The organism is Actinoallomurus oryzae (assembly GCF_039541955.1).
GTDB lineage: Bacteria > Actinomycetota > Actinomycetes > Streptosporangiales > Streptosporangiaceae > Actinoallomurus > Actinoallomurus oryzae.
Map to the genome: position 1 here is coordinate 57,183 of NZ_BAABHF010000019.1, position 113,753 is coordinate 170,935.

104 protein-coding genes (2 of these 104 cut by a window edge) are annotated in these 113,753 nt (G+C 71.2%); 35 read left to right on the top strand and 69 right to left on the bottom strand.

The window, feature by feature from the left end:
• A protein-coding gene (locus ABEA10_RS14600; protein ID WP_345463269.1) for a beta-galactosidase crosses the window boundary here: on the top strand, nt 1-1,436 show its 3' portion. The gene continues 565 nt to the left of window position 1, outside the view; the window shows 1,436 of its 2,001 coding nt (coding positions 566-2,001); its start codon lies beyond the left edge, outside the window; it ends in the stop codon at nt 1,434-1,436.
• 89 nt (nt 1,437-1,525) lie between these two features.
• Here ABEA10_RS14600 and ABEA10_RS14605 read toward each other — a convergent pair whose 3' ends face one another.
• Nucleotides 1,526-2,041, bottom strand: a complete 516-nt coding sequence (locus tag ABEA10_RS14605; RefSeq protein WP_345463272.1) for a hypothetical protein — start codon at nt 2,039-2,041, stop codon at nt 1,526-1,528.
• Here ABEA10_RS14605 and ABEA10_RS14610 point away from each other — a divergent pair.
• Nucleotides 2,034-2,180 (top strand): hypothetical protein, encoded by a 147-nt coding sequence (locus tag ABEA10_RS14610; protein ID WP_345463275.1) that lies wholly within the window; start codon nt 2,034-2,036, stop codon nt 2,178-2,180. The genes ABEA10_RS14605 and ABEA10_RS14610 overlap by 8 nt on opposite strands.
• A 5-nt stretch (nt 2,181-2,185) precedes the next feature.
• Here ABEA10_RS14610 and ABEA10_RS14615 read toward each other — a convergent pair whose 3' ends face one another.
• Nucleotides 2,186-3,373 (bottom strand): ROK family transcriptional regulator, encoded by a 1,188-nt coding sequence (locus ABEA10_RS14615; protein ID WP_345463278.1) that lies wholly within the window; start codon nt 3,371-3,373, stop codon nt 2,186-2,188.
• Nucleotides 3,374-3,559: 186 nt separating this feature from the next.
• Between ABEA10_RS14615 and ABEA10_RS14620 the strand changes: the two genes are divergently transcribed.
• A complete protein-coding gene (locus tag ABEA10_RS14620) occupies nt 3,560-7,039 on the top strand; it encodes an alpha-N-acetylglucosaminidase TIM-barrel domain-containing protein (protein ID WP_345463281.1) in 3,480 nt (1,159 codons plus the stop codon).
• Between the two features lie 708 nt (nt 7,040-7,747).
• Nucleotides 7,748-9,394: a glycoside hydrolase family 3 C-terminal domain-containing protein gene (locus ABEA10_RS14625; protein WP_345463284.1), complete on the top strand. Its 1,647-nt coding sequence runs from the start codon at nt 7,748-7,750 to the stop codon at nt 9,392-9,394.
• Between the two features lie 173 nt (nt 9,395-9,567).
• Here the strand turns inward: ABEA10_RS14625 and ABEA10_RS14630 are convergent, their stop codons facing one another.
• From ABEA10_RS14630 to ABEA10_RS14695, 14 genes are all read right to left on the bottom strand, one after another.
• Complete coding sequence (locus ABEA10_RS14630; RefSeq protein ID WP_329237267.1) at nt 9,568-10,323, bottom strand: SDR family oxidoreductase; 756 nt, start codon at nt 10,321-10,323, stop codon at nt 9,568-9,570.
• A gap of 62 nt (nt 10,324-10,385) precedes the next feature.
• Nucleotides 10,386-11,090 (bottom strand): ABC transporter ATP-binding protein, encoded by a 705-nt coding sequence (locus tag ABEA10_RS14635; RefSeq protein WP_345463288.1) that lies wholly within the window; start codon nt 11,088-11,090, stop codon nt 10,386-10,388.
• A complete protein-coding gene (locus tag ABEA10_RS14640) occupies nt 11,074-11,814 on the bottom strand; it encodes an ABC transporter ATP-binding protein (protein WP_345463291.1) in 741 nt (246 codons plus the stop codon). The genes ABEA10_RS14635 and ABEA10_RS14640 overlap by 17 nt, the downstream gene beginning before the upstream one ends.
• Nucleotides 11,811-12,854 (bottom strand): branched-chain amino acid ABC transporter permease, encoded by a 1,044-nt coding sequence (locus ABEA10_RS14645; RefSeq protein WP_345463294.1) that lies wholly within the window; start codon nt 12,852-12,854, stop codon nt 11,811-11,813. The genes ABEA10_RS14640 and ABEA10_RS14645 overlap by 4 nt, the downstream gene beginning before the upstream one ends.
• On the bottom strand, nt 12,851-13,732 hold the full coding sequence (locus ABEA10_RS14650) for a branched-chain amino acid ABC transporter permease (protein ID WP_329237277.1): 882 nt from the start codon (nt 13,730-13,732) through the stop codon (nt 12,851-12,853). Before ABEA10_RS14650 ends, ABEA10_RS14645 begins: the two co-directional genes overlap by 4 nt.
• A gap of 24 nt (nt 13,733-13,756) precedes the next feature.
• Entirely contained in the window at nt 13,757-15,019 is a 1,263-nt protein-coding gene (locus ABEA10_RS14655; RefSeq protein WP_345463299.1) for an ABC transporter substrate-binding protein, read from the bottom strand.
• A 23-nt stretch (nt 15,020-15,042) separates the two neighbouring features.
• Entirely contained in the window at nt 15,043-15,798 is a 756-nt protein-coding gene (locus ABEA10_RS14660) for an SDR family oxidoreductase (protein WP_345463302.1), read from the bottom strand.
• Nucleotides 15,795-16,727, bottom strand: coding sequence for a polysaccharide deacetylase family protein (locus ABEA10_RS14665; protein ID WP_345463305.1), 933 nt, complete (start codon nt 16,725-16,727; stop codon nt 15,795-15,797). Before ABEA10_RS14665 ends, ABEA10_RS14660 begins: the two co-directional genes overlap by 4 nt.
• Nucleotides 16,724-17,473, bottom strand: a complete 750-nt coding sequence (locus ABEA10_RS14670) for an isochorismatase family protein (protein WP_345463308.1) — start codon at nt 17,471-17,473, stop codon at nt 16,724-16,726. The genes ABEA10_RS14665 and ABEA10_RS14670 overlap by 4 nt, the downstream gene beginning before the upstream one ends.
• 5 nt (nt 17,474-17,478) lie before the next feature.
• A complete protein-coding gene (locus ABEA10_RS14675; RefSeq protein WP_345463312.1) occupies nt 17,479-18,663 on the bottom strand; it encodes a CaiB/BaiF CoA transferase family protein in 1,185 nt (394 codons plus the stop codon).
• Nucleotides 18,660-19,541, bottom strand: coding sequence for an HpcH/HpaI aldolase/citrate lyase family protein (locus ABEA10_RS14680; RefSeq protein ID WP_345463315.1), 882 nt, complete (start codon nt 19,539-19,541; stop codon nt 18,660-18,662). The genes ABEA10_RS14675 and ABEA10_RS14680 overlap by 4 nt, the downstream gene beginning before the upstream one ends.
• A gap of 21 nt (nt 19,542-19,562) precedes the next feature.
• Nucleotides 19,563-20,333: an IclR family transcriptional regulator gene (locus ABEA10_RS14685; protein ID WP_345463318.1), complete on the bottom strand. Its 771-nt coding sequence runs from the start codon at nt 20,331-20,333 to the stop codon at nt 19,563-19,565.
• Nucleotides 20,334-20,519: 186 nt separating this feature from the next.
• On the bottom strand, nt 20,520-20,684 hold the full coding sequence (locus tag ABEA10_RS14690) for a hypothetical protein (protein ID WP_345463321.1): 165 nt from the start codon (nt 20,682-20,684) through the stop codon (nt 20,520-20,522).
• A 103-nt stretch (nt 20,685-20,787) separates the two neighbouring features.
• Nucleotides 20,788-20,958: a hypothetical protein gene (locus ABEA10_RS14695; RefSeq protein ID WP_345463324.1), complete on the bottom strand. Its 171-nt coding sequence runs from the start codon at nt 20,956-20,958 to the stop codon at nt 20,788-20,790.
• 125 nt (nt 20,959-21,083) lie between these two features.
• Here ABEA10_RS14695 and ABEA10_RS14700 point away from each other — a divergent pair, with 125 nt between their 5' ends.
• Nucleotides 21,084-22,430, top strand: coding sequence for a sialidase family protein (locus ABEA10_RS14700; RefSeq protein WP_345463327.1), 1,347 nt, complete (start codon nt 21,084-21,086; stop codon nt 22,428-22,430).
• An 81-nt stretch (nt 22,431-22,511) separates the two neighbouring features.
• On the opposite strand, the gene ABEA10_RS14705 is transcribed toward ABEA10_RS14700, so the two are convergent.
• The 4 genes from ABEA10_RS14705 to ABEA10_RS14720 all read right to left on the bottom strand — a co-directional run bounded on the left by ABEA10_RS14705 (nt 22,512) and on the right by ABEA10_RS14720 (nt 29,465).
• Nucleotides 22,512-23,006 carry a hypothetical protein gene (locus ABEA10_RS14705; RefSeq protein WP_345463330.1) on the bottom strand — a complete coding sequence of 165 codons (495 nt, stop codon included), beginning with the start codon at nt 23,004-23,006 and terminating at the stop codon, nt 22,512-22,514.
• Between the two features lie 5 nt (nt 23,007-23,011).
• Nucleotides 23,012-26,899, bottom strand: a complete 3,888-nt coding sequence (locus ABEA10_RS14710; RefSeq protein ID WP_345463333.1) for an SGNH/GDSL hydrolase family protein — start codon at nt 26,897-26,899, stop codon at nt 23,012-23,014.
• Between the two features lie 916 nt (nt 26,900-27,815).
• A complete protein-coding gene (locus ABEA10_RS14715) occupies nt 27,816-28,379 on the bottom strand; it encodes a snapalysin family zinc-dependent metalloprotease (protein ID WP_345463336.1) in 564 nt (187 codons plus the stop codon).
• Between the two features lie 147 nt (nt 28,380-28,526).
• Nucleotides 28,527-29,465 (bottom strand): LysR family transcriptional regulator, encoded by a 939-nt coding sequence (locus ABEA10_RS14720; protein WP_345463339.1) that lies wholly within the window; start codon nt 29,463-29,465, stop codon nt 28,527-28,529.
• Between the two features lie 154 nt (nt 29,466-29,619).
• Here ABEA10_RS14720 and ABEA10_RS14725 point away from each other — a divergent pair, with 154 nt between their 5' ends.
• Complete coding sequence (locus ABEA10_RS14725) at nt 29,620-30,960, top strand: amidohydrolase family protein (protein ID WP_345463342.1); 1,341 nt, start codon at nt 29,620-29,622, stop codon at nt 30,958-30,960.
• Between the two features lie 94 nt (nt 30,961-31,054).
• Here ABEA10_RS14725 and ABEA10_RS14730 read toward each other — a convergent pair whose 3' ends face one another.
• Entirely contained in the window at nt 31,055-31,792 is a 738-nt protein-coding gene (locus ABEA10_RS14730) for a class I SAM-dependent methyltransferase (RefSeq protein WP_345463345.1), read from the bottom strand.
• 223 nt (nt 31,793-32,015) lie between these two features.
• Here ABEA10_RS14730 and ABEA10_RS14735 point away from each other — a divergent pair, with 223 nt between their 5' ends.
• Nucleotides 32,016-32,471 carry a response regulator gene (locus ABEA10_RS14735; protein ID WP_345463348.1) on the top strand — a complete coding sequence of 152 codons (456 nt, stop codon included), beginning with the start codon at nt 32,016-32,018 and terminating at the stop codon, nt 32,469-32,471.
• A 45-nt stretch (nt 32,472-32,516) separates the two neighbouring features.
• Here the strand turns inward: ABEA10_RS14735 and ABEA10_RS14740 are convergent, their stop codons facing one another.
• The 14 genes from ABEA10_RS14740 to ABEA10_RS14805 form a co-directional block, all read right to left on the bottom strand.
• Nucleotides 32,517-34,202 (bottom strand): sensor histidine kinase, encoded by a 1,686-nt coding sequence (locus ABEA10_RS14740; RefSeq protein WP_345463351.1) that lies wholly within the window; start codon nt 34,200-34,202, stop codon nt 32,517-32,519.
• 22 nt (nt 34,203-34,224) lie between these two features.
• The gene (locus ABEA10_RS14745) at nt 34,225-34,599 is read right to left on the bottom strand and encodes an STAS domain-containing protein (RefSeq protein WP_345463354.1); all 375 of its coding nucleotides are present in this window, start codon (nt 34,597-34,599) and stop codon (nt 34,225-34,227) included.
• A 277-nt stretch (nt 34,600-34,876) separates the two neighbouring features.
• Nucleotides 34,877-35,104 carry an alpha/beta fold hydrolase family protein gene (locus ABEA10_RS14750; protein ID WP_345463357.1) on the bottom strand — a complete coding sequence of 76 codons (228 nt, stop codon included), beginning with the start codon at nt 35,102-35,104 and terminating at the stop codon, nt 34,877-34,879.
• A gap of 62 nt (nt 35,105-35,166) precedes the next feature.
• Nucleotides 35,167-35,790, bottom strand: a complete 624-nt coding sequence (locus tag ABEA10_RS14755) for a TetR/AcrR family transcriptional regulator (RefSeq protein ID WP_345463360.1) — start codon at nt 35,788-35,790, stop codon at nt 35,167-35,169.
• The gene (locus ABEA10_RS14760; protein WP_345463363.1) at nt 35,787-36,323 is read right to left on the bottom strand and encodes a hypothetical protein; all 537 of its coding nucleotides are present in this window, start codon (nt 36,321-36,323) and stop codon (nt 35,787-35,789) included. Before ABEA10_RS14760 ends, ABEA10_RS14755 begins: the two co-directional genes overlap by 4 nt.
• Nucleotides 36,324-36,395: 72 nt before the next feature.
• Nucleotides 36,396-36,698: an NAD(P)-dependent oxidoreductase gene (locus tag ABEA10_RS14765; RefSeq protein WP_345463366.1), complete on the bottom strand. Its 303-nt coding sequence runs from the start codon at nt 36,696-36,698 to the stop codon at nt 36,396-36,398.
• A gap of 60 nt (nt 36,699-36,758) precedes the next feature.
• Nucleotides 36,759-37,790: an ADP-ribosylglycohydrolase family protein gene (locus ABEA10_RS14770; protein WP_345463369.1), complete on the bottom strand. Its 1,032-nt coding sequence runs from the start codon at nt 37,788-37,790 to the stop codon at nt 36,759-36,761.
• A gap of 88 nt (nt 37,791-37,878) precedes the next feature.
• Nucleotides 37,879-38,886, bottom strand: a complete 1,008-nt coding sequence (locus tag ABEA10_RS14775) for a 2-hydroxyacid dehydrogenase (RefSeq protein ID WP_345463372.1) — start codon at nt 38,884-38,886, stop codon at nt 37,879-37,881.
• The gene (locus ABEA10_RS14780; RefSeq protein ID WP_345463375.1) at nt 38,883-39,521 is read right to left on the bottom strand and encodes a histidine phosphatase family protein; all 639 of its coding nucleotides are present in this window, start codon (nt 39,519-39,521) and stop codon (nt 38,883-38,885) included. The genes ABEA10_RS14775 and ABEA10_RS14780 overlap by 4 nt, the downstream gene beginning before the upstream one ends.
• 259 nt (nt 39,522-39,780) lie before the next feature.
• A complete protein-coding gene (locus tag ABEA10_RS14785; RefSeq protein ID WP_345463378.1) occupies nt 39,781-41,259 on the bottom strand; it encodes an FGGY-family carbohydrate kinase in 1,479 nt (492 codons plus the stop codon).
• On the bottom strand, nt 41,256-42,746 hold the full coding sequence (locus ABEA10_RS14790) for an FGGY family carbohydrate kinase (protein ID WP_345463381.1): 1,491 nt from the start codon (nt 42,744-42,746) through the stop codon (nt 41,256-41,258). The genes ABEA10_RS14785 and ABEA10_RS14790 overlap by 4 nt, the downstream gene beginning before the upstream one ends.
• Before the next feature lie 19 nt (nt 42,747-42,765).
• Nucleotides 42,766-44,004, bottom strand: a complete 1,239-nt coding sequence (locus tag ABEA10_RS14795; protein ID WP_345463384.1) for a sugar ABC transporter permease — start codon at nt 44,002-44,004, stop codon at nt 42,766-42,768.
• On the bottom strand, nt 43,997-44,815 hold the full coding sequence (locus ABEA10_RS14800) for an ATP-binding cassette domain-containing protein (RefSeq protein WP_345463387.1): 819 nt from the start codon (nt 44,813-44,815) through the stop codon (nt 43,997-43,999). Before ABEA10_RS14800 ends, ABEA10_RS14795 begins: the two co-directional genes overlap by 8 nt.
• Nucleotides 44,816-44,847: 32 nt before the next feature.
• On the bottom strand, nt 44,848-45,921 hold the full coding sequence (locus ABEA10_RS14805; RefSeq protein ID WP_345463390.1) for a substrate-binding domain-containing protein: 1,074 nt from the start codon (nt 45,919-45,921) through the stop codon (nt 44,848-44,850).
• A 271-nt stretch (nt 45,922-46,192) separates the two neighbouring features.
• Here ABEA10_RS14805 and ABEA10_RS14810 point away from each other — a divergent pair, with 271 nt between their 5' ends.
• Together ABEA10_RS14810 and ABEA10_RS14815 are read left to right on the top strand one after the other, a co-directional pair.
• The gene (locus ABEA10_RS14810; protein ID WP_345463393.1) at nt 46,193-47,011 is read left to right on the top strand and encodes a DeoR/GlpR family DNA-binding transcription regulator; all 819 of its coding nucleotides are present in this window, start codon (nt 46,193-46,195) and stop codon (nt 47,009-47,011) included.
• Between the two features lie 155 nt (nt 47,012-47,166).
• Nucleotides 47,167-47,982 (top strand): SAM-dependent methyltransferase, encoded by an 816-nt coding sequence (locus ABEA10_RS14815; RefSeq protein WP_345463396.1) that lies wholly within the window; start codon nt 47,167-47,169, stop codon nt 47,980-47,982.
• Between the two features lie 48 nt (nt 47,983-48,030).
• Here ABEA10_RS14815 and ABEA10_RS14820 read toward each other — a convergent pair whose 3' ends face one another.
• Nucleotides 48,031-48,768, bottom strand: coding sequence for a class I SAM-dependent methyltransferase (locus tag ABEA10_RS14820; protein WP_345463399.1), 738 nt, complete (start codon nt 48,766-48,768; stop codon nt 48,031-48,033).
• Nucleotides 48,769-49,094: 326 nt separating this feature from the next.
• Between ABEA10_RS14820 and ABEA10_RS14825 the strand changes: the two genes are divergently transcribed.
• Together ABEA10_RS14825 and ABEA10_RS14830 are read left to right on the top strand one after the other, a co-directional pair.
• Nucleotides 49,095-50,303: a PP2C family protein-serine/threonine phosphatase gene (locus tag ABEA10_RS14825; RefSeq protein ID WP_345463402.1), complete on the top strand. Its 1,209-nt coding sequence runs from the start codon at nt 49,095-49,097 to the stop codon at nt 50,301-50,303.
• A gap of 222 nt (nt 50,304-50,525) precedes the next feature.
• Entirely contained in the window at nt 50,526-51,896 is a 1,371-nt protein-coding gene (locus tag ABEA10_RS14830; RefSeq protein ID WP_345463405.1) for an ABC transporter permease subunit, read from the top strand.
• A 22-nt stretch (nt 51,897-51,918) separates the two neighbouring features.
• Here ABEA10_RS14830 and ABEA10_RS14835 read toward each other — a convergent pair whose 3' ends face one another.
• Nucleotides 51,919-53,127, bottom strand: coding sequence for a glycosyltransferase family 4 protein (locus ABEA10_RS14835; protein WP_345463408.1), 1,209 nt, complete (start codon nt 53,125-53,127; stop codon nt 51,919-51,921).
• A 126-nt stretch (nt 53,128-53,253) separates the two neighbouring features.
• Between ABEA10_RS14835 and ABEA10_RS14840 the strand changes: the two genes are divergently transcribed.
• From ABEA10_RS14840 to ABEA10_RS14855, 4 genes are all read left to right on the top strand, one after another.
• Nucleotides 53,254-53,628, top strand: coding sequence for a BlaI/MecI/CopY family transcriptional regulator (locus ABEA10_RS14840; RefSeq protein ID WP_329237368.1), 375 nt, complete (start codon nt 53,254-53,256; stop codon nt 53,626-53,628).
• Between the two features lie 7 nt (nt 53,629-53,635).
• Complete coding sequence (locus ABEA10_RS14845) at nt 53,636-54,541, top strand: M56 family metallopeptidase (RefSeq protein WP_345463414.1); 906 nt, start codon at nt 53,636-53,638, stop codon at nt 54,539-54,541.
• Between the two features lie 277 nt (nt 54,542-54,818).
• Complete coding sequence (locus tag ABEA10_RS14850; protein WP_345463417.1) at nt 54,819-55,223, top strand: hypothetical protein; 405 nt, start codon at nt 54,819-54,821, stop codon at nt 55,221-55,223.
• Between the two features lie 22 nt (nt 55,224-55,245).
• Complete coding sequence (locus ABEA10_RS14855; protein WP_345463420.1) at nt 55,246-55,680, top strand: hypothetical protein; 435 nt, start codon at nt 55,246-55,248, stop codon at nt 55,678-55,680.
• On the opposite strand, the gene ABEA10_RS14860 is transcribed toward ABEA10_RS14855, so the two are convergent.
• From ABEA10_RS14860 to ABEA10_RS14875, 4 genes are all read right to left on the bottom strand, one after another.
• Complete coding sequence (locus ABEA10_RS14860) at nt 55,671-56,582, bottom strand: carbohydrate kinase family protein (protein WP_345463423.1); 912 nt, start codon at nt 56,580-56,582, stop codon at nt 55,671-55,673. The genes ABEA10_RS14855 and ABEA10_RS14860 overlap by 10 nt on opposite strands.
• A gap of 16 nt (nt 56,583-56,598) precedes the next feature.
• Nucleotides 56,599-57,429, bottom strand: a complete 831-nt coding sequence (locus tag ABEA10_RS14865; RefSeq protein WP_345463426.1) for a M56 family metallopeptidase — start codon at nt 57,427-57,429, stop codon at nt 56,599-56,601.
• Nucleotides 57,430-57,431: 2 nt separating this feature from the next.
• The gene (locus ABEA10_RS14870) at nt 57,432-57,791 is read right to left on the bottom strand and encodes a BlaI/MecI/CopY family transcriptional regulator (RefSeq protein ID WP_345463429.1); all 360 of its coding nucleotides are present in this window, start codon (nt 57,789-57,791) and stop codon (nt 57,432-57,434) included.
• Nucleotides 57,792-57,858: 67 nt separating this feature from the next.
• Nucleotides 57,859-57,987 carry a hypothetical protein gene (locus ABEA10_RS14875; protein WP_345463432.1) on the bottom strand — a complete coding sequence of 43 codons (129 nt, stop codon included), beginning with the start codon at nt 57,985-57,987 and terminating at the stop codon, nt 57,859-57,861.
• Nucleotides 57,988-58,159: 172 nt separating this feature from the next.
• On the opposite strand from ABEA10_RS14875, the gene ABEA10_RS14880 reads away from it, so the two are divergent.
• A complete protein-coding gene (locus tag ABEA10_RS14880; protein WP_345463435.1) occupies nt 58,160-59,086 on the top strand; it encodes an AraC-like ligand-binding domain-containing protein in 927 nt (308 codons plus the stop codon).
• A 118-nt stretch (nt 59,087-59,204) separates the two neighbouring features.
• Nucleotides 59,205-60,446 carry a flavin-dependent oxidoreductase gene (locus ABEA10_RS14885; RefSeq protein WP_345463438.1) on the top strand — a complete coding sequence of 414 codons (1,242 nt, stop codon included), beginning with the start codon at nt 59,205-59,207 and terminating at the stop codon, nt 60,444-60,446.
• 115 nt (nt 60,447-60,561) lie between these two features.
• Here ABEA10_RS14885 and ABEA10_RS14890 read toward each other — a convergent pair whose 3' ends face one another.
• Both ABEA10_RS14890 and ABEA10_RS14895 read right to left on the bottom strand, forming a co-directional pair.
• Nucleotides 60,562-60,918, bottom strand: a complete 357-nt coding sequence (locus ABEA10_RS14890) for a hypothetical protein (protein WP_345463441.1) — start codon at nt 60,916-60,918, stop codon at nt 60,562-60,564.
• Nucleotides 60,919-61,226: 308 nt separating this feature from the next.
• Nucleotides 61,227-61,373, bottom strand: coding sequence for a hypothetical protein (locus tag ABEA10_RS14895; RefSeq protein ID WP_345463444.1), 147 nt, complete (start codon nt 61,371-61,373; stop codon nt 61,227-61,229).
• Nucleotides 61,374-61,834: 461 nt separating this feature from the next.
• On the opposite strand from ABEA10_RS14895, the gene ABEA10_RS14900 reads away from it, so the two are divergent.
• A complete protein-coding gene (locus tag ABEA10_RS14900; protein ID WP_345463447.1) occupies nt 61,835-62,668 on the top strand; it encodes a hypothetical protein in 834 nt (277 codons plus the stop codon).
• A gap of 31 nt (nt 62,669-62,699) precedes the next feature.
• Here ABEA10_RS14900 and ABEA10_RS14905 read toward each other — a convergent pair whose 3' ends face one another.
• Complete coding sequence (locus ABEA10_RS14905; protein WP_345463450.1) at nt 62,700-64,184, bottom strand: serine/threonine-protein kinase; 1,485 nt, start codon at nt 64,182-64,184, stop codon at nt 62,700-62,702.
• Between the two features lie 297 nt (nt 64,185-64,481).
• Here ABEA10_RS14905 and ABEA10_RS14910 point away from each other — a divergent pair, with 297 nt between their 5' ends.
• On the top strand, nt 64,482-65,315 hold the full coding sequence (locus ABEA10_RS14910) for a helix-turn-helix transcriptional regulator (RefSeq protein WP_345463453.1): 834 nt from the start codon (nt 64,482-64,484) through the stop codon (nt 65,313-65,315).
• 153 nt (nt 65,316-65,468) lie between these two features.
• Nucleotides 65,469-66,161, top strand: coding sequence for an SDR family NAD(P)-dependent oxidoreductase (locus ABEA10_RS14915; protein ID WP_345463456.1), 693 nt, complete (start codon nt 65,469-65,471; stop codon nt 66,159-66,161).
• A 93-nt stretch (nt 66,162-66,254) separates the two neighbouring features.
• Here ABEA10_RS14915 and ABEA10_RS14920 read toward each other — a convergent pair whose 3' ends face one another.
• The 7 genes from ABEA10_RS14920 to ABEA10_RS14950 are packed head-to-tail and all read right to left on the bottom strand — an operon-like array spanning nt 66,255 to nt 73,214.
• Nucleotides 66,255-66,701 carry a PaaI family thioesterase gene (locus ABEA10_RS14920; RefSeq protein ID WP_345463459.1) on the bottom strand — a complete coding sequence of 149 codons (447 nt, stop codon included), beginning with the start codon at nt 66,699-66,701 and terminating at the stop codon, nt 66,255-66,257.
• Nucleotides 66,698-67,183 carry a MaoC/PaaZ C-terminal domain-containing protein gene (locus ABEA10_RS14925; protein WP_345463462.1) on the bottom strand — a complete coding sequence of 162 codons (486 nt, stop codon included), beginning with the start codon at nt 67,181-67,183 and terminating at the stop codon, nt 66,698-66,700. Before ABEA10_RS14925 ends, ABEA10_RS14920 begins: the two co-directional genes overlap by 4 nt.
• Entirely contained in the window at nt 67,180-68,901 is a 1,722-nt protein-coding gene (locus ABEA10_RS14930; protein WP_345463465.1) for an AMP-binding protein, read from the bottom strand. Before ABEA10_RS14930 ends, ABEA10_RS14925 begins: the two co-directional genes overlap by 4 nt.
• Nucleotides 68,898-69,857, bottom strand: coding sequence for a 3-hydroxyacyl-CoA dehydrogenase NAD-binding domain-containing protein (locus ABEA10_RS14935; RefSeq protein WP_345463468.1), 960 nt, complete (start codon nt 69,855-69,857; stop codon nt 68,898-68,900). Before ABEA10_RS14935 ends, ABEA10_RS14930 begins: the two co-directional genes overlap by 4 nt.
• A gap of 35 nt (nt 69,858-69,892) precedes the next feature.
• Nucleotides 69,893-71,377, bottom strand: coding sequence for an aldehyde dehydrogenase family protein (locus ABEA10_RS14940; protein ID WP_345463471.1), 1,485 nt, complete (start codon nt 71,375-71,377; stop codon nt 69,893-69,895).
• On the bottom strand, nt 71,374-72,273 hold the full coding sequence (locus ABEA10_RS14945; RefSeq protein ID WP_345463474.1) for an alpha/beta fold hydrolase: 900 nt from the start codon (nt 72,271-72,273) through the stop codon (nt 71,374-71,376). Before ABEA10_RS14945 ends, ABEA10_RS14940 begins: the two co-directional genes overlap by 4 nt.
• Nucleotides 72,270-73,214, bottom strand: a complete 945-nt coding sequence (locus tag ABEA10_RS14950) for a 3-carboxyethylcatechol 2,3-dioxygenase (protein WP_345463476.1) — start codon at nt 73,212-73,214, stop codon at nt 72,270-72,272. Before ABEA10_RS14950 ends, ABEA10_RS14945 begins: the two co-directional genes overlap by 4 nt.
• Before the next feature lie 96 nt (nt 73,215-73,310).
• Here ABEA10_RS14950 and ABEA10_RS14955 point away from each other — a divergent pair, with 96 nt between their 5' ends.
• The 8 genes from ABEA10_RS14955 (at nt 73,311) to ABEA10_RS14990 (ending at nt 81,341) form a co-directional block, all read left to right on the top strand.
• A complete protein-coding gene (locus tag ABEA10_RS14955; protein ID WP_345463479.1) occupies nt 73,311-74,249 on the top strand; it encodes a LysR family transcriptional regulator in 939 nt (312 codons plus the stop codon).
• 169 nt (nt 74,250-74,418) lie between these two features.
• Nucleotides 74,419-75,675, top strand: a complete 1,257-nt coding sequence (locus ABEA10_RS14960; protein ID WP_345463482.1) for an MFS transporter — start codon at nt 74,419-74,421, stop codon at nt 75,673-75,675.
• Entirely contained in the window at nt 75,672-76,538 is an 867-nt protein-coding gene (locus tag ABEA10_RS14965) for an amidohydrolase family protein (RefSeq protein WP_345463487.1), read from the top strand. The genes ABEA10_RS14960 and ABEA10_RS14965 overlap by 4 nt, the downstream gene beginning before the upstream one ends.
• A complete protein-coding gene (locus ABEA10_RS14970) occupies nt 76,538-78,190 on the top strand; it encodes an FAD-dependent monooxygenase (RefSeq protein WP_345463490.1) in 1,653 nt (550 codons plus the stop codon). Before ABEA10_RS14965 ends, ABEA10_RS14970 begins: the two co-directional genes overlap by 1 nt.
• Nucleotides 78,191-78,432: 242 nt before the next feature.
• Entirely contained in the window at nt 78,433-78,801 is a 369-nt protein-coding gene (locus tag ABEA10_RS14975; protein WP_345463493.1) for a DUF427 domain-containing protein, read from the top strand.
• A gap of 187 nt (nt 78,802-78,988) precedes the next feature.
• Nucleotides 78,989-79,612 carry an IS5 family transposase gene (locus ABEA10_RS14980; RefSeq protein WP_345465145.1) on the top strand — a complete coding sequence of 208 codons (624 nt, stop codon included), beginning with the start codon at nt 78,989-78,991 and terminating at the stop codon, nt 79,610-79,612.
• A 187-nt stretch (nt 79,613-79,799) separates the two neighbouring features.
• Entirely contained in the window at nt 79,800-80,678 is an 879-nt protein-coding gene (locus ABEA10_RS14985; protein WP_345463496.1) for a GNAT family N-acetyltransferase, read from the top strand.
• Between the two features lie 105 nt (nt 80,679-80,783).
• A complete protein-coding gene (locus ABEA10_RS14990; protein ID WP_345463499.1) occupies nt 80,784-81,341 on the top strand; it encodes a hypothetical protein in 558 nt (185 codons plus the stop codon).
• On the opposite strand, the gene ABEA10_RS14995 is transcribed toward ABEA10_RS14990, so the two are convergent.
• Together ABEA10_RS14995 and ABEA10_RS15000 are read right to left on the bottom strand one after the other, a co-directional pair.
• Complete coding sequence (locus ABEA10_RS14995; RefSeq protein WP_345463502.1) at nt 81,334-81,594, bottom strand: hypothetical protein; 261 nt, start codon at nt 81,592-81,594, stop codon at nt 81,334-81,336. The genes ABEA10_RS14990 and ABEA10_RS14995 overlap by 8 nt on opposite strands.
• Nucleotides 81,595-81,698: 104 nt before the next feature.
• Nucleotides 81,699-82,541 (bottom strand): polysaccharide lyase family 7 protein, encoded by an 843-nt coding sequence (locus tag ABEA10_RS15000; protein WP_345463505.1) that lies wholly within the window; start codon nt 82,539-82,541, stop codon nt 81,699-81,701.
• 1,014 nt (nt 82,542-83,555) lie between these two features.
• On the opposite strand from ABEA10_RS15000, the gene ABEA10_RS15005 reads away from it, so the two are divergent.
• Nucleotides 83,556-84,107, top strand: coding sequence for a G5 domain-containing protein (locus ABEA10_RS15005; RefSeq protein WP_345463508.1), 552 nt, complete (start codon nt 83,556-83,558; stop codon nt 84,105-84,107).
• A gap of 6 nt (nt 84,108-84,113) precedes the next feature.
• Here the strand turns inward: ABEA10_RS15005 and ABEA10_RS15010 are convergent, their stop codons facing one another.
• Nucleotides 84,114-84,983, bottom strand: coding sequence for an AraC family transcriptional regulator (locus tag ABEA10_RS15010; protein ID WP_345463511.1), 870 nt, complete (start codon nt 84,981-84,983; stop codon nt 84,114-84,116).
• 92 nt (nt 84,984-85,075) lie between these two features.
• Here ABEA10_RS15010 and ABEA10_RS15015 point away from each other — a divergent pair, with 92 nt between their 5' ends.
• The gene (locus ABEA10_RS15015; RefSeq protein WP_345463514.1) at nt 85,076-88,456 is read left to right on the top strand and encodes a DUF5107 domain-containing protein; all 3,381 of its coding nucleotides are present in this window, start codon (nt 85,076-85,078) and stop codon (nt 88,454-88,456) included.
• On the opposite strand, the gene ABEA10_RS15020 is transcribed toward ABEA10_RS15015, so the two are convergent.
• The 3 genes from ABEA10_RS15020 to ABEA10_RS15030 all read right to left on the bottom strand — a co-directional run bounded on the left by ABEA10_RS15020 (nt 88,429) and on the right by ABEA10_RS15030 (nt 89,894).
• On the bottom strand, nt 88,429-88,896 hold the full coding sequence (locus tag ABEA10_RS15020; RefSeq protein ID WP_345463517.1) for a nuclear transport factor 2 family protein: 468 nt from the start codon (nt 88,894-88,896) through the stop codon (nt 88,429-88,431). The genes ABEA10_RS15015 and ABEA10_RS15020 overlap by 28 nt on opposite strands.
• Nucleotides 88,897-88,989: 93 nt before the next feature.
• Nucleotides 88,990-89,571 carry a carboxymuconolactone decarboxylase family protein gene (locus tag ABEA10_RS15025; RefSeq protein ID WP_345463520.1) on the bottom strand — a complete coding sequence of 194 codons (582 nt, stop codon included), beginning with the start codon at nt 89,569-89,571 and terminating at the stop codon, nt 88,990-88,992.
• 2 nt (nt 89,572-89,573) lie between these two features.
• Nucleotides 89,574-89,894: a hypothetical protein gene (locus ABEA10_RS15030; protein WP_345463523.1), complete on the bottom strand. Its 321-nt coding sequence runs from the start codon at nt 89,892-89,894 to the stop codon at nt 89,574-89,576.
• A 214-nt stretch (nt 89,895-90,108) separates the two neighbouring features.
• On the opposite strand from ABEA10_RS15030, the gene ABEA10_RS15035 reads away from it, so the two are divergent.
• The 3 genes from ABEA10_RS15035 to ABEA10_RS15045 all read left to right on the top strand — a co-directional run bounded on the left by ABEA10_RS15035 (nt 90,109) and on the right by ABEA10_RS15045 (nt 92,258).
• Complete coding sequence (locus ABEA10_RS15035) at nt 90,109-90,450, top strand: YciI family protein (protein WP_345463526.1); 342 nt, start codon at nt 90,109-90,111, stop codon at nt 90,448-90,450.
• A gap of 4 nt (nt 90,451-90,454) precedes the next feature.
• Nucleotides 90,455-91,651, top strand: a complete 1,197-nt coding sequence (locus ABEA10_RS15040; RefSeq protein ID WP_345463529.1) for an RNA polymerase sigma factor — start codon at nt 90,455-90,457, stop codon at nt 91,649-91,651.
• 187 nt (nt 91,652-91,838) lie between these two features.
• Complete coding sequence (locus tag ABEA10_RS15045) at nt 91,839-92,258, top strand: pectate lyase family protein (RefSeq protein WP_345463532.1); 420 nt, start codon at nt 91,839-91,841, stop codon at nt 92,256-92,258.
• A 139-nt stretch (nt 92,259-92,397) separates the two neighbouring features.
• Here ABEA10_RS15045 and ABEA10_RS15050 read toward each other — a convergent pair whose 3' ends face one another.
• From ABEA10_RS15050 to ABEA10_RS15095, 10 genes are all read right to left on the bottom strand, one after another.
• Nucleotides 92,398-93,633: a serine/threonine-protein kinase gene (locus tag ABEA10_RS15050; RefSeq protein ID WP_345463535.1), complete on the bottom strand. Its 1,236-nt coding sequence runs from the start codon at nt 93,631-93,633 to the stop codon at nt 92,398-92,400.
• 70 nt (nt 93,634-93,703) lie between these two features.
• Complete coding sequence (locus ABEA10_RS15055; protein ID WP_345463539.1) at nt 93,704-96,046, bottom strand: MFS transporter; 2,343 nt, start codon at nt 96,044-96,046, stop codon at nt 93,704-93,706.
• Between the two features lie 139 nt (nt 96,047-96,185).
• Complete coding sequence (locus tag ABEA10_RS15060; RefSeq protein WP_345463542.1) at nt 96,186-97,163, bottom strand: NAD(P)/FAD-dependent oxidoreductase; 978 nt, start codon at nt 97,161-97,163, stop codon at nt 96,186-96,188.
• Nucleotides 97,164-97,242: 79 nt separating this feature from the next.
• Complete coding sequence (locus tag ABEA10_RS15065) at nt 97,243-98,427, bottom strand: FAD-dependent oxidoreductase (protein ID WP_345463546.1); 1,185 nt, start codon at nt 98,425-98,427, stop codon at nt 97,243-97,245.
• A complete protein-coding gene (locus ABEA10_RS15070) occupies nt 98,424-99,344 on the bottom strand; it encodes a sulfotransferase family protein (protein ID WP_345463549.1) in 921 nt (306 codons plus the stop codon). The genes ABEA10_RS15065 and ABEA10_RS15070 overlap by 4 nt, the downstream gene beginning before the upstream one ends.
• A gap of 50 nt (nt 99,345-99,394) precedes the next feature.
• On the bottom strand, nt 99,395-101,257 hold the full coding sequence (locus tag ABEA10_RS15075) for a TOMM precursor leader peptide-binding protein (protein ID WP_345463552.1): 1,863 nt from the start codon (nt 101,255-101,257) through the stop codon (nt 99,395-99,397).
• Nucleotides 101,254-102,045, bottom strand: a complete 792-nt coding sequence (locus ABEA10_RS15080; protein WP_345463555.1) for a hypothetical protein — start codon at nt 102,043-102,045, stop codon at nt 101,254-101,256. The genes ABEA10_RS15075 and ABEA10_RS15080 overlap by 4 nt, the downstream gene beginning before the upstream one ends.
• A gap of 3 nt (nt 102,046-102,048) precedes the next feature.
• Nucleotides 102,049-103,383, bottom strand: coding sequence for a SagB family peptide dehydrogenase (locus ABEA10_RS15085; protein WP_345463558.1), 1,335 nt, complete (start codon nt 103,381-103,383; stop codon nt 102,049-102,051).
• On the bottom strand, nt 103,380-104,213 hold the full coding sequence (locus tag ABEA10_RS15090; RefSeq protein WP_345463561.1) for an MbnB/TglH/ChrH family RiPP precursor modification enzyme: 834 nt from the start codon (nt 104,211-104,213) through the stop codon (nt 103,380-103,382). Before ABEA10_RS15090 ends, ABEA10_RS15085 begins: the two co-directional genes overlap by 4 nt.
• A gap of 70 nt (nt 104,214-104,283) precedes the next feature.
• Nucleotides 104,284-106,137, bottom strand: a complete 1,854-nt coding sequence (locus ABEA10_RS15095; RefSeq protein ID WP_345463564.1) for a glycosyltransferase — start codon at nt 106,135-106,137, stop codon at nt 104,284-104,286.
• On the opposite strand from ABEA10_RS15095, the gene ABEA10_RS15100 reads away from it, so the two are divergent.
• A complete protein-coding gene (locus ABEA10_RS15100) occupies nt 106,102-106,425 on the top strand; it encodes a hypothetical protein (RefSeq protein WP_345463567.1) in 324 nt (107 codons plus the stop codon). The genes ABEA10_RS15095 and ABEA10_RS15100 overlap by 36 nt on opposite strands.
• Before the next feature lie 509 nt (nt 106,426-106,934).
• Here the strand turns inward: ABEA10_RS15100 and ABEA10_RS15105 are convergent.
• Entirely contained in the window at nt 106,935-109,400 is a 2,466-nt protein-coding gene (locus ABEA10_RS15105; RefSeq protein ID WP_345463570.1) for a glycoside hydrolase family 3 C-terminal domain-containing protein, read from the bottom strand.
• A gap of 234 nt (nt 109,401-109,634) precedes the next feature.
• Between ABEA10_RS15105 and ABEA10_RS15110 the strand changes: the two genes are divergently transcribed.
• Nucleotides 109,635-111,317, top strand: a complete 1,683-nt coding sequence (locus ABEA10_RS15110; protein WP_345463573.1) for a glycoside hydrolase family 99 protein — start codon at nt 109,635-109,637, stop codon at nt 111,315-111,317.
• 210 nt (nt 111,318-111,527) lie between these two features.
• Here ABEA10_RS15110 and ABEA10_RS15115 read toward each other — a convergent pair whose 3' ends face one another.
• Nucleotides 111,528-113,753: the 3' portion of an NACHT domain-containing protein gene (locus ABEA10_RS15115; protein WP_345463576.1), read on the bottom strand. It continues 933 nt past the right edge of the window; 2,226 of the gene's 3,159 nt are visible here — the last part of the coding sequence; its start codon lies off the right edge, out of view; the stop codon is at nt 111,528-111,530.

Consider the following 113,753-nt stretch of genomic DNA (forward strand, 5'->3'; position numbering starts at 1 on the left):
CGACGCGGTTCTGGGCGCAGGGGTACTCCTCGTTCGAGGAGGTGCTGCCGCCGCGCTCTCCCGCGCCGTTCGCCAATCCGGCGCACGCCCTGGACTACGCGCGGTTCACCTCCGACGAGCTGCTGGCCTGCTACCTCGCGGAGAAGGAGCTCCTGCGCCGCGTCACGCCGGACGTGCCGGTGACCACCAACTTCCCGCCCTCGCTGCGGCCGGTCGACCAGTGGGAGTGGGCGCCGCACCTGGACGTGGTCGGCTACGACGCCTACCCCGATCCGCTCGACGCCGACGCCGCGCCGAAGGTCGCCTTCTCCTACGACGTGATGCGTTCCCTGCGCGGCGGACAGCCGTGGCTGCTGATGGAGCAGGCCCCGGGCGCGGTCAACTGGCGTCCGCGCAACGCCGCCAAGCCGCGCGGGGCGATGCGCCTGTGGAGCTGGCAGGCGGTCGCGCACGGCGCGGACGCGGTGATGTTCTTCCAGTGGCGGCAGTCGCGGGGCGGCGCGGAGAAGTTTCACTCCGCGATGGTGCCGCACGGCGGGCCGTCGACCCGGCTGTTCGGCGAGGCGAGCGCGCTGGGCCGGGAGCTGGGGGCCGTCCGTGACCTGGCCGGCGCCGAGTCGCCGCGTGCGGACGTGGCGATGGTGCTGGACTGGCCGAGCTGGTGGGCGCTGGAGGGCCCGGCCCACCCGAGCACGGACGTGCGCTTCCTGGACGCCGCGTGGTCGTGCCACCGCCCGCTGTACGACGCGGGCGTGGCCTGCGACGTCGTACGCGCGGACGCCGACCTGTCGGCGTACCGCCTGGTGGTCGTGCCGAACCTCTACCTGACCTCCGATGAGGCCGCGCGCGCCCTGACCCGGTACGTCGAGGAGGGTGGCACGCTGGTCATGTCGTTCTTCTCCGGCATCGTCGACCCGTACGACCGCGTCCACCTGGGTGGCTACCCGGCTCCGTTCCGCGCGATGCTGGGCCTGACCGTGGAGGAGTTCCACCCGCTGGCCGAGGACGCGTCGGTGGGCCTGACGGACGGGTCGGGCACGGTGTGGTCGGAGGAGGTACGGCTGGAGGGCGCCGAGGCGGTCGCGCACTTCACGACGGGACCGCTCGCGGGCGAACCGGCCGTGACGCGGCACCGCTTCGGCCGCGGCGAGGCCTGGTACCTGGCCACCCGCCCCGACCCGCGGACCATGCGCGCCCTGTTCGACCGGGTCCGCGACTCGGCCGGTGTCACTCCGGTGCTGCCGGGCCTGCCCGAGGGCGTCCAGGTCCGGATCCGGGAGAAGGACGGGTCGCGCTGGTACGTGGTCCTCAACCACGGCGCCGAGGCGGCCGACGTGCCGCTGCCGGCTCCGATGCGCGACGAGCTGACCGGTGCCGCACCGGCCGGCTCGCTGCGCCTGGAGCCGCGCGGCGTCGCCGTGCTGCGCTCGAGCTGACCAGAGGAGGGCGGCCCCTGGGGCCTCCGCCCTCCTCTGGCCCGCGCCATGGGATCCCGCCCGGCCGGCTCAGGGCCGGGCGAGCCCGGTCACTCGGTCGGGCCGGTGGAGGCCTCCATCGACCGCAGCCAGGCGCGCAGCAGCCAGCCGCCGGTGACGGCGACCGCCACCCCGACGATGGGGCCGACGTGCCGCCTGGAACGGTCCCACCATGGTCCGGGATCGGCGGGCCGGCCGGCGGGGAGGACGCTGCCCGTGGCAGCGGGAACGTCCTCCCGGTCCTTCCGGCCCTCGCGATCCCGCCTGTGCTCCCCGTCCTCCGGGTCCGTACGGTCGGCCCGGGCGGGCGCGGTCACCACGGGCGTCTCCGGGCCGTCCACGTCCGGTGCGTCCCGTACCGGGCTCTCGTCCGGGACCGGGCCCTCACCCCCGGGCGGGTCGCCGGACGCATCGCCGGTGCGCGCGTCGAGCTCGGTGTTCGCCTGCAGCCGGCGTTGCCTCCATTTCAGCCAGTCTCCGTCACAGACCCGTACGAACTCGTGCACCACCCTTTCGGTCGGGAGCTGGTAGCCGGCCGCCGCCGCCGCGAGGGCGCTCTTGGACACCTCGCAGGAACGTGCCATCTTCCAGAATTGGGCCGTCCCCGCCCTGATGCTGTGGATGCTGGTCTACAGCAACCTGTACGTCCTGCTCGGCCTCGCCGCTCTGGCCGCCGTGCCGTTCCACCTGCGCGCGCGGCGCTGAGCCGGTCAGGCGGGGAGCTGGTGCCAGACCTCGTCCAGGGCCAGGCTCAGGGCGCCGGTCAGGATCGTGTCCTCGGCCAGGCCGGAGATCCCCACCTCGGGCGGGGCGAGGGTCAGGTCGGCCAGGTGCCGGGTGATGGCTGTGAGCAGGACGGGTCCGGCGCGGGCGACCCCGCCGCCGATCACGACCGCGTCGGGGGCCAGCACCAGCACGGCCGGTGCGATGGCGTGGGCGAAGGTCCGGGCGACGTCGTCCACGACCCGCTCGGCCACCGCGTCGCCGACGGCCGCCGCGGCGAAGACGGCGGCGGCGTCGACGGGGCCGTCGCGCAGGACCGATCCGGGATGCGTACGGGCGGCGCGGCGGGCCTGTTCGGCGATGGCCTCGGCGCCGATGGCGCGTTCGAGGGGGCCCCTGCCGTCATCGGTGTCGGGGACGCGGCCGGACGGCCGGATGAAGCCGATCTCGCCCGCGGACCCGGTGCCCCGGTGGAGGCGTCCGTCGATCACGACGCCGGCGCCCAGCCGCTCGCCCCACTGGACGGCCAGCAGCGTGCCGGCCTCGGCGCGTTCCCTCGCGACGGCCAGAGCGGCGAGGTTGGCGTCGTTCTCCACCCGCACCGGGCAGCGGAACCGGTCGCGGAGGTGGTCGGAGAGGTTCACCGAGGTCCAGCCCGGCACGCTGGGCGCCAGGAGGATCCGGCCGGAGCCGGGGTCGACGATCCCGGGGGTGGCGACGACCACCGCGGCGATCTCGTCCGCGGCGAGGCCGGCGTCCTCCAGGGCGCGCGCGATGACCGCGTCGACGACGGTGAGGAGGCGGCTGGCTCCGTTGTGTTCGACCGATCGGCGCACGGCGGCCAGGCGGCGGCCGGCGAGGTCGTCGATCCCCGCGGTGACGGTGTGCGGGCCGACGTCGAGGCCCAGCACGGGCGCGGCGCGGCCCCGGAGGGAGACCCGGACGGCCGGACGGCCGCCCTTCCGCGAGGCGGCGGCCGGGTGGTCGTGCTGGATCCAGCCCGCCTCGACCAGGTCCTCCACCGCCTGGCCCACGGTGGGGCGGGTCAGCCCGGTGAGTTCGACCAGCTCGGCGAGCCGTACGGGATCGGGCGCGCACGCACGCACCGCGCGCAGCACGGAAGCGGTGTTGAGGCGGCGCAGAACGGGCGTGCCGACCGCGCGCTCTTCTTCCATTGCTCCCCTCCGGAAGATCCGCCGGGACCTCTTGACCCAAGAGTCCGGCACGGACATTATGAGTCGGCCGGTTTTGCAAAGATCTTAATAAACTTCCCCTCCGGTGGAGGTGCCGCCATGGTGTTGGGCCGAAGACTGGGAAGACGATCGGGCTTCAGGCGCCGATCTCGCGCACTCATCGCCGCGATGGCCGCGGTGCTGGCCGTGCCGCTGGCCGCGGCGCCACCGGGGACGGCGACGGCGGCGACCACCCGCCCGACGGTCGCGGCGCACGACACCGGACCGGCCGCCCGGGCGCTGGAGCGGATCCTCGGAAAGAGCCGGGCCCGTCAGGTGACGCTGCGGACGATCGACAAGGGCACGGGCGCCGACCGGTTCCGGGTCTCCGCCGAGGGCGGGCACCTGGTGGTCGCCGGCACCTCCCCGGCCGTACAGCTCACCGGCTTCGGCTGGTACCTGCGCAAGGTCGCGCACGCCGACGTCGCGATCGGCGGGTCGCAACTCGACCTTCCCGCGCGGCTCCCGCTGCCGTCCGCGCCGATCGAGCAGGACGCGTCGGTCGCCAACCGCTTCGCGCTCAACGACACCAACGAGGGATACGCCGGCGCGTACCTCAGCTGGCAGGAGTGGGAACGCCGCATCGACGTGCTCGCGCTGCTCGGCATCAACCAGGTGCTGGTGTACGAGGGACAGGAGGCCGTCTACCAGCGGGCCTTCCAGCAGTTCGGGTACAGCGCCGCGGACATGCGCGCGTGGATCCCGGAGCCGGCCCACCAGTCGTGGTGGCTGCTGCAGAACATGTGCTGCACCGGCTCACCGATCTCCCAGCAGCTGATCGACCGTCGCGCCGCGCTCGCCCGGCGCATGATCGACCGGCTGCGCGAGCTGGGCATGACGCCGGTGCTGCCCGGCTACTACGGCACGGTCCCGACCGACTTCGCGCAGCGGAATCCGGGGGCCAACACCGTGCCGCAGGGCACCTGGAACGGCCTGGAGCGTCCCGACTGGCTTGACCCGACCGGGCCGGAGTTCGGCAAGGTCGCGGCGGCGTTCTACCAGGCCCAGACCCAGCTGTACGGCGCCACCACGATGTACAAGATGGACCTGCTGCACGAGGGCGGCACCGCCGGGTCGGTGCCGGTGGGCCCGGCGTCGAAGGCCGTCCAGGACGCGCTCGAGGCCGCCCACCCCGGTGCGATCTGGGTGATCCTCGGCTGGCAGAGCAACCCCCGCAAGGAGACCCTCCAGGCGGTCGACCGGTCGCGGATGTTCATCGTGGACGGCCTCAGTGAGCAGCCCACCGTCACCGACCGGGACAAGGACTTCCTCGGCACGCCGTACGCCTTCGGCACGATCTGGAACTTCGGCGGCCACCAGAACTTCGGCGCCGGCCTCACCGTGTGGAACGAGAAGTTCCACGCCTGGCAGGCCAAGCCGGGCAACGCCATGAACGGCATCGCGCTGATGCCCGAGGCCATCGACAACAACCCGGCCGCGGAGGCGTTCTTCACCGAGATGGCGTGGGAGACCGCGCCGGTCGACATGGACGCCTGGTTCGCCGAGTACGCCACCGCCCGCTACGGCGCCGCCGACCCGCACGCCCTGGCGGCCTGGAAGATCATCGAGCGCACGGCGTACTCCTGGCCGGCGGGCAAGGACACCCGGCACGTGACCGCCCTGTTCGACGACCAGCCGAGCCTCACCGACACCGGGACGGCGTTGCAGTACGACCCGGCCGAGTTCGAGAAGGCCCTGCGCGAACTGCTCCAGGTGGACCCACGGCTGCGACGCTCCGACGCGTACCGCTACGACCTGGTCGACGTCGCCCGGCAGGTGCTCGCCAACCGCAGCAGGGCGCTCCTGCCGAAGATCCTCACCGCCTACCGCGACCGCGACACCGCCGCCTTCGGACGGCTCACCGGCCAGTGGATGGCCGAGATGAAGCTGATGGACGAGGTCCTCGGCACCGACCCGAACTTCCTGCTCGGCACCTGGCAGCGGGAGGCGGCCCGCCAGGCCGCGAACGCCAAGGAGGCCGCGACGCTCGACTACGACCTGAAGTCGCTGGTGACGCTGTGGCAGACCGAGAGCCCCGGGCTCCAGGACTACGCGCGGCGGGAGTTCAACGGCCTGGTCGGCGGCTACTACGCCAAGCGCTGGAAGATGTTCTTCGATGTGCTGAAGGACTCGCTCAGGACGGGTGAGCAGCCGAAACCGATCGACTGGCGCGCGGTCGCCGAGAGCTGGGCGCACGCGGGCACCCGCTACGCCGCCCAGCCGCACGGCGACGCGTACCGGCTGGCCGCCCAGGTGGCCGGAGAGCCGTCCGGCACGCTGACCGTCGCCTCCGACCGGAAGGGGATCGCCCCGGGCGGCACGGTCAACGTCACCGCGACCTTCACGAACGACTCGGCGAGCACCGCTCGCGACGTGCGTCTGGCGTTGACCGCGCCGAGCGGCTACACCGTCCGCCCGGCGACCAGTTCGGGAAGCGACGTCGACTCCGGCGGGACCGCGACCGCGACCTGGACGGTGACCGCCCCCGCCGACGCCGCGGCCGGCACCCTGCCGGCCCTGGACGCCACGGCCTCCTGGCGTACGTCCTCGGGCGAGTCCGGACGGGCCACCGCACACGCTCTCCTCATGGTCGGCGGGAGCACGATCGCGCCGCCGTACAAGACGGCCGCCTCCGCACCGGCCGAGTTCGCGCGGACCGGTGACACGATCGGCATCGCCGCCGGCGGCAGGGACGTGTGGGGTGCCACCAACGAACTCGCGACCGTCTACGAGAGCGGTGGCCTCACCTCGGGCCACGCGGTGTCCACGAAGGTGACGAAGCTGGACGGCGCGTCCCCGTACACACGCGCCGGCCTGGTCGTCAGCGACGACCTGTCCAAGACCGGGTCCGCCGGGTACGCCGACATCGCCGTCACCCCCGAGCACGGCTGCGTCTTCTCCTACGACACCGACGGCGACGGCAGGCTCGACCACGTGACCGAGGTCGGCGGGTTCACCGCCGGCGACCTCTACGTACGGCTGCGCACGGACGGCGACCGCGTGACCGGCTCGTGCAGCTCCGATGACAAGAACTGGACCGTGATCGGGTCCGGCACGGTCGCCGGCGCGTCGGCCACGCAGGACGTCGGCATGTTCGTCAGCGCGGTCAACAGCCACACGTCACAGGAGGCGATCGCGCTGTTCGGCGGCGGCATCACGGCCGCGGCGGACACCTCCCGCGACGGGTCCGGCGACGTCCTGCAGAGCCTCCACAAGCCGGTGACGGCGCTGTCCTCGGAGTCCGGCCGTCCGCCGGAGGTCGCCAACGACGGCAATCGCGCCAACTCGCCGTACTGGGGCGGCCCGATGACGTACGGGCAGACCTGGTGGCGCGTGGACCTCGGCGCCGTGAACGACGTGTCGCGCGTGAACGTCCGCAACTACGTCGACGGCACCCGCTACTACACCTACCGGCTGGAGGGCAGTGTCGACGGCACCCACTGGTTCACCCTCGGCGGCCGGAACGGCCCCGACCCCGCCACCGACGCGGGCGACACGATGAACACCGAGGCCAAGGCCCGGTACGTCCGGGTGGTCGGCCTCGGCAACACCGCCAACGCCACCTTCCACCTCACCGAGGTCAGCGTCTACGGAACTCCGACGGCCTAGCGTGCCCGGCGGGTGCCGGCCGTGGCCGCCTCCGGCGGACCGCTCACGGCCGGTACCCGCCCTGGCACAGGTCATTTACGCTGCCGGCGATGATCTGGTGGCGGAGTGGGATGCCCACGTCACGTACCGCGCCGAAGCGGAGACTCACGCTGAGAGGCTGAAGGCGACCGCGCTGAAGCGGTTCGATGAGGAGATGGCTTCGCTGTCGGCCGACGAGGCGACCGCGCGGGTCGAAGCCGACCCGGAAAGCCGGCGTCCCGCGAGAGCCGCCCGGCAACGGCAACGGTCGCGCTATCCGGGTCCCGAAGGCTCCGCCCCGGAGTCGCGGTTGCTGGCACAGATCTTCGGAGCAGCCCTCCCTCCACCATCGCCGATGGAGAAGGCCAAGGAGCGGCGCTCGTCCGCGGCGGCCGAGAGTCTCTACTGGACTTGGCGGCGCGATAGGGCGAGCCGGCGCCGTAGCGGGTCCGGTCCGGTCCGTCGTCCAGATCGACGAAGACACCGATGGAACTCCGAGATCGACGCCATCGGCCGCGTTCGTAGGCGGCGTGGGAGGGTCCGGTCCTGGTGGCTTCACCGGGCCGGGACCGCCCGCGAAGCAATGAGCGAAGCGTTGGTCGGCTCAGTGGATCATCTGATGGCCGAACGCCTACCCGGCCGAACACGATCCCGACCGCGATCGCGAACCACATCACCACCCAGACCGACGTGTACAACGAGGGCGACGTCGACGTCTCGCTCGTCCGGCTGTTCACCGCGCGCATCGAGACCGGTGAGTTCGACGCCGAGAACACCGTGCCGTGGGTCCGCGACGCACGTCAGCGCCTGGCGCCGGGCACCTGGACCAACAGCGACGCCAACAACGCCGTCACCGAGACGGCCGACCGGCTCGCGCTGGACCAGCGCGTCGCCGACCAGAGCCTCGTACTGCTGAAGAACGAGGCCGTCGCCGGCAAGAGCCTCCTGCCGCTGAAGGTGCCCGCCTCCGGCGCCTACCGCGTCGCCGTGATCGGGGCGTACGCCAACCCGTCGTCGCTGTACCTCGGCGGCTACTCCAGCAACCAGGGCCCGGCGGGCGTGGCCAAGGAGGTCAACGCCTACCAGGGTGTGAAGGCGGCCGTGCAGAAGGCCGACCCCGACGCGACCGTCGACTACTACCCGGGTGTCACCGGCGCGAAGCTGGACACCGTCGACGCGGCGTCCGTCGCGGCGGCGAAGAACTACGACGTCGTGATCGTGGTGGCCGGCACCGACCAGAACACCGCCGACGAGGGCGCCGACCGCAGCACGCTCGCCCTGCCCGGCGCCCAGTCCTCGCTGATCAGCCAGGTCGCGGCGCAGAACCCGCACACGATCACGTACCTGGAGACCATGGGCCAGGTCGACACCGGTGACTTCCAGTCCCAGGTGCCGGCTCTGCTGTGGAGCTCCTACAACGGGCAGCGTCGGGGCTCGGCACTCGCCGACGTCCTGCTCGGCACGGCGAACCCGGGCAGCCGCCTGCCGTTCACCTGGTACCGCAGTCTCGACCAGCTCCCGGCGATCGACGACTACACCATCCGCCCGACGGCGACCTCCGCCGGCCGTACGTACATGTACTTCAAAGGCGACGTCACCTACCCGTTCGGATACGGGCTGAGCTACAGCGACTTCACGTACTCGAACCTGCGGGTCGCGCACGGCACGGCCGACGCGAACGACACGCTCCGGGTCACGGCCGACGTCACCAACCGCGGTTCGCGGGCCGGTGACGCGGTGCCGCAGCTCTACGTGGCGACGCCGTTCGAGCCGGCGTCGGCGCAGCGTCCGGTCAAGCGCCTGGAGGCCTTCCAGAAGGTCACGGTGGCGCCGCACCAGACCAAGCGCGTGTCGTTCACGGTGCCGGTGTCCCAGTTCGCCTTCTACGACGAGGCGGCCAAGCGGTACAAGGTCGACCTCGGGAAGTACGAGCTGCAACTCGCGACCTCCAGCTCCGACGTCGCCGCGCGGACGTCCGTCAAGGTGGGCGGCACGCTGCTGCCGACCCCGTCGGTCGTCACCGCCAAGCCGGCGCAGGCCGGCGACGCCGCGCAGGGCATCGTCCAGCGCGGCATGTTCGACCGCGGCACGACGATCGACCCGAAGCTGACCGTGTCGATGGCGGACGAGAGCGTCTACGGCTACGTCACCAAGGACGCGAGCGTCCCGCTGCCGAAGGGCCTGAGGACGACGTTCCGCAGCGACCGCCCGCAGGTGGTGCGGGTGGACGCCCACGGCACGATCCGTACGGTCGGGGCCGGAGTCGCCACGGTCACCGCCACGGTCCACTACAACGGGAAGACGGCCTCGACGAGCTTCGTCGTCCACGTCTCCTGACCGAACGAATCGGGGACGGATCCCTTCGGGGGTCCGTCCCCTTTTCATCCACTCTCAGTCGGCCGCGTACCGCGCGAGGTTCCGCCCCGGCGGCCGGCCCAGCCGGCCGCTTGGCGGTGACGGCCTCCACCGGCCGCTTCCAGGACGCGGTGGGGCCACCGCGACGCCGGTCCCTAGAGGCTCTGGACGAGGCCGCCGTCGCAGCGCACCGCGGTGCCCGTGATGTAGGACGCGGACGCGCCGCACAGGAACGCCGCGGCGGCGCCGAACTCGGCCGGTGTGCCGTACCGCCCGACCGGGATGGCGGCCTGAGCCGCGGTGGCGACCTCTTCCACCGTACGGCCCTGGCGTGTGGCCACGGCCTGGTCGAGCGCGGCGACCCGGTCGGTGGCGATACGGCCGGGGAGCAGCATGTTGACGGTGACGCCGTCGGCCGCCACCTCGCCGGCCAGAGTCTTCAGATACCCGGCGAGCGCCGCCCGGCCCATGTTGGACAGGGCGAGGCCGGCCAGCGGTGCCGCCACGCCGCTGGAGCCGATGGCCAGGATCCGGCCCCAGCCGCGCTCCCGCATACCGGGCAGGGCGGCCTCGACGAGCCGCTGCTGGTTGCGGAACAACGAGTCGAACGCGGAGGCGAAGTCGTCCTCGCCGAGGTCGGCCGCGCGGCCGGGCTTGGGGCCCGGCCCGTTCAGCACGAGGATGTCGACCGGTCCGTCGATGAGTGTGCGGACGACCTGCGGATCGGAGAGGTCGGCGGCCACACCGGTCGCACCGGGCAGTGTCGCCGCGATGTCGCGGGCCAGGTCACCGCGACGGCCGGACACGACCACGCGGGCACCTTCCGCGGCCAGCGCCTCGGCCACCGCCCGGCCCAGCCCTCCGGTGGAGGCGCAGACGACCGCTGTTCGGTTCTCGATCCCCAGATCCATCAAAACCACCGTTCTGTTGATATGTACGCGCGACGAGCAGGTCCACCGGGCCCAGGAACCGCCTACAGCCCGAGGAAGGCCGCGCGCAGCCCGTCATCGGCGAGCAGGTCAGCCGATTCTCCCGACATAGTGATTTTTCCTGACTCCAGAACGTAACCGCGCTTGGCCCGCTTGAGCGCCTGCACGACGTTCTGTTCGACGAGGAGGATCGTCATCCCCCGTTCGGCGACGGTGCCGGCGAGTTCCATCGTCTGGCTGACGAGCAGCGGCGACAGACCCTCGGTGGGCTCGTCGAGCATGAGCAGTCGCGGCTTGGCCATCAGGCCGCGCGCCATCGCCAGCATCGACTGTTCGCCGCCGGAGAGGGTTCCCGCCTGCTGTCTGCGCCGGTCGGCCAGCACCGGGAACAGGTCGAAGACCTCGGCGCGGGTGCCGGCGGCGTGGCGCGCCGCGCGCTTGGTGTACGCGCCGAGGTCGATGTTCTCCTCGACCGTCATGTGCCCGAACAGCTGCCGTCCCTGCGGGACCAGGACCAGCCCGCGTTCGACCCGCGCGTGGCTGGGCAACCGGGTGATGTCCTCTCCGTCGAACAGGATCGAGCCGGCCGACGGCGGCAGCACTCCGGCGAGCGTGTTCAGGGTCGTGGTCTTCCCCGCGGCGTTGGCGCCGATGAGAGACACCACCTCACCCGCGTCGACGGTGAGGTCGATACTGTGCAGGACCTCCAGTTGCCCGTAGCCGGCACGCAGGTCAGAGACCGTGAGCATCGCGGTATTCCGTTCCTAGGTACGCCTCGATCACGACAGGGTTCTCGACGACTTCTTCCGGCGTGCCCACCGCCAGTTCCTCTCCGTGGTTCAGCACGACGACCCGGTCGGACAGGTTCATGACGACCTGCATCAGATGTTCGATCACGATGAGGCTGATCCCACGCCGCCTGATGGCTTGGACCAGTTCCACGGCGAGCGGGAGCTCCCTCGGGGTGAGTCCGGCGAAGACCTCGTCGAGGAGCAGCACCCTCGGCCGGGTGGCGAGCGCCCTGGCCACCTCCAGCCGCTTGAGATCTATGAGCGACAGCTCGCGGGCCGGCCGGTGCGCCTGCGCGGCCAGGCCCACGAACTCCAGGGTCTCGGCCGCGATCGACCGGGCCTGGCCCTCCGCCGCACCACCGCCGGTCGCGCCGACCAGGACGTTGTCGGTGACCGACAGGCTACGGAACGGCCGTACGACCTGGAACGTGCGCGTCATCCCGGCGGCGCACACCCGGTGCGCGCGCCAGCCGGTGACCTCACGGCCCGCCAGGTGGATCTCCCCGCGGGTCGGCCGCAGCGTACCGGAGAGCATGTTGAAGACGGTCGTTTTCCCGGCCCCGTTCGGCCCGATGAGCCCGACGATCTCGCCCTCGTCGAGCGACAGGTCGACGCCGTTGACCGCCTTCACGCCGCCGAACTGCTTGGTGAGCCCACGCACGTCCAGTAGAGGTGATGTCATGCGCGCCGCCTCCTCAGCCGGACGAGCAGTTGACTCGCGCCACCGAGGATTCCCTGGGGCAGGAAGAGCACCAGCACCACGAGCAACGCGCCGTACAGCAGCAGATGCACGCCTCCCGGGAAGGCACCGGCCAGCCACGAATCGGCCGGGATCAAGATGATCGCTCCGATCAGCGGACCGTAGCTGCGCCCGAGACCACCGAGGATGGCCAGCAGCACGACCTTCAGCGACACGTCCAGCGCGAACGCGCTCGTCGGGTCGACGAACGCGACGTAGGTGACGTAGAAGCACCCTGCGAGGGACGACAGCGCGATGCTGGTCGCCGTGGCGATCAGCCGGGTACGAGTGGCCGGGACACCCGCGGCCTCGGCGGCCACGTCGTCGTCGGCGACCGCACGCATCCGCCGCCCGATGGCGCGCCGGTCGATGAACACCGACACGAGGACGGAGACGAGCGCGATCACCCCGATGACGAGCAGGTAGGGCACCCGGCTGACGAAGACGAACTGGCCACCCGACGGGTTGACCGGCCAGGTCTCTCCCTGCGAGCCCCCGGTGAGCCCCTTGGCGTACACGGCCAGCGTCGTCGCGATCAGCGGCAGGGCGAAGGTCGCGAGGGAGAAGAACGGCCCTCGCAGACGGAAACCGGGGAACAGCAGCAGGGTGCCGATGACCGTCATGGCGACGACGATGAGCGGCGTCGCCGCCCACCACGACCAGCCGTGGTTCACCGCGTAGGTCACCGCGTACATGCTGACGCCGATGAACAGGGCATGCCCCAGAGAGAGCATCCCGGTGTAGCCGCCGAGCACGTTCCACGCGCTCGCGGCCGTGATCCAGAACAGGGTCTCGATCACGATCCCCGCGAGGTAGGCGTTGGGCCCGACGGCCAGCGCCAGGACCGCCAGCAGGACGAGGCCGGCGACGAGCGGCGTGCCGAGCCGGACCGGCAGCCGATCCCGCCAGCCCACACCGGGCACGGTGACCGGTGTCGTACGCGGTGGCTCGTCCACGGTGGTGGGGACGGAGTTCGAGGTCATTTGAAGCCCACCTCTTCCGCGCCGCGGCGGCCGAACAGGCCGGCCGGGCGCAGCAGTAGAACGACGATGAACACCGCGAGGGAGAACGAGTCCTTCAGACCGCCCGGCAGGTAGAAGCCGGACAGCGACTCCACGATGCCGATGATCATGCCGCCCACGATGGCGCCGCCGAGGCTGCCCAGACCGCCCAGCACCACGACGACGAACCCGGTGAACACCAGCCCGCCGCCCACCGTGGGCGAGATGAAGTAGTTCGGCGCGATCAGCACACCGGCGACCGCGGCCAGGCAGATGCCGATGGCGAAGGCGATGGCGAACAGCCGTTCCACGTTCACCCCGACCAGTTGGATCGCGTACCGGTTCTCCTGCACGGCCCGCAGCGCCCGGCCGGTACGGGTGTGCCGCAGCGCGATGATCAGCCCGACGCCGATCGCCATGGACGCGGCGAACGCGACGAGTTGCCCCACGCCCACGTCGATCCCGCCGAGGTGCAGCGATCTCTTGGCGAACGAGGACGACGCGGACCGGTAGTCCCCGCCGAACGCGAGCAGCATGGCGTTCTGCAACGCCAGCGACAGGCCGAAGGTGACGAGCATCTGCATGGCGGGCGGTGCCGAGCCCATCCGGCGGAACAGGGTGCGCTCGAGGATCCACCCGCCGAGCAGCGCCGCCGGGACGACCAGGACCATGGACAGGTACGGATTGCCGCCGAGCGAGATGTAGAACCAGTACGCGGCGTACATGCCGAGAGTGATGAACTCGCCCTGGGCGAAGTTGATCAGTCGCATCACGCCGAAGATCAGCGTGAGGCCCATGGCGATCAACGCGTAGAGGCCGCCCAGCAGCACTCCGGACACCACAAGTTGCAGTAGCGTCACGAGATCTCCTTGTCGGCTCTCAGGTCATCCCTTGGACAGCGGCGAGAGCGGGATCTTGACCGGCTTGGCCGACGCGTACTTCTGCGGGTAGACCACGACCGGGCTGTCGCCCTGCCACTGCATGCCCACCACGAACGCCCGCTCGTTGAGTCCCTTGGCGTTGAACTTCACGCCGTAGCCGAGAATCGTCGAGCCCGGCGCGAGGTCGACCGACTTCGCCGCCGCCGACAGGTCCTTGGGACTGTCGGACTTGGCCTTGGCCAGCACGTCCTGGAGCAGCACCCAGGTCGCGTCGAAGGCGATGGTGGGCAGGAACGTCGGGGCCGCGCCGCCGTGCGACTGCTTCCACTTGTCCACGAAGGTGGCGCGCAGCTTCTGAACGTCGGGGTTCAGGGCGGAGTCCGGGACGCTTGCGCTGCCCTCGGTGTCGAACAGTCCCTCGGTACCCGACCCCAGTGCGCTCTTGAAGGCGGGCAGCCCGTAGATGCCGCCGGTGCCCATGAACGCGGCGAGCTTGACGTTCTGCTGGTTCAGCGCCTTGAGGAGCAGCACGGCGTCGTTCTGGTAGGACGCCGCGATCACGGCCTCGGGAGCCGCCTGCTTGATCCGCAGTGCGAGCGATGACTGGTCGTTCGTGTCGGTGGGGTAGGAGTAGTTGCCGAGGACGGTCAGGCCGTCCTTCCTCGCCTGGTCCTCCGCGCCCTTGGCCACGAGCGCGCCGTAGGACGAGTCGTTGTGGACGACCACGACCTTGGCCGGATGGCCGAGCACCGGGTTGATCATGTTCTTGACCATGTCGGCGCCGTTGGCCCCGTTGGAGGAGGCGGCGTAGGGGAACTGGAAGAAGTTCTTCAGGCCGCGGCTGGTCAGCTGGTCGCTGATCGCGTCGGTCTCCCAGTAGAACGCGCCGTTGCGCACCGCCGCGGCCGAGGCGGCCAGTGCCAGGTCACTGGCATAGGTGCCCTCAACGATCTTGACGTGTTCCTTGACGGTGAGCCGCGTCGCCTCGCTCACGGCCGTGGCGGCCGATGACGGGTCGCCGTTGACGAGCTGGACCTTGCGACCCTTGACGCCGCCCTGGCCGTTGATCATGTCGACGGCGATCTGGGCGCCGTCGAGGCTGGCCTTCCCCAGTGTCGCCAGAGTGCCCGTGGTGGGGAACAGGGCGCCGATCCTGATCGGCCCGGACGAGTCGCTGCCGCCGGAGCCACAGGCGGCGACGGCCAGTGACATCACTCCCGCCATGGAGGCGGCCGCCATCCGGCGTCCGGTGACCATTCGTTTCATCTCTTCTCCTCAGGAGCAGGGGGTCAGAAAGCGTGGCGGCGCATGCCGCCGTCGACGGGGATGACGGCACCGGTGAGGTAGCCGGCGGCCGGGTCGGCCAGGAAGGCCGTCAGTGCGGCGACGTCGCTCGGCTCGCCGAAGTGGCCGACCGGGATGTGGTCGGCGGCGAACCGGGCTCGTTCCCCCGGGTCGGGGTACAGGCGGGTGACCATCTGTTCGCTGGTCACCCGGCCGGGGATGATCGTGTTCACGGTCACGCCGTCGGCGGCCACCGCGTTGGAGAACGCCTTCGCCCATACGGCGAGCGCCGCCTTGGCCGCCGTCGAGGCGTTCGGCGTGGCCGTCGGCTCCAGAGTGCCGCCCAGCATGATCACCCGGCCGTAGCGGCGGCGGCGCATCTCCGGGGAGAGCGCCTCGGTGATCCGGCGTGGTGTGTGGAACTGGATCGCGAACGTCTCGTCCCACACGGACTCGCCGGTGCCGACGGGTGCCGGCACCGAGCTGCCGGCGTTGTTGATGAGAATGTCGGCACCGCGCCCATCCGCCACGGAGATCACCCGGTCGACGTCGGAGGACACGGCGAGGTCGGCGACGATCGTCGCGTGTTTCCGGCCGTCGCCGGTGGGCAGGCCGGACACCAGCGTGTCGAGCAGTTCGCCGCGGCGAGCGACCGCGAGCACCGACGCACCCGCGGCGGCCAGGCCCGCTGCGATGCCGCGGCCGATGCCCGCACTCGCGCCGGTGACCAGCGCGACCCTGCCGGTGAGGCCCTTACTCATGCGATGGCCTCGGGTTCACCGGCCGGTGGCGGGAAGTGCTCGCGCCAGTACCGGGCGATGTCGAGCCGGGTGGTCACCCACACGTCGTCCCGGCTCGTGGCGTGTTCGAGGAACTCGGCCAGCGCCGAGGCCCGGGCGGCCTGGCCGGAGAGTCGCGGATGCAGGCCGACGGACATCAGCCGCGGCGCCCCGTCGTCCTCCTCGGCGAGATAGTCCAGGGCGCGACGGCAGTAGTCGACGAAGTCACTCGGCCCGCCGAGGTGGCCGTAGTGGTAGAAGCTGTCGTTGTAGGTCATGGAGTACGGCACGACGAGCTGCCAGCCGTCCTCGACCGGCGCGTAGTACGGGATGTCGTCGTTGTAGGCGTCGGCGTCGTAGAGGAACCCGCCCTCCTCCATGAGGAGTCGCCGGGTGTGGATGCTCGGCATCCAGCGCGAGTACCAGCCGAGCGGCCGCTGCCCGCACGTGGCCGTGATGGACTCCACCGCGGCGGCGATCGCCTGCGCCTCCTCCTCCCGGCTCATCGTCCACGCCTCGGACCAGCGGTATCCGTGTGCGCAGACCTCGTGGCCGGACTCGACCAGCCAGGCGGCCGCGTCGGGGTTGCGTTCCAGCGCCATCGCCGCGGCGAACGCGGTGGTCCGCACGCCGAGGCGGTCGAACAGCCGCAGCAACCGGAAGATCCCGGCTCGGCTGCCGTACTCATAGACCGACTCGGTACCCAGGTCGCGGTAGTCGGGGTCGACGGCGCGCGGGACCTCACCAAGGCCTTCGCCCCGGCCGTCGCCGTCGGCCATCGACCGCTCCGACCCCTCCTCCACGTTGACCACGACGTTGAGCGCGACCCGTGCCCCGCCCGGCCAGGTGCCCTGCGGAGGCCGGCGACCGTACCCGACGAGGTCACGACGCGGGCCCATCCCGGCGGTCATGTCGTCGGCCCTTCGCGCAGCGCCGCGATCACCTCGTCGCACCACATGACGTCTCCGTACTGGCGGTCCAGGTCGAAGAGCGCCACCCGGTGGGAGACGCCGACGCGGTCGAAGACGCAGTCGGCCGGGACGACGACGCGGAAGTTCAGCGAGACGGCGTCGACCGCGGTGGCCCGCACGCAGTTGCTGGTCGAGCCGCCGACCACGATGACCGTGTCGACGCCCCGGTCGATGAGCAGACCGAGCAGCGGGGTGCCGACGAACCCGGACGGCTTCTTCTTGACCATGACGATGTCGCCGTCCTTCGGGGCCACGACGTCGGCGATGGCGGCGCCGAAGCTGTCCTCCAGGCACCAGCCCTCGGACTCCACCAGGTCCCGCTTGCGCCGGTAGGCGCCCATGTCGGAACCATCGCGGGCCAGCTCGAACCGCGTGTAGAACACGGGCGCGCCGGCCTCGCGTGCCGCGTCGAGGAGCCGGGCGATCTGGCGTGCCCCCGCCCGGCCGGCCTCGCCGCAGGAGGACACGTACTCATAGGGCTCGTCGCCGATCGGCCCCAGCATGTAGTTCTGTGCGTCGATCACGACGACCGCCGGGCGCTTCCCGAACCCCGAGCGGCGGGCGAACCTTCCGTGGGCCAGCCGGGCGCGCTCGTCCTCGCCGAGCAGGTCGTTCCACAGCGACGAGGGAGGCGGCAGGCTGCCCTGCGCGCCGGGGCGTGCCGTGGGTGCCGGGGCACTCACCATGTCGTTCACTCCTGCTCTGTGTTCAGGCGGGCCAGCACCGCGTCGCGGTCGGCGTCGACCTCGGCGGGACCGGTCCGGCGGATGCGGCCAGGGGTCCGCGAGAGCTTGGGGATCACGTTCTGCATCCGGATCCGGCCGAGGTCGGCGTCGGGTACGGACACGACGGTCTCGCGGGCGAGGTATTGCGGGTCGCGGACGATCTGGTCGGTCTCGTACACCGGCGCGATGGGAGCCTGTGCTCGCTCGAACGCCTCCAGGACGTCGGCAAGGCGCTGTTCGGCGATCCAGTCGGCCACGATGCCGTCGACCAACTCGGAGTTGGCCGAGCGGGCGGCGGGCTGGGAGAAGCGCTCGTCGTCCGCCAGTTCGGGCCGGCCGATGGCGGTGAAGATTCGGTTGGCGATCTGCTGGGTGCCCGCCGAGAGCGTCACCCAACGGTCGTCGGCGGTCCGGTAGGCGTTGCGCGGCGCGGTCCGCGGGGACCGGTTGCCCCGGCGTTTCTGCAGGATACCGAGCTGGTCGTACTCGATGACCTGCGGGCCGAGGATACCGAACAGGGGTTCGTACAGGCTCAGGTCCACCACCTGGCCACGGCCGTCGGGTCGGCTGTCCCGCCACCGCAACGCCGTGAGCGCGGCGTACGCACCGGTCAGTGCCGCCACGCCGTCGGCCAGGCCGAAGGGCGGCAGCGTAGGCGGACCGTCGGCCGCTCCGGTGATCGCGGCGAACCCGCTGAACGCCTCGGCGAGGGTGCCGAAGCCGGGACGGTCGGCGTACGGGCCGGTCTGGCCGAACCCGGTGACCTTCACCATGACGAGCCCCGGGTTGTCGGCCGCGAGCTCGTCGTAGCTCATTCCCCACGAGTCCAGCCGGCCGGGCCGGAAGTTCTCGATGACGACGTCGGCCCAGCGGCAGAGGTCCCGGGCGATCTCGCGATCGTCGGGCTTGTGGAGGTCGAGCGCGATCAGGTCCTTGTTGCGGGAGATCACCTTCCACCACAGCGGTACGCCGTCCCGAGCCTTGCCCCAGCGGCGGGCGTCGTCGCCGCGGGGGTGCTCGACCTTGACGACGTCGGCGCCGAAGTCGCCGAGGATGGTGGCGATCAGCGGACCGGCGTAGAGCGAGGCCATGTCGACGACCCGCAGCCCGGTCAACGCGGCCGGGGCGCCCTCGGGTTCCGCGGCGCTCACGCTCCGGCCTCGGCGATGATGTCGCGGGCGCGATAGAGGATCGGGTAGTCGACGAGCTCGCCGTCCACGCCCACGGCGCCCTTGCCGTGCGCTTCCGCCTCGTCGAACGCCGCCACCAGCCGGCGGGCGCGTTCGACCTGCCGGGTGCTCGGCCGGTAGACCTCATCGATCACCGGGAGCTGGGACGGGTGGATCGCGTGCTTGCCGAGGAAGCCCAGGCGGCGGGACTCCGTCGCCTCGCGGCGCAGCGCGTCGAGGTCGTCGTACCTGGGGTACACCGAGTCGTGCGGCGGCTCCAGGCCGGCCATCCGCGAGGCGAGGACCAGCTGGCTCTTGGCGAACAGCAGCGTCTCGCCGGTCACACCGTCCTCGTGCGGCCAGTCGACGCCGACGTCCAGGGAGAAGTCACCCGCACCGAAGCAGAGCCGCTTCAGCCGGGGCGCCGCAGCGGCGATCTCGAACACCTGCCGTACGCCCTTGACGGTCTCGACCGTCGCCATCATCTCGATTTCGCCGACGGGCAGGCCGGCGCGGCGTTCGAAGGCCTCGATCAGCCGGTCGACCACCTGGATGTCGGCGGCGCTGGTCGCCTTGGGCAGGTTCACCCCGGTCAGGCCCGGACGAACGACCGCCTCAAGGTCGTCCACCAGGTAGGGGCTGTCCACGGGGTTCACCCGGACGTGCAGGCGCGCGCCGACGCCGAACTCGTCGATGGCCCCGGCGACGAGCGTCCGGCTCCCGGCCTTCTCTCCCGGCGGCACGGCGTCCTCGAGGTCGAGGATGAACGCGCGAGCGGGCAGTTGCGGGATCTTGGCGAACTTCGCCTTCTCGGTCCCCGGGATGAACAGCATGGTGATCGGCAAAGGTGCCGTCTTCACGTGGATGACTCCTCGTGCGGGTCAGAGCTGGTTGGGTGGGTTGGCGGCGGTCCAGCCGTCGTAGCGACCGGTGTCGCCGCCGAGCAGGACGGTCAGGTCGCGGGCCGCACGCAGCAGCATCGGCAGCATCGCCTGCCGCGCCGCGGCGTCGAACCGCGAGCTCGGGCCGGCCAGCGTTAATGAGCCGTAGACGCCACCGCGGTCGAACAGCGGAGCGGCGATCGCACCGACGCCCGGCGTGCGGTCGCCGTCCGTGGACAGATATCCGGTCCTGCGGATCTGCCCCAGGTGGTCGTGCACCGTCTGGTGCCGAGCTTCTTCGAGCCCGGCGAACGCCGCGGCCGTCGTCTCGGTGTCCGCGAACGCCAGGATGGCCTTCCCGGAGGGGCCCGCGGACAGCGGCATCGAGCTCCCGATGGGCAGACTCCGGCGGAGCGAGTGCTGACTCTCCAGGCCGGCGACGCAGACCCGCAATGTGCCGAAGCGACGCTGCAGGCTCACCGTTTCACCGGACGCCTCGCGCAGCTCGTGCAGCAGCGGGAAGAAGTGCAGCCGCACCTGGTCGGGCAGGCTCGCCGACATGCTGATCCCCACCAGGGTCGGTCCGACCGAGTACTTCTTCGTCTCGGTGTCACGGACGAGCCATCCCCTCGCGACCAGCAGTCCGAGCAGGCGCGAACACGTCGTCTTGTCCAAGCCGGTTCTCCCGGCGATTTCCAGGAGTCCCATGGGTCCCGACGCACGGGCCACGTGCTCCAACAGGATGAGGGTGCGATCTGCGGCTTGGCTCACTGTCTACGCCCTACTCTCATAGAGTGAGAATGCTTCTCGTAGATTGAGAGGGAGCCTAAGTTGCGAGGCCTGTCCGGTCAATACCTGGTTTGTCCGAGATGGCGGTCGCGTGCCGCCGGCGCGGCGAACAGCGCCCGGACCGCGGCTCGGTGACGATGCTTCGCCCGCGCTGGATGGGCCTGCGCTTCAGACCGCTCGAGCAGGTGGCGTGAGGGCCTCGAATTCGTCCGAGCCGCCGGTGCATTCGACGGAGTACCGGGCTTCGGCCTCCTCGTCCGTCGCCGGCCAGTGCTCCTCGCTGTCGAGCGTGGAGACGGTCCGGTCGCGGCCGGCGCGGTGCGGTGCACGCAAGGCAGGCGCCCTTCGGCCGCCTCGCCGAACCGGGCCCTTGACCGAAAGTGGCCGGGGGGAACCCGGCGTCGCGGCAGGAGTGCGCTGTGCTCCTGATCTGTGATCAGCGCCAGTGGCCGATCACCGTCCCCGCCGTGGCGGTGATGGCCGCGCGGCGGGAGCAGACGACCATTCCCTTAATGATCTTGGGACGGTAGCGTCGCCTGTGCCGATTCGGCGCCTCCTGGGACACGCTGCCCGGCCGGGTGGCGGCGTCCCCTGTGGAGACCCCCATCGAAGATGAGGAAAGACGCACCGTTGAAACGACTTTCCAGGTCAGTGGTGGCCGTGGCGGCCACCGTGTTCGCCTGCACCTTCTCGGCTCAGTCCGCCTTCGCGGATGGTTCTGACCCTGCCAGCGTGGTTCCGGTATCGGGTACCAGTGCGCTGCCGGCGGGCTGCGGGATGCCCGAGGGCGACGGTTATGTCCTGAACCCGAACACCGAGGTTCAACCCATGGTGGCCCGGGACCCGAAGCGACCGGGGCATCTCGTGGCGGTGTACCAGCAGGACCGGTGGAACCGGTACGGCAGCAACGGAGCCGTCACCGCCGTGTCCGACGACTACGGCGCGACGTGGCACCCGTCGGCGGACCAGCCCGCGTTCTCCCGGTGCAACGGCGGTACCGCCGCAGGCGGCGGGGACTACGACGTCACCACCGACCACTGGGTCACGGTCACGCCGTCCGGTGCGGCGGTGGCCGCGTCGTTCTCGCTGTCGCGCACCGGCGAGGTGACGGCGATGCTGGTTTCGCGGTCCGGTGACGGCGGCGAGCACTGGGACGCCCCGGTGACCCTGCAGCGGGACGACGACCCGGAGTTCTTCAACGACCGCCCGTCGATCACCGCCGACCCGTACCACCCGGGCGTGGTCTACGCGGTCTGGGACCGGGTCGACACGCAGGCGAACGGGGACTGGGTCCAGCCGGTCTACCTGGCGAAGTCGACCGACGACGGGCGCACCTGGACCACGAAGAAGGTGTACGACTTCCCCACCGACAGCGGCGTCATCGGCACCGTCCTGGAACCGCTGGCCGACGGGACGCTGCTGATCGGCATGCACCAGGAGACCAACACCACCGCCGCCACCCAGGTCATCCGCTCGACCGACGGCGGCGCCACGTGGTCGGCGCCGACGCTGAACGTGGCGGCCCCGTTCACCGTGGGCACCAAGATCCCGGACCCCGACGACTCGGGTGACGCGGTGCGCAACGCCACGCTGCCCCTGCTGGCGGCCCGGCCGAACAGCAAGGTGGTGAACGCGGTCTGGCAGAGCCAGAGTGCCGACGGCACCTTCCACGTCGCGTACGCGCGGTCCACGGATGACGGGAAGACCTGGTCCGGCCCGGTCCGCGTGGACAAGACGCCCACGGGTTCGGCCGCGGTACCGGCGATCGCCGTGTCCCCCGGTGGCACGGTGGCGATCACGTACTACGACTTCCGCAACAACACCTCCGCCGCCACCCTGCCCACCGACTTCTGGGCTGTCACCTGCGGAAATGACTGCACGAAGCCCGCATCGTGGCGCGAGCGGCACATCGAGGGCCCGTTCGACGCGCGGACGGTGCCGTTGACGAGCTCCGGTCGGATGATCGGTGACTACACCGGCCTGGTCTCGACCGGCTCGGCCTTCGTGGCCGTGTACGGCGTGGCCACCGGCAACACCGCCGACCCGGTCGACATCCACAGCGCGACCTTCTACAACTGACCAGGACGACGCGGACTCGCCGGCGCGCCGGAAGCGCCGGCGAGTCACCAGAGGCGTCGAGCGCCCGGTGCCGTCCCTCGCCTAATGAGGTTTCCAGGGGACGACCTTGTCGATCGGGCCGCCGATCCCTCTGTCCGGCAGCCCGGGAGGGCAACGAAGGTTCGAAATCTCGACGCGAGGAGATGTCGAGGAGAGACGGGATGTCAATCGGGCGCACATGCGCACCGTCTTCTCGGTGTATCCCCCGCCGAACCCGTTATCCCCTCCCCCACGTTCGGTCGTCGTGACGTCGTAGGTCTGAACGCTCTCGGAGAAGTGGCTCTGGAGCAGGGTCATCCGAGCCACGAACATCCGTTGTGTCAGGTTCTTTCTCGCGAGCTCGTAGTTGGCGTGAGCATCGGCTGACGATGTTGACCAGTAGCCCACGAACCTCGCGGCCCGTTCGATGTCGCCGCGGGCCAGCTTCGTCGCGCCGGCTATGGCCTCGTCATCGGCGGATGGCGAGGAGCACCCGCACAGCGCGGCGGTGGCGAGCAGCCACGCGAGCCCGCCCGCCACCGCCCCGAGGTGTTTCATTCCGACTACATGCCCATCGTCCGCAGCGTCGCACTGAACACTCTGGAGTAGGTCGTCGCTCCAGCGATCTTCGGGTGGAATGATTGGGCGGAGACGGCCGGAAGTCCGGGAATTCCAAGGACGGGATCGCCCGTATCACCCGGCGTCTGGTCAGTCACGATCCCGTGGATCGTCTCCGGATCACCGCAGATGGCCTGTCCGGCGAAGGAGCTCCGCGGGTCGGCGAAAGTGACCGGTGCGCCGTCCGCGGTGGCATCGGCGGCGGCTCCGCTCATCTGCTCATCCAGCAGGTCGGCCATTTGGTTCATCCAGGGAGCCTCTGCCGTACCGATTCCGACGATGCACTGGCCGTTGCCGTCCAGCAGGCGGGGGTACCCCATGAACAGGATCTCCGCGTTGGGTGCCTGGCGATGGATTTCCAGCAGAACCGTCTTCATCGCGTCGCGCACGGGACCTTTGATGCGTGTCGGCTCAGCCGAGCTGAGTGGCTCCGTGTCGCCCGAGAGAGTCGAGTCCTGGCAAACCTCCGGCCCCGCCCTGTAAATGCACTGCTTGACGATATCGGTGAAGCGTGCGTTGTTTCCGCCGATCGAGATCGTCACCAGCGTGGTGTTGACGTCCAGATATCCCTGGGACAGCTGAGGGAGCTCACCGTACTCATCCGATCCTCCGGAGATGCCTGCGACATCGCCGGAGAGAACGTTGCCGGTCTTCGCACCAGAGCAGGCGATGAGGTGGTAATCGAGTGCCGGGTCCCAGTGATCGGATCGATAACCCACGCTGTCGCCGTCGTCGGCGAGGGTCCCCTGCCGGGACCATGCGTTGGGCGAACGATGACAGGCGTCCCGCCAGGGCGCCTTGTCAGGGCCGTCGACATCGGTCTCCTTGTAGTAGTCGCTGGGGTTGCTCTGCGCGGACGCTCCCTCGCCGGAGGAGTAGGAGTCACCCAGCGACACCACGATGTTCTTCGGCTTGGCCGACAGCGGCTGGATGGCGATGGAGTCCCACGCGAGGTCTTCGATACCGCTGCCGTCCTCGGTCTCGTTCTCCAGCGTGACCTTGGGCGTGCCGGCGAACTTGAAGACTCCCAGGGACACCCACTTGTTGGCCTGGGTTCGTTGCTCGACCACGCGGTGTGAGTGGAGAACGTCGTTGAGCACGTAGTCGGCCTGACGGGTGTGGGCGCCGTAGTCCGGAGTGTGGATCATTACCCGGGCCCAGCCGTTGACCGCCTGGTTGAGGGTCCAGCTTCCCTTCACCGCGAATATGCTCCCGGACGGGCGGGTGTGAACGAGCCAGAAGTGCCCACCGCTACCACCGCCGAGCTGGTGCAGATCGATCTTGGAAGAGTACGTCGCGGGGTTGGTGTTGTTCGGGTCGAAGTCGAACGTGAACGTACCGGAGCTCGCGACCGACGTACCGCATCTCGGGATGTAGGTGCCGCCGGCCACGTCATCGATCACCAGCGCTCCCGAGGGCAGGCCCGCATGCTGGTCACATTGCGGCGGGTAGTGGGTGCCGTCGGGCTGTTCCGGATAGCCCGGATCGAAACGGATCAGTTCGTGGCCGCACGTATCGTCGCAGTCGCTCTTCCAGGTCGATGATTGATGGTAATAACAGTGCAGGTCGTACAGACCGTTGTACGTGTGCGCGCAGGGGCCGGCCGGCTCACCTGACATTTCGGGGTCGGTCGGCGGATATTTCTGTCCCGGCTCGCAGTCATCGGAGGCGTCACAGAACTGATTCACCGGCGGTGTCGCCTGCAGCCGTTGGGTTTCGGTGTTCCACCACGCCGGCCGGAATCCCGGCCCGTCGGGGGTGTCGATCGACCAGGAGGCGAACCCCAGGACCTTCTCGGGATAGGTCCAGCGTTCCGGATGCGCCGCATCAGCCCAGGAATTGTTGTAGAGGAATGGGAGGCGGTCGTGATCATACCGCGGATTGGCCGGATTGTTGAACCATCCCAGCCCCCAGACGCCGTGGTTCTGTCCGGCTTCCGACTGAGTGTGAAAACCGCTGTTGTACGCCCAGGTGGCGAAGTACCAGTTCTCGATACGCGTGGGATCGGCGTTGTTCACCGTCATGATCGAGTACAGCTGATTCCACTTGTCCGATACCAGCTTCAGACCCGCGGCGATGTTGGCGGCGTAATCCAGGGCGATCGCTCGCTGCTGCGTGAGCGGCAAGGCCGTTTCACCGGACTTCTCGTGACCGGCCATTCGCATACCGTCGGTCATCTGGGAGATGCCGTAACCGCAGTCGACGGCCTGACCCCAGTGAATGGTCCAGTCGGTGATCTCACCGGTCTTGTCGTCTCTCGTGAGGCCGTAGAAGTTGCCGATCAGCGGATTGCTGTACGCACCCGGCTCGGAGTAACGGTCCGCCTGCCACAGGTTGGATTCCTGGGACAGGATCCCGAGGAAGACCTGCGGTGGGACGTGGCCGCCGCCGGCCAGCCCCGGGACGGGGAACATCCCTTGAGGCGTGTAGCTCGGCAGCCCGAACCCTCGATAATTCGCCGGGCGGGTCACGTTGAGCTGCCCGAGCACCGCGAGATCGACGGCCCACTCGACCTGACGTGCCGTCGGTTGATAGGCCTGTGACTTGACGTCGTTACGCGGCACCGAACACCACCGGTCGTCGTCCACGGGGTTCGACGGCGATCCCGCGACCGCGCGTCCCATCTTTCGATCCGGTGCCGCGCCGGCCAGGCGGACGGGCTTGCGGCCGTCGGCGTACCGCCCGCTCACCCGTTTTCCGGGCCGCACGTCGAAACCCACCGTCTTCCCGGTCGCCGGGACGACCGCCCGCATCCGTACGATCTCCGGGCGGTCGGCCTCGACCGGAGCGCCCACCTCGCGCATGGCCGCATAACTCGAATCCACACGTGTCAGGACGAGCCCGCCGCGGGTCGAGACCTGAGCGGTCGTCGACACGTTCAGATGCCGCACGGCCGACGGCAGGGCGGCGAGTTCGGAGGGGCTACCGGTAATGAACACCTTTCCGCCGGTGCCCGCCTGCAGCCCGACCTTACCGAGGGCACCGTTCGCGAGCGTCGAGGTCTGCTTTCCGACGGTCCGCTGGACCCGGACCTGGTTGTTCAATCGGTCCAGATAACTCACGCCGCCTTGACCGTCGGCCCGCAGGTCGAACGGAACGTTGGCGGTGGCTGCCAGTGGCGTCATCTTTCCGGTCGCACTGAACCGGGCGAGGAGTTTTCCATACGCCGCCGTGATGCCGCTATCGGTCGGTACGGCCGACGTGACCTGACCTTTGATCTTCAGCGCCCTGCCGGTCCGGGCGGTCGCCGTGTCAAGACGGACCAGCCGGGTGGCACCGAGATCCTCATCACCTTCCTGAGTAAGAATGGCGGACTCACCCGTCCCACACCCCGGATTGAAATAAGACAGGCTCGTTGTGATCGGGAGTTTCTTCACCGCCCCCGACCTCATGTCCACTACCGCCGTAAAGGCTCCCCGGCGGGCGAGCTCCGCCGTGTTCGTGAACGTCCGCGGGGCGTACACGACGACGGCCCGTCGCCCGGAGGCCGTGAGGCAGGCGTTCCCGATCCACTGATCGGCGTCGAGCCCGGGCTCCGCCAGCGTCGCGACCGTGCGCCAGGTGTAGCCGCTGGACGCGTCCGCCGCCAGCAGGTGCAGGCCGGTCGCATCACCAACCGTGGTCCACGTGACATCGCCCGAAGTGCGCCAGCCCTTCGGTAACACCGAATCCCGCTGCCGCGCGTCGATGGTGCCGCCCGCGGCGGACGGCGTCGCCTTCTTCCCCGCGCCGGTGGGCCCAGGTGTCGATGCCGTGGCCAGCGTCGCCGGCAGGCAGAGCGAACAGACCATGCTCATACAGACGAGTAAGATCCAGCGTCGATGAAGTTTCATTTGACACCTTTTCGGCCATGTAAAATGAGGCGGACACCATGCCGCCGGCATCATGCACTTCCAACAGGAGGACCGTTCCACTAAGGAACGGCGATTCGGCCAGAGCCGGCGCGGATCGATATCTGGCGGGATCACGGCAGCAGACAAAGGCCGTACGACAACGCAGGGAGGTACTAGGCCGGCGACTTCACGAATCCGACCATGACGGCAACAGAGTGTGGGCCGACTTCCGCAGAAGACGCCCTTTGGGATTCCTACCTTTCAAACGGATAATCGAGTATCTCCGGGTTAAGAAAAACGGTCAAACTACACTGTGCTTCTATTCGCTACTCTCGGCGATCAGGTCGTTCGGCTCTGGATGACTTCGCAGCTAACTGGTTTTGGTGCGTAGACCAGGTGGGGCCGTCGTCCACATCAGGACATGGTTCAGGAAACCATTGGTGGCCGGATCGGTCCCGACCGCGAAAGGAAATCAGTCGGGTCGGGGACTGAATGCAGCGGCCGGGCACCGTCACGAAGGAAAAGAGGCGCCGCAACAGGGCGTGGCACATCTCGCTGATACAACCGGTTGGCGGCGACCTGGCCGAGGCGAGGGCCACCGGCCGGAACATCGCCTTCCAGCACCAGCCCGAAACCGCCGGGCGCAGGGACGTCTACCACCTGGGCGAGGACTCGCTGACTGATCACCTATGACGCACCATTGCGGCTGGGGTCCACCGGCACTTCCGGGTCAGCGTCGCCCGCCATATCGGCTCCACATGCTGAGCCCGGCCGCGACGGCTCGGCGCGCTTGGAGGACCGGTGCTCACGGTCGGCAAGGACACGGCCGGAGACGAGCGGACGTCGGTGGGTGGGCGGCACGCAGCGCCCGCCGTCCCTTGGAAGGACGGCGGGCGCGATGGGTGGAGCGGGCGCGTCAGGGGGCGTCGACGATCAGGGCGAGGCTCGCCGGCGGCACGGCCGCGGGGCTCGCGTAGTTGGCGTCGGCGGCGGCTCGTTCCGCGGCGTTCGGTGTCGCGTTCGTGCAGGATACGCCGCCGGTCGAGCCGGACATCAGGGACGAGCACGGGCCCGGCTTGTTGTCCGGCAGGCCGAGGCTGTGGCCCAGTTCGTGTGCGGCGATGCGGATCGTGTTGTAGCCCTCATTCACCGCCTCGCGGCCGAAGTAGACCGTGCTGTGCCGGCCGCCGGGGCGGGCCGGGCCGAGTGTCGTCTCCGGCCAGCCGTCGTAGGCGACGATCTTGATTTCGGCGGTCTGGCCTGCGGTGGCCTCGACCAGGCGCACGTTCTGGACGCTGGCGTTCCAGGAGTTCGCGCCGGCGACGACGGCGCTGCGGAACTCCGCGGCCTGGCTGTCGTCGTAGTGCAGGACGATCTGTGCGAGGGGGCGTGGCGCGGCGTGGGCCGACGGGACCACGGCCGCGGAGACGGCGAGTGTGGCGGCGCAGGTCAGTGTGCGGACGGGGATGCGGTGGGCCATGGCGGGGGCCTTCCTCGGTGGGAGATGAAAGTGCCGGATCCCGGGGGCAAGGTCCGCCTCAGACTATTCATGACACAGTCGCGTAACAAGCAGCAAAGGCAAGCGTCACCGGATGCGGTCAGGGGCCGGTCCCGTCGAACCGCGGGACTACTCGTCGGTGTGAGTGCCGCGGCGGCGGCGCCAGGCCGCCGCCGCGGTGTCGTCGTCACTGGCCAGCACGATGCGCAGGAACTGCCGGGACACCGGGCTGGGCCGGCGCGCGCAGGAGGCGGCGATGGCGATCTCGTACGTCGGCGGGCGCGGCCGTACCGGGACGAACCGCAGGTCCTTGACGTTCTCGGTGATCGGGACCGGCACGAAGGCGATGCCGACCCTGAGGCGTACGAGGTCCAGGATGCTCGACATGTCGGCCGTCTCGAACGTGGTGTGCCGCTGCTGGATCCCGGCGGTGACGAACGCCCGGTCGACCACGCCGCGTACGCCCCAGCCGGGCGGGAAGTCGATGAACGTCTCCTCGATCACGTCGTGGAGATCGATGGACCGGGCCTCGGCGAGGCGGTGGCCGGGCGGGCACGCGAGCACGACCTCACCCGTTGTCAGCGGGTACAGATCGATGCCGGGCACCGTGCCGATGGTGATCAGCACGGCCAGGTCCATGCTGCCCTCGCGCAGCCGCTCGATGTGGCCCACGGTCCCGCGCGCCTCGGGCGCCCGCAGCCGGATTTCCACCAGGGGGAACCGCTCGCGGAAGACGGCCAGTGACTCGCGGATGTGATCGGGGGTGACGCCGAACAGCACGCCCAGTTCCAGCGTGCCGCGCAGCCCGCCGCCGGCCTCCTGCACCGCCTGCCGCGCGTGCCGTGCGGCGGACAGCACCCGCCTCGCCTCGGGCGCCAGCGCCCGCCCCGCCTCGGTGAGGGTGACGCGCTGCTTCGTGCGGTCGAACAGCGGCGCCCCGAGCTCACGCTCGAGCGACCGCACCGACGTGGAGACGCCCGACTGCACGATGTGCAGACGTTCGGCCGCCCTGGTGAAGCTCCGTTCTTCGGCGACGGCCAGGAACACCTCGAGTTTCCGCGTGTCCATGTGATCCCATCATCTCTGATTCAGATCGAGTCATCCGACTTTGATGTTGGACATCGATGGACAGGGGGGCGAAACATTGGAGATGGCACAGGAACTCGTCGCCCGGGGTCACGGCGGGGCAGACCGGCGCACACCCTGATCCACCTGGAGGAACATGTCCACCCTACTCATCCGCTCCGGCCATGTGACCAGCCTCGATGAGTCGATCGGCGAGATTCCCGACGGCGACGTACTGATCGACGGTGACACGATCAAGGCGGTCGGCCGAGGGCTGGAGGCGCCCGGCGCCAGGATCGTCAACGCCGCCGGGAAGATCGTCGTTCCCGGCCTGGTCGACGCGCACCGCCACGTCTGGCAGAGCGCGATCAGTGGCGAGACGTCCCCGGAGAACTGCTTGGGGACCGTGCTCGCCGAGCTTCCCGACCGGTACGGGCCCGAGGACGTCTACGCGGGTGTGCTCTGGGGCGCCCTGCGGGCGATCGACTCCGGGGTCACGACGGTCGCCGACTGGTCCCACATCATCACGACGCCGGCCCACGCCGACGAGAACGTACGGGCCCTGCGCGACTCCGGGATCCGGGCGCTGTTCCTGTACGGGCCGCCGATCGGCGAGGACGTCATGAAGTGGTTCGTGCAGAGCACGGTGCCACACCCGTCCGACGTCCGGCGCGTACGGTCCGAGCTGCTCGGCGACGACACCGCGCGGGTCACGATGGGCCTGGCCCTGCGGGGGCCGGAGTTCTCCACCCCGGAGGTCACCGCGGCCGACTTCCGGCTGGCACGCGAGCTGGGCGTACCGATCAGCATCCGCTCCGGACTCCCGGCGTACCTGGCCCGGTCGCGGACCATCGAGACCCTCGACCGGCTCGGCCTGCTCGGCCCCGACGTGCACCACGCCCACGGCACGCGGCTCTCCGCCGCCGATCTGGACCGGATCGCGGTCACCGGCGGTTCGATCGTGGCGTGCCCGACGGCCGACGTGTCCATGGCCAGGTCGACCGGAACGAGCCGGTTCCCGATCACCGGCCGCGCCATCGCGCACGGGCTGCTGCCGGCCCTCGGCACCGACATGGCGGCAGGCGGTGCCTCCGGGCTGTTCGCGGAGATGCGAAGGGCCCTCGCGAGCGAGCGCGAGCGCGCGATCGCCGCCAGGTCCACGCACGGCGAGACGCCGGTCCATCTCACCGCCCGGGACGCGCTCCGGCTCGCGACCGTCGCCGGTGCGGCGGCGCTGGGTCTCGCTGACCGCATCGGCACCATCAGCCCAGGCAAGCGCGCCGACCTGGTCATCGTGGACGGCCCGATGGCGTCGTGGCGGGATCCTGCCGCCGTCGTACTCGAGTCGGACGCCGCCGACGTCGACACGGTGATCGTCGACGGTGTGGTGGTGAAGCGGGCCGGCCGCCTGGCCGGGCCGGCGGCACGCCGGGCGGCGGCCCTGTGGGAGGCGTCGCGGCGGCGGCTGTCCGCCTGGACCGGACTCGTCCCCGCATGACCGAGCGCAGCAAGGGAATCAAAAGACGCGCCCCTGTGGTCACCCTCCCCGACGCAGGAGGACTCATGACCGGCCGGGTGCCGGCGGGGGCGGATCAGGCCGGTTTGACGGCGCTGACGGCGCGGGTGCTCATCCACGGCCCGCCCCACCACATGCGCCACCCCAGCGGGCGGAGGCGGACGTCCGCCAGGCCCAGCTCCGTCAGGCGGCGCCGGTACGCGTCGGCCGCCGAGATATCGGCGATCAGCAGCCGCCCGCCGGGCCGCAGCACGCGTACGGCCTCATCGATGGCGCGCGCCCGGCCGTCGGCGCCCTTGATGTTGTGGATGGCGAGGCTGGAGACGATCACGTCGAACGACGCGTCGTCGAACGGCAGCGCGGTCATGTCACCGGTCCGCAACTCGATCCGGTCGCGGACGCCCTCGGCCTCGGCGTTGCCTTCGGTGACGGAGATCGCGTTGCCGGACTGGTCGACGCTGCGCCACAGGTCGACGCCGACGGCGCGGCCCTCCGGGAGCCGCTCCGCCGCCAACAGCAGCACCGCTCCCCTGCCGCAGCCGAGGTCGAGCAGCCGCTCGTCGCCGCGCAGGCCGAGATCATCGAGAAGCCCGTGCCAGACCGCGAACTTGCCCCGCCTCGTCGCGTGGAGGTACAGCGCCACGCTGACCAGATTGACCGCGGCGACCGCGAACGGAATCCAGCCGAACTCGATGCCCACGCCGAACGTCACGCCGATGCCGGCGAACACCATCCCGACGACCGTGCACGCCAGGCCGAACAGCGCGTACGGCGCGTCCACACCGTACGATCCTCGTCTCCGCACCGTGATCACGAACGGCACCGTACTGAGAACCGGCGCCGGGCGCACTCGGCACGGCTCCGGCCGTGACCGAATCGAGTTTGTTGCCGTGTGACAATAAATGAGGCATGCCGGGATCATCACGCGCCGGCACGCCCATAGAATCGGTTCCACCGCGCCGGATGACATTTGTCGCCGGCGCGCCCCCATACCCGCTGTGGGCTCGCGGTGTGAGCCCGCCAGGACAGGAGTCGCGATGGCCGCCCAGGCGCCGGTACGCCCCTACCGCATCCTCCTCGTCGAGGACGATCCCGCGGACGCGCTGCTGGTCGAGGAGGCCCTGCTCGACGGCTCCGAGGGTGATCGCTCTCTCGTGCAGGTGCCCGACGGTGTCGCCGCGCTGGAGCACCTGCGCGACCCCGGCCAGCCGCGCCCGGACCTCATCGTCCTCGATCTCAACATGCCGCGCATGAACGGCTCCGAGGTGCTGAAGATCCTCAAGCAGGAGCCCGCGCTCAAGGCCATCCCGGTGGTGGTCCTCACCACGTCCGCGGCGGACGAGGACGTCGCGACCGCGTACGCCACCCACGCGAGCGCGTACGTCGTCAAGCCCGTCAACCTGGACGACTTCATCGAGGCGGTGCGTAACATCGACACCTTCTACCGGGAGTTCGCCGAGCACCTGCCCAGCGACCCGTCCACCGGCGGCTGAGGCCAGGGGCTGTCTCAAAGCCCCGCTGTCCTACTGTGCGGCCCGCTACGGACGGGGACTTCGAGACAGACCCTGGTCCTCCTCCGCCGTCTCCGGCTCGCTCGCCTGGGCCGGCAGGGTGAAGGTGATCCTGGCGCCGGGCTCGTGGGCGGGGTCCACCCCGATGGTGCCGCCGTGGAACTCGACGATCTTCTTGCACACGGCCAGGCCGATTCCGGTGCCCGGGTAGGCCTCTCGGGTGTGCAGGCGCTGGAAGATCACGAACACCCGCTCGGCGTACTCGGGACCGATCCCGATGCCGTTGTCGGTGACGGCGAAGTGCCACATGTCGCCGTGCCGCTCCGCGGTCACCCGGATCTCCGGCGTCCGGTCGGGTGAGCGGAACTTGACGGCGTTGGACAGCAGGTTCTGCAGCAGCAGGCCGAGTTGCCCGGGGTCCCCGGTGACGGTGGGCAGCGGACCGTGGGACAGCCGGGCGCCGGCCTCCTCGATCGAGAGGCTCAGCGTGCTGACCGTCGTGGCGTACACCTCTTCGAGGTCCACGTCGACGCGGGCCTCGTGGACCCGGCCGACGCGGGAGAACTGCAGCAGGTCGTTGATCAGCGCCTGCATGCGGTTGGCGCCCTCGATGGCGAAGTCGATGTACTGGTTGGCCCGCTCGTCGAGCTGTTCGCTGTAGCGGCGCCGCAGCATCTGGCTGAAGCTCGCGACCTTGCGCAGCGGCTCCTGCAGGTCGTGCGACGCGACGTAGGCGAACTGCTCGAGTTCGGCGTTGGAGCGCCGCAGGTCCTCGGCCTGGTCGGCGAGCTGGTCGCGGGCCTCGCTGGAGAAGGCGAGCTCCTCGGTGAGCCGCTGCCGCATCGCCTCGACTCCGGTGGCCAGACGCCGCAGGTCGGCCGGGCCGTGGCCGGTGATCGGATGGCCGAAGTCGCCGTCGGCGACCTGCCCGGTGTCGGCGGCGAGCCGCTCCAGCGGCATCGTGATCCCGCGTCGCAGGCCGACGAACACCAGCACGGCGATCACGAGGATCACGACCGCGATGCCGAGGAAGACCGCGTTCCGCTCGGTCCGCACCGTGTGGAGGTCGGCGCGCCCGTCGGCGCGCGCCTGCGTCAGGTGCCGCTGCTGGGCGGTCATCGCCGCGCGCAGCGCGTCGAACTCGACCTTGCCCTCGGCCGCCCGCTCGCTCGCCAGGCGCGTCACCGCGTCGCCCTTAGCGGTGGAGAGGGGGTCGGCGATCCGCGTCCGCCAGATCTCCGCCCGTCGCGTCACCAGTGCCAGGTCGGCACGCTCCCGCGGGGTCACGGACAGCGTCCGCAGCGCCCGCAGCGCGGTGGCCTCCTGCGCGCGGCCCTCGTTGTAGGGATCGAGGAAGTCGGAGCGGCCGGACAGGCCGTACCCGCGGATGCCGGTCTCCTGGTCCAGCATGGCGCCCTCGTAGCGGATCGAGGCGACGAGCGCCGACGACTGCCGGTCGACCAGCTGGTCGGTGACCGCCCCCTCGTGACTCAGCACCCAAACGCCCAGGACGCCCAGGATCGCCAGCACCGCCAAGGCGGCGCCCACGCCGATCTGCAGCCAGCGCCGGGTGGTCAGCCTCGACCGTGCCGCCGCCGGACCGGGGGCCGGCCGGTCCGCGCCCGACCTCGGCTCGGTGGTCTCCTCCGCGGGCAGGGCGTCCGCTCCCGTGACGGGCTCCGCAAGGGAGGACGAGCCGGATTCGGGGGGCATGAACTCTTCGCTTCCAGCGGCCTCAGCCGCGCGCCCCCACCGCGGCGTTGCCGTCGCGGACGGCCTGGACGGCCGCCTCCGTGGTGTCGTAGATCGGCAGGACCCGGACCAGCTGGGTGATCTCAAAGACCTTCCGCGCCTGGGCGGACGGCGCCGCGATCGCCAGCGAGCTGTCGTGCGGGCGGAGCCGGTGCACCACGCCGACGAAGACGCCGAGGCCGATGGAGTCGACGAAGTCCACGCCGCTCAGCTCCAGCACCAGCCGGTGGTGACCCTCGTCGATGAGGCGGATCAGCAGGTCGCGCACTTGTGGAGCGGTTGCGACATCGAGCGCCCCGGCGAGCGTCACGCTCACGATGCCGTCGTCCGTCACGATGTGCTCGACGCTGAACTCCATGCCGTCCTCCAATGGCTCCCGGCACCTCACCGACGATCCGCGCCGCGCAGGTGTTCCCGCGGAGGTCGCCCCGAATCGTTCTCCGGCGACATCTTCTTCTCGCCTGGTCACACATTATGACCGCCAAGCCGATGCGCCGCGACGGGTCGAGTGTCGGGTGTCATGACCGCCGCCGCGCGCACGGGACGGGACGGCCCGGCCCGAGGGAGGTGGGCGCCGGTTCCGGGCGCGAACGGGCCGGGCCGTCCCGCCTGGGGCGGTGCCCTACCCGTAGAGATCACGAATACACGGAGAAGACAGATCCCGTCACCTTACGTGACGTACAGCCGCGCAGGACGACCGTTCCGCCCGCCGCACGCAGCTCGCGGAAGAACGCCCGGATGTCGCCGACCAACAGGTCCGGCTCCACCATCGCCGCGAAGTGGCCGCCACGGTCGTACTCGTGCCGCCAGTACCGTACGAACTGGCGCAGGCAGTCGCGCGGGATCGCATCCGTAGCGGTCATGGCCCCGCATGGTAGGTGGCTGACCAGGGATGACGTCCACCGGATTTCCGTGGGTCTCCTCACTAGGTCATGCGGCGGACCCGGGCGCGCAAGGCCCGGGTCGCCACCGGGCCGAGGTCGTCGAAGACCTCCAGGATCGCACCCAGCCGGTCGAGGGCGTCGAGCGCCCGTCCGGCCGCCTCCGGATCGGCGCCCTCGTACAACTCGATGCCCACGAACGCCGCGGCGACCGCGCGGGCCAGCCCCGGGATGTCGGCGGCATCGGCCAGGGGCATACGGCCCAGGACGCGGCCGAGGACGATCTCCAGCTCCCGTGCCCACAGTTCCAGACCCGCGGCCGTGGCCGACGCCAGCTTCGGATCGCGCTGTGCGCCGGCGAGGAGCTGGGCGAGCACCGCGACGTCGCCGTTGCGGCGCTCGGCCTCGTGCAGCTCGCGCCCGACGGCGAGAAGCTCGCGCATCGTCCGCACCTGGGCGAAGCGCTCACGGAACACCTCGACCCGCGCGGCGGTCGCGGTGGCGCAGGCGGCGGCCAGGAGCTGGTCGACGCTGCCGAAATGGTAGAAGACCAGCGCCTGGTTGACCCCGGCCGTGGCGGCGATCGTCCGCGCGGACACGCCGGCGATGCCGTGCGTGCGGAGGGTCTCGATGGTCGCGTCGAGGAGCCGGTCCTTGGTGTCGCTCACCCGGGTGAGTCTGCTCCCTCCGAGCCTGGGTCGCACGGCGGGTCACCGTGGCCGGGCACACCGCCGCCGGATGGCGGCTGCTTCCCGTACAGGACGCTCGGCGCGGTGAGCGCCCCGGCGACGACGCCGACGGCCATGACGACCATGAAGAAGCACAACGCCGCACCGTCGGTGAGCAGCCCGATGGCGCCGTCCGGATACCACCGCAGGCACACCACCCAGGCCAGGAGGAAGATCCCGGGCGATACGGCAGCCCCCGAGGGCCGTACCGCCCGGGGGTGCCGCACCAGGCACGGCGCGCCCACCGCGAAGGCCACCCCGCAGACGAGGCCGGCGACCAGCCCGACGGCCGTCCCGATGACGACTCCGGCCACCGCGCCGATGACGATCCCCGTCGGGCCTGCGATCACGCCGAGCCCGGCGCCGACCAGTCCCCCGCCGATCACGCCGGCGGCTGAGCCGTACCCGCATCCGCGGATCACCAGCGATGGCCGCAACGGCACCCGCCGACCGCCCTCACCGAAGCCCGCCATCGACCCACCTCCCGGGTTTGAGCGATCGCTTAAATCCTAGACGCGTTTGAGCGTTCGCTCAAGAGGCCGGCGTCAGACGGAATGGACCAGGGGTTCGCCACGCGGGGGGCGAGCGACGTCCTCGGCCAGGATGTTCGCCGCGTTCGTGGCCGTCTGCCGGCCGGCGCCGGCCAGGTGAGGCGTCAGGGTGATGCCCGGCGTCGACAACAGCCGTGAGCCCGCCGAGATCGGATCCTCGGGGAACACGTCGCCGCCGGACAGGTGCCCGCTCTCCACCGCGTCACAGACCGGCTCACAGCCGGGCAGGGCGCCGCGGACGCGGTTGACGATGATCGCGCCGCCCGGCAGGGCGGCGTTCTGCGGGGCGCCGATCATCTCGTGAGCCCCTCACCCGCGGTGACGTCGACCGACTGAACCGCAGGCCGTCGCACCGGGTCAGCGAAGTCCCCGGTAGACCCAGTCCGGAAGTGTCTCGACCAGGTAGAGCCATGGGCCGGGGGCGATCGCGGGTCCGGCGCGTCCCATGTCGCCGCGGCCGTTGCGCGCGGCCACGACACCGCCCGTGATCGCGCAAACGGTGTCGACGTCGCCGAGTCCCTCCGCGGCCGTCCAGAGCGCGTCGGTGAGGCTGTGCAGGTGATGCGCCGCGCACCACAGGGCGAACGGGACCGTGTCCTCGGCGCGGATGCGCTGCCCGTTGCCGAGGATGTCGGCGGCGCGCCAGGCGGGGGTGTCGCCCGGCAGGTCCGCGGCGCGCAGGATCCCCTCCCGGGTCGGCCCCGCGGGCGTGTGCGCCGCGACCGCACCGAGCAGGTCGGCTCCATGGAGCGCACCCTCCCGGTACGTGGGCATCGGCGGCCGGCCCGGCTTCTCTCTCCACCGGGCCTCGTGGTCGGTCCAGCCGGCCACGGCGAGGGCCGCCGCCACGGCTACGGCGACGGCACCCGCGATGCCCTCGGGGTGGGCATGGGTGACGTGCGCGGACCGCCTCGCTTGCTCGATGGTGGCCTCGAGGTCCGGGCCGAACCAGGCGCCCAGCGGAGCGGCCCTCATCGCCGCGCCGTTGCCGAGGCTGCCCTGCCCGTCGAACAACGCCCGCGCCGCCGTACGCCACGCACCCGGCTCCGCTCCCAGGCGCGGCAGCAGTTCGTGCATGCCGGCGCCGTACCCGCGGCCCGGGTCGGCGGCGTACGTGTCGGCGAACGTACGGGCCAGCTCTTCTTCGACGATCTCGCCGTGCCGCAGAAGCACGCGTACGACGCCGAGCGCCATCGCGGTGTCGTCGGTCCAGTGCCACACCCCGCCGGGCCCGTGGTTCTGGCCGGGCCCGGGCCCATCGGGAAGGCTCCGCGCGGCGATCTCCCGGCGGGCCTCGACGCCGGACCGGAAGAACCACCGCTGGCCGAAGGCGTCGCCCAGCGACAGTCCCATGACGCTGTCGAGGACCGCACGGGTATTGACGATCATGACCACAGCATTCCAGAGGTCCGGAACGATGCGGCGACGCGGCCGGTTCCTCCGGACCGGCGGCAGGTCGCCGCGGCCCGGCCGGGCGTCACGCGGGGTGGGCCAGCGGCTCGCCGCGCAGATGGCGGGCGACGTCCTCGGCGAGGATGGTGGCGGCGTTGACGGCGGTCTGGCGGCTGGCGCCGGCCAGGTGCGGCGTCAGGGTCACCCCCGGCGTGGACAGCAGCCGCGACCCGGCCGGGATCGGCTCTTCGGGGAACACGTCGAACGCGGCGCCGAACAGGTGCCCGCCCTCGATCGCGTCGCAGACGGCGTCGTAGTCGAGCAGGGCGCCGCGGGCGCAGTTGACGATGATCCCGCCGGCCGGCATGGCGGCGATCTGCGCGGCGCCGATCATTCCGGTGGTCTCCGGCGTGACACGGGCGTGCAGCGAGATGACCTGCGAGCGGGCCAGCAGTTCGTCGAGGGAGACCAGCTTGGCCACCGTCGACTCGGCCAGGTACGGGTCGTGGATGAGGACGTGCGCGCCGAGGGCGGCGAGCATCTCGGCGACCCGGTTGCCGACCGCACCGCCGCCGATCAGGCCGATGGTGCTGCCGCGCAGTTCGATGCCGACCTCGTCGTAGCGGTAGTAGTCGCTGCGCCACCGGCCGGCGGTCAGCTCGGCGTGGGTCTGCGGGATGCGGCGCGCCGCGGCCAGGATCATGCCGAGGGTGTGCTCGGCGGTGGCGCCCGCGTTGCGGCCCGGCGCGCAGCAGACCGCGACGCCGTGCTCGGCGGCGGCCTCCAGGTTGGCGTTGACCGGACCGCCGCGGCCGATGCCGATCAGCCGCAGCGTCGGGCTCGCCTCGATGACCCGGCGGGTCAGCGGCGCCATCTGGGTGAGGCAGATCTCGGCGCCGGCCAGTGCCTCGATGAGCTGGTCCTCGGTGCCGGACGCCTCGTCGACCTCGGCCACCCGGCCGAACGGCACGAGCGGCCAGTCGAGGGTGAGCTCGGTGAACTCCAGTCCCTCCGGCACGCGCTCGCGCACGGCGTCGATGAGCAGGCGGTTGAGGACGAAGTGGTCTCCGGCCGCGAGCACGCGGGTCGTCATGAGATCTCCTGGACGGCGGTGATGCGTTCGATGGGCGTGTTGAACTCGAGGAGGGCGGCCCCGCCCTGCCCGCCCGCCAGCCGGACCTCGGTCAGCGCGCAGTTGCGCAGCGACGGGAAGACCCGGCGGTAGTCGCGCAGCGGTACCCCGATCAGCTCGCACAGCGCGAGCCGGATCGCCGTGGAGTGCGCGACGATCAGCACCCGGTCGTCCGGGTACCGCCCGGCGAGGTCGTCCAGGCAGCCGGTGAACCGGCGTGCCGCGTCGGCGGGATCCTCCCCGCCCGGCAGGTGGTCGGTGACCGGGTCGGCGCGGAACGCCCGCAGCGCATCGGGGAACCGCTCATGCATCTCCGCGGAGGTCATGCCCTCGCCGTGACCGAAGTCAAGCTCGCGGAAGCGTTCGTCCACGTTCAGCGGCACACCGGCGGCCTCCGCGCAGGCGGTGGCGGTGAGCTGGGCGCGGGTCAGCGTGGAGGTCCAGACCGCGGCGAGCCCGGCGGTCGCGGCCCAGGCGGCGAGCTGTTTGGCCTGGTCGAGGCCGCGTGAGGTGAGCGCGATGTCGCTGACACCCGCGTAGCGGTTCTCCGCGTGCCACTCCGACTCCCCATGGCGGACCAGGACGAACTGCGTCATGAATCTTCCTTCGTCGGAGGACGTGACCACTGGGGCGCGCCCTCGCTTCGCTCGGTCATGAGCCCTCCTTCGTCGGAGAGAGTGACCACAGGGGCGTGTCTTCGATTCCCTCGCTACGCTCGGTCATGAGCCCTCCTTCGTCGGAGAGAGTGACCACAAGGGCGTGTCTTCGATTCCCTCGCTACGCTCGGTCATGAGCCCTCCTTCGTCGGAGAGAGTGACCACAAGGGCGTGTCTTCGATTTCCTCGCTTCGCTCGGTCATGGTGACGTCCCTTCCTCGGTGCGGGTGCGTGCGTGTTCGGCGGTGGGCTCGGGCAGCCACCCGTGCCGCTCCAGCTCCGCCACGAACCGCAGGTATCCCTCGTCGAACCGGCCGTCACGCGGACCCGGGTCGATCGTCTCGCGTACGGCGACCATCGCGGCGGCCACCTCGGCGACGCGGCGGCCGGGCGACGCGGCCAGTACGGCCGCACCGAGCGCCGCCTCGGGGTCGGCCGGGAGGATCACCGGCCGGCCGAGCACCCGGGCGCGGAGCCGGCACCAGTACGCGCTGCGCGCCGCGCCGCCGGTGAACGTGAGGTCGCCGTCCACCGGCGCGCCGAGCAGGTCGAGATGGTCGAAGCACAGGCGCTCCAGGTAGGCGATTCCCTGGAGGAGCGCGGCGTAGTCGTCGGCCTCGTCGCCGGTGCTCCCGAGCAGGAAGCCCTCCGCGTCCGGCGCGGCGAACGGGAACCGCTCGCCGCGCGAGACCAGCGGGTACGCCAGGGCCCGCGCGGGTTCGTGGTCCGCGGCCCGCCGGTCCAGCTCCGCCAGGTCGCGGCCGGGGAAGTCGCGGGAGATGGCGCCGGCGCCCGTGCTGGAGGCCCCGCCGGGCAGCCACGCGCCGTCCGGCGCCCGGTGGGAGTACACCACGCCGTACGGGTCGTGCAGCGGCTCGCGGGTGACGCCCTTGAGCACGAGCGTGGTGCCCAGCACGGAGTTCCACGATCCGGGCGTGAGCCGGCCGGCGCCGAGCTGCGCGGCGCAGCCGTCGGTCATGCCGGCGACGATCGGCGTGCCCGCCGGGATGCCGGTGGCCTCGGCCGCCGCGGCGCAGACCTCGCCGATCGGCGTGCCGGAGCGTACGAGCGGCGGGAGCACCTCCGCGGGCACGCCGAGCGCGTCGAGGACGTCCGCCGGCCAGTCCTCCTCGACCAGGTGGGCACCGGTCTTCAGCGCGTTGCTCAGGTCGGCGGGGACGGCGTGCCCGGCGAGCCGCCGGTTGACGAAGTCGGCCTGGTGGGCCAGGTGGACCGGGCCCTCATGCCGGTCGAGGAGCCACAGCAGCTTCGGCAGCGCCCAGGCGGGCTGCATGCGGCGGTAACCGAGCTCGTCCCAGACCGCGGCACCCGCCTCGTTGACGCGCCGGGTCTCCGCGGCCGCGCGCGTGTCGTCGTACATCAGGCCCGGGGTGAGCGGCCGTCCGTCGCCGTCGGTGAACAGGATCGTGCCGGAGGTGGCGTCCACCGCGACCGCCTGGACCGCGCCGTGCGGCACGCCGCCGAGCGCGCTCCGGCAGGCCGCGGCGGCCGCCCGCCACCACTCTTCCGGGTCCTGTTCGTGCCGTTCGCCCTCGCGACGGCCGGTCAGCGGGTGCGATCCCCGGCCGGCGATCACGCCGGAGGTCGTCACGGCGAGTGCGCGTACGCTCTGCGTGCCCAGGTCGATGCCGAGCCAGATCTCCTCGCCGCCCGTCATGCCGCTCCGTCGCGGAGGGTCGCGAGCGTCGGCCAGGACCGCGCCGTCGCGGCGCGTACCGCGAGGAACGCCTCGTACGCGGCGGTGTAGTGCGCGACGTTCGCCGGGTCGGGTTCGAAGGTGTCCCCGGGCCGGATGTAGGTCGCGGCGGCCTCCCGCTCGCTCGCCGCCCGGCCCGTCGCCACGGCCGCGACGAGGAACGCGCCGCGCGCGCCGGCCTCGGCGTCGGCGGTGCGGACCACCGGCACACCGGTGACGTCGGCGAGCATCCGCAGCCAGTGCGGGCTGGCCGACCCGCCGCCGCTGACCCGCAGCTCGACCGGCCGCGCCCCTGATGCGGCCAGGCAGTCGCGGATCACCAGGCACAGCCCTTCGAGGACCGCACGGGCGAGGTGCTCGCGGTCGTGGTCGACGGACAGGCCGAGGAAGGAGCCGCGCGCCCGCGTGTCGAGGAACGGCGCCCGCTCCCCCGCCGGCGACAGGTACGGCAGGAAGACCAGGCCGCCGGCGCCGGGCGCGGACCGGGCGGCCAGGTCCGACAGCGCGGCCGGGTCGTCGCCCAGGCCGAGCATGCGGCAGGCCCAGTCGACCACCTGGCCGCCGGCGAGCGTCGGGAAGGCCCGCAGGTAACGCCCGCCGAGCGCGACCGTCAGCCCCGACGGCGCACCGTCGAGCTGCGGCTCCTCCAGCACGATCTCGGTGCAGAGCGTGGTGCCGAGGATCGTGCACGCCTGACCGGGGCCGATCGCGCCGACGCCGATCGCGGTGGCGGCCACGTCGTACGGCGCGAGGACGACGGGGATGCCCTCGGGCAGGCCGAGCTCGGCCGCGGCGGAGGCGGTCAGCGGCGCGGCTCGCCGGTCGTCGCCGCGCAGCTCGGGGAGCAGGGGCCGCGCCCACTCCATGTCGTACAGGCGGAGCAGGTCATCGGAGTAGCGGCGCGCGCGGATGTCCATGAACGGCGCCGAGCCGTCGGACTCGTCGGCGACCAGCTCGCCGGTGAGCCGCGCGAAGATCCAGCCGCCGCAGGTCAGCGACGCGGCCGAACGCGCCAGCCGGTCCGGGTCGTGCTCACGGAGCCAGCTGAGGATCGCGTTGGGCAGGCCGGCGAAGGTCAGCGAGCCGTTGCGGCGGAAGGCGCGTTCGAGCACGCCGTCGCGGGACCACCGCTCGACGAGCGGGCCGGCCCGCCCGTCGTTCCACAGGATGGCGGGCCCGGTCGGCTCTCCGGCGGCGTCGACGAGCCAGCTCCCGTCGCCCTGCGCGGTCAGCGCCAGGTGGGTGACCGGCGCGTCGAGGCGCCCGGCCACCTGCCGTACCCCGCGGACGACCGCCTGCCAGACCTCGGCCAGGTCCTGCTCGGCGTGGCCGGGGGCCGGGTTGCGCACGGTGGTGGCCTGGCGCTCGACCGCGAGCTCGGCGCCGTCCTCGCCGTACCCCACCGCCTTGATCATCGTGGTGCCCGCGTCGACGCAGACGACGGCCATGACTGTCCTTCCCCTCTCGTCAGGCGCGGCCGTGAGACGCGCGGGATCGGCGGGCCACCGCGTCGAGCGCCACCGCGAGCAGCAGCACCGCCCCGGTGACCATGTAGCGGTAGGAGGAGTCGAGGTTCAGCAGGGTGAGCCCGCTGGAGATCGACTGGATGACGACGATGCCGAACAGCGCGGCGAACGCGCTGCCCCTCCCGCCGAACAGGCTCGTGCCGCCGATCACGACGGCGGCGATCGCGTTGAGGTTGACGTCACCGCCGCCGCTGCTCTGGTTGGCCGCGGCGAGACGGGCGGCGGCCAGGACGCCGCCGATCGCGGCGAGCGTCGTGCACAGCACGAACGCCGAGGTGTAGACGGCCTTGACGTTGATGCCCGCCCGGCGGGCCGCCTCCACGTTGCCGCCCACGGCGTAGATCGACTTGCCGTACTTCGTCCGCGTCAGCACGTAGTGCGTCACGAGGACCAGGGCGAGGAACAGCACGAACATCCAGCCGACGCCCCGCGTGCGGCCGAGGTACCAGACGGCCACGCCGGCCCCGGCGAGCAGCAGGACGCTCCGGAGCAGCAGGCCCTGGGTCGACGCCGCGGCGAGCCCGGCCCGGCGGCGCTCGCGCGCCCGCAGGTAGCCGCTGGCGAACAGCCCCGCCGCCGCGACCACGGTCAGCGTGTACGACAGCCACTGCGGCACGAAGTCGAGCTGGGCGAAGGTGACCAGCCCGGAGTCGAACGGCAGGTTGATCGAGCCCGCGGCGCCGAGCACCCACAGCTGGATGCCGAGGAAGCCCAGCAGGCCGGCGAGCGTGATGACGAAGCTGGGCACGCCGAGCCGGTTGAACACCTGCGCGTACAGCCAGCCGACCACCGCCGAGACCACCACCGCGGCCGGCACCGCCAGCCACGGCGACAGCCCGTGGCCGACGAACAGGATTGCGGTGACCGCCGCGGCCATTCCGCTGAGCGAGCCGATCGACAGGTCGATCTGCCCGACGAGCAGCATGAACCCGACGCCGAGCGCGATGACGCCGACCGGCACGCACTCCAGCGTGAGGTTGACCAGGTTGGTGCTGGACAGGAAGACCGGGTTGAGGATCTGCATGACCGTCCAGATCACCACCAGGCCGACGACGACCGGCAGCACGCCGAGGTCGCCGCCGCGGAACCGGCCGGTCAGCGCGCGCAGCCCGCCGCCGTACTCCGCCGGCGTCGTGTCGCGCCGCGCCGATCGTGCGGGCGCCGTGCCGAGGTCACTCATCGTCGGCCTCCTCGTTCACCGGGTCGGGGGCGCGCCGCCCGCGCCGGGCGCGCCGGGTCACGGCGTTGTCGGCGGCGCCGGTGATCGCCGTGACGATCTCCTCGGAGGAGGTCTCCAGCGCGTCGAAGACACCGTTGTTGCGCCCCAGGCGCAGGACGGCCACCTGGTCGGCGACCGCGAGCACGTCGGCCATGTTGTGGCTGATCATGATCACTCCGTGGCCGCGCTCGCGCAGCCGGTCGATCAGGTTGAGCACCTCGGCGGTCTGCGCGACGCCCAGCGCGGCGGTCGGCTCGTCGAGGATGACGACCTTCGGGTCGCCGAGCAGGGATCGGGCGATCGCGACGGTCTGCCGCTGGCCGCCCGACAGCGCGGCGACCGGGATGCGCACCGTCGGGATCTTCGCCGAGAGCTGGTCGAGCAGCTCGCGGGAGCGCACCTCCATCGCCACGTCGTCGAGGCGCAGCGCGCGCATCTCGCGGCCGAGGAACAGGTTCTCGATCACGTTGAGGTTCTCGCACAGCGCGAGGTCCTGGAAGACGGTGGCGATGCCGAGCTGCTGGGCCGCGGCCGGGCTCGGGATGGTCACCACGCGGTCCTCGAACGTGATGGTGCCCGCGTCCGGCGCGTGGACGCCCGACAGCACCTTCACCAGGGTGGACTTCCCGGCGCCGTTGTCGCCGACGATGGCGACGACCTCGCCGGCCGACACGTCGAGGTCGACGTCGGTGAGCGCGGCGACGGCGCCGAAGGTCTTGGTGATACCCCGCAGGGACAGCAGCGTGCCCGCTTCGGAGGGCATTGTGGACATGGCGTTTCCTACTGGACTCCGACTCGTCTCGCCTACTTGATGCCGAGCTTGGCGCAGGCCGCCGCGTACGTCTGGGTGCAGACGGCGGAGGGCTTGAGGGCGCCGCCCGGGCCGAGCAGCACCTTGGCGATGTTGTCCTTGGTGACCACGGTCGGCGTGAACAGCTGCGACGGGGTGTTGAACAGGGTGGTCTGCGCCGCGGGCGGCTTGCCCTGAACGAACTGGTACGTCACCGTGGCGGCGGCCTCAGCGACGATCTTGATCGGCTTGGAGATCGTGTTGTACTGGTCGCCGGCGATGATCCGTTGCGCGGCGGCGAGCTCCGCGTCGTTCCCGGTCACCGGAGGTACGGTCGCGCCCGCGGCCTTGAACGCGGCGATCGCGCCGCCGCCGGTGCCGTCGTTGGCCGCCACCACACCGGCGATCTGGTCGCCGAACTTGCTGATCTGCCCGCTCACCCAGTCCTGCGCCTTGGCGGGGTCCCAGTTCGGCGTGTCGTACTCGGCGAGCAGTTTGAGCCCGCTGGTGTCGACGGCGCTGTGGATGCCCTTCTTGATCAGCCCGGCGGCGGCGTCGGTCGGCGAGCCGTTGACCTCCAGGATCCCGCCCTTGACCTTCTTCTCCTTGAGGTGGTCGACCAGCGACTGGGCGATCAGTGCGCCGATCTTCTGGTTGTCGAAGGAGACGTAGTAGTCGGCCTTGGTCGCCGGGATCGGCCGGTCGTAGGCGATGACCTTCACGTTCTGCGACTGCGCGTTCCGCACGATGGTGGCGGCCGCCGCGGAGTCGACCGGGTCGATGACGATGGCCTTGACGCCCTGGGCGAGCACCGAGTTGGCCTGCTGCTGCTGCTTCGCGGCGTCGGCGCCGGCGTTCTGGTAGAGCACGGTGCAGCCGGGGCAGAGCTGCTTCATCTTGGCCTTGAACAACGGCGCGTCGTACAGCTCGTAGCGGGTCGACGCGATGTCCGGCATCAAGAACGCGATCTTCGCGTCCTTGCTACCACCGGATCCGCCGGATCCGTTCGACGAGCAGGCCGCCGCCGCGGTGAGCGCGATCAGGGTGGCCGCGGCGGCGGCGGCCGTTCTGGGCAGGAGCTTCTTCACGTTCTCCTCCGGCGAAGGGGGACGAGGAGGCACGGCGGCCATCGGGTCACCGCCTGTTGACGTGATGAACACAACACCTCAGGCGCGAAGAATGTCAAGATTCTCGGCGTACTTAACACTGATCGCTGTTAACAACTGTTAAGAAGCGGAACGCCGGGACCGCAACGACAGGTGGCCAGCACGCCATATCCGCGCTGTGACCGCGAAGCTGGGTGTATGTTACTTTCCACGCCAACATCACACTGCGGCGTACACGGGGGAAGGAGCCCAGGTGGCAGAGGACGCGACGGCGCCCGCCGGCAGCGACGGCGCGGCCTCGCGTGAACGCCGGGAGAAGATCCGCCAGCGCGTGGCGGACGAGGGGTTCGTGCAGATCAAGGCGCTCGCCGAGGCGTACGACGTGAGCGTGATGACCATCCATCGCGACCTCGACGTCCTGCAGAGCAAGGGCTGGCTACGCAAGATCCGCGGTGGCGCCACCGCGCAGCCGTCGGCCATGTACCACGGCGACGTACGGCACCGTCTCCAGGCGATGGCCGAGGCCAAGCGGAAGCTCGCCGACGCGGCGGTCGGCCTCGTCTCCCCCGGCGCCTCGATCATGATCGACGAGAGCACCACCGGCCTGTCCGTCGCCGAGCTGCTGCCGTCGCGCGGTCCGCTCACCGTGATCACGAACTTCCTGGCCGCGGTCAACCTGCTGGCCGGCAAGCCCGACATCGACCTGATCGCGCTCGGCGGCGCGTACTACCCGGCCTACGACGCCTTCCTCGGCCTGCGCACCTGTGACGCCATCCGGTCGCTCCACGCGGACGTGCTGTTCATGTCCACGACCGCGATCACCAACGGCCACTGCTACCACCAGTCGCAGGAGACGGTCGCGGTCAAGCTCGCGCTGATGGACTCGGCCGACCGGCGCGTGCTGCTGGTGGACCACAGCAAGTTCACCAAGAACGGCCTGCACCAGCTCGCGCCGCTGACCGCCTTCGACCTGGTCATCGTCGACTCCGACACGCCGGAGGAACAGCTCACGGCGCTGCGGACGCGCGGCGTCCCGCTCCACGTCGCCGGCTCCGACGCGCCGCTGCCGTGACGAGTGCCACCCGCCGCACGCCCGGACCGTACCAATGAGCGAGCGGAGCGCGCGAATCAAAGAACACGCGCGTCTGGTCCCTCCTCCGACGAAGGAGGGCTCATGAGCGAATTCCGTACGCATAGGCTCTGTTTCAGGGTGACCGGGAGGTGCACATGAGCGGCGAAGCCGCACGAGGACCCGGCGGCTTCGACACGAGCGTCGCCAACATCGCCCGTATGAACGACTACTTCCTCGGCGGCAAGGACAACTTCGCCGCCGACCGGGAGGCGGCCGACCGGCTCCTCGCCATCGCTCCGGAGATCAAGGACATGACGGTGGAGAACCGCCGCTTCCTCGGCCGCGCCGTACGGTATCTCTGTGCGCGGGGCGTCCGGCAGTTCATCGACGTCAGCGCCGGGCTGCCCACGCGGAACAACACCCATCAGGTGGCCCGGTCGCAGGATCCCGGCAGCGTGACGGTGTACGTCGACGACGATCCCGTCGTCCTGTCGCACGCCCGCGCCATCCTGGTCGACAGCGCGTCGAGCTCGGTGATCGAGGGCGACATCCTGCACCCGCGCGAACTGCTCGACCGGTGCCGGGACGACGGGTTGATCGACTTCGAGCGCCCGGTCGCGGTCATCATCCTCGGCGCGCTGCAGTTCATCCCGCATTCGGACGAGCCGTTCAAGAGCGTCGCCCTGCTGCGCGACATGCTGCCGGGCGGCAGCCATCTCGCCCTGTCCCACGCCGTGTTCGACAACCGCCCCGACGCCGTCACCCCGGTCGAGGACGTCTACCGGGCCCTGCTGAACCGGCCGGGCGAGAACGCCGCCCGTACGCTCGACGACGTGCGCCCCTTCTTCGACGGCTTCGACCTGGCGGAGCCGGGCCTGGTGCCCCTCCGCGCCTGGCGTCCCGACAGGCCGGTGGACACCGCGCCGCCGAAGGGCATCTGGATGGCCGGCGGCGTCGGCCGCAAGCCGTAGAGACCGCCCTGCCCGTTCGCGTCTCTCCACGGCTTCAGCGTGACCTCGTCATGACCGCCGTTCGGCGGTGAGCAGGATGAACAGGGGGGTCGGGAAGCCCGCTCGCCACCACGGGTCGGTTCGCAGCCGTTCCTCGTCCGGGCGGGGTTCGCGGATGTCGGTGATGACGAACCCGGCGTCGCGCAGCGTCGTGGAGTAGTACTCCAGCGGCCGCAGCCATGACGTGATGACCGAAGGCGACTCCAACCCGTCCACCACGAAGTGCTGGTCGATGCCGCGCGCCGCGAAGTACCGCGACGCCGGCACGCTGTCGGCGGCGCCGCGCTCGGAGGCCTCGTTGTAGAAGCACGGATGCAGCGTAAGGATGACGAGCCGCCCGCCCGCACGCAGCGCCCGGCCGAACTCGCCGATCGCGCCCGACGGGTCCGGCAGGTGGCTGAACAGATGGTTGCAGACGACGAGGTCGAGGCTCCGGTCGCCGATGGGCAGGGCGTCGACGCTCGCACACGCGTACGCGCCGCCGAGCCCGGCCGCGGCCTCGACCAGCCCCTGGCAGATGTCCATCCCGGCGACCCGCGCGCCGCGAGCCGCGAGCCGGCGCGTGAGATACCCCTCGCCGCACCCGGCGTCGAGGACCCGCAGCCCGGCGCACTCGCCGACCGCGTCGAGGAGGGCGTCGTCGGTGAGCTCGGTCCGGTAGCGGTCCCGCCCCTCCCGGATGATCTTCACCCAGTACGCGGCGTTGGCCTCCCACCGTTCACGCGTCAGCTCCGTGCCCGCGTCCACCCGATCGCCTCCCCATCCGCCTCGGCACCCGGCCTGCCGAGATCAGGAAAGTCGGAAACCGCCGGTCTGTCCAGGAGGCCGTCCAGCGCGCCGGACCGGGGACTCCCGCGGGCCGTACGCGGCGGTCCGCGGCGCCCGTGGGTCCGGGTGGCACATACGGTGCGGTCTGTTGTCGCCCGGCAATTACGGCCGGTATCGTGGCACATCACCATCGAAGCGGGCTTCCCGCTCAGGGAGCGGGAGTGTGGGACAGTGACCACGGTTCGCGGGGCGGACGGGACGTCAGACCCGGCATCACGGTCGGCTCGTGAGAGGCCGAGACCCCGGTGAAGACCCTTGGCGCGTCGTCGTCGGCGGGCGTTCCGGTGGTGGGGCGGGACGCGCTGCGGATCCTGTTGATCGAGGACGACCTGGGCGACGCGGTGCTGGTCCAGGAGTTCCTCGACGAGGCGGACCTGGACGCGGGCCTGACCGTCGCCCGCAGCCTCGCCGAAGCCCGCGACCTGCTGGCCGGCTCCCCGTCCTTCCACTGCGTGCTGGTTGACCTGTCGCTGCCGGACGCCGACGGCCTGGACCTGCTGCGGAAGGTCCTCTCGCTGGCCCCTCGTGCCGCCGTGCTCGTGCTGACCGGCCTGAACGACGTGCAGGTCGGGGTGGCCGCGGTCGCCGCCGGCGCCGAAGACTACCTGGTCAAGCAGGAGGTCGAACCCGCGCTGCTGGCGCGGGCGCTGCGGTACGCGCTGGAGCGCAAACGCGCCGAAGAGTCCGAGCGCGAACTCGTCGAGGCACGCCTGCTCAGCCGGGAGAACACCCGGCTGGCCCAGGGCCTGCTGCCGGTACCACGGCTCCGTGACGACCGGCTGCGCCACCACACCCGCTATCGCCCCGGCCACCGCCGCGCCCTGCTCGGCGGGGACTTCTACGACACCATCCAGACCCCCGACGGCGCCGTCCACCTCATGATCGGTGACGTGAGCGGCCACGGGCCCGACGAGGCCTCGCTCGGCGTACGGCTCCGCATGGCCTGGCGCACGCTCGTGCTGACCGGCCTCACCGGTGGCGACCTGCTCAGCACGCTCGACGAGGTCCTGACGCTCGAGCGGTGGACCGAAGAGATCTTCACCACCCTCTGCATGATCACGATCGCGCCCGACCAGTCCCACGCCACCGTGTACCGCGCCGGTCACCCCCGGCCCCTGCTGTTCGACGCCACCACCGTCGAGGCCCTTCCGGAGGCCGACTGCGGCCCCGCGCTCGGCCTGTTCCCCGACGCCGAGTGGCCCGCGTCCACCGTCGGGCTGCCCGGCGCCTGGGCACTGATGCTCTACACCGACGGGCTCATCGAAGGACGCGTCGGCGACGGCCCCCGGCGTCTCGACACCGAGGGCCTGCTCGCGCTCGCCCGCGACGCGCTGAGCGACGGCCTGACCGGGCAGGACCTGCTCGACGCCCTCGTCGCCGAGGCGGAGAGCCTCAACGGCGGCGGGCTCACCGACGACGTCGCCGTCCTCCTGGTCAGCGGAGAACGGCGGTGACGGCGTCCTGACCGCCCACGGCCCGTGCGCGCACGTCACCGCGCCGGTGGGCCACGGCGACGTCATCGGCATCGCCCGCCTTCCCGTGCCGGCCGCCGAGCCGCCCCGCTGAGCGACACGGCGCACCGGCCCGGGACGCGTCCGCTTTCCGCCGATCCCTCGATCACCGGCGCGCCGGGTGGAATCATGTCCGCGGATGAACGTGCCCCCGAGGAGGCGACGGTGAGCCAACCCCCCGGCGAGTCTCCGGCCGACGAGTCCCCATCGAGCGGCTTCACCGGCGGTGAGCCCACGTCCGGCCGTACGAACGAGCCCGGCGACGGCCCGGCCGACGCGACCCGGACCGACCGTCCGCGCGAGGCCGCCTCCAGTGAGCAGGCCGGGCCGCGCCCCTCCGCACCGGCGGGCGTGCCCCAGGGGCAGGGCGCGGCGCCGTGGTGGGCGCAGCAGCGGCCGCCGGCTCCCCCGCCGTCCGGCATGCCGGGGCAGCCGCCCCCGCCGCCGTACCACCCGCAGCAGCCGCAGCAACCGCCCTGGGCCTACGGACCCCAGGCTCCGCCGGCACGTCCCGGCGGACCGGTCGCGCCGGACGCGTCCGCAGGCCGCGACCGGCTCCTTCCGCACCTGGTCTGGGAGGGCGTGCTGCTGGTCGTCACCGCCGTCCTGATGATCGGCGTGGCCGCCGGCGCCTCCGGGCACGGCGTCGAGTCGGCCCTGAGCCAGGCCGGATACCTCGGTCTGCTGGCCGCCGGGCTGGCGTTCTCACTGCGCACCGGTTCCCCGAACCTCGCGGCCGGGACCATCACCGCCTTCAGCGGCACGCTGGCCGCCTATCTCGCCACCGGGCACGGGTGGGGGAAGTTCGCCGCCCTGCTCGTGGCGGTCCTCCTCGCCGCGTTCATCGGGCTCTTGCTCGGTGCCCTGGCCGTCCTGTTGTCCGTGCCGTCCTGGGCACTGACCCTGGGGGCCGCCGCCGTCCTGCAGGCGATCATGCTCAAGATCACCCATGGCATGCTGATCCCGATACGGTTCGGCTCGTACTCCACCGCGATGTGGTACGGGATCTTCTTCGTGGTCTCGGTGGGCGGCGGGGCGCTGTGGCTCGTACCCGGCGTTCGCGGGGCGCTCGGCGGTGCCCGCAGGACGGGCGACCCGGCGCGGTGGACCGACCCTCGCGGCGGTCTCGGCGTCCTCGCCGGGCTCACCGGCTCGAGTTTCCTCGCCGGGCTGGCCGCCGTTCCGCTGCTCATGTTCTTTCGCCAGGCCGAGCCGGACACCGTGACTCTGACGACGCTCCCGCTCGCCGCCGTGCTGCTGGGCGGGGTGAGCGTCTTCGGACGGCGGGCCGGGGTGTTCGGCACCCTGTTCGCGGTCACGATCCTCGCGCTCATCCACTGGATCATCGCCTACAACGGCGGCTCGTCCTGGATCGGCACGCTCGTGGTCGGCCTCGCGGCGGTCGTCGGCCTCGGCGTCAGCCGGGGGATCGAGAGCATCACCGACACCCTGAACCGGGCCCGTCCCGCGACCGCCGCTCCCCCGCCGCCGTTGCCTTCGCCGTACGTCCCGCCACCGCCGCCGCCCCTCCGCTGAGCGGCCGTTTCACGGGCTGCGCTCAGCGGGGCAGGACGCGGCGAAGACGGCGGCGCCACCGCGCGGAGTGACGCCGCCATCCGCGGACGTGACGGTCCCCGGCCAGCTCGGCGAAGAGGTGTTCGTACCGCTCGACGATGGGCCCGGGGTCGAAGCGGCGGGCGGAGACCAGCGCGGCCTGCCCCATGTGACGGCGGGCGGTCGCGTCGGAGACGAGTTCGAGGAGCGCGTCGGCCAGGGCCCCGCCGTCGCCGACCGGGACGAGCACGCCGTCGACGCCGGGCGTGATGATCTCCGCGGGGCCCAGCGGGCAGTCCGTGCTCACCACCGGCACTCCGCAGCGCATGGCCTCGGCCAGGGTCATGCCGAAGGACTCGGCGGAGGAGGCGGACGCGACGATGGACGCCTGCGCGAACTCGGCCTCGATCGGGGAGCGCGCCCCCATCAGCCTCGCCTGGCCCTCGAGGCCGCGCTCCCCGATCAGCTCTTTGAGCCGTTCCCGCTCCGGACCGGCGCCGTAGATTCGCAGGGTCCACTCGGGGTACTTGGCGGAGACCTGCGCGAACGCGTCGATCAGCAGGTCGAAACGCTTGCCGCGGACGAGCCGCCCGGCCGCCGCGATCACCGTCGCGGTGCCGTCCGACGGCGGGATCGGCGGCTCGGGCACGATGTTGGGCACGGCCAGCACGCGGACGCCCGGCAACGGCATCCGGGCCCGGTAGACGGCGGCGTCCGCCTCGGTCGTGGTGACCACGGCGTCCAGCTCGGCGTAGCGCCGGGCCAGCTCGCCGCGCAGCCTCTTGCCGTGAGCGTCGTGGGTGAGGTGCTCCTGCGCGATGCGCAGGGCACGGCGCGGGCCGAACCGGGCGAGGTAGACATTGATACCGGGGCGGGTGCCGATGATCACGTCGGCTGCGCAGCGGCGCAGGTGTTCCTCGGCTCGCAGGTCGGTGAGCCGGCTGTACTGCCGGTACCGCTTCTCCGCGGCCGGGAAGACGACCGCGGGCTCGCGCAGCCGCGGGTCCGCCATGTCGGGTGAGCCCTCGCGCAGATCCACCAGCGGAACCAGCCGTACGCGCGGATCGACCTCGAACCGGGGGCGCGCGCGGTGGCGGAGCATCGAGACGATCTCCACGTCGTGGTGGTCGGCGAGCGCGGCGGCCAGGTTCCACGTCGTACGGACCGTCCCGCCGATGCCGTAGGCGTTGTGGAGCAACAGTGTGATCTTCACCGGCCGTGTTCCGGTCCTCTCCCCGTCCGTGCCGCCCTCCCGGGCTCATGACACACTCGACGCGTCTTCTACAATGCAATAGAATTTCTACATCACTGTAGAAGGTACCTCAGGGACGCACAAACCATGACCCATCCCCACGATCAGGGCCGACGACGCGCCAAGGGCCAACTCGAAGCCGAGATCCTCACCGTGCTGCACCAGGCCGACGGACCGATGACCACCGGACAGGTCATCGAACGCCTCGGCGGCGGCCTCGCCTACAGCACCGTGGTGACGATCCTCACGCGCCTGCACGCGAAGCGGCAGCTCACCCGCACACCGCGCGGGCGCGCCTACGCGTACGCCCCCGTCGCCGACGAGGCGGGCCTCGCCGCCCGGCGCATGCGCGGCTACCTGGACGGGCGGCCGGACCGCGCGGCCGTGCTCACCCGTTTCGTCGGCGACCTGACGGCCGACGACGAGGACCTGCTCCGGCAGCTTCTCGACACCGGCCACTAGGACCGCCATGCGCGTCGCCGTCTACCTGCCGCTGCTGCTCACGCTGCTGGCCACGCCCGGCGCCCGCCTGCTCGCCGCACGCTGCGAACCTCGGCTGGCCACCTGGCTGCTCACCCTCTCGGCGCTCGTGCTGGCCGCCGCCGGAACCGTCTCGCTGGCGCTGCTCACCCTCACCGGCCTGCTGCGCGTCCCGGTGCTGGCCGCCCTCGGGCAGTGGTCGCTCCACCTCGCCGCACGCCGGGACCCGGTCGAGCTGTCGGTCGCGGCCGCCGCGAGCCTGCTGCTCACCCTGGCCACCGTCGCCGCCGTACGCGTCTTCGCGATTCGCTGCCGGTCCCTGGCCCGCGCCGCCACGGACGCCGCGTGCCTGGCCGCCACGGACGGCCTGGTGATCGTCGAGGACCCGGTGCCGGACGCGTACGCGCTGCCGGGGCTGCCCGGACGCGTCGTCGTCTCCACCGGCATGCTCGACACCCTCGACCCGGGGGAACGCGCCATCCTGCTCGCGCACGAGCGCACCCACCTCGCGGGCCACCACTACGCCTTCGTCGCCCTCGCCCAGCTCGGCGCCGCGGCCAATCCCCTGCTGCGCCCGCTCGCCACGGCCGTCGCCTACACCGTCGAACGCTGGGCCGACGAACGCGCGGCGGCGGTCACCGGCGACCGCCGGCGCGTGGCGCGCACGGTCGGCAAGGCGGCACTGGCCGCCGGCCGTGCCCGCTCGCGAGAGGCCACCCTCGGGATCCGCGGCGCCGGCCCGGTCCCCCGCCGCGTCGCCGCCCTGCTCGGGCCGCCGGCCGCCATGCGCGCCACCCCGGCCCTGGCGACCGCCGCCGTGCTGGGCACGGCGATCTGGTCCACCTCCGAGGCCGTACAGGACCTGCACGTACTGCTGCGCTTCGTCGGCGCCTGACCGTGGGATCGGCCGGGCGGCCGGTGGCCGGTCGCGCCCACGCCGGCCGGGCCCGGCGCTCGCGGTCGGGCTCGGCCGGTCGTGTTCGCCCGCCGGTCGCGCCCGGCCGCCGTACTACGCGTCTCCGCGTACGCCCGCCCGTCACGCCCCGCCGCCGTACTACGCGTCCTCTCGTACGCCCGCCGGCGGGCCCGTTTCGCCGTACGCACATCCGCGTAGGTTCGGTGCCGCTCCGGAGCCGACGCCCGACGGCACCCCCGTGGCCACGATAGGGCGGGTGAACACCGACGACCCGCCCACGGGGAGAACCGCTCCGGCCCGGTCCGCGATCGGCCGGGCCCATGGCCGGCACCGCGTATTCCTGATCGCCACCTGCGCGGCTCTGGTCCTGGCCGCCATCGGCGACGAGGCTCCCGGCTATGACGGGCCCGGCCCGTTCATCGACCTGGCGTTCGCGGTGACGGTGGCGCTGGTCCGGTGGAGGTTCGCCCCACTGGTCATCGCCGCCATGAGCGCCTTCTTCCTCTTCGGAGGACTCGCCGCAGGAGGGTTCGCGCACCGGCTGATCCAGCCGGACCGCGCCTTGGACTTCACCGCCGGCTGGCTGCAGATGCTCGGCTTCGCCGCCGCCGTCGTCTTCGCCGTGGCCTCGACCGTCCACGCCCGCCGCCCATCTCGCTGACCCCACCGCGAAGGGATCAATCATGTTTCGTCACCGTCGTCTGAGCCGCAGCACGCTCATCTCGTTCGCCGGCCTGCTCGTCGGTATCGGCGGCCTGGTCATCCAGTGGATCGCCGACCCGTCGAAGTTCGCCGACGCCCAGCGCTCCTTCGGCGTCGCCTTCCCGCCCGGCATCGCGTTCATCGTCGTGGCCGGCCTGCTGACGCTGGTCACCGCACGCTGGTGGTGGCATGCCGTCTTCGGGGTGTTCATCGCGTTCTGGATCGCCGGCGTCGGCACCCTGGCCGGCCAGCTGACCCCTAATCTGACCTCGCGCAACGCCGGTACAGTGGCCGGCAACGTGGTCATGACCGCCGGCCTCGTCCTCGCCTTCGCCGCCGGCGTCCACAGCATGGTCACGGCGTTCCGCACCCGGCGGACCGTCCGGCGTGAGACCGGCCGCGCGCCTCAGGCGTGACGGGGCCAGGCCGCGCCCGGCAGCGCGTCGCCGGCGTGCTCGGGAAGCGCTCCCGAGTGAGAGGCGACCAGAGCACCGAGTGCGTTGGCCCGCCGGAGGATCTCCGCGGCCGGGAGCCCACGGTGGATCCCGTCGACCATGGCGGCGGTGAAGGCGTCTCCGGCTCCCACCGCGTCGACGACCGTCACCCGCGGCGGAGCCTGCTGCACGAACACGCCGTCGAACAGCAACGCGCCGCCGCGGGCTCCGCGGGAGCAGGCGACGGCGCGCATGCCGTAGCGGCCGGCGATGTCGCGCACGGCCTCCTCGATGCCTTCGTGTGACCGGCTCAGGTGGGGCAGTTCGCGTTCGCTGACCTTCAGCACGTTGGCGGTTCGGGCCAGGCCGTCCACGAGCCGGGGCGTCCAGCAGCCGGGCCTCAGGTTCACGTCGTACACGCGCAGTGCGTCCGGGTAGTGGGACGTCAGCCGGGAGATCGCGTCGAAGGTCGCGGGCCGGCAGGCCGCGAGCGTGCCGTAGACCAGGACATCGGGGGCGTGATCCGGGGGCTCCACGGGCCCACCGGCGGCCAGCAGGTCGTACGCCGCCGGCTTGACGATCTCGAAGGTCGGATCGCCGGACGGATCGAGGACCACCTCGGCGCGGCCGGTGGGAACTCCCGGCGCGGTGCGCACCCGCGAGGTGTCGACTCCCAGCTCCCGCATCCGCGCGAGCGCGGCGCGGCCGGGCTCGTCATCGCCGACGGCGGTGAGATAGGTCGCCGTGAAACCCATGCGGCGCAGCTGGGCGGTGACGTTGAGCGGTGCCCCGCCCAGCCGCCTCCCGGACGGCAGCATGTCCCACAGCACTTCGCCGATCCCCAGGACCGACGCGCTTTCGATTCCCTCGCTCCGCTCGGTCATGAGAACTCCATCCGGCTCAGTGTGGCGCGTGTTCCGCGACCACGTCGATCTTCGCGGGGCCGTGCTTCACGTCGCCGATGAGGTCCTGCGCGGTGAGGCCGGAGCACAGCAGCAGGCCCAGAGCCGCCAAGGTCAGGCCGATGCGGCGGCGGGGCGGCGGGCGCAGCAGCGCGGCGACGCGGCGGGGCACCGGTCCGGGCCGCGCGGCGCCGATGCCCATCCGAACGGGCGAGACCCCGCCCGACGCGAGGGCGACCTTGCCGATCACCTGTGCCGCCATGACGCGGTCACCGACGGCCGTGGCCGCCCGTTCGTCGGCCCAGCGTTCGGTGGCGTACCAGAGCGCGCGCCGCATCGGCCACAGCAGCGGGTTGGCCGCCGACGCGACGCGGACGACGGCGCGGAAGAGATGGTGGCGCCCGCTCAGGTGGGCCGCCTCGTGCGCGAACAGCACTCGGCGTTCGTCCGGGTCGAGGGCGTCCAGCATGCCGGTCGACACGACCACCCGGCCGGGAACGGAGTAGGCGTCGATCCGGTCGTCGGCCACCACCGCGACGACGCCGTCGCCGGGCAGGTCACGCGCCCGCCGGCGGGCCGAGCGCAGGGCGTGCGCCTGCCCGTACGCCGCGGACGCCGCCCCGGCCACCGCGGCCGCGAACGTCAGGGCGGCGAGGAGATGACCGCGGGCCAGGGCGAAGAGGGGTACCAGCGAGGCGACCGCCACCCCGGCCGCGAGGACGGTGAGCACCCAGGAGGCCGTACGGGGCGGGAGGCGCTCGGCGAGCGGGTGGGCGGCCAGGGCGACGACCGCCGGGCACACGAACGGCAGGTAGGCGTCGACGTCCATGGTCAGCGGCCGTCCAGCAGGTCGCGCAGCAGCTGCTCGTCCTGGTCGGACAGCGTGTCGACGAAGCGCGCGAGGACCGCCTGGCGGTCCGGCTCGGCCTCCATGGTGCGGTGCATGCGGCGGGCGACCAGGCCCGCCTCGTCGCTGACCGGCGCGTAGCGGAACGACCGGCCGTCCTTCTCACGCGTCAGCAGGCCCTTGGCGTGCATCCGGCTCAGGATCGTCACAACGGTCGTGTAGGCGAGATCATCGGAGAGCAGGGACTGCACGTCGGCGGCGTTCAGCGGCCGGCCGGCCCGCTGGAGGACGGTCATGACCTCGGCCTCGAGCGCGCCCGCGGCCCGACGCCCTCCGCTCGCCATGTCACCTCCGCGTTCGCCGACGACCGAGTATCAGTGTGCCACGGATCGCCCAGCGGCCGACCTGGTGTTACGCCGTCCAGGCGAGGAAGGCGACCCCGGGCGCCCCGCCGTCGCGCGGCGGCGTCGCCCGTACGGTCGCCGAGGTCCGGTCGCGGCGGCGCATCCGGGTGCTCACGGGCGTCCCAGGCCGTCTCATCCCCTCACCCCCGCGAGAGCGCGACATACTCGGTGACCTGCGCGTTTCACCGTAGAGGCGGTCTTCGGCGCGTCCCATTCTCGTCCCAGCAGGACATTCGCCGCGGATACCGGCACTATGAAAAGAAGCCCCGCTCCACCACATCCGCGCTGGAGAAACAAGGAGCCTGGTCATGCGTGTCGGTGCAGCCGCGTCTGTCTTGGACGACCCCGAGGAGCTCCAGCAGGCCGCCTCCTCGATCTTCGTCCCCCTGAAGATCGAGACGCCGGTGGAGGAGCGCTTCGAAGCGGGCGTCGACAGCGCGCGGGTGGGACCGGTGGTCGCCGCACGGATCACGAGTACCCCCGCGATGGTGAACCGCAACGCCCGGTGCGTGACGTCCACCGACGCGGAACTGCTCAAGGTGACCCTCCATCTCAGCGGCTCGATGATCGTCACGCAGGACGACCGTCAGTGCCGGGTCCGGCCCGGCGACCTGGTCGCGTACGAGACCTCCCGGCCGTACCGGCTGATCGGCACGGACGTGTGCGACATCGTCGTCGTCGGGATCCCGCGTGCGATGCTGGGCCCCAGCGCCGACCTGATCGGCCGGCGCACGGCCGTCGCGCTGCCGGGCGACCGCGGTGTCCACGCGGTGATCGCGGCCTTCCTGTACGGCCTCGGCCGCGACGTCGGCGCCCTGTCCGGCCCGAACGGGCTCCGCCTCTCCGACGCCCTCGTCTCACTGATCATCTCGGCCTTCAACGACACCACGCCCGAGCGCGCGGAAACCTGCGACCTCGCCGATCGGATCCTCGCGTACGCGGCGGCCAACCTCTCCGACCCCGGTCTCTCGGCCGAGACGGTCGCGCGCCGGCACGGCATCTCAACGCGCTACCTGCACAAAGTCCTCCGTGAGCGCGATGTCGCCTTCGGCGCCTGGGTCCGGCGCGAGCGGCTCCATCGCATCCGCCGTGACCTGACCGACCCCGCATTCGCCAACCGGACGATCGCCGCCATCGCCGCCGGCTGGGGCATGACCGAACCCGGCCATCTCAGCCGCACCTTCCGCGCCGAGTTCGGCCGCACACCGCTGGACATCCGGCGGACGGGATTCTGAGCGAGGGAGATCGGCGCCTTCACGTCACAACGCGGCGGTGACATGATCGCCAGCGGTACGCCCGGCGCGGAGCGTCACGCCGGGGCTCACCGTCCGCGGACACGAGGAGTCGCCCAGTATGGACATCGCCGTCGTCGGAGCGGGAATCGCCGGACTCGTGCTGGCACTGAGGCTGCACGAGGCAGGCGTGCCCTGCCGGGTGTACGAGGCCGCCCCGGAGATCAAGCCGCTCGGCGTGGGGATCAACATCCTGCCGCACGCGTCGGAGGTGCTCGGCGGGCTCGGGCTCGAAAAGGCGCTGACCGCGGAGGCCGTGCTCACCGCGGAGTCGGTGTTCTTCAACCGGTTCGGCCAGCTCATCTACCGCGAGCCCAGCGGGCGGGCGGCCGGCTACCGCTATCCGCAGTACTCCATCCACCGGGGCAGCCTGCACGCCGTGCTCCTGGCCGCCGTACACGACCGGCTCGGATCCGGCGCCGTCGCGCTGGACCACCGCTGCACCGGCGTCGCGCAGGACGAGGACGGGGCGTACCTGACCTTCCGTACGACGACCGGCGACGCCCCGCTCCCCCGCGTGCGCGCCGACGGCGTCGTCGCCTGCGACGGCGTGCACTCCGTCATCCGGCGGCAGTTCCACCCCGGGGAGGGCGAGCCCCGCTACTCGGGCGTCAACATGTGGCGTGGCACCGCGGTCGGCCGGCCCTTCCTGTCCGGCGCCAGCATGGTCCGCGTCGGCTGGCTGGACCGCGGCAAGCTCGTCGTGTACCCGATCCGCGACGACGTCGACGGAGCCGGCAACCAGTTGATCAACTGGGTGGCCGAGATCGAGACGCCGCACCACGTCACGCGCGACTGGAACCGCCGGGGTGAGCTGAACGACTTCATCGGCGCGTACGAGGACTGGCACTTCGACTGGCTGGACGTGCCCGCGCTGCTGCGGTCCAGCGACGCGGTGCTGGAGTACCCGATGGTCGACCAGGAACCCCTGGACCGCTGGTCGTTCGACCGCGTCACGCTCCTCGGCGACGCGGCGCACCCGATGGTGCCGCGCGGCTCGAACGGCGCGGGCCAGGCGATCCTCGACGCGAAGGCGCTGAGCACGATCCTGGCCGGCGCGAGCGACGTCTCGGCGGCCTTCCGCGCGTACGAGGACCGGCGTCGCCCGGCCACGACCAAGGTGGTGCTCACCAACCGCCGCACCCCACCGGACGTGATCATCCGCGAGGTACGGGACCGTACGGGCGACCGGCCCTTCGACCGCATCGAGGACGTCATCAGCCAGGAGGAACTGGCCGCGATCTCCCGCCGCTACAAGGACGTCGCCGGCATGTCCGCCCAGAGCCTCATGACCGGCGGCTGACGGCCCGTGCGGCCACGGCGTCCGTCGCGGGAACGTGCGGTTCGCCGTGGCCCGGCGCTCGCGATGTCCGTGTGTCCATGGCCCTTCCCGGACAGGTCAGGCCGAAGCCGCGGCGCTACTGGATGACGACCCAGTCGTCGGGTCGCGTCGTCCGGCCCAGATAAGGACGGCCGTACGTGGCGATGCTGACCCATCGCCCCCAGGTCTTCTCCCATCTCCCGACCCAGCGGTCGAGCCCGGGAGCGACGCGGTCGAGTAGGTACGGGTTGTACCAGTCACCCTTGGTGTAGAGGCCGAGCGCCCGATTCGCGCGCCAGTACGCCTCGGATCGCTCGGCGAGCGTATCGCTGCAGAGCTGGAAGTCGTAGTCGCTGGGCCATTTGGACAAACCCGGCTTGTACCGGCTGTCGAAGAACGCCGCGGCGGGCTTGGGTCCGTCCGTGGCGAACCCGGCCTGCCGGTAGGCCGCCACGACAGCTCCTTCATGTCCGCCAGCTGCTTACGCGAGATTCCGGAGAAGGCGAATTCTCGGTCGGTGGCCACGTAGCCCGAGCTGTCGACGACCGTGAATTCCCGGCCGCGCAGGGCGTTCGGCCCCCGCACGTCCTGCACCGCCTCGCGCAAGTACTGCAACGCCTTCGCGAGAATGCCGGATTCGGCATCGACGAGTTTGCCGCCAGCCATTTATTAACGGCCCAGACGAATCGTGTGCAGGCACGGACGGCGCACCTCCACCGGGATTCGAGCGGCTCCGATTCTCGAATTTTACCGTGCCCGCCGTCACTCGGCCCAGAAGTCGATCAGTTCCTCCTCGGTGAGCAGCCACGGCGGCCTGTCCGGCAGGACGCGACCGGCGGACAGGGCCCAGACCGTCATCAGCATCAGGGCGAGATGCTCGTCATTGGTGAAGCTCTTCAGCTCGTTCATCGGCTGCGCGGCTTGAGGACCTGGGCCTTCGCTTCAGGTCGGGGAGGAAACGCCGCTCCCTCCTTGGATGTCGGTACTGGTGGTCAGCGTGCCGGCATGCGGTTCCGAAGGGGAGGACGTCAAGGCTCTCCGTCGGATGCGGAGGAGGGATGGCCGGATGATGCCGCGGCCCCTGTCGTACACCGAGCAAAGGCCCGGGCCGATCCGGAACACCCCCCACACATGTCCCGGACCGGCCCGGACGGTGCCGCCCCTCCGGACAGCCCCGGTGGGCCCGGGCCTGGTCGGCACCTTCGGTACGTCAGGCGGGCAGGTGGCCTGAGCTCCCTGCCACACGAGAAGCCAAGCGCGGATCCGGGCGTACGGCCATCCCCGGATTCCGGGATGTCCGCGCGGTGAGTCTCCGCTCTACACTCGGCGGCCATGAGCAGGGTGGCTTCGCCGGTCGGGACAGGACGGTCATGACAGCGGAGGCCGCGCCGGCCGTGGTGGCGCGCGTCGTCTCGTCGTCCGGGACCGTCGTGGAGGTCGTGGAGAACCAGCGTCTGGTGTTCGGGCGAGGGCCCGATGCGGACCTGGTGATCGCCGCCGACCGGGGGCTGTCCCGCCGCGCCGGGATGCTCGGCGGGGTACGCGGCGGCGCGTGGGTGGCGAACCTCAGCCACACCCACGCGCTGTACGCCGAGGCCGACGGCTACCAGATCCGGCTGCCGCCGATGGAGGCGCCGGGCGACCCGGCCGGCGGATGGTTCATGCGGGCGGGCACCACGCTCGTGGGGTCGCGGGCCATGCTCGACGCCGGCGGGCCGCTGCGAGTGACGATCATGCCCGCGGCCGGCGGGCCGATCGGCGTGCTCGGAGACCGGCCGGCGCGCCCGGACGAGGACTCCACGCTGCTCCCGCTGCACCTGGATCCGAACACCAAGTTGTTCCTGGTCGCGCTGCTGTGGTGCCGGCCATGGCTGATCGATCCGACGCGTACGTCGCCGCTGCCGCGCACCCCGGAGATCGCCCGCGCCGCGCTGGAGGTGACCGACGCGCACCACCAGCTCGAGCAGTTCGACAACGATCCGGTGTTCCGTGACCGGCTCGCCGCGCGTGTCGGGGAGCACGTGAAGGTGTTGCGGCGCAAAATCAATATCCGGGGGCTCGTACGCAGCGGAACCCGGCTCTCGGACGAGGTGGTCGTCGGCGTGCTCATCGAACACGCGATCATCACGTTCGGCGATCTGGGCCGGCTGAGCGACCCGTCATGGTGTTCTCGACAGGAGGATCTCTGGTGGGACCGTACGTAGTGAAGTCCGGCGTTTCCTGGAACCGCGCAGGTCACAGCCTGTTCACGGTGAACGCCGCAGCCAGCTGACGGCTCATGCCGGCCACGGTCACCGTGACGTGGTGGGGACCGGGCGGGATCTTCCCGGGGAAGAACTCATGGCTCTGGTTGAGCGTGTAGTTGAACGCCCCGCCGAAGTCGACGACGGGCGGGTACGGGGACGCCGGTCGCGTGTCGAGGCGGATCGTCACCTCGCGGCCGGGCGTGAAGCCGATGCCCGAGACGACGAATCCGGTGTTGCCGTCGCCATAGGTCTGGTTGAGCGTGATGGCCGGGCGGCCGGACGCCCGCGGCGGGCGGACCGCTCCGGGGGGCGGGCCGCCACCGGGCGGAGGGCCGGCCGGCCTGCGGTCGCCCGACTCCCGGCCCAGCACGACGCCGAGCATCAGGACGGCACCGGCGACCCCTAAGATCGCCGCGGCGACCGCGATGACGCGCGCCGGCCGGCCGCCGTGGAAGCGCGCTTTTCCGGTGCGGCTCTTGGCGGGCGCCGGGCGCGACAGCCCCGCCGAGGTCGGTGAGTCCAGGGTGCGCTCGACGGGTCCGTCCTCGGGCTCGGGCGACCGTGTCCCCTGCCGGTACTCCTCGATCAGCTCGAGCGCCGCCGCCGGCAAGGGCGCGGGACGCAGGGCGTACTCCCCGCCGTGCTCCTCCAGCTCCTCGGCCAGTCGCGCGAGCAGGGCGGCGGCGGTGGGCCGGGCGGCCGGGTCGCGCTCGAGGCAGTCGAGCATCAACGCGGCCGCCTCGCCGGGCAGGCCGGTGAGATCCGGCGGCTCGGTGGCCAGCCGCACCAGCACGTCGGTCACCGAGTCCCCGGCGTACGGCGGGTGGCCCGTGGCCGCGTACAACAGGGTCGAGCCGAGGGAGAACACGTCGCTGGCCGCCACCGTCCGCCGGCTGTCGCGTGCCTGCTCGGGCGCCATGTAGGCGGGGGTGCCGACGGCCTGGTGCGTCGCGGTGACCGTGACGCGTTCGGTCGCCCGTGCCACGCCGAAGTCGATGACCCGCGGCCCGTCCGCCGCGACGAGGACGTTGGACGGTTTCAGGTCCCGGTGCACGAGGCCGGCCTGGTGGATCGAGGCCAGCGCCTCGGCGCAGCCCGCGGCCAGCCACCGCAGCGCCCCGGTGGGCAGCGGCCCGCAGGTCCGTACGAGCTGTTCCAGCGAGGGCGCCGCGATGTAGGCGGTGGCCAGCCAGGGGATCTCGGCGTCGGGGTCGGAGGCGACCACGCCGGCGGTGTAGACGCCGCTGACCCGTCCGGCGGCGGTCACCTCGTGCGCGAACCGGGTACGGAAGTCGGCGTCGGCGGCGTACTCACTCCTGATCGTCTTGACCGCGACGAGACGGCCGGAGGCCGACCGGCCCAGATAGACGCGCCCCATCGCCCCGGTCCCCAGCCGCCCCAGGAGCACGTAGCCACCGACCCGCACCGGATCCTGCGACGACAGCGGCTCAAGCCTCACCTGCCCCGACCGCATGCACCCCTCCGTCCGCCAGGAACGATCGGCATCATCGCCCCGATTCCAACGCACGCTCGGCACCGGATGGCGGACTCGGCCGCGATCACCTTCGACCTGGGCAAATCACCACATGCGTCGACCGTCGTCAACAGGCATCCGCCTTTACATTGTAGATCATGAACGACTCCCCCCGGAATAACGCCCGCGGCCTGCATGATCCCGCTCACGATGGTCGGAGCGTCGGCGGGAGCTACGGGACTTCGTGGTACAGCGCGGACCGCTCGGCGGTGTGATCGGTGCGGGAAGATGGTGTGCATGGATCAACTCGGCGCCGCGCTGCGGGCATGGCGGGACCGGTTGGACCCCGCGACGGTGGGGTTCGCGCATGGCTCACCCCGTCGGGTTCCCGGTCTGCGACGCGCGGAGCTGGCGACGCTGGCCGGCATCTCGGTCGAGTACGTGGTCCGACTCGAGCAGGGACGGGTGGCGACACCCTCGGCGCAGGTCTGCTCTGCTCTGGCTCGCGCCCTGCGCCTGTCCGACGACGAGCACGCCCACCTCCTGCGCATGGCCGGTCACGCGGCGGACCCGGGCCGGGTTTCGCGGGTGATCCCGGGAAGTCTGTACCGGATCATGGACCAGCTCGCCGGCAGCCCGCTCGCGATCTACGACGCCACTTGGCAGTTGCTGCACTGGAATCCGCTGTTCGCGGCCACGTTCGGCGATCCCACGGTCCGCGGCGTGGGAGACCGGAACGTCCTGATCTGGCAGTTTTTGGGCGAGCTGCCCCGGGTCCGGCAGACCGCAGCCGAGCAGGCGGCGTTCGAGGAGTCCCTCGTCGCCGACTTGCGCGCGACGACGAGCCGGTACCCCGACGATCCCGACGTCGCGACGCTGATCTCGAGGTTGAACCGCAGCCCACGGTTCCGCCAGTTGTGGAGCCGCCGATCGGTGGGTGGCCACGAGAGTTCGCACAAACTCGTCGAACACCCGGACGTCGGAGACATCGCCTTGAACTCCGACGTGCTCACCACCCAGAACACGAACCTCCGCCTCGTTGTGTACACACCGCGGCCGGACACCGACGCCCGCAGCAAACTCGAGGTCCTTGCCGCCATCGGTGTCCAGAGGATGTCTCCTCAGGGATGAGGACCCGAGTTGCGCCTCGTCCGGTGGACCAGGCTGCTGCGTGGTACGCGCTGTACCAGGATGTCCCGTAGCTCCCCCCGACGCTCCCGTGGGCTCAGCATTGAGTCCGTGAACAGCGCACGACGATGCTGTTCCGAGTCAGGAGGAGTCGGCATGACCACCACGTTCATCACCGGGGCCAACAAGTCTCTCGGCCTTGAAACCGCTCGTCGCCTCGTCGAGACGGGGCACACCGTCCTCATCGGTGCCCGCGACCCTGAACGCGGCCGGGCCGCGGCCGAGTCGCTCGGCGCCCGGTTCGTCCAGATCGACGTGACCGACGACGCCTCGGTCGAGGCCGCCGCCGCCGACGTCGCCGCGCACGAGGGGGCGATCGACGTCCTCGTCAACAACGCCGGCGTCCTCGGCCGGGTCGGCCCCGTCGAGGAGTACACCGCGGCCGACGTGAGTGCCGTGCTCGACGTGAACGTCGTCGGGATCGTGCGCGTCACGCACGCGTTCCTCCCGCTGCTACGCAAGTCGTCGAACCCCGTCATCGTCAACGTGTCCAGCGGGATGGGTTCCTTCGGCATGACCCAGGACCCGGCGCGGCTCGAGTCGCAGTACGCCCTGCCCCTCTACTCCGCCTCGAAGGCCGCGGTCACGATGCTCACGACGCAGTACGCCAAGGAACTGAAGGAGGTGAAGGTCAACGCCGCCGACCCCGGGCAGACCGCGACCGACTTCACCGGCGGCCTCGGACACAGCATCGCCGAGGGCGCCGAGTCCATCGTGACCCTCGCGACGATCGGCCCGGACGGGCCGACGGGACAGTTCATCGACCGGTCCGGGAACCTCCCGTGGTGAACCTGCCCTGAGCCGGACCGGCGGCCCGCCGGGGTCGTCGAGGGACCGGAACACCGCTCGATTCGGGATGGTCAGGTCGCCAACCGGCCCCGTCTACGTCGTCCTGGGCATCAACTGCGCCGGCGAACGCGACGGTGGGTTCCGGTACACCGCGCTTGCCGTCAGGACCGTCCGTCCCTCACTGTGGAGCCGGGCGGACACGAACGTCACCGTCCGCGTCGACTGATCGACCGCCGCCTCCCCGAACAGCAGCTCACCACCACGCGCGGGCGCCAGCATCGAGCATGACAACTGGAGCGTCACGGGATGGCGGTCGGGATCCACACCGAGGAAGGACTCGACGGTGGCGCCCAGGGTGATGTCGAGGACGGTCATGAGGAAACCGCCGTGCGCGGTGCCGTTGGGATTGAGGTGGTGCGGTGCCGGCGACACGCAGAGGTCGGTCCGGTCGGTGCCGCGCCGCCACAGCAGGCCGCCGACATGGCCGAGGAAGGTGCCTTCCTGGTCGAGCGGAACGAAGCCCTCGGGAACGCCGTTCATGCTTCCTCCACCAGGACGATCCATGTCGCCGCCATCGCGGGCCGTTCGCTCGCCCGCCGTTCGAGCCGACACCCGAGGCTGAGCCGGGTGGTCGGGCCGGGACCCGGTGCCACGGCGTCCAGGGACAACCGCAGGCGGAACTCATCGCCTGGGAGAACCGGTGCGGTGAATCGGATCCGCTCCAGCCCGTAGTTGGTCCACCTGGTGGCCTTGGCGATGGTGTAGCACTGGTTCGCCAGCGCGGTGACCGTGGAGAGCACCAGGAATCCGTGGGCGAGGAGACCGTTCAGGCCGGCCTCGTCGCGGGCCCGCGGCGGGTCCGTGTGGATCCAGTGCCGGTCGTGCGTGAGTTCGGCGAAGCCGAGCACGTCGTCCTGCTCGAGCGATGCCCAGCCGCTGATCCCGATCTCGCTTCCGACGTGGGTCTGGAGGTCGGCAGCACGGTCGACGGCCAGGGTTCTGGTTGGGTTCTCGACCTTCACGATCGCTCTCTCTGCCGGTCGTATATCTGTTCGACGAGCTGCCCCCGCCGTTCCAGAACGACACTGCGCACAAGCTGTCCCTTGTTGCCCACCTCGTCGCCCTCGGGTTCCAGCAGGGCGCCGTCGAGGACCCGGGTGCTCGGCTTGGTGTTCGCACGGTTGTACGCGTCCAGCAGCAGCCGGAGGTCGTCCTCGCCGAACGGTTCGGTGGCACGGCTGTCCGCCCAGACGAGCACGCAGGGTGCGGACCGGTTGGCGCCGAACACGACGATGTCGCGCAACCGTCCCGCGCTGCGGGTCAGCAGGCTCGCGCGGATGCCGCTGGTGTCGACCCAGGTGCCGTTGGCCAGCTTGAAGTCGTCGGCGATCCGGCCGGCGAAGCGCAACCCGCGCTCCGGGCGGGCGGGATCGATGAGTTCGCCCGCGTCACCCGAGCGGTACCAGCCGTCGGCGGTGAACGCCGCTCGGCTCTGCTCGGGCAGTCGCCAGTATCCGCCGGAGACGCATGGCCCGCGGACCAGGAGTTCGTGCTTGCCCGCGACGGGACGCAGTCCGATCTCGACACCGGGCAGCGGCGTCCCGATGCAGTCCGGGGCGACTCCGGGTGCGTGCACCATGGTCGCGCCGGGGCCCACCTCGGTCGAGCCCCATCCGGTCACTATGGGGACCGGGCGCCCGCGCACCGTCGCCGAGAGTTCCGACAGCCGGCGGAACACGCTCGGGTGCATGGCCGCGCCGGCGCTGAACATGACGTCGAGGCGGCCGAAGAACGCCGTGCGGAAGTCCGGATCGGCCTCCAGCGCGGGCAGGAGTGCCGTGAACCCGGCCGGAACCGCGCCGTGGAAGGTGGGCCGGTGACGGCGGAGGTTCCGGATCGTGACGTCGAGGCGGTCCGGCCGGCCCGCGGCCTCGTCGATGTGCAGTGTTCCACCCTGGGACAGCACGAGGTTGACATTGGCGTTGCCGCCGAAGGCGTGGTTCCACGGCAGCCAGTCGACCAGTACCGGGCGGTGGCCGGTCAGGAAGGGCCAGACGTCGAGCGTCATCCGGATGTTGGTCGTCATCATCGACTGGGTGTAGGCCACCGGCTTCGGCCGGCCGGTCGAACCGGAGGTGAGGAGGATCTTCGTCGGGGCCGTGGGGTCGATGTCCTCGGGTGCCGGTCGTGCGGCGTCGTCGGGAATCGCGCACCGCAGTTCCCGGACGGCCGGGCGGCCGACGAGCACGCGCGCCGGTGCGCCGGCGGGCAGGGCCTCCGCCAGGACCGCCGCGTGGGCCGAGTCGGCCGCCCAGACCAGTGCCGGTTCGAGCAGGGCGAGAAGATCGGCCAGCTTGCCTCGGTCGGCCGAGGCCCCGGCGTACTGCGGCGCGACGGGCACGGCTACGGCGCCGGCCAGCATCGTGGCCAGCCCCATGGTCATGTGCTCGACGGAGTTCGGACCCAGCACCACCACGCGGTCCCCGCGCCGCAGACCGCGCTGGACCAGCGCCGCGGCGACCCGGCTCACGTTCTCCCACGCCTGGGCGTAGGACCAGGCCGTCCGGTCCGCGCCCGTGGCCACCGTGAGGAAGGTGGCGTTCGGTGTCTCGGCGCCGAATCGGCGCAACCAGTGCAGGACGGTCGGCGTCGCCGTACCCGCCGGAATCCGGGACCGCAGCACGAGCACGCCATCCGGCTCGCGGCGGCAGTCGACCGCGGGCGTTGCGAACATGCTCATGTGCGCGGCTCCGCGCCGCGGTCCACGGAGTGCGGCAGCGCGAGCACGTCGACGGCGGCCGCGTCCCTGGCGGCGAGGACGTCGCCGATCGCCCGGCCGTCGAGGACCTCGTCCCCGGCCGCGATCAGCCGGGCCCGGGCGTCCTCGTCGAGATGCGGTGTGCCCAGGTCGGACCACCACCCCTCGATGGTGTCCGCGAACGAGCGCATCGCGCCACGCATCCCGTCGGGACCGCCGGCCAGCGCCAGCGACATGAGTGGGCCGCCGATCAGGAACCGCGGGGTTATGCCGTGCACCACGGCGTCCTCGATGCCGGTCGCGTCCACGACGCCCTCGGCGAGCAGGTGCGTCACTTCCCTCAGCATCGCGAAGGTCAGCCGGTTGGTGAGGTAGCCGGGGATCTCGCGGTGCAGCAGCACCGGGCGCTTGCCCAGGTCGGCGAGGTGGGCAAGCACCGCGGTGACGACGGTGGGCGAGGTCGCCTTGCCCGCCAGGACCTCCACGAGTGGGAGCGCGTAGACCGGACTCTGCGGATGGGCGACGACCAGACGCTCCGGGTGATCCATGCGGGCCTGCAGGTCCGACGGCATGAGACCACCGCTGCTCGACAGGATCGGGACCCCGGGCGCGACCGCGGTCTCGATGCTTCGGTACGCGTCCTGCTTGGCCTCGACGGACTCGGGGACGTTCTCGTGCACCAGGGCCGCGGCGCCGAGACCGGCGGTCGGGACCAGCCGGAGCAGGTCCAGGGGCGCCGACATGGGTGCGCCGGGCACGGTGCGGCGGACCGAGGGCCACACGCCCTCAAGGTACGACGTCAGCCTCCCCAGCGCGGCGGGTGCCGGATCCACCACCAGCACCGGGCGGCGGCGGGCGAGATAGGTGGCGGCCCATCCGCCGCCGATCGTCCCAGCGCCCACCAGGCCGATCGGTTCGTCGCTCCAGTCGTTGGGCATGCCTGACCTCCCTGTCAGTGTCGTCGCGTGCCGGCTTAGGAGGCGTCTTCGCGCAGCGAGTCCATGTCCGGAACCGGACCGGTACGGGTGAGCAGCGCCTTGCGGCGGAGGAAGCGCAACATGCCGTTGGGCCCCATGCGCGAGCCGCCCAACCCGGAGAGGTTGTAGGAGGTCTTCTCCACGTCGCGCATGATGGCGATGGTCAGCGAGGTGTCCATCAGGCTGACGGCGCCGGCGTTGACGCGCCGCCCTATCGCCCTGGCCTCGTCCTCGTCACCGGCGAACACCGCGGCGGACAGGCCGTAGTCGCTGTCGTTGGCGAGCCGGACCGCCTCGTCGATGTCGTCGTAGGCCTGCACGGGGACGACGGGTCCGAACGTCTCCTCGCGCATGATCTTCATGTCGTGGTCGACGCCGGTCAGTACCGTCGCGCGCATGTAGCGACCGCCGTCGAGCGTCTCGCTGCGGCCGCCGCAGTGCAGGACGGCGCCACGGGCCAGCGCGTCGGCCAGGTGGGCGTCGACGATGTCGGCCTGCCTGCCGAGGATGAAGGGACCGATATGGCCCCGGTCGACGTCCGGGTGGTTCAGCTCGAGGCGCCGGGCCTGGCCGGTCAGCTCCTCGACGAAGGCGTCGTGCACGGACCGGTCGACGTATACGCGCTCGGTCGCGAAGCACACCTGCCCCGTGTTGTGCACAGCGCCCTTGAGGACCGCGGCCGCGGCCTGCCGCAGGTCGGCCGATGCGGTGACGATCGCCGCGTCCTTGCCGCCGAGTTCGAGGAACGCCGGAATGAAGCGGCGGGCACACGTCTGCGCCAGTGCGCGACCGGTGGAGACGCTGCCGGTGAAGCACAGCGCGTCCACCTCTTCGACGATGGACCGGCCCGTATCGGGTCCACCCGTCACGAAGTGCAGCACGGCGGCGAGGTCGGGCACCTCGGCGATGCCGGCGGCAACCGGCTCGACGAAGCGGGGTGCCACCTCGCTCGGCTTGACGATCACCGCACAGCCCGCGAGCAGCGCGGGCACGGCGTCCAGCGTCGAGAGCAGGAACGGATGGTTCCACGGGCTGATCACACCGAGCAGGGGGTACGGGTCGAACTCGGTGTCGTAGCGCACCGTGGCGGACGTGCTCGAAACGCCGTGCAGCCGAGCGCGCTCGAGGATCGCGGGTGCGGCGTCACACCATCCGCGGATCGAGGCCGCGACCATGTACGGCACCTCGTGAGACACCCGGCTGCGGCCGGTGTCGACCGTCTCGGCGTCGCCGATCGCCTTGGCGTTCGCCTCGATGGCGTCCGCCCAGCGGCGCAACACGGCTGCCCGGTGGCCGATCCCGGCCGCGGTCCACGCGGGCTGGGCCTTGCGGAGGCCGGCACAGAATTCGGCGATCTCGGCCGGGTCGGGCGGATGGATCAGGTAGTCGACGCGCCCTGTCCGGGGATTGCGGACGGGCAGTGCGCCATCGGTCGCCATGGCCTCGACGTCATGGCTGTCCGGAAGCTGGGTTGATGTCACAGAAACGCATCCTCTCGCTGCCCGAGGAAGTCCAGGACGAGCTCGTTGAACCGACGATGCCGCTCCCACTGTGGCCAGTGCCCCGCGCCTTCGACCAGCTCGAAGCGCCCGTTCGGGAGCTTGTCCGCCATGCGCAGCCCGACGGCGGCCGGCCCCGAGGGGTCGTCACTGGTCCAGACCACGAGCGTGGGCGCGGTGATGGCGGCCAGCTCGTCGTCGGTGATCATGTTGCGCGCCCGGACGTCTCCGTCCTGCAGGCACATGATGTTCCGCATCGACTCGGCGAACGGCGCCTGGGCGTAGATGGTCCGCCGGACGTCGACCAGTTCCTGGGTGACACTCGTCGGGTCGGCCATCAGCCAGCTCACGCGGGCGCGGATGCGCTCGTCACTCGGGTCGTCGGCGGCGCCTTGGGACAACGTGCGGATCCGCTCCCGGACAGCCGGGTCGGACAGCGCACCACCGGGGGTGTTCAACACGATCCGGCCCACTCGCTCCGGGTGCGCGTACGCTGCCTTCACCGCGACCCAGCCACCGAGCGACTCTCCGTTCAGATGTGCCCGGTCCACACCGAGCGCGTCGAGAAGGCTCATGAGGTGGGCGACGTAGTCCGGCAGTTCGAGCGGTCGAGTCGCCGGGGTGGTCAGCCCGTGACCCGGGTAGTCGTAGGCGATCACGCGGTACCGCGCGGCGAGGGCGGGGATGTTGCGGGCGTAGGCCTCCAGATGCCCGCCGACGCCGTGCAGCAGGACGACGGTCTCCGGTCCCGCACCGGCCTCCAGCACACGGGTGTTCCACTCGCCGACCTGCACGTGTCGGATCGTCAGGTCCTGCCCGATCAGCGCGGTCCAGATGCTCGGCTCGTCGGTGACGGGGGCGGGAATGGGGACGGTCACGGGTTCCTCCGGGTCTCTGCGGTGGTGATGCCGAAGCCGGCGATCCATTCCGGGATCGGGCGGTAGAAGCTGCCGCGCATGGCGTAGGGACCGGCGGTGGCCAGGGCCGCGTAGCAGGCCAGCCAGGTGCGAACTTCGTGGGCGGAGTTGCCCGCCTCGGCGGTGATCCAGGTGTTGGTCCAGGTGTCGGCGGCGGTGAGGCGCCCCTCGGCCAGCAGGTCCAGGAACGCGCGGTCCCAGTCCGGGTTCAGCCGTGGCCCCGGCTCCCCGGACGCGACGGCCAGCCCGGCGTCGCGGACCCGGGCCTCGCGCCCGGCCCGCTCCTCGGGTGTCGGATGCCGGCCGGCGATCAGCCGGGCGGCGACCTCGGGCGGCGCGCCCTCCAGCGTGGGCAGCGGCGGATCGTGGGAGAGGCCGCCGGAGCCGAGCAGCAACACCCGGCGGTCGAGCGCGAGCAGGGCTCGGCCCAGTGCCTCGCCGAGCCGGCGGGTGCGCCGTACGGGGCCGAACGGCACCGCCACGCAGTTGATGAAGACGGGTACCGCCGGAACGGCGTCGATCGCGCCGAACAGCAGCTCCAGGGGCTGGGCGAAGCCGTGGTCGACGACCATCCGCTCGGACATGGCCAGGTCGATGTCCGCCGCCAGGACCTCCCGCACGACGTGCCGCGCGGCTTCCCGGTCGACCGCGAGTGGTCCCCGCGCCGTCCCGTAGTCGCCGACGGCCTCGGCCGCGGTGCCCACGCAGAACGGCGGCATCAGATCGTAGAACATGCCGTTGTAGTGGTCCGGTGCGACCACGACGACCAGGTCGGGCCGGAAGTCCGCGGCGAAGGCACGGGCCTGCGCGAACGCCGCGTCGACCGCGGTCCGGGCGTCGCCGCGTGGCTCGACGGTACGCATGAGCGGTGAGTGCGACGCGGTGACGACGGCCAGCGGCATCGGGACCTCCTCGACGGTGGGGATGCCCCGAAGCTACGACTACCCGGTCATATAGGTCTATGTGATAATTCGGCGTCTCGACTTAGCATTTCGGCTATGAGTTCGACGATGCCGGACAACCGGATCTCTCTGCACAAGCTCGAGGTGTTCTGCAGCGTGGTGGAGCGGGGTGGTGTCCGCCTTGCCGCGGAGGATCTGTTCGTCTCCCAGCCGGTGGTCAGTGCCCACCTGCGCTCGCTGGAGGAACGCCTGAAGGTCAAGCTCTTCCAGCGCGACGGCCGGGGCATGAAGCTGACCGAGGCCGGTGCCGAGGTGCACCAGTGGGCCACCGAGGTGTTGCGGGGGCGCACCGAACTCGACCGGAGCCTGCGCGACATCTCCCGCGGAGTGGCCGGGCGGGCGTCGATCGGGTCGAGCATGTCCGTGGGCAACTACGTGCTGCCGCAAGTCCTGGTGGACTTCCGTCGCGCGCATCCACAGGCGTCGATCTCGCTGCACCAGTCGACCGTGGAGATCGCCCTGGAGCGCACGCTCGACGGCCGCTCCGACTTCGCGGTCGTCGCTACGGACGCCGTGCTCGACGCCAACTCCTTCGAGGCCGAGCTGATCGCTCGGCCGCCGTTCTGCCTGGTCGCGGCGCTCGACGACGAGCAGGTCGGTGCCTCGGCGACGGTCGCCGAGTTGACCGCGCTTCCGTTCGTCTGCCCGCCGGCCGGCGCGGCGATTCGCCGCAGCCAAGACTCGGCATTGGCCTCCATCGGTGTCGTGGACCGGCGGGTGGAGATCGAACTCGGCAGCGCCGAGTCCATGAAGGTGGCCGTGCAGGGCGGACTCGGCGTGGCGCTGCTCTGGCGGGAATCCGTGCGTCGCGAACTGGAAGCGGGTCTGCTGCGCGAGGTGCAGATCACCGGGCACACGCTGTACGACAAGCTCTATCTGGTGCGGCGTCGCGGCAAGAGGCTCACCGCCTTCCAGACGACGCTGACCACAGTGCTCCGGGACGGCATCCGGGAGTTGCTGGACCAGGAGAGATAGCTTTTTGGCTCAGTGAAGTCGCCGAAAATCGTCATAGTGCTATTGCTGTGCGCGGCTTAGCTTCCTGTGCATGACCGACCTCACACCCTCCACACCGGTTACCGCCGCCTGGCCTGGTGCCCCAGCGTCCGCGCAGCCTTCCAGATGGGGACGGCTGATCTCCGTTGCCGTGCTGGCCCAGGCCGTCGAGTACTTCGACTTCTTCGTCTACGCCACGGCGTCCGCCATCTTTCTCGGCCCGTTGTTCTTCTCCGGGCTCGGTAGCACCGCCGCCACGCTGGCGTCGTTCTCCACCCTCGCCGTCGGGTTCGTCGCCCGCCCGGTCGGCGGCGCGGTCGCGGGGCACATCGGTGATCGGTACGGCCGCAAACCGGTGCTCGTCTCATCAACGGTGGTGATGGGCGTGGCCACCTTCCTGATGGGCTTGCTGCCCACGGCGGCGACGATCGGCTGGGCCGGCGCGGTGCTGCTCGTGCTACTGCGCCTGCTGCAGGGCTTCGCGCTCGGCGGGCAGTGGGGCGGTGCGTCGCTGTTGCTCACCGAGAGCGCGCCGGCCGGTCGGCGCGGGTTCTTCGGCAGCTTCGTGCAGGTCGGCGCGCAACTGGGACTGATGGGCGGGATCAGCGCGTTCCTCGTGCTCTCGTTCGTCCTCTCGGACGAGCAGATGCTGGGGTGGGGGTGGCGGATTCCGTTCCTGTCCGGCCTGGTCATGATCGCCATCGGGCTCTACATCCACCGCGCGGTGGAGGACACGCCCAAGTTCAAGGAGCTGCAGGCGGCTCGCCCGGAGCCGAACGCGGCGGAGCAGCCTCCGCTGGCGAAGGTGCTGCGAAAGCACTGGCGGACCATCCTCCTCGCGGGCGGCGCGTTCGTGCTGCCGAACGCCGTCGCCTTCATCATCGTGTCGGGCATCCTCGACTACGGCGTCCAGTCGTTGCACCTGGCGCGGGCTCCGCTGCTCGGGGTGATCCTGGCCGCCTGCATCGCACCGTTGATCTTCCTGCCGTACTTCGCGCACCTGTCCGACCGGGTGGGGCGGCCGAGGCTGTTCATCATCGGGGGCGCGGGTGTCGCGGTCTGGGGCTGGCCGATGTTCGCGATGATCGACACCGGCAATCTGTGGCTGGTCTTCGTCGCGTTGTTCGTCTGCTTCACCATCCACTCGCTGATGTTCGGCCCCCAGGTGGCGCTCTACTCCGAGCTGTTCAGCACGGACGTCCGCTTCTCCGGAGCGTCGCTGGGTTACCAGGTCGGGTCGGTCTTCGGTGGCGGGCTCGCGCCGCTGATCACCGCCGCCCTGCTCGACGCGACAAAGGCCGGCTGGTCCGTCGCCGCGTACATGACGGTGCTCGGGGTGATCAGTCTGTTGTCCATTACGGTCCTGCGAAGGCGCGCGAACTCGGCGAGCCGCCGGGAGCTCACATGACGAGGCGGACGGTCCGGCATGTCGTCGACACCCACCACCACGTCGGCACCCTCTCGATCGGCGCGGCCGAGGAGCGGCCCACGGCCTCGGTGTCGCGGGACCACGTCGACACCCACCACGCGATGCTCGACCGCTTCGGCATGACCGCCTGCGCGGTGATGCCCGGCCTGCAGTACGAGCGTCCACACGGGATCGTCAACACCCGAGAGGTCAACGACGCGATCGCGGCCTACCGGAACCGCTCGCCGCGTTTCCTCGCCGCGCTCGGCACCGTCGAGCCGCTGCACGGTCTCGCGCTCTGCCGCGCGGAACTCGACCGGATGGTCGACGAGCTGGGGCTCGACGGGGTCGTCTGGCACACCCGCTACCAGGGCGTCGCCGTCTCGGACCAGCGTATGCACGCCCTGGTCGACGAGGCCACCGCCCGCGGCCTCCCCTGCTACGTACACATGTTCGCCGAGTCCAATCTCGAAGCGCCGTGGATGTTCGCGGACCTCGCCCGCAACCATCCCGATGCGACGATCGTCGCCCTCGACGCGTTCTCGGCGTCGACCCAGATCCAGTACGTCATGGATCTGGCGGACCGCTTCGACAACATCCTGTTCGACACCGCGATCTGTTTCCCGCTGCTGCGCCCGCTCGACACCTTCGTGACCCGGTTCGGCTCCGAACGGCTGATGTTCGGCACCGACTCCTATGCCGACCCCGTCAGCTACAACGTGCCGGCCGTGATGGAGGAGCTGCTCGCGTCCGAAATGGACGCCGAGCATCTCGAGAACGTCTTCTGGCGCACGTTCTGCCGTGTCTTTCCCGCCGCGGACCAGGCGCTGCGAGCACTCGACACCCCCGAGGAGAATCTCTGATGCCCACCCCCTCCGGACACCGCTCCGTAATCGTCGTCGGCGCGGGACCGGTCGGCCTGACACTCGCCGCCGAGCTCGGCACTCGCGGCGTCGACACGCTCGTGCTCGAAAAGCAGGGCACCACCACGGACAACCCGCGCTGCAACACGACCAACGCCCGGTCGATGGAGTACTTTCGCCGGCTCGGCGTCGCGGACCGGATCCGCCGCGCCGGGCTGCCGCTCGACCACGCCACGGACGTCGTGTACTGCACGAGCCTGACGGGCTGGGAGCTCACCCGCTTCCGGTTCTCGTCCGCCCAGGAGATCCTGGACCGGACCGCGCCCGAGCTCGACGAGTGGCCCACTCCCGAGCCCCAGCACCGGATCTCACAGATCTTCCTTGAGCCGATCCTGGAACGGCACGTCCGCGGTTACGACTCGGTCGAGATCGCTCGTGAGCACGAGGTCGTCGGAGTCCGGCAGCGTGGCGAGATCGTCGAGGTGCGCGTCACCGCCGGAGGCATCGAGAAGGTACTGACCGCCGATTACGTCGTGGGCTGTGACGGCGGGGCCAGCACCACCCGGCGGGCGATCGGCGCCCGGCTGCAGGGTGACTCCCGTGCCGCGGAGAACCGGCTCTCGGTCTACTTCCGCTCGGCGGAGCTGGGCCGCGAGTTCGCCGCGTCAGAGCGGCCCGGCTGGATGTACTGGTGGTACGGACCACGCCTGAAAGGCTCGTTCGTGCAACTCGACGGTGAGGGCCTGTTCCTGTGCCATGCGCGCGTGCCGGAGGGCACCGCACCGGATGACCTCGACGAGGACGAGGTCCTGTTCGCCGCCCTCGGCCGCGAAATGGAATTGAAGAAGATCCAGGTCGTACGGTGGACGCCGCGCCGGCTCGTGGCCGACCGGTTCGTCGACGGCCGGATCGTGCTCGCCGGCGACGCCGCACACCTTTGGCTCCCGCTGGGTGGCTTCGGGATGAATACCGGCATCGCCGACGCGGTCGGGCTGGGCTGGCGCCTCACGGCGCTGCACGGCGGTTGGGGCGGACCCGAACTTCTCAGGGCGTACGAGGTCGAGCGCCGCTCCGTGGGGGAGGCCACCTCGCGTGCGGCGCTCAAGATCGACCGGGACATGGCGTCCATCGCCCGCGACCCCGCGCTGCACGTCGACGACGCCGAGGGCGCCCGGCTGCGGGCCGAGGTCGGGGAACTCATCGCGAAGCTCGATCGGCAGCAGTGGCACAGCCAGGGTGTGCAGTTCGGGTCCCGTTACGTGGACTCGCCGGGGATCGCAGCGGACGGCCGGTCGGCGGAGGACGCGATCACACGTATCGACGAGTACCGCCCGAGCCTCGCCCCAGGAGCCCGCTTTCCGCACGTCTGGCTGCCCGGCGGACGTTCGGTGTTCGACCTTCTCGGCAGGGAATTCACGCTGGTCTGCGCCGGTGGCGATGCCAGCCCCTTCTCCCAAGCCGCAGCCAGGCTCGGAATTCCACTCTCGGTAGTGCACGCCGACGAGAGCTACGCACAGCCGCTCGTTCTCGTTCGCCCCGACCTGTTCATCGCCTGGAGTGGGGCAGCGCCCCCGGCCGACGTCGACGGCCTGCTCCGGCGGCTTGCCGGTTTCGGCACGGTCACCGCCGACCTCCCGACGGTCGCGTCCTGAGCGAGTGGGCGCTGTCAGGTGGGCTTGGCGGCTGTCAGGTAACGGGTGGAGGGGCCTGCGATGCCGTAGCGCAGCCTGCTGAAACCGAGCGTGCCCAGGGTGAGGGCGTGAGTGGCTACGTCCATGCCGCGAAAAGGGCCAACGAACTCACCAATACCGGCCCGCCGCCCGACACGAACGACCGCTCCTGCCGCGATGGGGGCCGCCGGCGGCCGCAAGGAGAGGTTTGATGGGATCGGTCTATGAAGACACGAGGACATGACATCGAGGTCACGCCTGTATCGGATCAGGTCGTGGTGCGGATCAAGGACACGGTCGTCGCGGCCTCCTCCCGGCCGGTCGTGCTCACCGAGACGGGCTGTCCACCGCGGTACTACCTACCGCCGGCGGACGTGAATATGGATCTGCTCAGATCATCCACGACGACATCGCACTGCCCGTTCAAGGGCGACGCCGTGTACTGGTCGGTAAATACCGGTGACGGTCTGATCGAGGACGTGGTCTGGTCCTACCCAGAGCCGTTCTCAAGGGTCGAGCAGATCGCTGGACTGCTTGCCTTCTGGGCCGAGAAGCCGGGCGTCACCTTCGAGGTGAATGGGCAGGCCACGTAAGCGTCGCCGGCTGCGATCGCCGCCACGCGCAACAGACCGCCTGTTCGGGCGACGCTGAACATCCGCTTCTGCCGCTGATCGCATGGTGTAGCGCGTCAGGTCGGTCCTCGGCTGGCCGGAACGACGGCCCGGTCGGTGTCCGGCCGCTTGCGGGTATGGGCGACACAGCGTCACCCGGCTCCAGTCCCTGGCCGACGCGAAGGGTGCGATCACGTGGGACCTGAGCGTCGACTCCACGGTATGCCGTGCCCATCAGCATGCGGCCGGGGCCCGGAAGCGGGGTGGCCTGCGGAAGGAGTCACCGGGTGGTGTCTTCACCGAGCCTGGTGATCACGGGCTGGGGCGTTCGCGCGGTGGGTTCACCACCAAGCTGCACCTGGCCGTCGAGCAGGGGCAGAAGCCCATGTCGATCGTGGTGACGGCCGGGCAGCGTGGAGACTTCGCCGCAGTTCGAACCGGTGCTGGGAAGATTCGCGTGCCTCGCATCGGGTCGGGCCGACCACGCGTCCGCCCCGATCGCGTGCGGGCCGACAAGGCGTACGCCTCCCGCAGAAACCGCGCCTACCTGCGCCGACGCGGGATTCGCTGCGCCATCCCGGACAAGGCCGACCAGGCCCGCAACCGCAAGAGACTCGGCGCTCGCGGCGGCCGGCCGCCCAAGTTCGACGCCGAGGACTACAAGGCTCGGCACACGGTCGAATGTGGCATCAATCGTCTCAAAAGGCATCGTGCCGTGGCCACGAGATACGACAAGCTCGCGGTCCGCTATGAGGCGACCGTCCCCGTCGCGGCCATCAACGAGTGGCTGTGACCACACGCGTGCACCGCCTTTTCGATAACCCGTTGCCCAGGAGCCAATCGGCCAGCTAGGTTCACCCAGCCGCCTGCATTGGTGCAGGCCGGCGCTGTCGACCAGGAGGTGTGGAGCACATGCGCACGAGTGCCCAGGAGTTGAGCTCGCGTAAGGACCTTTGCCACCTCCTCACGACGGAGACACCTTGTCCCTTCGCATCACCCCACTGACCGACCCCGCTCACGGGCCGCACGGCCGGCGTCTTGCCTGGTTGGCGTCGGACGCGGATTCCATCCCTGCCGGGACGGCCTTTCTGCGCCTGTTCGATGGCGGACAAGAGCACCTGGCCGAGCTCGACCTCCGTGTTCATCCCGCGGAGCGCCGCAAGGGCGTCGGCTCCCGGCTCCTCAACATCGCCGTGGCCACCGCCCGGGACAACGCCCGACGCTGCGTTGTCGCGCAGGCAGAAGCCGGATCGCCCGGCGACCACTTCCTGGCAGCGCACGGTTTCCGGAAGGTCCTCACCTTGAGGTTCACCCGCTTGCCACTGGCTGACGTGGATACCGCCGTCCTCGCCGAGATCATCGAGCGTCCGCATCCCGGCTACCGGCTGATGTCATGGCAGGGAACCGTCCCCGACGACCTCGCCCAGACGTTCGCCGCCTCACGCCGCGCCATGGACGACATGCCCATGGACGACACCGACTACGGCACCGTGACCTGGGACGTGGACCGCGTGCGGGCCGCGGCGAAGGCCGTCGAACAGCGCGGCGACCACCTGCACACCGTCGTCGCCATCGACGCCTCCAACGGCTCGATCGCCGGGTTCACCGAACTCGTCATCCCCGGCAACGGCGCAGGTGACGGCCAGCACTACGGCACCGGTGTGCTGCCCGAGCACCGTGGACACGGCCTCGGCCGATGGATGAAGGCCGAGTCGATCCGACAGGCCCATAGGGACTATCCGGACCTCGGTGGCCTCCTGACCGACACCGCCGACAGCAACACGCATATGAGACAGATCAACGACGGTCTCGGCTACACACCCACGCACACGACACACCAGCATCAGCTCGACCTTTAGCAGAGAGCGGACGGGCCGGACCGGGGCATCACCCCGCCCGGCCTGTCCGCGCTTTCGATACACGCTCTAAAGTTGGTCTAGTTACCTTATGGACTGGCCTTACATATGGTGCGTGGTGCCCTCATCCGACTGACAGGCTTATTTGACGGTCGTTCGACGCGCACGAACGGAATACCTCTTCTGCTCGCCAACGCCGCCACTGCTGCCCCAACCGCCGCTCGTGACCATGTGCCATCCGCGTTGAGCTTGCATCTGCGCAGCAAAGACCTTGAGATCGTTAATCGCGCAGCCACAGTCAAGCCATGGCTCTATTCCGATATACGTACCTCCAGGTTTCTCTTCGTATGGATCGATATTCCAACGGACGCGATGCTCATGGTCGGCCAAACTTGTCCGCTCCTCGTCGTGCACGAGGCCAAGCGCACGCGCATACTGATCGAGATCGTCAATGACGAAGAGATCGCTACGCCATTTCCCCGGCCACACGGCATACAGGCGCGACTTGCCAGCAGCGACGAAGGCGTGCCCGCGGACGTGCTCTCACGTGTGCTGTTGATCGAGTTCGGCACCGACGAGCCGGCGTTCGAGGCGCTCGATCCGGCGGGTTACATCGTGCACGGCCAGGCCGTGCCCATCCGGTCGGCCGGTCCTTCGCTCAGGTGATCACCGGCCTCGCGACCGTGTGACCCTCACTGGGGAAATCGCCCGGCGTCCTGGCGGTTCCGGCGGTTCCCGCCTGTCGTACGTGATGGAGAACGTCCTGGTGCCGTCCGGTCTGGTTCGCCGGCAGGTTGCCGGACCAGTAGTAGTAGCCGTCGACGCTGCCGGTCGGGCCGGTGTTCGGCGGGTGGTCGGCGACGAGGAACGGGGAGGACTCCACCTCGTCCCCCGTCAGCGGCTTGGACGCGGCATCCACCGACTGCCGGCGGACCGGCCTCGCCCGCCGAGAGGCCGACGGGTCCTCAGCGGACCCGGAGGGCCTTCGCGCCTTGATGCGGCCACTGGGCTTCGAACAGGCGGTCAGCCGTGGGCCACCGTCAGGGCGTAGAATTTGACCTTCGCGCCGTTGGTGGTGCTGTTCGAAGAGGACTGGTTGTAGTCGCCGGCCTTGAAGTACTGGTGGTAGGCGTTGAAGCCCGAGGCGATCGGGTAACTCTTCGTGTTGCCGTTGACCGTGATCTGGATCTTGCTCCCGACGATCGCGATCACATAGCTCCACTGGGTGCCGAGCGGCACATTGGTCAGGGTGTAGGTGTTCTGACCGCCGTCGGGTGACTTCTCGAGGCCGAGGACGACGTCGCCGTTGGAATGGTAGTAGAGCTCAAGCAGCGGCTTCGTCGACGGGCCACCACTGCCGAGGTGGATCTGCCCGACGCAGACGTTCTTCGTCACCGAGACGATCCGCAGGGTCGCCGACAACTTGTGAGTGCCGGACAGGGACCAGTCCGCGGCACTGCCGTCGGCGTTCATCTCGCGGAGTTCAGAGCGGGCGTAACTGGAGTTCGGCGTGGTCACCCCGGACTCGGGGTCCCAGAAGGTCATCGAGCCGTCGTTCTTGTCGGTCCAGAAGTACGCCGGGTTCGTGTACCCGTTCGCGCCCTTCAACCGTGATGGCGGGATCGTGATCGGCGAGCCGGGCGAACCGATCGGGAGCTGGAGTTCCCACACCGACAGGTTGAAGTTGCCGCCCGGTGCGACGGTCGGGTCGAGGCCGGCGGCGCTCGGCCGGGTAACCGGGGCGGAATCGGCGGCGACGGCGTTCCCGGCGTGAACGGCACCCGCGGCGATCGCCATGGCGCCGCCTGCGGCTACCGCCAGCAGCTTACGGCGGGTACGGCGCGCTCGGTCGTCCTGTGCTGTCACGAACGTTCTCCTTCACGTGCTGGGGCACACGCGTCCTGGCGGGGGCGCGAACATGGCCGTGCGGGCAATCACGGATTCATGGGAAGGAAGCAGGCCCCTCCCAGACCATGACGCCACAGTAAGTACACGGTCAGACATTGTAAAGATACTTAACCATTAACGTTCGGTGCTCGACTGGAACTCGACACCGGCACCGTCTGGCGTCTCCGCATCCGCGGCATCACGCCCGAGCAGGCCGCCGAACGCGCCCGCGTCGAAGGCGACGGCCTCCTCGCGAGAGCGGCCCTCCAGGTCGTCTCCATCGCCTGGTCCGGGTCGGGCCCTCGGCGATGGCGGCTCGCAGCTCCTGAAGGCGAACCCGCAGGGTCAGTGCCTTCTGCAGGTGAATCAGGGCTTCCGCGTACTGCTCCACGTGCATACGGTTCGCCCCGATGTCGATCGCCTCGTTCGATGTGTTTCCCCACCTCCTTCGCGATCGCGAGAGATTCCTCGAAATCCGCGGCCGCGGCGGTGATGTGCCCGAGGTAGTAGAGCGTGATTCCGCGGTGCAGCAGGGCGTTCGACTCGCCGTTCCGCCCGCCGACGGCGCGGTACAGGGCGGTGGCCTCCTCCGCGTACGACAGCGCCCGGCGATTACTCCCGGATGACCACGACGCGAGCGCCCTCCGGCCGTGCCGATCGGGCGGCTGGCTCACGCCGGGCGGGATCGAAGGCATCCGCAGCATCGCCAGAAGCACGCGGCCGCGAATATCGATCACTCTGGCCGGTCGCCGGCGAACTGCAACTCGTAGCCCGATCGACGGATCGCACCGGATGAACAGTGACATCGATCCCGACCGCGTCCGGATGGACACCTCCCTGCCGTAGGGCGCCTTCGCGGTCATTGCGTGGTGTGACGGCGCAGGGGACGATTTCCCTCACGATCGCGTTGACCGGTCGGCCGTCTGTGGCCTGGCCAGGGCCGGACCGGCCGTTGGCCACCGTACGAGCGCGTTTCTCCCTATAACCAGCGTTATGAAACGCGCTCTCACGATTTTCGTGGTCGGTGGCATGCTCCTGACGGGTGCCTGCCGGGCGGAGCCGGTGACGGCTCCGGACGCCCTGTCGACGCCCACCACGCCCGCCGCGTCCTCCTCCAGCCCGAGTGCGACGCCCACGCCCCGGGTCGAGAGGCGCACGGTCGTCGAGAAGCGCTCGATCCGGTTCTCGACCCGGAGGGTCGCCGACCCCCGCCTCGCCCGGGGGACGACCAAGGTGGCGAGGCGTGGCGTGAACGGCGTCCTGACACTGACCTACCAGGTCACGTTCACCGACGGCCGGCAGACGGCCAGGAAGCTGGTGCGCAAGGTGGTCACCCGAGCGCCGGTCAGCCGGGTGGTCACGGTGGGCACACGCGCGGTACGGCGGTGCGATCCGAACTACGGCGGCTGTGTGCCGATCGCCAGTGACGTCGACTGCGCGGGCGGCGGCGGCAACGGCCCGGCCTACGTCAGCGGCACCGTACGCGTGATCGGCTCCGACATCTACGACCTCGACCGCGACGGCGACGGCGTCGGCTGCGACTGATGCGCTTCAGCCCTTGTGCTGGACCCGGTAGGCGCTCGGGCTGACGCCGTGGATCCTGCCGAACTGCCGGGAGAAGTAGAACGGGTCGGCGTAGCCGAGGGCCCGGGCGATCTCGGCGATCGGGCGGTCGGTGGTGTCCAGCAGTTCGCGGGCGCGGGACATGCGCAGGCGGGTCTGGTACCGGAGCACCGACGTGCCGGTCGCGCGGCGGAACAGGGCCGCGAAGTGCGACGGGCTGAGCCGCGCCAGCGCGGCGAGTTCGGCGACGCTGGTGCGCGCGCCGACGTGCTCGCGCAGGTACTGCTGGGCCTGCCGTACGGCGTCGGCCCGGCCCGCGGGCGCTCCCGTCTGGCCGGCGGCGAGCAGCGCCAGCAGGTGCCAGGCCGCGCCGGCGGCGGCCAGGCGGCTGGGCACCGAATCGTCGCGCTCCATCCGGCCCAGGGCCTCGTCGATCAACGACACCGCCTGGTAGACGTCGCCGACCGGGACCACCGGCCGCTCCGGATCGGACAGGAGCGCGCCGGTCAGCTCGCCGGCGTCGGCCCCGGCCACGTGCAGCCACCAGATCGTCCAGGGCCGGTCCCGGTCGGCACCATATTCGTGGCCGACGCCGGCCGGGATGACCAGGGCCTGCCCCGCGCCGACCTCGAACCGTCCGGACGGCAGCCGGCACCATCCCGCGCCGTCGACGCAGACGATCACGATCAGCTGCGGGCTGCCCTCCGTGCGGCTCCGCCGGTGGTCAGCGGCCTGAGGGAAGTATCCGCAGTCGGTGACGAGCAGCCGTGAGGTGAGCGGCAGCCCGAGCGCCTCGCGCACGAGCGGGCGGGCGAGCACGCTGATGCGCTCGCCGGCGAAACCGTGCATGCGGGGCATGCCGCCATGCTGACGGCTGATCGTTGTTTCGTCCAGGGAATCCGTTCCTTCGCACATTCCGGCCCGTCCGCGCGCCTCCGTACGCTCGGAGCATGCCCGAGGACCCGAGGATCGAGCTGCCGCCCGTGCCCGAGGACCAGCGCGGAGAGGCGGTGGCGGTCTGGCGCGAGGACGTCCCGATCGAGACGTACGCCCCGGCGGCGCCGGACGCCTACCCGGCGTTCCTGGAGGCCCGGGTGTACCAGGGCTCGTCGGGCCGGGTGTACCCGCTGCCGTTCTACGAGCGGATCGCCGAGACACGCGCGCCGGTGCGCTGGGACGCGGTGCACCTGGAGAACCGCTGGCTGCGTCTCATGGTGCTGCCCGCGCTCGGCGGGCGCATCCACGTCGGATACGACAAGACCGCCGGCTATGACTTCTTCTACCGCAACAACGTGATCAAGCCGGCGCTCGTCGGGCTGGCCGGCCCCTGGATCTCCGGCGGCGTGGAGTTCAACTGGCCGCAGCACCACCGGCCGGGCACGTTCCTGCCGGTCGACGTCGAGATCGAGCGCGAGCCGGACGGCGCGGTGACGGTGTGGTGCTCCGACCACGACCCGCTGACCCGGATGAAGGGCATGCACGGCGTACGGCTGCGGCCCGACCGCGCCGTCGTGGAGCTGCGGGTCCGGCTCTACAACCGGACCGAGGACGTACGGACGTTCCTGTGGTGGGCCAACGTCGCCGCGCACGCGAACGACCACTACCAGTCCTTCTTCCCCACCGACGTGCACTTCGTGGCCGACCACGCCAAGCGGGCGACGACCACGTTCCCCCGCGCCTCGGGCCGCTACTACGGCGTCGACTACCCGGCGCGCGCCGACGACGCCCGCCCGGACGGCGACCGGCTCGACTGGTACCGCAACATCCCGGTGCCCACGTCGTACATGTGCGTGGGCAGCGAGGACGACTTCTTCGGCGGCTACGACCACGGCGCGCAGGCCGGCTTCGTGCACTGGGCCGACCATCGCATCGCGCCCGGAAAGAAGCAGTGGACCTGGGGTAACGCGCCCTTCGGCTGGGCGTGGGACCGCAACCTGACCGACGGCGACGGCCCATACGTCGAGCTGATGGCCGGCGTCTTCACCGACAACCAGCCGGACTTCTCCTTCCTCGCGCCGGGCGAGACGAAGAGCTTCAGCCAGTACTGGTACCCGATCCAGCGGATCGGCCCGGCCCACCAGGCGAACCTCGACGCGGCCGTGAGCCTGTCGGCCGGCGCGGGCACGGCGCGCGTCGGCGTGGCGGTGACGGCCGTACGCTCCGGCTGTCTCGTACGGCTCCGGGCGGACGGTGAGACCGTCTGGTCCGGGCGTCACGACCTCGCGCCCGGATCGCCACTGGTCACGGACGTGCCGCTGCCCCGCCCGTACGCCGCGGAGGACCTGGAGCTGACGGTCGAACACGAGGGCGCGACGCTGCTGGCCTGGCGTCCGCGGCCGGCGCCCGCCGAGGTGACGCCGCCCGCGCCGGCCACCGAGCCGCCCGCCCCCGACGAGATCGCCGGCACGGACGAGCTGTACGTCACCGGGCTCCACCTGGAGCAGTACCGGCACGCGACACGCTCGCCGGAGCCGTACTGGCTGGAGGCGCTGCGCCGCGACCCCGGCGACGCGCGGTCGGCGATCGCGCTCGCCGCGCGGCGGTACGGCGACGGACGGTACGCCGAGGCGGAGGAACTGCTCCGGCGCGCCGTGGGCCGCCAGACGCTGCGCAACCCCAACCCCTACGACGGCGAGGCGTACTACCGGCTGGGCCTGACGCTCATCCGGCTCGACCGCGCCGCCGAGGCCTACGACGCGCTCGCCAAGGCCGCGTGGAACGCCGCCTCGCGCGCCCCGGCGCACTGGGCGCTGGCCCGGCTCGACTGCCGCGCCGGACGCTGGGCCGCCGCGCTGGAACACCTCGACGCGGCGCTGGCCGCCGAGGCCGGGCTGCTCCAGGCCCACGACCTGCGGGTCCTGGTGTTGCGGCGGCTCGGCCGTACGGAGGAGGCGAACGCGGCGCTGGCGGCCGTACGCCGGCTGGACCCGCTCGACTGGTGGGCCCGCGACCTGGCCGGCCTCCCGCTCGACTGCGACGCCCCGACCTGTCTCGACGTCGCCCTCGACTACGCCGCCGCCGGGTTCGCGGCCGAGGCGCTGCGCGTGCTCGAACGCGCCGAGGAACGGCTCGCCGACGAGGAGCCCGGGGCACCCGGCGAGTGGCGGCGGCCACGCTCGGGCGCCGGACCGCTGCTCGCCTACCACCGGGCGGACCTGTTGACCGCCCTGGGCGGGGACGCCGGCCCGGCCCTCGACCGGGCCCGTACGACCGACGCGCACTACTGCTTCCCCGGCCGGGCCGAGGACGCGCTGGTGCTGACGCGTGCGCTGGAGCGCGACCCGTCGGACGCGCGGGCGGCGTCGCTGCTGGGCCACTGGCTGTACCACCACCACCGGCACGACGAGGCCGTGGCCTGCTGGCGGCGCGCGGTCGAGCACGACCCGTCCGACGTCGTCGCCTGGCGCAACCTCGGCGTCGCGGCCTTCAACGTGAGGGGCGACGCGGCCGAGGCCACCGCCTGCTACGACCGCGCCCTCGCGCTCGCGCCGGACGACGCGAAGCTGTGGCACGAGTCCGACCAGCTCGCCAAGCGCACGGGGACGCCGCCGGAAGAACGTCTCGCCCGGCTCGAACGGCGGCCGGACGTCGTCGCGGCCCGCGACGACCTGACCGTCGAGTACGTCCTCCTGCTCGTGGCCACCGGCCGGGCCGCCCGCGCGCTGGAGGTGCTGACCGGCCGCCGGTTCCAGCCCTGGGAGGGCGGCGAGGGCCAGGCCCTGTACGCCTGGGAGCAGACCCGGCTGGCCCTGGGCCGGGAGGCCCTGGCCACCGGCGACGCCGCCGCGGCCTGCACTCACGCCCGCGCCGCGCTGGATCCCCCCGAGTCGCTCGGCGAGGCCCGCCATCCGCTGGCCAACTGCGCCGACCTGCTCCTGCTGCTCGGCGACGCCCACGCCGCCACCGGGGAGACGGAGGCCGCCCGCGACGCCTGGGCGCGGGCGGCGACCGCCGACGGCGACTTCCAGGAGATGAGCACCCGGCCGTACAGCGAGATGACCTACTTCTCCGTACTGGCGTGGCGCCGCCTCGGCGAGGAGGAGCGCGCGGCCGGCCTGGTCGCGGGCCTGGAGACGTACGTCGCGGAGCTACGGGCCACTCCCGCACGGGTCGACTACTTCGCCACGTCCCTGCCGACGATGCTGCTGTTCACCGACGACCTGGCGGCACGCCGCGAGACCACCGCGGCCTTCCTCGCCGCCCAGGCGGCGGAGCTGCGCGATCGGCGGGACGAGGCACGGGCGCGGATCGCCGAGGTCCTCGCCCTCGACCCGAACCACCTGGGCGCGCTGACCTTCGGTGCTCAGGTCCGGTCGGCCAGCCAGGGGTAGCGCTCGGTGTCCTTCGCGGCGTAGTCGGGGTCGAGGTAGATGAAGAGGCGCTGGATCTTCCAGTCGCGGATCTCGAACACGTCGCACCAGCGGCCCGCGGCCCACTCCGGCACACCGGCGCGCCAGGGGCCGTCGCGGTGCTCGCCGTGGCTCGTGCCCTCGACCACCACCACGTCACTGCCGGAGAACACCCAGTTGAAGTGCGAGTAGTGGTGCTCGATCTTCTTGATCGTGGATCCGACGTCGCCGAACATCCGGCCGATCTCCTCCTTGCCGTTGGCAAGGCCCCACTTGGGGAAGTACGCCTGCGCGTCGTCGGCGAACAGGTCCAGGATGCCGTCGCCCGTCGAGGTGACTCCTCCGTTGTCGAACGCCTTGAGATATTCGAGGATGACGGACTTGCGCTGCTCGTCGGTCATCGTCTCTCTGGTCAGGGCCACACCGTCTCCGATCGTCGAGCGAGAATTCGCACATCCAAGACATCGGCGAAGACGGGTGGCCCCGCTACAGACTCCTGGCGAAGACCGCACGTGCTATCGGTATCCGCGCTTGAGCAGGTACTTGGCGCCGGCCTCGAAGCCCTCCGGGCTGAGCATCGCGAAGCCGAAGGCGTCGGCGAGCCGGCCGGTCGTGTCGAACGCGGCGCAGACCGCCAGTGCGTCCTCGATCTGCCGGGCTGAGACGCCGGTGGCGAGCACTTCCCGGATGTCGTCGGGGCTCAGCTTTCCGTCGGCGGTCAGCCTGCCGAGCATCCGCAGCGTCGCCCGGAGCGGCTCTTCGACGGGGGCCGATTCGAGGTCGGCCAGCACCGCCGCGACCCGTGGTCCGTCCTGGTACGCCCGGCTCGCGGTCGCGGTGTGCGCGCCGATACAGAACGCGCTTCCGTTCACCTTGGACACGTAGGCCGCCATCAGCTCGCGGTCGCCCACCGACCAGGCGGACGGGCCGCGCATCGCCTCGTGGGTGAACTCCTTGGCCCGGGCACCGTAGAAGTCGGGGCGGTAGAAGACCAGCCTGGCGGCGTCCGGCATCGGGTGCCCGGAGAACAGCCGGACGAGAGCGAAGAGCAGCTTGGTTCCGGGCCTGTAGCCGCGATTGAGGATGTCGAGTCGCATGGTCAGGCCTCCCCGTCGGCGGTCGCTTCGGCCAGGGCCGCCAGGCCCGCTTCGTACAGCCGGGTGGAATGGCCGACCGCGGCGCACACCACCAGCTCGAAGAGCTCGTCCTCGGTGCAGCCCGTCGCCTTCGCCACGGCGAAGTCCTCCTCGGTGACCTGCGCCGGCCTGTCGACGACCTTGCCGATCAGCGCGTCCAGCGGCGGGGCGAGGCCCTCGTTGTCGAAGGCACGCGCTCGCTGCTCGGCCGATGCCCTGCCCGGCCCGTTCAGCACGCGATCCACCAGGGCCCGGTGCACTGCTCGTTTCCTGTCATCCGGCACGGTTTCCTCCGTCTCCTCTGCGGCTCGGTCGTCCCGCCCTCACATACCTGACGATCGGCGGACCGCCGGACAGGACAGAGGGGGCGGGAACCGGGCGAATATTCTCCTGGCGGTTGTCCCATACTCCGTTCCGCCGATCGTCTCACTGGTGAACGGCGGCGTCCGAGCCGTGCTGAGAGCGCTGCCGGCCGGCGACACAGGCAGGGGAAACGAGATGAAGTACGTGCTGTTGTTCGTGGAGACCGAGCAGTTCGCCGCCGACCTGGACGCACTGAGTCCGGCCGAGCGGGAGCGGGCGTACGAGCGGGTCGACGAGTGGTTCGCCACGCATGCGGACAAGATCCGGGGCGGCGCCAAGCTACGGTCGGCGGAGACGGCGACGACCGTACGGCTCGACCGCGGTGAGCCGGTCATCGTGGACGGGCCGTTCGTGGAGGGCAAAGAGGTGGTCAGCGGCTACATCGAGATCGAGGTCGCCGACCTGGACGAGGCGCTGCGCATGGTGGAGACCTGGCCCGCCTGCCCCGTCGTCGAGATCCGCCCGATCGAGTCCTGAACCGGTGACCGACGCCTCGCACGACCGGCTGGCCCGCGTGATCCGGCAGCACGCGGGCCAGCTGGCCGCCTCGCTGATGCACGTCACCGGCGGCGACTTCGCCACCGCCGAGGACCTGGTCCAGGACGCCGTGCTGGCGGCGCTGCAACACTGGCCGGCGGAGGGAATCCCGGAGCGGCCGGGCGCGTGGCTGTTCACCGTGGCCCGGCGCCGTGGCCTGGACGCGCTGCGACGCGAGGCCAACTACCGGACCAAGCTGGCGCAGCTGCGGTGGCCGGTCCAGCCCGACCCGGATGAGCGGTTGCGGCTGATCTTCACCTGCTGCCACCCCGCGCTGCCCCGGCCGGCGCAGATCGCGCTCACCCTGCGGGTGGTGTGCGGCCTGACCACCGCCCAGATCGCCCGTGCGTTCCTGACCGGCGAGGCCACCGTCGCCCGGCGGATCAGCCGCGCCAAACGAAAGATCACCGACGCCGGGATCCCGTACCGGATCCCCGACGACGACCAGCTGGCGGCGCGGCTGGCCGAGGTCCTCACGGTGATCTACCTGCTGTTCAACGAGGGCTACCTGTCCACCGCCGGGCCCGCGCAGTCGCGCGACCTGGCCGAGGACGCCGAATGGCTGGCCGGCCTGCTGCACCGGCTCATGCCGAACGAGCCGGAGGTCGCCGGGCTGCTCGCGTTGATCCGGCTCCACCGCGCCCGGGCGGGGGCCCGCTTCGACTCCGCCGGCGGGCTGGTGCTGCTGGAACACCAGGACCGGTCGCTGTGGGACCGGGAGGCGATCGTGGACGCGACGCGGCTGCTGACCCGCGCCGCACGACGGCGGCGCCCCGGTCCCTACCAGCTGCAGGCCGCGATCGTCGCCTGTCACGCCGAAGCCGAACGCTGGCAGGACACCGACTGGGAACAGATCGTGCTGCTGTACGACATGCTGCTCCACCTGGCGCCCTCGCCGGTCACGCGCCTGCACCGGGCCATCGCCCTGCGCTACGCGACCGGGCCGCACGCCGCCCTGGCCGAGCTGGACGCCCTCGACGGCGAGCTGCACGACTACCACCTCTACCACGCGACCCGCGCCGAGCTCCTGCGCCGGCTCGGCCGCCCCGACCAGGCCCGCGCCGCCGACCGCCGCGCTCTCGAGCTGACCGCCAACCCGGCCGAACAGGCCCTGCTCCAGCGGCGGCTCACCCTGATGTAGGGCGCTCCAGATCATGAAAGTTTCCACGCTCCCGCGAGGGGCGTGTCCTTCCTAAGCGAAGCCTCTGACCTGGGGGAAGCCTCTGTCGGCGAGGGCGGTCCCGACGCATCCCCTGACGGTTCGTTGACGCCCTCTGTCCGGGAGCGCACGATGAGCGCCGGGGCGCAGCGGCTCGTACATCATCCGGGTGAACGGCACGATCTCGCTCTCGTCGATGACGAAGGTCACCTCGGACAAGACGATCATCGGCGTGGGCACCGCCGGCAGGATCACCGGGTACGTGCTGAACGTCAATCAGGCGAACAACGTCGTCATCCGCAATCTGACGTTCACCGGATCCGCGGACGACGCGATCAACGTTCAGTACTCCACGCACGCCTGGATCGACCACAACGACCTGTCCAACGCCTATGACGGCGCGACCGACATCAAACGCGCCTCGGACTACGTCACCGTGTCGTGGAACCCCCAGACCGGTGACTCGCCCGAGGGCAACCTGCGGTTGGCCGACAACTACCTCACCGGCTCCGGCACCGCGGAGTCGCGCAACGCCTCTCGGTGCCGAACGTGCCGTACTCCTACTCGGCGGACGCGGCCTCGAACGTGAAGTCGATCGTCACGGCCGGCGCGGGCGTCGGCAAGATCTGATCCCCCTCATGACGAATCCCGGGCGGACGCGGTGTCCGCCCGGGTTCGTGGTCGAGAGGGGAGATCACTCGGTCCGGGTGACAGGACCACCGCCCGTCTCAGTGCCGGTCCTTGCCATGCTTGCCGTGCTTGGCCCGCTTGGCCTTCTTGTCCGGGTTCCCCCGGTGCGGCGGGGCGTGGGTCGCGTGCCGGGGGCGCTTGGCCACCGGGCGCGGACTCGCCTTGGTCGGAGTGGCCGACGGATGCCGGATCGCCGCCGACGGCGACGGCACGACCGCCGGCCGATGGTCGGAGGCCGGCCACGCGGTCCAGGTGACGAGGCCCACGAGCAGGGCGAGGCCGCCCCCCAGCGCGAGCGGGAGCGCCCACCGGCGCCGTACGGGTGGGACCGGCTGGTCCAGGACCTGCGTGAGACCCTCGCGCCGTACGCCCGGAACCGCCTGGTCGAGTGGCGTGTCGCCCGGGACGGGCTGGTCGAGTGGCGTCTCGTCCGGGCGCCGGGTGCCCGTCCCCGGATCGGCCCTCAGCAGGGTCGCCTGCTCGGCGACGGCCGCCGCGGGGTGCGGCCGCGCCGCCGGGTCCTTGGCGGTCAGCGCCTGGACCAGGCCCGCGAGCCCGGGTGGTACCGACGAGGGAAGCGGCGGCAGCGGCGTGTCACGGTGCGCCAGAACCACGGCGGTCGGCGGCCCCTCGTACGGCGGCCGGCCGGTCAGCAGCTCGAAGGCGATGATCCCGAGCGCGTACAGGTCGCTGGCGGCCGTCGCCGGCCTGCCGATCGCCTGCTCGGGCGCGAGGTAGAGCGGCGTGCCCATCAGCGTGCCGGTGCGGGTCAGCGAGCTGGCGTCCATCGCACGGGCGATGCCGAAATCGGTGATCTTGATCGAGCCATCGCCGCCCAGCAGGACGTTCCCCGGTTTGACGTCGCGGTGCACGAGCCCCGCGGCGTGCGCCGAGGCCAGCGCGGACGCCACGGCGGCGACGATGTCGAGCACCCGGGCGACGCTCATCGGCGCCTCGCGGGCGATCGCCGCGGACAGCGACTCGCCCGCCACGTACTCCATCACCAGGTAGGGCGCCTCACCGCCGTCCCCCTCGCTGTAGTCGAAGACCTGGGCGATGCCGGGATGGGACAGGCCCGCAGCGTGCTGGGCCTCGCGGCGGAACCGCTCGCGGAACTCGGCGTTGTCGGCGTACTCCCCGCGCAGCAGCTTGACCGCGGCCGGACGGCCGAGCCCGAGGTCCTCCGCGCGCCAGACCTCACCCTGCCCACCGGCGGCGATGCGCTCCACCAGCCGGTAACGGCCGTCCAGCAGCCTGCCCGTTGTCGAAGTCATAGTCCGCGCACGATACCGACAGCGGACGCCCACGGCGACGCGGGGTGTGAGAAGTCGATCTCGGCCACGGTCACTGCCAGGGGACCGGCGCCGGCGGCGCCATCTGCGGGCTCGCGTACGCGGGCGGCGGGCCGGTCCTCTCCGGCGGCCGGCTCCTCAACAGCAGGGCCGGTACGGCCGCGACGATCCCGATGACCCCGGCCACGAGCAGCGGTGTCAGAGAGAAGGGCCGGAACGAGGGCACCGACAGGGCGGTGCCGAGCACCAGCCCGGCCTGGAGCAGGCCACCGCCCAGCCCCGCCAGCCCGTCCGGTGGCTCACCGAGGATGGCCGTGGCCGCGCCGGTCACCAGCGCGCCCAGGCCGGCGCCGAGCAACGCGACCACCGGAAGAAGCAGCAGGTAGGTGTCGGCCTTCGCGGCCGGGTACGCGGCGAGGGCCGCCACCCCGGTGACCGCACACCCGCCGGCCAGCACCGGGCCGGGGCCGAACCGTCCGGCCAGGGCGCCTCCCGCCAGCGCGAACACGAGCGCGGTCAGCACGAGCGGCACCAGCCGCACACCGGTGCCGATCGGGCTGAATCCCCAGTTCACCTGCAGGCGGTAGCTCACGTACGTCACGGTCAGGTAGGCGGGAAACAGGCCCAGCGCGAGTACCGCGGCCCCGCCGGACGCCCGCAGCGGCAGCGGCGACGGCCGTACGGTGAGCGCCAGGACCACGCCGACCACCCCGAGGACGACGGCGACCGCCAGCGGCAGGAGAATCCTGACCTGGAGCCATCCGGTGTACTGGTGCCGGAGGCCGTAGGCCAGCAGCGGCACCATGAGGGAGAGCAGCACGACGCCGAGGGCGCCGTTCTCCGGCCCCCGCGACCGGGACTCGCGCGTGCCGATGAGGCCCAGCACCCCGGCGACCACCAGCGGCGCGAGCAGCGCCAGGAACATGATGCGCCAGCCCAGGTACTCCACGATCACACCGCCGACGAGGCCGCCGCCGGTCATGGGCACGACGACGGCCGCCGCCCACGCCCCGAGGGCGAGCAGGCCCCGGCGGTCGGGGAACATCTCGCGGACCATCCCGAGCCCGACCGCCAGCACCACCCCCGCGGCGATCCCCTGGAGGAGCCGCAGGGCCAGGAGACTCGTCTGCCCGGGTACCAGCGCCATCGGCACCGTCGTGACCGCGTACGCGGCCAGACCGGCGAGGAAGACCTTCTTCCGGCCGACGGCGTCGGCGATCCGCCCGGCCGGGAGCACCGCCGCCACGAGGGCGAGCTGGTAGTAGTTGCCGAGCGCGGACAGGAAACCGGTGCCGCCGTGGAAGCCGGCGGCCAGGGCCGGGTAGGCGGCCGACAGCATGGCGTCGCCGAGGATGACGGTGAACGTCGCGAGCGCGACCGCGAGCAGCGCGAGGCCCGGCACGCCGGGCTGCTCGCGCCGGGGCGAGGTCACCGGGCCCGCCCAGGGCGCGAACGCCGGGGGCGGCGGCATCCCGGCCGGGGCGGGCGGCGCCCACCCGGGCGGCCGGGTCGACGGCAGGTACTCGGCGGTGACGGCCGATGCCCCGGCGGCGAGGATCGGCGAGGTCTCCGTCGCGGCGGCCTGTCCTGGGACCGCCCGGCCGAGCAGGCTCAGCAGTACGTCGGTCGCCGCCGGGCGGCGGGCCGGGTCCTTGTTCAGGCAGGCGTTCACGAGTGAGGCGAGGGGCTGCGGCAGCATGCTCACGTCCGCGTCGACGTGCAGCACCCGGTGCATCACCGCCGGAATGGAATCCGCGCCGAACGGCGACCGCCCGGTCGCGGCGTACAGGATCGTGCTGCCCCAGGCGAACATGTCGGCGGCCGGCCCGAGCGGCGCACCCGCCACCTGCTCGGGCGCCATGTACGCCGGGGTGCCGACGACCTGGCTGGTCAGCGTGCCCGGGGCGTCGAGAGCCCGCGCGATGCCGAAGTCGATGACCCGTGGCCCGTCCGGGCTCATCAGCACGTTCGGCGGCTTGAAGTCGCGATGCACGATCTTGGCCTCGTGGATCGCGGCCAGCGCCGTGGCCGTGGCGATCGCCAGCCGCAGGAGATCATCGCCGGTCCGCGGTCCCTGCTCACGGACGAGCTCCTGCAGCGACGGGCCGTCGACGTACTCGCTGACGATGTAGGGCGTGTCGCCCTCGGCATCCGCGTCGAGCACCCGCGCGGTGCAGAATCCGGCGACCCGCTCGGCCATCGACAGCTCGCGCACGAACCGGCGGCGGGCCGCCTCGTCACCACCCTGCCCGACGCGCAGCAGCTTGACCGCGACCTGCTTCCCGTCGGGAGCGCGTCCTTGGAAGACCACGCCCTGGCCGCCCTCCCCCAGCCGGCCGACGAGCTCGTAGCCCCCCAGGCGCTGAGGATCTTCCGGCCGCAGAGGACCCGCCATCCGCCTTCACCTTTCACCCGACCCGTCCCATCCCGCCCCGATTCGATCACATTCGGGGTGCTCGATGGTGCTCGTTGGACCGAGCCATCATCGGCGGCCGACGGGAACAGTCCGTTCCCGCGCGTCGCGATGACACGCGTTATTCGGCGGAGCGCACCGCGGCGCCGCGGCGGTACTCCTCGACCGCCGCGGCGGTCTCCTCACGGACCATGTCCCGGTTGACGGCCGCCGCCGCCACCGCCCCCATACTCGTCGCGACGATGACGGACGCGTGGTCCCTGACGACGTTGCCGGCGGCCCACACTCCCGGCACGCTCGTCCGCCCCGCCACGTCCACCAGCACGGTGCCCCCCTTGCCGAGGTCGCAGCCGAGCGCGGTCAGCAGGCCGTCCTGCGTTATCCGCCGAGGCGATGTGAACAGCACCTGCCGCGATACCAGCCGGCCGTCGGCCAGTTCGACGCCGGTGAGCCGTCCCGCGTCGGTGACGATGCGCGCCACCGGACCGGGCGCCACCTCGACACCGCGGGCCGCGAGCCGCTCCTGCTCGGCATCGGTGAGGTCTTTGTCATGCGGGAAGAAGATGATGTCCTCCGACCACTGCCGCACGAGCAAGGCCTGCTCCACCGATGCGGGTCTGCCGCCCAGGACGCCGAGCGGCTGGTCGGACGCCTCCCAGCCGTCGCAGAAGGGGCAGAACAGCACATCGATCCCCCATCGTTCGGCGAGTCCGGGAATGGGCGGCAGTTCGTCCCGCAGCCCGGTGGCCACCAGGATGTGGCGAGCCATCAGCACCGAGCCGCCGGCCAGCCGGACCTGGAAGTGCCCACCCTCTCCCGCGGGATCGATCGCCAGGACTCGATCGGTGATGCGGGTGACGCCGTAGCGAGCGAGTTCCGCCTCACCCATGGCCAGGAAGTCCGGTGGAGATATCCCGTCCCGCGTCAGGAATCCATTGATCTGCGTGGCCCGCGCGTTCCGGGTCGGTCCGGCCCCGACCACGGCCGTCGGCCGCCGCGTCCGGCCGAGCACCAGCCCCGCACTGAGTCCGGCCGCGCCGGCGCCCACCACTACGACGTCGTAGGACCCGCCGGTGGGCCGGTCGGTCGCTGTGGTCATCGCACCCACCTCCATGCTGTCGAGCTCCCTGTGGTCGAGATCGCCGGCCGCCGTGCGGCGGCCGCCAACACGCCTTCCCTTACGCACGACCTGCCGTCATCGCGACGGACGTCGCCACCGCCTCGGCGCTGTAGCGGAGCATCCGCCGTTCGTAGCCGGCCTTCGCCGTGACCAGATCGTCCGCGCCGCGGGCCACCGCCTGGAGCGTCGTGGTCAACAGCGCGGCGTCGCGGAACGTGGTGTTCGCGCCGAGCGCCCGGCCCGGCGGCATCACATGCACGGCGTCGCCGAGCATGGTCACGCGCGGTGCGCTCCAGCCGTCGATCGCGGGCGCCGCCCGGACCGTGATGGCCAGCAGCGTCGAGACGTCGGCCCCGCCGACGATGCCGTGCAGCACCGGATGCCAGCTCGCCGTCTGCTCGCGGGCGATGCGGTGCAGCGTCCCGGCGTCGGCGTCGCGTAGCTCCTCCAGGCCCACCGGAGCCTGCGCGATCGTCCCGCCGAGCGTCCACATGAGACAGTCGGGCAGTTCAGTGATCGTCAGGCCCGGCGCGATGTCGGCCGCCGCCTCGCGGAACGCGCGCCGTTTGCGGAATGGGCCGATGCTCATGCCGATTCCCTCGGGGCTGAGCACCCGGCTGAAGCCGGCGAGAACGCCATCAGGGATCGACCTGCCGATGTCCCGGTCGAGCGCCGTCCGGCCGTAGATCGCCCACCGCAGCTCGGCGGGCCGCATGTCCGGCAGGACCTGGCCGCGCACCGCCGAGGCGACGCCGTCGGCGCCGACGAGCAGACCGGCCGCCACGGCGCCGGGATCGCCCGCGATGTCAACGGCAACACCATCGTTCAGTTCGCGAAAGCCCGTCACCGGGTGGCCGAACGCCACCCGGTCGGCCAGTTCGTGCAGGAGAATCTCGCGCAACGTGTGGCGGCAGCAGCTCAGCGATCCGCCGGCGTCCGGGAGCGACCGCCGCTTCAGCGGCCGCAGGTTCGCGTCGTAGACCGCACTTCCCTGGTAGGGCTGTGCGGCGGTCGCCGTCACAAGGTCGAACAGCCGATCCGGCAGTAGCGATCGCAGCGCCGCCAGGCCGGCCGGGCTCAGGCTGATCCGGTGTCCCTGATAGCGCGCGTTGGCGGTCGTCTCCCGCTCGTAGACCGCCACGGGGATGTCCGCGGCGGCCAGGCCGTGCGCCAGCGCGAGCCCGCCGAGCCCGGCCCCGGCGATCACCACGATCCCGTGCGCCCACCCCGCCACGGCGGTCACCGATATCCGAGCAGCGCGGCGAGCCGGGCGTACTCCCGCCAGGTGGCGTGATCGAACCCGACGTGAGGGTCATAGCGCATCGGCGGCGGGGCCGGCACCGGACGCAGCACCGGATCGTCGAGAAAGCCCGGATCTCCACCGCGCAGCCGGCCCGACTCGCCGCCGCCGGTGAAGGGCCACCGTGAGACCTCGCACATGTCCCGCAGGATGGTGTCGTCGACCTCGACCTCCAGCCAGCGCAGCACTCGCGGCAGGTGGCGGAGCGGATCACCGATCAGGTCTTCAGCGCGGATTCGCAACCATCGCTGTGGAGGCAACGCGTTCAGCGCCACGACGGCGTTGGTGTGCTGCCGGTACCAGGTCCACCAGCAGTGCGTGAGGGTGCCGCGTCGCTCTGCGGCGGTCGGCCGGCCGCCGTCGATCCGTGCCCGGTGGCCGGCCATGGAGACCGCCGTGCTGTGCGGATGCCTCGTCAAGTGCAGGTACCGGGCTCGCGGATAGGCCTCCAAGCAGCGCTTGAGCGCGGTCGGTGTGTTGAGCGTGTCCGGCGACTTCTCCATCCCGGTCCGCGGCCGCACCGCGTCGAGCAGATGGTCGAGCAGCCGCGTGGTGGGCCAGTCCGCGCGTTCGGCCAGCCATGTGCGGGCCCGGCTGATCGCCGCCTCGTCCTGGTCGCCATCGTGGATTTCGGCGACGGCGCGCAGGATGCCGCTCTGCTGCGCGGACCGCCAATCGGACGGCAGGTCGAGCTGTTCGTGCGGGCCGAGCAGCCCGCCGATCGTGTCGGCGGTGAAGATGAGCAGCTCCGGGAATCCATACAGCAGCGGATGGCCGGACAGCAGGGCGATCGCGACGGTGGAACAGGACCGGGCGGGGGCAAGGATGAAGACGACGTCGCGGTCGCTGCTGGGCGGCATCGCGGCTCCTTGGGTCGCTGGGCCGGAACGGGCGGTCGCCGGGCCGCGGGTCATGGCATCGGATGCGGATGGTGGTCGATCTCGGCCGCTGACAGCGGGCTCATTCGCCGGCCGAGCAGCGCGGGCACCGACAGCAGCCGGGGCAGACCGTGCAGGCGGCGGTTGTCATGCCCGAAGGTCATCGGCAAGGTGCCCGGCGCCAGCACCCGCACGCACGCCAGGTCGGCGGCCCGGTGCTCGGCGGTCGTCTGATCCACCACGATGACGTCCAGGCCGGCCGCGGCGAACCGATCGATCACCTCGAGCAGGTCGTCGCGCAGGTCCGCGTGCCGGATCAGCGGCAGGCCGCCCACCTTCGCCAGTTCCACCTCGGCGCCGTCGGCGCCCAGATGGTCGAGACGGCGGGCGATATCCGGATCGGCGAACAGCAGGCCATGGTCGGCCATGCGCCGGACGTAGGCGGGACGTTCGACCATGAGCGGGATCCGCCATCGGCGCGTTTCGTAGTCGGCCGTGACCAGCGGGATGAGCATCGCCAGTTCGCCGGCGGCCTTCACGACCGCCGCACCGGGATCCAGGTGCGCGGCCGCCGTGCACACGACGCTCGGATGGCCGGGCTGGTCGGTCCGGGCCACCGCCCAGATCGACGGCACACCGGTGTCGACGGTGATGTCGAACAGCTCGACCCGGTAGCCGGTCCGGGCCTGGAGCGCCTCGATGGCCGCCGCTGCCGCCGGGTCGGCACGCGCGTCCAGACGTATCCGCGGCACCGTCAGCCGAGTGTGCCAGGCGAGCAGGAAGGCGTCGCGCTCGGCCACTTCGACCAGCGCGTGCAGGATCGCCTCCGTCACGTTGGCGCCGACGGCGCAGCCGCTGGAGGCGGTGAGGGCGAGCAGTGGCCCGCGGCGCAGCCGGTAGTAGGCCAGGGACTCGGGTATCAGGACGGTACGCTGCTCGCCGAACGAGTACCCGGGCACCCAGCCGAGTTCCAGCTGCTCGGTGAAGGGCTGGTAGGGAAAGTCGAGCTCGGTGTAACGGTCGGCCGGGTAGAGGCCGAAGAGCTCTGGCGGGACCGCCCGGTCGGCGACCTCGCGGTAGCCGGCGCGGATCGCTCCGGTGGGCCGGCCCGCCGCCATGCCACCGAACCGTTCCATGGCTTCGAAGATGGCGGCGGCGGCACTTGCCACCGCGTCGCGGTGGTGCCCGAACCCGGAGATGGAATCCGACTCGCCGATGGCGGCGATCGCCTCGGTCGTCACCATCCCGCCGGCGGCCACCGGAGCACTGAGCCGGATGAGGCCGGCCGGGCCGGTGACATAGCTCGCGCGGAGCCGGTCCAGTTCGGCGGCCGCGGGCCGCAGCCGGTATGCGGTAGGCGACCGTTTCGGCTGGCCGGTCAGCTCTGGGGCGGCCGCCGGGACCGGCGGCGGGGCGCAGACCGGGCAGGCCGGGTCCGGGATGAACGCGCTCCGTTCGACGGTCAGGTCGGCCAGTTCGACGAAGAGCATCGCGCCTCGGGTGCGCGGCGGTCCGGTGCCGGGCACCAGTTGCCGGGTGGCCTCGTCGAGCACCACGGCGGCGACCGCGTCGGCGGCCAACGCGGTGAGCCACGACGCGGCCGCGGGCGCCGGCTCCCGGAGGAGGTCCAGTACCCGGGGGTCGTCGGCGGCGCGCCTGCGCCGGCTGTCGGCGCAGCGATCGCAGCCGGGCACGCCGGCCGTCACCATGGGGCCCACCGCCACCCGGCCGCGCTCGGCGCGGACCGCGAGCACCGGGGTGGCGGCCGGCGACGGCGCGGCCTGCCCGACGGACACGATCAGCTCCGCCGGATCGCTCCCGGGGTTCGAGAAGGTGGCGCGCAGCGCCGGCAGCAGCGGCCCGGCCCCGACCACGCGGACCGGTAGGTCAGTCATCGGCGGCCCCCGGTCGCCGTAGGGTGCCGGTGTTCGGTCGCGGTGAGACCGTCCAGATCGATGCGGCGGAACGTGGCCGGTGGCGCGCCGTGATGCGCCGCGGTGACCCGGCGCAACACGCGCTGCACCAGCTGATCGGCCACGACCCGCAGTACAGCGGCCGTGCCCTGGCCGCCGTCGGGCGACGCCGTTCCGGCCCACACCTTCGACCACGGCACCGTGTCGGCGGCCGGGCACACCGGTGCCAGCCACGCCTGGCCCGGGCGAAGGGCGGCCCGCGCGACCAGCGCCGCCCGGCCCGGCGCTGCCCAGGACAGGGTGTCGCGGCCGGTGACGTCGATGAGCAGATCCGCCTCCTCGGCGCCGGCGATGTCCGGGACGGCGGTCATTGACGTCAACCCGGCCACCCGGCAGGCATCGGCCACCGCACCGGCCAACGGTCCGGTCCCGGCCACCAGGTAACGGGCGGTCCGGAACGCCGTCACCCGTGTGGCGGCATCGCCGACGAAGGAGCCCACGAACGCGGCCTCGGCCGAATCGGTGGCCGCACCGGGAGTGCCGTCCCGCAGCGCCCGCGCGCCGGCCAGTGCCGCCAGCACACGCTCGGCTTCCGGTGCCGCCGCGAGGATCCCGGCGCGGTCGAGGTCGCCGGTCAGCAACGTCCGCACGTGGTCGATCCGGCGGTAGAGGGCAGGGTCATGGATCCGCTGCGCACCGTGATTGGTGACGATCCACAGCCCTTCGGCGGTGGGCACGAACTCGGCGTCCGCGCGCAGCAGTAGGCCCATCCCTCACCCGTCCACCGGTCGTGAGCCCAGCAGGAACTCCCCGACACTCGACTCCGCCGCCGGGTCCAGTCGGGCGGCGCGGCTGAACAGTTCGGCATCGCCGGCCCCGAGCGCGCACGGTGCCAGGTCCATCGCGGTGGCGACCAGGTACATCAGATGGAACAGCACCCCGGTGTTCTTCAGGATCAGCCCGTAGCCCATCGTCTGGTATTTCCACATCACCCGCCCGAAACGGGCCGAGACGATGACGAGGACCTGGGGTTCGGCGGCCACGCCGGCCGAGTCGGCCGCTCGGTTGAGCAGCTCGCGGATCGCAGGCTCCGGTGCGGCCAGCGGGTGCAGCCGGTGGGCCGCCCCGTCATAGTGGTAAAGGCCCGGCGACAGGCCATCCACAAGCCGGACCACCGCATACAGTTCGAGGCCGCCGGTCGAGCCGGCGGTCGGATACGGCAGGGTGACCTGGCGGCCGTCCGCGGTGACGTGCGCGACCCGCCCGCAGCGGTCCAGGAACTCACCGAGCTGGCCGACCGTAATCGGATTGGCGTCGTCGTGTTCTCGGATGGAACGGCGCCGCCGCAGCACTTGGCCCAGGCTCGGATCGGTCTTCGCCACAAGCGCGGGGTCGGCGGCGGCGAGCGGGATGCCGTCGCCACGCGGCGCGGCCGTCGGCGGCGGCTGGTCGAACAGCCCGTCCGCCCACCAGGTGGCGCCGAAGTCAACGCCGGCGCGGGCTCGCCCGGTCAGCCGGCTGCGATGGTGGAACCAGAGCTCGTGTGGCTGCCACTGGCGCAGCCGCAGGTCCTCGTCCTCGCCGTCGGCGGTGGTCAGGCCCGCGTATTGCAGGTCGGCGAGCAACCGGGCCGCCGGTCCGCTCGCCCCCGCACCCGCCAGGCCGGCCAGCCGGCCCAACGCGCGGCCGACGGCGTCATGGTGCAGCCGGAGATCGGCCCAGGCCAGCGGCGACTCCAGCAAGAGCCCGCCGGCGACGGCCCGCAGCACGGTGAACCGGGACAAGGCGCGGCCGGGTGACGGCGGAGTGCGTGGCCGCACCGGCTCGATCGAGTAGAGGTGGTCGGCGCCGGCGTACACGGCCTGCCGGACCCAGCCACCGTCGAGCAGCCGGTCCACGAACGGGCCGCCGCCGGCCATCCGGCGTAGGACCGGCAGCCGGCATTCCTGGCTGGACAGGCGCTCCAGCACGGCCACCTGGCCGCCGGTGAGCCCGGTGAGGATCTCCTCGTGCCGCCGGTCGGTGAGTTGGGCGGCACGGGCACGGGCGCTGAGCCGGCACCGGACGCCCGGTCGCAACGCGGCGGTGACGTGTGGGTCCGGCGTCACGCCACCACCGGATTCCGCATGATCGACCGGGCCCGCCAGACCTGCTCCAGCAGCGGTCGCAGGCTGTCCAGGTTGGCGTCCTGCTCCAGGATCGAGGCCTTCAGATCGATCCGCCGGCAAAGCTCGGCCAGCAGCTCCCATACCTCCTCGGGGACCGGATGGGAGTGCCCGTCGATGAGCACGCCGTGGGCCCAGAATCCGCCGGCGAGGTGCACCTGCACCACGTGGTCCAGCGGTAGCCGCTGGAGGTACTCGAGCGGGTCGAAGAGATGGTTGACCGAGTTGCTGTAGACGTTGGTGAGGTCGAGCAGGATGCCGCAGCCGGTGCGTTCGGTGAGCCGGTGGAAGAAGTCCGGCTCGCTGATCGGCGAGTCGAAGTCGACCAGATAGCTGATGGTTTCCAGCACGAGTGGCTTGCCGAGGGTCTGCTGGATGGTGTCGACCTTGCCGATGATGCTCTCCAGCACCTCCTCGGTCCGCCAGAGCGGGGCCAGGTGGTGCAGGTCGATGCCCGGCACCTTGGTCATGCACAGGTGATCGCTGTAGTACGGGGCGCCGGAGACGTCGCTGACCCGCCTCATGCCGGCCAGGTAGTCGGGCGGCACCGGGCCGACGGTTCCGATGGACAGCCCGACGCCGTGCGGGATCACCGGGTACAGGTCGCGGATCTCGCGCAACTCGTCGAGGAGTCGTGGCTGGGAGATGTACTTGTCGGCCAGGACCTCGACGAAGTCGATCTCGTCCCGGGCCGCGGCGATTCCGTCGGCGAGTTCCTCGCGGTAACCGAGGCCGGACCCCAGGTACGGTATCGAGGCGAGATTCACCGGCATGCGCTCGCTCCTTACATTGACTGGTGGGCCGGGCCGATCGTCGGGCCCGCGCATGGTCGTCGGGTGGCCGTCACGTGGCAGTGCCGAGGCCGAAGCGGAGGAACCCGCGAGCGTGGCAGTTCCGCAGCGCCCCGTCCACCGCGTCCAGGGTGAGGTTCGCGGCCGGGAAGCGCGCCGCCATGGCGGCCCGGATGTCCTCGACCGTCTGGTCGCCGGTGCACTCGCCGAGCAGAGCCGCGACCGCCGGGGTGATGCCGAACGGCGTGGGCGCGCCGCCGGCCCCGGGCCGCAACACGACGTTGGCCGGCTTGGCCGCGGGCTCCGGCACGGGACCATCGGCAAGCGCGTCGGCGATGGCCGGGATGTCGTAGCCGAAGGCGAGGACCATTACTCCGTCGGCGGTTCGCGGCCGGGCGGTGGGCAGCAGCGGTCCGTCCGCCGGCGGTTCGTCCGTCGCGCCGAGCAGCAGCAGGTCGTCGGCGTCGACCGTGCTGTGGCGAAGCTGATTGATGGCCGCCTCGTATCGAGCGAGGTCGCCGGCATACCCGGGCAAATCCGGGTCGACCTGAATGCACTCTGTGAGGAAGCGGCCGAAGGCGATGAGGGCCGTTGACGTGGTCTCTCCCGGCATGGCGGGATGCAGATCGTAGAACCGGTCGAAGTAACGGACCACCGTCTCCTCGCCGAAGGCCAGGGCGCAGAGTGGGAAGGCGGCGATGATGCGTTCGCCACGCTTGACCCGGAGGCTGTCGGCGAAGATCGCCAGCATCTTGCGGTCGATCGAGGCGAGGATGCTCCGCTCCTGCTCGGTGAGCGTGTACTTGGCGAGAGCATCGTCTGGGGCGTGCTGGAACCAGCCCCGGAACGCCTCGTCGACGTAAAGCCGGGCGAGCGCCGCCTGGGTCTCCGCCATCGTCATCTGCATCCTCCGTCGGGTGATGTCCTCGCCGATCTGAGTGAAGGTCTCCGCCAGATGGCGGCGGTAGCGTGGCCAGTCCTCCAGATCGCGCGTCATCTGGTGCCCGGCCGACCCGATCCGGGCCGCGGCGGCCGGGTCCGCGAGGACGTGGTGAACCACTCCGGCCAGCGCCTCGGCATCGCGCGGATCGACCAGCAGGCAGTTCTGTCCGGACCGCAGCCGGTCGCGGAAGTGCTGGTATTCGGCGACGTCCGCGGACAGGATCAGGCACCGCCCGGTGGCGAAGGTCTCCCGCGGTGCGGCAGGCCGGTGCGCCGCGACGGGGAAGTCATGCTCCAGGTAGGCGATCGCGGTGCAGGCGGCGATGAAGTTGGGCACCAGCTGTGGCGGCATGAACGGCAGGATGGCCACCGAGCCGGCCACGTCGAGGTCCTCGGCCATCCGGCGGAGTGAGGCGAGAGCGTGTTGCGGCCCGCTGGACACGAGTACCAGGTTGCCGGCGCCGGTCCGGCCGCGCGCGCCTGCGAAGGCCCGTAGCAGCCGGTCGGTGCCCTTGCCGAGGCCGAGCTTTCCGTAGCAGCCAATGGTCGGTGCCGTCGGATCGAAGCCGGGGCCCGTACCGACGGTCGCGCCGAGCGACTTGATGACGGCCGCCAGCTCCAGTGGCATGGCGTCCGGGTGGAAGTGGTCCGTCGGCACGCTGTGCGGGCCGGTCGTATAGATCAGCTCATCGTCGACGCCGAGGTGACGGAGGCCGCGGCGGCCCAGGTGTCCGGTGAGCCAGAAATCGGCCGACTTGGCGATCTCCTGGTAGGTGGCGGTCAGGCCCGGGTGACGGTAGAGCCGTCCGATGTCGCTGCCCGCATGACGGAGGCCGAACGGTGTACCAGTGTGCGCCGCCGCGATCGAGGCGGCGACTCCGTAGGGCTCGAGGTAGTACCCGTACAGCAGGTCGAGGGGCCGGCGCCGGTGCAGGTCGATCGCCAGGCCGGCAAGCTTGCTCACGAACGGATTGGCCGCTGGGATCAACCGCAGCAGAGCCGGGTCGCTCACCGTTCCATGCAGCGTTACCGCCCCTGTCCCAGTCGGCCCGGCGGCTTCCGCGTACGCTTCCTCGGCTATCCGGTATTCGGCTTCCACCTCGCCGGCGTTCGTCACGATATGGACCTCGTGACCCGCGGCCGCCAAAATATGAGCGTCCCAATACGTATTGACGCTAACGCCGCCCTGGATGGGCGGATACTTGCCCACGATGGCAATGCGCAATGCCCACCGATCCTGTCCGGCGAGTGACGCCGATTCAAGAATTGAACGGACCAGTGACCTGAATCGAGCCACTGGCCCGCCTAGTGGCTACTTCGGGTGGCGATTACCGGCAGCTTGTGGCGCAGCCGTGGCAGGGAGTCAGATCGACCGTGCCGACGTCATCACGGTGCGCCTGGGCCTGGGGCAGCTCAAGCTCGTCGATGTCGAACATGGATTCCGGCATTCTCTCCTCCTTCCGCGAGAGTGAGAAGGGAGCACGGCGGATTTACCGTGCCATGACCCGCGTTCGCCCAATCTCGTGGGCCCGGTTAACGCGGATACTTTGCATGCTTTTACAACCCTCCACAGATGTCAATATCCCGCAGCGACGCACAAAAGATTGCCGCGCTCGAGCGCGAGAGTCGGTCTCCCGCCGCATTCGGAGTCGTCGTTTGGGTGATACCGGTCCCACCCATTCAGGGTTTACGGCCTGTGAGGCGGTAATCAACGGGCATGCGTCGATCTCCCGCGTGGCGGCCAGGCCCGAGTGGCCGTGCTTACCGGGGTCTCTCGGCGGTCGTGGTCCAGATGAAGGTGGCGGTGCCGGACGCGCCGGAGGAGTCACTCGCGGTCACGGTGACCGTGTGGGTGCCCCTGTGGTCGGCGCGGCCGGTGATCGTGCCCGACGGGGTGATGGACAGGCCCGCGGGCAGGCCCGACGCCGTGAAGGTGAGCTTCGCCGCCGCGGTGCTCACGGCGCCGATCCGCAGGGACACCGGGGCGCCCACCCGGCTGCTCATGCCGTGCGGGTTGGCGACGATCACCGAGCCGCTGCGGCTGGGGGTGCCGGACACGTTGCTCCGCAGCGTGCGCGTGACGTTCAGCGTGCCGCTCAACGGCAGGTGCCGCGAGGAGTCGCCGACGAGGATCCGGTACGCGCCGGGTGTCGTCGTCCATCCGCCGGTCGCGTCGGCCCAGTGCGCCAGGTCGTGCGGGGTCAGGGTGAAGCGGACGGTCCGGCTCTGGCCCGGTCGCAGCTCGACACGCTGGAAGCCCTTGAGCTGGTGCGGCGGCTCGCCGGTCGAGGCGGGCGCGCCGACGTACAGCTGGGCGACCTCGGCGCCGGCGCGGGCGCCGGTGTTGGTCACCGTGGCCGTCACCGTCGCGCCGTCCGGTTTGAGCGGGCCCACGTGCAGGTCACTGAAGGAGAACGTCGTGTACGACAAACCGTACCCGAAGGGGAACAGCGGCGTGATGTTCCGCGCGTCGTACCAGCGGTACCCCACGTTCAGCTTCTCGGAGTAGCGCACCTGGCCGCCGTTCCCCGGCCACTGGGCGATCGTGTGCGCGGGCACGTCGGCCAGGCGCGCCGGGAACGTCACCGGCAGCTTGCCGGACGGGCTGACGTCGCCGAACAGGATCGCGGCCAGCGCGTTGCCGACCTCCTGGCCGCCGTACCAGCCCTCGATCACCCCGGCGACCCGGCCCAGCCACGGCATGGTCACCGCCGACCCGGTGTGCAGCACCACGATCGTCTTCGGGTTGGCGGCGGCCACCGAGGAGATCAGCTGGTTCTGCCGGCCGGGCAGGTCGATCGAGGCGTTGTCGCCTCCCTCGCTCTGCGGGTACGTCGCGAAGACGATCGGCACGTCGACGGTCCTGGCCAGGGCGACGGCGCGGTCGATGCCGCCGAGGCCGTCGGCCGCCTCGTACCGCACGGTCGCACCGGAACCGGCCCGGTTCGTGATCCCGGTGAGCGGTGAGACGGTGCCGGAGGAGGTGACGCGGCCGCTGCCGCCGCCGACGCTCGCCACGCCCGCCCCGCCGTCGGTGCCGATCACCGCGATCTTCTTGGTGGTCGCGGTGGACAGCGGCAGCACGCCGGAGTTCTTGAGCAGGACGGTGCCCTCCTCGGCGACCCGCCGGGCGGTGGCCTTGTGCGCGCCGGTGGTGACGACCGCGCCGGTCGAGCCGGTCTTGGGGTCATCGAACAGGCCGAAGGCGAACATCTGGGTCAGCACGCGGCCGACCATGGTGTCGAGCGTCGCCGGGCTGACCTGCCCGAAGGCCACGGCCAGGCGGAGACCGGCGCCGAAGAAGGTCGCCCCGGGCATCTCCATCGTCATGCCGGCGTTCGCGGCGCGAGCCGCCGAGTGCAGCCCCCACCAGTCGGAGGTGACGAAGCCGCCGAAACCGGCCTGCCGGTAGAGGGCCGTGTCCAGCAGGTACGGGTGCTCGCAGGCGAACGTTCCGTTGACCACGCTGTACGCGCACATCACCGACGCCGTCGCGCCCTGGGTCACGGCCGCCTGGAAGCCGGGCAGGTAGATCTCCTGGAGCGTACGGGTGTCGACGACCGCGTTGTCGGCCGGCGTGTTCCGGTAGGTCTCCTGGTTGTAGACCGCGACGTGCTTGGCCTGGGCCATGACGCCCTGGCTCTGCACGCCCTCGATCTGCGCCACGGCCATCCGGCTCGTCAGGTACGGGTCCTCGCTGAAGCTCTCGAAGCCGCGGCCCCAGCGCGGGTCACGGTCGATGTTGAGCGTCGGGCCGAGCGCGACGTCCGCGCCCTTGCCCTTGAACTCGGCCCCGGCCACCACGCCGTACCGCCGTTCCAGCGCGGTGTCGAAGGTCGCGGCGCCGGCCACCGGCGCGGGCAGCTGGGTGACGCCGCCGAGGCCGTCGCCCGGCCCGCCGGGCCCGTCCTCCAGGCCGAGGGACGGGATGCACAGCGACGGGATCGCATTGATGTTCCCGACGTACGGCGAGGTGGCGCCGTTGCCGTGCAGCATCGAGATCTTCTGGTCCCGGGTCATCCGCGCCATCAGCTGCGCGACCCGCTGCGACACCGGCGCGGTGGAGCCCACCCACGGGCACGAGGGGGCTCCGCGGGTGCCGTGGGCCGCGTGGCTCGGGGGTGCGGCGGCGGCCGAGACGGCGACGAGCCCGGCGACGGTCACGAGGACCACGAGCACCGACCGCAGCGAATCGAGTGTGCGCCTGGCGGGACGTACGCGCGACATGGGGGCTCCTCGGCCGGCGGACGGTCACCGGCGCATCGAGCAGGACGGGGCGGGGCGGACGCTCCCAGCGATGAGAGCGCTTTCGGCGCAAGGGTGACTCCGATCACACGAGCCTGTCAAGGTTCGGTCTGACTCAGGATATGACCGCCGTTACACAGTAAATCTTGACAGGGCACTGCAAGAGATAGATAAATAACCGCAAAAATCAAACAAGCTTAGGGATCGGAGGAAGACATGGGCATCTCTCGCAGAAGGTTCCTGACGTCCGCGATGGCCGGTTCGGTCGTCGCCGCGGCCGGTGGGTCGCAGATCGTGTCGGCGGTGCGGAGCCCGGCGAGCGCGGCGAGCGGGCCCGGTGACGTCGTCGGCAAGATCACGGTGGGTTACCAGGGCTGGTTCGCCTGTCCCGGCGACGGCGCGCCGATCAACGGCTGGTGGCACTGGAGCCAGGACTGGGGACGCCCGCCCTCACCGGGCAACACCGCCATCAAGGCCTGGCCGGACATGCGGGAATTCGCCCACGGATACCAGACGGCGTACGCGAACCTCAACAACGGGCAGCCGGCGACGCTGTTCTCCTCCTACGACCAGCAGACCGTGGACACGCACTTCGCCTGGATGCGCGACAACGGCTGCGACACGGCCGCGCTCCAGCGCTTCAACCCGACCGGCGGCGAGGGCCCCACGCGCGACGCCATGGCGGCGAAGGTGCGCTCGGCCGCCGAATCGACCGGCCGGAAGTTCTACATCATGTACGACGTCTCCGGCTGGACGAGCATGCAGTCGGAGATCAAGGCCGACTGGACGAACAAGATGAAGGCGCACACGGCCTCCTCCGCGTACGCCCGCCAGAACGGCAGGCCGGTCGTGGGCGTCTGGGGCTTCGGCTTCGCCGACGACAACCACCCGTGGAGCGCCGCGGCCTGCCTGGACGTGGTCGACTGGTTCAAGGGCCAGGGCTGCTACGTCATGGGCGGCGTGCCGACGAACTGGCGGACCGGGGTGAGCGACTCGCGCGCCGGCTACCTCGACGTCTACCACGCCTTCGACATGATCTCGCCGTGGATGGTCGGCCGGATCGGCACCGCCGCCGACTCCGACCGCTTCTACACCGGCTTCACCGTGCCGGACCAGGCCGACTGCGACGCCCACGGCATCGACTACCAGCCGTGCGTGCTGCCCGGCGACGTGTCGGCGCGCCAGCGGGCGCACGGCGACTTCATGTGGCGCCAGTTCTACAACATGGTGCGGGCGGGCGTGCAGGGCATCTACATCTCGATGTTCGATGAGTTCAACGAGGGCAACCAGATCGCCAAGACCGCGGAGACCGCCGCCACGGTCCCGTCCGGGTCCGGCCTGTGGGCGCTGGACGAGGACGGTACGGCCTGCTCGTCGGACTACTACCTGCGCCTGACCGCCGACGGCGGCCGCATGCTCAAGGGACGGCTCGCGCTCACCCCGACCCGGCCGACGCGACCGGTGGTGTCCGGCGGCGGGAGCGGAAACCCGAACCTCGCGGCGGGCCGGGCCACGGCCGAGAGCAGCCACACGCAGAGCTACGGGTCGGGCAACGCGGTGGACGGCGACCCGGGCAGCTACTGGGAGAGCGCGAACAACGCGCTGCCGCAGTGGGTGCAGGTGGACCTGGGCACCGCGACGAGCGTCGGCCGTGTCGTGCTCCGGCTGCCGCCGTCGTGGGGCGCGCGCACCCAGACGCTGTCGGTCCAGGGCGGTACCGACGGCTCCTCGTTCACCACGCTGAGCGGCTCCGCCGGCCACGTCTTCGACCCGTCGTCGGGCAACGTGGTGACGATCACCTTTCCGTCCTCCAGCGTCCGGTACGTCCGCGTGAACGTCACCGCCAACACCGGCTGGCCGGCCGCCCAGGTCGCCGAACTGGAGGTGTACGCGACCTGAGCCTTCGCCGGCCCGGGCCGGTCAGCGTCCGGACTCACCGGCGGAGCGGATCGCCGGGCCGGTGCGCGGGCGTCAGCCCGGAGGGCGTGCGGCTCGGTGTGCGGCCGGGCGATGACGTCGGTGGTGCCGGCGACGCCGACGATCACACCGGTGCCGGTGCCCGCGACGGCCGCCGCCCCGACCGTGCCGTCCGGGCGCCGCGCTTCGGTGTCAGTCACTCGCGATGACGATCGCCTCGGCCGCGTCGGAGCGGCCCGTACGCCGCCGTTCGAGCCAGGTGACGCCCGCCGCGATGTGCCGGAACGAGTCGCCCAGACCGGTTCTCCGCCGGATGTCGGCCTCGACGGCGAGACAGAGCGCGCCGAGCCGTATCGCGGTGGCCGTCGTGTCGGTGAGGTCGTCGCTCCGGTCGAAGACCGGGCCGGCCACGCCTTCGAGGGTCTTGGCCGTCTCCGCCGCCCACAGCGTCGACGGCAGGAGGTTCGGCGCCTTCAGCAGAACGCTCTGGATCTCCGCGACGGCGTCCGTGACCAACCGGTGGCATCCGTCGGGCGACACCGTGAAGCCGGTGCCGCCGACGCGCGCGGTGTCGGCGAACCGCTCCGCGAAGCCGTCGACGACGGCCTGCGGGCGCTGGTGGTCGTCCCGCAGAGTGCGCGAGAGGCTGAGGGAGAGCGCACGGCCGATCGCGAGATCGTGCACGCGCTCGTGCGCGCTCGCGAGATCGCCGGTGCCGGCTCGCTGTCTCGCGCGCGCGGACCTGCGCCGGTCGCGTTCGAGATCGTGCCGGAGGGCGAGCAGCGCGCCGCGGATGCGCGCCAGGTCGCCCGCGTGCGGGGACTCTCCCGCCTGCGCGAGTTCGAGGCCGGTCGTGAGGTCGGACACCAGGTCCCAGGCCAGTTCACGGACGAACTCCGCGATGGTCCGGGGCATCTCCGCGCTCAGCTGGTCGACGACCTCCCGGACCCTCGCGTTGTCGCGGTTCAGGCCGAACTCCAGGTTGAGACCGATGTCGAAGGCGCCGACGAGGTTGTTGGCCAACGCCGCGTTGAGGGCGGTCGCCAGGTCCGTGAGCTGGGCCAGGGTCCGGTCGAGACCGGGGTCGGAGGCGGTGTCGAGCAGGCGGAGAAGAACGCCGACGGCCGACTTCGCGCGCACCAGGAAGATCGCGATCAGGGCCGGCGTCTGACGGCGGAGATCCGCGACGACGTCGTCCCGGAGCAGGTCGCCCTCCACGCAGCCCGGATGGGGTGTTCCCTCCGGTATCCAGAGCGCCGGGCTCGCCCCGCGATCGGCGGGCTGGGTCCAGTAGCAGACGCCGGGACGGCGGATGATCCGCTGCACTCTGCGGTCCTCCAGCTCCGCCGACGTGGGCAGGCGGTGGAACAGCTCACCGCCGAGCAGCTCGTTCACCCAGGTGACGAACGCGGCCGCGTCGCTCGCGCGGGTGCCCAGCGCGATCTCGCGGCCGGGTCGGGGCGTCACCGCGTCGTCCGGCCGCCGCTTCCGCTGCGCGTCCCGGAGGAAGAGCTCATAGATCTCCCAGTTGACGGGCAGGGCGCAGATGCGGCTTCCGTTGGAGGCGTACACGAGCTGGTGGAGGTGGCGCGCCACCAGAACGCTGGCGACGAGCCGGTTGTGCTGCACGCTGTCCGAGTCGGCCTGCTCCAGCACGTGGTTCAGCTCATCCTGAAGCTCGGGGGCGAGTTCGCCCGCGTCGTCGGCACAGTAGAAGGCCAGGGCGAGCGCGGCCGGGCTGCGGGACCGAAGACACGCCTCGACGATGGGGCCGGGGTCGCTACGAGCGGCGTAGAGAAGCGTGCATTCGCGCCACCAGTCGTCGTCCACCGCGTCGACCAGCACCGAGACGAGCCCCTTGTCCTTCAGGCGCGCCGCGGCCAGGTATTCCTGGAAGGTGAAGTGGGTGAAGGCGTAGACGCCGTTCTCCCGCTCGATGACCAGGCCGTTCATGCTGACGTCGTCCAGGAACGACTCCGCGGACAGCTCCTGGGATACGCGCCGTACCGCGGGCCTGAGGATGGCGACGCACTCGGCCCTGGTCAGATCGCGTACGCGACGCTTCATCATCTCCAGGGCCAGCACCCGCAGCAGCATCTCCTTCTGGTCGCCGCGGGGCTCGACCGCCAGCTTCTTGGCCTCCAGCCTCCGGTAGAGCATCACCTGGCAGATCTCGCTGTACAGGTCGAACCGCCGGCCCGGCAGGGACCCGCGGAAGCGATGCACGTTGGCGATCATCGTCAGCAGCAGCGGGTTCGCGGTCAGCTCGTACAGCCCGGGTGACTCCCGCAGCCGCCGGCGGAGGTCTTCCGCGCCCTCCTCGGCCGAGCGCGCCAGGAGTTCGTCGTTCTGCCCGGCGGACGCCTGGCGTTCGATGGTGGCGTACCACGAACTGATGAACCGGGACATCTGCTCGTC

What these genes read in the sequence shown, in the direction of transcription:
- ABEA10_RS14615 (WP_345463278.1), bottom strand. Translation starts at nt 3,373, where the DNA reads ATGGAAGAAGAGCGCGCGGTCGGCACGCCCGTTCTGCGCCGCCTCAAC.
- ABEA10_RS14620 (WP_345463281.1), top strand. Translation starts at nt 3,560, where the DNA reads ATGGCCGCGGTGCTGGCCGTGCCGCTGGCCGCGGCGCCACCGGGGACG.
- ABEA10_RS14630 (WP_329237267.1), bottom strand. Translation starts at nt 10,323, where the DNA reads ATGGATCTGGGGATCGAGAACCGAACAGCGGTCGTCTGCGCCTCCACC.
- ABEA10_RS14635 (WP_345463288.1), bottom strand. Translation starts at nt 11,090, where the DNA reads ATGCTCACGGTCTCTGACCTGCGTGCCGGCTACGGGCAACTGGAGGTC.
- ABEA10_RS14640 (WP_345463291.1), bottom strand. Translation starts at nt 11,814, where the DNA reads ATGACATCACCTCTACTGGACGTGCGTGGGCTCACCAAGCAGTTCGGC.
- ABEA10_RS14645 (WP_345463294.1), bottom strand. Translation starts at nt 12,854, where the DNA reads ATGACCTCGAACTCCGTCCCCACCACCGTGGACGAGCCACCGCGTACG.
- ABEA10_RS14655 (WP_345463299.1), bottom strand. Translation starts at nt 15,019, where the DNA reads ATGAAACGAATGGTCACCGGACGCCGGATGGCGGCCGCCTCCATGGCG.
- ABEA10_RS14660 (WP_345463302.1), bottom strand. Translation starts at nt 15,798, where the DNA reads ATGAGTAAGGGCCTCACCGGCAGGGTCGCGCTGGTCACCGGCGCGAGT.
- ABEA10_RS14665 (WP_345463305.1), bottom strand. Translation starts at nt 16,727, where the DNA reads ATGACCGCCGGGATGGGCCCGCGTCGTGACCTCGTCGGGTACGGTCGC.
- ABEA10_RS14670 (WP_345463308.1), bottom strand. Translation starts at nt 17,473, where the DNA reads ATGGTGAGTGCCCCGGCACCCACGGCACGCCCCGGCGCGCAGGGCAGC.
- ABEA10_RS14695 (WP_345463324.1), bottom strand. Translation starts at nt 20,958, where the DNA reads ATGGGGGTCTCCACAGGGGACGCCGCCACCCGGCCGGGCAGCGTGTCC.
- ABEA10_RS14705 (WP_345463330.1), bottom strand. Translation starts at nt 23,006, where the DNA reads ATGAAACACCTCGGGGCGGTGGCGGGCGGGCTCGCGTGGCTGCTCGCC.
- ABEA10_RS14710 (WP_345463333.1), bottom strand. Translation starts at nt 26,899, where the DNA reads ATGAAACTTCATCGACGCTGGATCTTACTCGTCTGTATGAGCATGGTC.
- ABEA10_RS14715 (WP_345463336.1), bottom strand. Translation starts at nt 28,379, where the DNA reads ATGGCCCACCGCATCCCCGTCCGCACACTGACCTGCGCCGCCACACTC.
- ABEA10_RS14720 (WP_345463339.1), bottom strand. Translation starts at nt 29,465, where the DNA reads ATGGACACGCGGAAACTCGAGGTGTTCCTGGCCGTCGCCGAAGAACGG.
- ABEA10_RS14725 (WP_345463342.1), top strand. Translation starts at nt 29,620, where the DNA reads ATGTCCACCCTACTCATCCGCTCCGGCCATGTGACCAGCCTCGATGAG.
- ABEA10_RS14735 (WP_345463348.1), top strand. Translation starts at nt 32,016, where the DNA reads ATGGCCGCCCAGGCGCCGGTACGCCCCTACCGCATCCTCCTCGTCGAG.
- ABEA10_RS14740 (WP_345463351.1), bottom strand. Translation starts at nt 34,202, where the DNA reads ATGCCCCCCGAATCCGGCTCGTCCTCCCTTGCGGAGCCCGTCACGGGA.
- ABEA10_RS14745 (WP_345463354.1), bottom strand. Translation starts at nt 34,599, where the DNA reads ATGGAGTTCAGCGTCGAGCACATCGTGACGGACGACGGCATCGTGAGC.
- ABEA10_RS14750 (WP_345463357.1), bottom strand. Translation starts at nt 35,104, where the DNA reads ATGACCGCTACGGATGCGATCCCGCGCGACTGCCTGCGCCAGTTCGTA.
- ABEA10_RS14760 (WP_345463363.1), bottom strand. Translation starts at nt 36,323, where the DNA reads ATGGCGGGCTTCGGTGAGGGCGGTCGGCGGGTGCCGTTGCGGCCATCG.
- ABEA10_RS14765 (WP_345463366.1), bottom strand. Translation starts at nt 36,698, where the DNA reads ATGATCGGCGCCCCGCAGAACGCCGCCCTGCCGGGCGGCGCGATCATC.
- ABEA10_RS14770 (WP_345463369.1), bottom strand. Translation starts at nt 37,790, where the DNA reads ATGATCGTCAATACCCGTGCGGTCCTCGACAGCGTCATGGGACTGTCG.
- ABEA10_RS14775 (WP_345463372.1), bottom strand. Translation starts at nt 38,886, where the DNA reads ATGACGACCCGCGTGCTCGCGGCCGGAGACCACTTCGTCCTCAACCGC.
- ABEA10_RS14780 (WP_345463375.1), bottom strand. Translation starts at nt 39,521, where the DNA reads ATGACGCAGTTCGTCCTGGTCCGCCATGGGGAGTCGGAGTGGCACGCG.
- ABEA10_RS14785 (WP_345463378.1), bottom strand. Translation starts at nt 41,259, where the DNA reads ATGACGGGCGGCGAGGAGATCTGGCTCGGCATCGACCTGGGCACGCAG.
- ABEA10_RS14790 (WP_345463381.1), bottom strand. Translation starts at nt 42,746, where the DNA reads ATGGCCGTCGTCTGCGTCGACGCGGGCACCACGATGATCAAGGCGGTG.
- ABEA10_RS14795 (WP_345463384.1), bottom strand. Translation starts at nt 44,004, where the DNA reads ATGAGTGACCTCGGCACGGCGCCCGCACGATCGGCGCGGCGCGACACG.
- ABEA10_RS14800 (WP_345463387.1), bottom strand. Translation starts at nt 44,815, where the DNA reads ATGTCCACAATGCCCTCCGAAGCGGGCACGCTGCTGTCCCTGCGGGGT.
- ABEA10_RS14815 (WP_345463396.1), top strand. Translation starts at nt 47,167, where the DNA reads ATGAGCGGCGAAGCCGCACGAGGACCCGGCGGCTTCGACACGAGCGTC.
- ABEA10_RS14840 (WP_329237368.1), top strand. Translation starts at nt 53,254, where the DNA reads ATGACCCATCCCCACGATCAGGGCCGACGACGCGCCAAGGGCCAACTC.
- ABEA10_RS14845 (WP_345463414.1), top strand. Translation starts at nt 53,636, where the DNA reads ATGCGCGTCGCCGTCTACCTGCCGCTGCTGCTCACGCTGCTGGCCACG.
- ABEA10_RS14855 (WP_345463420.1), top strand. Translation starts at nt 55,246, where the DNA reads ATGTTTCGTCACCGTCGTCTGAGCCGCAGCACGCTCATCTCGTTCGCC.
- ABEA10_RS14860 (WP_345463423.1), bottom strand. Translation starts at nt 56,582, where the DNA reads ATGACCGAGCGGAGCGAGGGAATCGAAAGCGCGTCGGTCCTGGGGATC.
- ABEA10_RS14865 (WP_345463426.1), bottom strand. Translation starts at nt 57,429, where the DNA reads ATGGACGTCGACGCCTACCTGCCGTTCGTGTGCCCGGCGGTCGTCGCC.
- ABEA10_RS14870 (WP_345463429.1), bottom strand. Translation starts at nt 57,791, where the DNA reads ATGGCGAGCGGAGGGCGTCGGGCCGCGGGCGCGCTCGAGGCCGAGGTC.
- ABEA10_RS14875 (WP_345463432.1), bottom strand. Translation starts at nt 57,987, where the DNA reads ATGAGACGGCCTGGGACGCCCGTGAGCACCCGGATGCGCCGCCGCGAC.
- ABEA10_RS14880 (WP_345463435.1), top strand. Translation starts at nt 58,160, where the DNA reads ATGCGTGTCGGTGCAGCCGCGTCTGTCTTGGACGACCCCGAGGAGCTC.
- ABEA10_RS14885 (WP_345463438.1), top strand. Translation starts at nt 59,205, where the DNA reads ATGGACATCGCCGTCGTCGGAGCGGGAATCGCCGGACTCGTGCTGGCA.
- ABEA10_RS14895 (WP_345463444.1), bottom strand. Translation starts at nt 61,373, where the DNA reads ATGAACGAGCTGAAGAGCTTCACCAATGACGAGCATCTCGCCCTGATG.
- ABEA10_RS14900 (WP_345463447.1), top strand. Translation starts at nt 61,835, where the DNA reads ATGACAGCGGAGGCCGCGCCGGCCGTGGTGGCGCGCGTCGTCTCGTCG.
- ABEA10_RS14905 (WP_345463450.1), bottom strand. Translation starts at nt 64,184, where the DNA reads ATGCGGTCGGGGCAGGTGAGGCTTGAGCCGCTGTCGTCGCAGGATCCG.
- ABEA10_RS14910 (WP_345463453.1), top strand. Translation starts at nt 64,482, where the DNA reads ATGGATCAACTCGGCGCCGCGCTGCGGGCATGGCGGGACCGGTTGGAC.
- ABEA10_RS14915 (WP_345463456.1), top strand. Translation starts at nt 65,469, where the DNA reads ATGACCACCACGTTCATCACCGGGGCCAACAAGTCTCTCGGCCTTGAA.
- ABEA10_RS14920 (WP_345463459.1), bottom strand. Translation starts at nt 66,701, where the DNA reads ATGAACGGCGTTCCCGAGGGCTTCGTTCCGCTCGACCAGGAAGGCACC.
- ABEA10_RS14930 (WP_345463465.1), bottom strand. Translation starts at nt 68,901, where the DNA reads ATGAGCATGTTCGCAACGCCCGCGGTCGACTGCCGCCGCGAGCCGGAT.
- ABEA10_RS14935 (WP_345463468.1), bottom strand. Translation starts at nt 69,857, where the DNA reads ATGCCCAACGACTGGAGCGACGAACCGATCGGCCTGGTGGGCGCTGGG.
- ABEA10_RS14950 (WP_345463476.1), bottom strand. Translation starts at nt 73,214, where the DNA reads ATGCCGCTGGCCGTCGTCACCGCGTCGCACTCACCGCTCATGCGTACC.
- ABEA10_RS14955 (WP_345463479.1), top strand. Translation starts at nt 73,311, where the DNA reads ATGAGTTCGACGATGCCGGACAACCGGATCTCTCTGCACAAGCTCGAG.
- ABEA10_RS14965 (WP_345463487.1), top strand. Translation starts at nt 75,672, where the DNA reads ATGACGAGGCGGACGGTCCGGCATGTCGTCGACACCCACCACCACGTC.
- ABEA10_RS14970 (WP_345463490.1), top strand. Translation starts at nt 76,538, where the DNA reads ATGCCCACCCCCTCCGGACACCGCTCCGTAATCGTCGTCGGCGCGGGA.
- ABEA10_RS14975 (WP_345463493.1), top strand. Translation starts at nt 78,433, where the DNA reads ATGAAGACACGAGGACATGACATCGAGGTCACGCCTGTATCGGATCAG.
- ABEA10_RS14990 (WP_345463499.1), top strand. Translation starts at nt 80,784, where the DNA reads ATGGTGCGTGGTGCCCTCATCCGACTGACAGGCTTATTTGACGGTCGT.
- ABEA10_RS15005 (WP_345463508.1), top strand. Translation starts at nt 83,556, where the DNA reads ATGAAACGCGCTCTCACGATTTTCGTGGTCGGTGGCATGCTCCTGACG.
- ABEA10_RS15010 (WP_345463511.1), bottom strand. Translation starts at nt 84,983, where the DNA reads ATGCCCCGCATGCACGGTTTCGCCGGCGAGCGCATCAGCGTGCTCGCC.
- ABEA10_RS15015 (WP_345463514.1), top strand. Translation starts at nt 85,076, where the DNA reads ATGCCCGAGGACCCGAGGATCGAGCTGCCGCCCGTGCCCGAGGACCAG.
- ABEA10_RS15025 (WP_345463520.1), bottom strand. Translation starts at nt 89,571, where the DNA reads ATGCGACTCGACATCCTCAATCGCGGCTACAGGCCCGGAACCAAGCTG.
- ABEA10_RS15035 (WP_345463526.1), top strand. Translation starts at nt 90,109, where the DNA reads ATGAAGTACGTGCTGTTGTTCGTGGAGACCGAGCAGTTCGCCGCCGAC.
- ABEA10_RS15050 (WP_345463535.1), bottom strand. Translation starts at nt 93,633, where the DNA reads ATGACTTCGACAACGGGCAGGCTGCTGGACGGCCGTTACCGGCTGGTG.
- ABEA10_RS15055 (WP_345463539.1), bottom strand. Translation starts at nt 96,046, where the DNA reads ATGGCGGGTCCTCTGCGGCCGGAAGATCCTCAGCGCCTGGGGGGCTAC.
- ABEA10_RS15060 (WP_345463542.1), bottom strand. Translation starts at nt 97,163, where the DNA reads ATGACCACAGCGACCGACCGGCCCACCGGCGGGTCCTACGACGTCGTA.
- ABEA10_RS15070 (WP_345463549.1), bottom strand. Translation starts at nt 99,344, where the DNA reads ATGCCGCCCAGCAGCGACCGCGACGTCGTCTTCATCCTTGCCCCCGCC.
- ABEA10_RS15075 (WP_345463552.1), bottom strand. Translation starts at nt 101,257, where the DNA reads ATGACTGACCTACCGGTCCGCGTGGTCGGGGCCGGGCCGCTGCTGCCG.
- ABEA10_RS15080 (WP_345463555.1), bottom strand. Translation starts at nt 102,045, where the DNA reads ATGGGCCTACTGCTGCGCGCGGACGCCGAGTTCGTGCCCACCGCCGAA.
- ABEA10_RS15090 (WP_345463561.1), bottom strand. Translation starts at nt 104,213, where the DNA reads ATGCCGGTGAATCTCGCCTCGATACCGTACCTGGGGTCCGGCCTCGGT.
- ABEA10_RS15105 (WP_345463570.1), bottom strand. Translation starts at nt 109,400, where the DNA reads ATGTCGCGCGTACGTCCCGCCAGGCGCACACTCGATTCGCTGCGGTCG.
- ABEA10_RS15110 (WP_345463573.1), top strand. Translation starts at nt 109,635, where the DNA reads ATGGGCATCTCTCGCAGAAGGTTCCTGACGTCCGCGATGGCCGGTTCG.